The sequence below is a fragment of the Pseudomonas sp. Q11 genome, assembly GCF_024494355.1.
In the GTDB taxonomy this organism is placed as follows: domain Bacteria; phylum Pseudomonadota; class Gammaproteobacteria; order Pseudomonadales; family Pseudomonadaceae; genus Aquipseudomonas; species Aquipseudomonas hefeiensis.
Map to the genome: position 1 here is coordinate 172051 of NZ_JAKNQY010000006.1, position 82079 is coordinate 254129.

At 58.4% G+C, this 82079-nt stretch carries 81 protein-coding genes (1 of these 81 running past the window's edge); 40 read left to right on the forward strand and 41 right to left on the reverse strand.

What is annotated here, in order from left to right; translation table 11 throughout:
• Positions 1 to 54: the 5' portion of a TRAP transporter substrate-binding protein gene (locus tag MA884_RS09225; protein ID WP_256230169.1), read on the reverse strand. It extends 1002 nt beyond the left edge of the window; only the first 54 of its 1056 coding nucleotides appear in the window; it begins with the start codon at positions 52 to 54; the stop codon falls past the left edge of the window.
• A 73-nt stretch (positions 55 to 127) separates the two neighbouring features.
• Positions 128 to 799 (reverse strand): RraA family protein, encoded by a 672-nt coding sequence (locus tag MA884_RS09230; RefSeq protein WP_256230170.1) that lies wholly within the window; start codon positions 797 to 799, stop codon positions 128 to 130.
• Between the two features lie 112 nt (positions 800 to 911).
• Between MA884_RS09230 and MA884_RS09235 the strand changes: the two genes are divergently transcribed.
• Positions 912 to 1811 (forward strand): LysR family transcriptional regulator, encoded by a 900-nt coding sequence (locus tag MA884_RS09235; RefSeq protein WP_256230171.1) that lies wholly within the window; start codon positions 912 to 914, stop codon positions 1809 to 1811.
• An 80-nt stretch (positions 1812 to 1891) separates the two neighbouring features.
• Here the strand turns inward: MA884_RS09235 and MA884_RS09240 are convergent, their stop codons facing one another.
• The 5 genes from MA884_RS09240 to MA884_RS09260 all read right to left on the reverse strand — a co-directional run bounded on the left by MA884_RS09240 (position 1892) and on the right by MA884_RS09260 (position 6436).
• On the reverse strand, positions 1892 to 2707 hold the full coding sequence (locus tag MA884_RS09240) for an HpcH/HpaI aldolase/citrate lyase family protein (protein ID WP_256230172.1): 816 nt from the start codon (positions 2705 to 2707) through the stop codon (positions 1892 to 1894).
• A 39-nt stretch (positions 2708 to 2746) separates the two neighbouring features.
• Positions 2747 to 3550 carry a carbon-nitrogen hydrolase family protein gene (locus tag MA884_RS09245; RefSeq protein WP_256230173.1) on the reverse strand — a complete coding sequence of 268 codons (804 nt, stop codon included), beginning with the start codon at positions 3548 to 3550 and terminating at the stop codon, positions 2747 to 2749.
• Between the two features lie 73 nt (positions 3551 to 3623).
• On the reverse strand, positions 3624 to 4619 hold the full coding sequence (locus tag MA884_RS09250; RefSeq protein WP_256230175.1) for a TRAP transporter substrate-binding protein: 996 nt from the start codon (positions 4617 to 4619) through the stop codon (positions 3624 to 3626).
• A gap of 27 nt (positions 4620 to 4646) precedes the next feature.
• Complete coding sequence (locus tag MA884_RS09255; RefSeq protein ID WP_256230176.1) at positions 4647 to 5930, reverse strand: TRAP transporter large permease subunit; 1284 nt, start codon at positions 5928 to 5930, stop codon at positions 4647 to 4649.
• On the reverse strand, positions 5930 to 6436 hold the full coding sequence (locus tag MA884_RS09260; protein ID WP_256230178.1) for a TRAP transporter small permease: 507 nt from the start codon (positions 6434 to 6436) through the stop codon (positions 5930 to 5932). The genes MA884_RS09255 and MA884_RS09260 overlap by 1 nt, the downstream gene beginning before the upstream one ends.
• A gap of 372 nt (positions 6437 to 6808) precedes the next feature.
• Between MA884_RS09260 and kdgD the strand changes: the two genes are divergently transcribed.
• Entirely contained in the window at positions 6809 to 7720 is a 912-nt protein-coding gene (kdgD, locus tag MA884_RS09265; protein ID WP_256230179.1) for a 5-dehydro-4-deoxyglucarate dehydratase, read from the forward strand.
• Between the two features lie 170 nt (positions 7721 to 7890).
• Here kdgD and MA884_RS09270 read toward each other — a convergent pair whose 3' ends face one another.
• The 11 genes from MA884_RS09270 to MA884_RS09320 form a co-directional block, all read right to left on the reverse strand.
• Positions 7891 to 9135: a TIGR02270 family protein gene (locus tag MA884_RS09270; protein ID WP_256230180.1), complete on the reverse strand. Its 1245-nt coding sequence runs from the start codon at positions 9133 to 9135 to the stop codon at positions 7891 to 7893.
• Between the two features lie 15 nt (positions 9136 to 9150).
• Positions 9151 to 10017: a hypothetical protein gene (locus tag MA884_RS09275; RefSeq protein ID WP_256230181.1), complete on the reverse strand. Its 867-nt coding sequence runs from the start codon at positions 10015 to 10017 to the stop codon at positions 9151 to 9153.
• Positions 10017 to 10934 carry a DUF4150 domain-containing protein gene (locus MA884_RS09280; RefSeq protein ID WP_256230183.1) on the reverse strand — a complete coding sequence of 306 codons (918 nt, stop codon included), beginning with the start codon at positions 10932 to 10934 and terminating at the stop codon, positions 10017 to 10019. Before MA884_RS09280 ends, MA884_RS09275 begins: the two co-directional genes overlap by 1 nt.
• Positions 10931 to 11995, reverse strand: a complete 1065-nt coding sequence (locus tag MA884_RS09285) for a 3-oxoacyl-ACP synthase (RefSeq protein ID WP_256230184.1) — start codon at positions 11993 to 11995, stop codon at positions 10931 to 10933. Before MA884_RS09285 ends, MA884_RS09280 begins: the two co-directional genes overlap by 4 nt.
• On the reverse strand, positions 11992 to 13134 hold the full coding sequence (locus tag MA884_RS09290) for a DUF2169 domain-containing protein (protein WP_256230185.1): 1143 nt from the start codon (positions 13132 to 13134) through the stop codon (positions 11992 to 11994). Before MA884_RS09290 ends, MA884_RS09285 begins: the two co-directional genes overlap by 4 nt.
• Before the next feature lie 12 nt (positions 13135 to 13146).
• Positions 13147 to 13605, reverse strand: coding sequence for a DUF6484 domain-containing protein (locus tag MA884_RS09295; protein ID WP_256230186.1), 459 nt, complete (start codon positions 13603 to 13605; stop codon positions 13147 to 13149).
• A gap of 15 nt (positions 13606 to 13620) precedes the next feature.
• Complete coding sequence (locus MA884_RS09300; protein ID WP_256230187.1) at positions 13621 to 15846, reverse strand: type VI secretion system Vgr family protein; 2226 nt, start codon at positions 15844 to 15846, stop codon at positions 13621 to 13623.
• Between the two features lie 285 nt (positions 15847 to 16131).
• Positions 16132 to 19227 (reverse strand): efflux RND transporter permease subunit, encoded by a 3096-nt coding sequence (locus MA884_RS09305; protein ID WP_256230188.1) that lies wholly within the window; start codon positions 19225 to 19227, stop codon positions 16132 to 16134.
• Positions 19227 to 20408, reverse strand: a complete 1182-nt coding sequence (locus MA884_RS09310) for an efflux RND transporter periplasmic adaptor subunit (RefSeq protein WP_256230189.1) — start codon at positions 20406 to 20408, stop codon at positions 19227 to 19229. The genes MA884_RS09305 and MA884_RS09310 overlap by 1 nt, the downstream gene beginning before the upstream one ends.
• A 43-nt stretch (positions 20409 to 20451) precedes the next feature.
• On the reverse strand, positions 20452 to 21606 hold the full coding sequence (locus MA884_RS09315) for an alpha/beta hydrolase (RefSeq protein ID WP_371134756.1): 1155 nt from the start codon (positions 21604 to 21606) through the stop codon (positions 20452 to 20454).
• 139 nt (positions 21607 to 21745) lie between these two features.
• Positions 21746 to 22504: a molybdopterin cofactor-binding domain-containing protein gene (locus MA884_RS09320; RefSeq protein WP_256230192.1), complete on the reverse strand. Its 759-nt coding sequence runs from the start codon at positions 22502 to 22504 to the stop codon at positions 21746 to 21748.
• 320 nt (positions 22505 to 22824) lie between these two features.
• Here MA884_RS09320 and MA884_RS09325 point away from each other — a divergent pair, with 320 nt between their 5' ends.
• Complete coding sequence (locus tag MA884_RS09325; RefSeq protein ID WP_256230193.1) at positions 22825 to 23403, forward strand: hypothetical protein; 579 nt, start codon at positions 22825 to 22827, stop codon at positions 23401 to 23403.
• Between the two features lie 602 nt (positions 23404 to 24005).
• Here MA884_RS09325 and MA884_RS09330 read toward each other — a convergent pair.
• From MA884_RS09330 to MA884_RS09340, 3 genes are read right to left on the reverse strand one after another with little or no spacing between them, the layout of a single operon-like run.
• Positions 24006 to 24416 carry an SRPBCC family protein gene (locus tag MA884_RS09330; RefSeq protein WP_256230194.1) on the reverse strand — a complete coding sequence of 137 codons (411 nt, stop codon included), beginning with the start codon at positions 24414 to 24416 and terminating at the stop codon, positions 24006 to 24008.
• A gap of 27 nt (positions 24417 to 24443) precedes the next feature.
• The gene (locus tag MA884_RS09335) at positions 24444 to 25241 is read right to left on the reverse strand and encodes an SDR family NAD(P)-dependent oxidoreductase (RefSeq protein ID WP_256230195.1); all 798 of its coding nucleotides are present in this window, start codon (positions 25239 to 25241) and stop codon (positions 24444 to 24446) included.
• 2 nt (positions 25242 to 25243) lie between these two features.
• Positions 25244 to 26260: an aldo/keto reductase gene (locus MA884_RS09340; RefSeq protein ID WP_256230196.1), complete on the reverse strand. Its 1017-nt coding sequence runs from the start codon at positions 26258 to 26260 to the stop codon at positions 25244 to 25246.
• 118 nt (positions 26261 to 26378) lie between these two features.
• Here MA884_RS09340 and MA884_RS09345 point away from each other — a divergent pair, with 118 nt between their 5' ends.
• The gene (locus tag MA884_RS09345; protein WP_256230197.1) at positions 26379 to 27278 is read left to right on the forward strand and encodes a LysR substrate-binding domain-containing protein; all 900 of its coding nucleotides are present in this window, start codon (positions 26379 to 26381) and stop codon (positions 27276 to 27278) included.
• A gap of 134 nt (positions 27279 to 27412) precedes the next feature.
• Positions 27413 to 28333, forward strand: coding sequence for a LysR substrate-binding domain-containing protein (locus tag MA884_RS09350; RefSeq protein ID WP_256230198.1), 921 nt, complete (start codon positions 27413 to 27415; stop codon positions 28331 to 28333).
• Here the strand turns inward: MA884_RS09350 and MA884_RS09355 are convergent.
• The 5 genes from MA884_RS09355 to MA884_RS09375 form a co-directional block, all read right to left on the reverse strand.
• Positions 28254 to 28850: a DinB family protein gene (locus MA884_RS09355; protein ID WP_256230199.1), complete on the reverse strand. Its 597-nt coding sequence runs from the start codon at positions 28848 to 28850 to the stop codon at positions 28254 to 28256. The genes MA884_RS09350 and MA884_RS09355 overlap by 80 nt on opposite strands.
• Positions 28851 to 28893: 43 nt before the next feature.
• Positions 28894 to 29016, reverse strand: a complete 123-nt coding sequence (locus MA884_RS09360; RefSeq protein WP_256230200.1) for a hypothetical protein — start codon at positions 29014 to 29016, stop codon at positions 28894 to 28896.
• A 98-nt stretch (positions 29017 to 29114) separates the two neighbouring features.
• Positions 29115 to 29903 (reverse strand): SDR family oxidoreductase, encoded by a 789-nt coding sequence (locus MA884_RS09365; protein WP_256230201.1) that lies wholly within the window; start codon positions 29901 to 29903, stop codon positions 29115 to 29117.
• Positions 29904 to 29956: 53 nt separating this feature from the next.
• Positions 29957 to 30895, reverse strand: a complete 939-nt coding sequence (locus MA884_RS09370) for a cyclase family protein (protein ID WP_256230202.1) — start codon at positions 30893 to 30895, stop codon at positions 29957 to 29959.
• A gap of 366 nt (positions 30896 to 31261) precedes the next feature.
• Positions 31262 to 32605, reverse strand: coding sequence for an MFS transporter (locus MA884_RS09375; protein ID WP_256230203.1), 1344 nt, complete (start codon positions 32603 to 32605; stop codon positions 31262 to 31264).
• Between the two features lie 307 nt (positions 32606 to 32912).
• Between MA884_RS09375 and MA884_RS09380 the strand changes: the two genes are divergently transcribed.
• From MA884_RS09380 to MA884_RS09455, 16 genes are all read left to right on the forward strand, one after another.
• Entirely contained in the window at positions 32913 to 34346 is a 1434-nt protein-coding gene (locus MA884_RS09380; protein WP_256230204.1) for an aldehyde dehydrogenase, read from the forward strand.
• A 278-nt stretch (positions 34347 to 34624) separates the two neighbouring features.
• Positions 34625 to 35530 carry a transcriptional regulator GcvA gene (gene gcvA / locus MA884_RS09385; RefSeq protein WP_256230205.1) on the forward strand — a complete coding sequence of 302 codons (906 nt, stop codon included), beginning with the start codon at positions 34625 to 34627 and terminating at the stop codon, positions 35528 to 35530.
• Between the two features lie 94 nt (positions 35531 to 35624).
• Positions 35625 to 36563 carry an NAD(P)-dependent oxidoreductase gene (locus MA884_RS09390; RefSeq protein ID WP_256230206.1) on the forward strand — a complete coding sequence of 313 codons (939 nt, stop codon included), beginning with the start codon at positions 35625 to 35627 and terminating at the stop codon, positions 36561 to 36563.
• A gap of 246 nt (positions 36564 to 36809) precedes the next feature.
• Entirely contained in the window at positions 36810 to 37169 is a 360-nt protein-coding gene (locus MA884_RS09395) for an OB-fold domain-containing protein (RefSeq protein WP_256230207.1), read from the forward strand.
• Positions 37166 to 38311: a thiolase family protein gene (locus MA884_RS09400; protein ID WP_256230208.1), complete on the forward strand. Its 1146-nt coding sequence runs from the start codon at positions 37166 to 37168 to the stop codon at positions 38309 to 38311. The genes MA884_RS09395 and MA884_RS09400 overlap by 4 nt, the downstream gene beginning before the upstream one ends.
• A 1-nt stretch (position 38312) precedes the next feature.
• Positions 38313 to 39077 (forward strand): SDR family NAD(P)-dependent oxidoreductase, encoded by a 765-nt coding sequence (locus MA884_RS09405; protein ID WP_256230209.1) that lies wholly within the window; start codon positions 38313 to 38315, stop codon positions 39075 to 39077.
• A gap of 10 nt (positions 39078 to 39087) precedes the next feature.
• Positions 39088 to 39894, forward strand: a complete 807-nt coding sequence (locus MA884_RS09410) for an enoyl-CoA hydratase/isomerase family protein (RefSeq protein WP_256230211.1) — start codon at positions 39088 to 39090, stop codon at positions 39892 to 39894.
• Positions 39895 to 39912: 18 nt separating this feature from the next.
• Positions 39913 to 40323: a PaaI family thioesterase gene (locus MA884_RS09415; RefSeq protein WP_256230212.1), complete on the forward strand. Its 411-nt coding sequence runs from the start codon at positions 39913 to 39915 to the stop codon at positions 40321 to 40323.
• Positions 40313 to 41518: a CaiB/BaiF CoA-transferase family protein gene (locus MA884_RS09420; RefSeq protein ID WP_256230213.1), complete on the forward strand. Its 1206-nt coding sequence runs from the start codon at positions 40313 to 40315 to the stop codon at positions 41516 to 41518. Before MA884_RS09415 ends, MA884_RS09420 begins: the two co-directional genes overlap by 11 nt.
• A 367-nt stretch (positions 41519 to 41885) precedes the next feature.
• Positions 41886 to 42368, forward strand: coding sequence for an MSMEG_0572/Sll0783 family nitrogen starvation response protein (locus tag MA884_RS09425; RefSeq protein WP_017338925.1), 483 nt, complete (start codon positions 41886 to 41888; stop codon positions 42366 to 42368).
• Between the two features lie 84 nt (positions 42369 to 42452).
• Positions 42453 to 43397, forward strand: coding sequence for a Nit6803 family nitrilase (locus MA884_RS09430; RefSeq protein ID WP_256230215.1), 945 nt, complete (start codon positions 42453 to 42455; stop codon positions 43395 to 43397).
• The gene (locus MA884_RS09435; RefSeq protein WP_256230216.1) at positions 43390 to 44481 is read left to right on the forward strand and encodes an MSMEG_0568 family radical SAM protein; all 1092 of its coding nucleotides are present in this window, start codon (positions 43390 to 43392) and stop codon (positions 44479 to 44481) included. Before MA884_RS09430 ends, MA884_RS09435 begins: the two co-directional genes overlap by 8 nt.
• 13 nt (positions 44482 to 44494) lie before the next feature.
• Positions 44495 to 45058: an MSMEG_0567/Sll0786 family nitrogen starvation N-acetyltransferase gene (locus tag MA884_RS09440; RefSeq protein ID WP_256230217.1), complete on the forward strand. Its 564-nt coding sequence runs from the start codon at positions 44495 to 44497 to the stop codon at positions 45056 to 45058.
• Positions 45048 to 46043, forward strand: coding sequence for a sll0787 family AIR synthase-like protein (locus MA884_RS09445; RefSeq protein WP_256230219.1), 996 nt, complete (start codon positions 45048 to 45050; stop codon positions 46041 to 46043). Before MA884_RS09440 ends, MA884_RS09445 begins: the two co-directional genes overlap by 11 nt.
• Before the next feature lies 1 nt (position 46044).
• A complete protein-coding gene (locus MA884_RS09450; protein WP_256230220.1) occupies positions 46045 to 46371 on the forward strand; it encodes an MSMEG_0570 family nitrogen starvation response protein in 327 nt (108 codons plus the stop codon).
• Between the two features lie 26 nt (positions 46372 to 46397).
• Positions 46398 to 47621: an MSMEG_0569 family flavin-dependent oxidoreductase gene (locus MA884_RS09455; protein WP_256230222.1), complete on the forward strand. Its 1224-nt coding sequence runs from the start codon at positions 46398 to 46400 to the stop codon at positions 47619 to 47621.
• A 199-nt stretch (positions 47622 to 47820) separates the two neighbouring features.
• Here MA884_RS09455 and MA884_RS09460 read toward each other — a convergent pair whose 3' ends face one another.
• Entirely contained in the window at positions 47821 to 48324 is a 504-nt protein-coding gene (locus tag MA884_RS09460) for a DUF934 domain-containing protein (RefSeq protein WP_256230223.1), read from the reverse strand.
• Positions 48321 to 49994: a nitrite/sulfite reductase gene (locus MA884_RS09465; protein ID WP_256230224.1), complete on the reverse strand. Its 1674-nt coding sequence runs from the start codon at positions 49992 to 49994 to the stop codon at positions 48321 to 48323. Before MA884_RS09465 ends, MA884_RS09460 begins: the two co-directional genes overlap by 4 nt.
• A gap of 333 nt (positions 49995 to 50327) precedes the next feature.
• On the opposite strand from MA884_RS09465, the gene MA884_RS09470 reads away from it, so the two are divergent.
• Complete coding sequence (locus MA884_RS09470) at positions 50328 to 52232, forward strand: sigma 54-interacting transcriptional regulator (protein ID WP_256230225.1); 1905 nt, start codon at positions 50328 to 50330, stop codon at positions 52230 to 52232.
• A 54-nt stretch (positions 52233 to 52286) separates the two neighbouring features.
• Here the strand turns inward: MA884_RS09470 and MA884_RS09475 are convergent, their stop codons facing one another.
• Positions 52287 to 53222, reverse strand: coding sequence for a DMT family transporter (locus MA884_RS09475; RefSeq protein WP_256230226.1), 936 nt, complete (start codon positions 53220 to 53222; stop codon positions 52287 to 52289).
• Between the two features lie 146 nt (positions 53223 to 53368).
• On the opposite strand from MA884_RS09475, the gene MA884_RS09480 reads away from it, so the two are divergent.
• Positions 53369 to 54214, forward strand: coding sequence for a LysR family transcriptional regulator (locus MA884_RS09480; protein WP_256230227.1), 846 nt, complete (start codon positions 53369 to 53371; stop codon positions 54212 to 54214).
• Positions 54215 to 54241: 27 nt separating this feature from the next.
• Here MA884_RS09480 and MA884_RS09485 read toward each other — a convergent pair whose 3' ends face one another.
• The 3 genes from MA884_RS09485 to MA884_RS09495 are packed head-to-tail and all read right to left on the reverse strand — an operon-like array spanning position 54242 to position 55796.
• Entirely contained in the window at positions 54242 to 54997 is a 756-nt protein-coding gene (locus MA884_RS09485; RefSeq protein ID WP_256230228.1) for an SDR family oxidoreductase, read from the reverse strand.
• Positions 54998 to 55048: 51 nt separating this feature from the next.
• Positions 55049 to 55339 carry a muconolactone Delta-isomerase gene (catC, locus tag MA884_RS09490; protein WP_256230229.1) on the reverse strand — a complete coding sequence of 97 codons (291 nt, stop codon included), beginning with the start codon at positions 55337 to 55339 and terminating at the stop codon, positions 55049 to 55051.
• A gap of 34 nt (positions 55340 to 55373) precedes the next feature.
• On the reverse strand, positions 55374 to 55796 hold the full coding sequence (locus MA884_RS09495) for a helix-turn-helix domain-containing protein (protein ID WP_256230230.1): 423 nt from the start codon (positions 55794 to 55796) through the stop codon (positions 55374 to 55376).
• A gap of 93 nt (positions 55797 to 55889) precedes the next feature.
• On the opposite strand from MA884_RS09495, the gene MA884_RS09500 reads away from it, so the two are divergent.
• The gene (locus MA884_RS09500) at positions 55890 to 57017 is read left to right on the forward strand and encodes an alkene reductase (protein WP_256230231.1); all 1128 of its coding nucleotides are present in this window, start codon (positions 55890 to 55892) and stop codon (positions 57015 to 57017) included.
• An 86-nt stretch (positions 57018 to 57103) separates the two neighbouring features.
• Here the strand turns inward: MA884_RS09500 and MA884_RS09505 are convergent, their stop codons facing one another.
• Genes MA884_RS09505 through MA884_RS09525 form a run of 5 tightly spaced genes read right to left on the reverse strand, consistent with a single transcriptional unit; the run spans position 57104 to position 62528 of the window.
• The gene (locus MA884_RS09505) at positions 57104 to 57928 is read right to left on the reverse strand and encodes a CoA ester lyase (protein WP_256230232.1); all 825 of its coding nucleotides are present in this window, start codon (positions 57926 to 57928) and stop codon (positions 57104 to 57106) included.
• Positions 57925 to 59130, reverse strand: coding sequence for a CaiB/BaiF CoA-transferase family protein (locus tag MA884_RS09510; protein ID WP_256230233.1), 1206 nt, complete (start codon positions 59128 to 59130; stop codon positions 57925 to 57927). The genes MA884_RS09505 and MA884_RS09510 overlap by 4 nt, the downstream gene beginning before the upstream one ends.
• A 6-nt stretch (positions 59131 to 59136) precedes the next feature.
• Positions 59137 to 60489, reverse strand: coding sequence for an MmgE/PrpD family protein (locus MA884_RS09515; protein WP_256230234.1), 1353 nt, complete (start codon positions 60487 to 60489; stop codon positions 59137 to 59139).
• A gap of 10 nt (positions 60490 to 60499) precedes the next feature.
• A complete protein-coding gene (locus MA884_RS09520; RefSeq protein WP_256230236.1) occupies positions 60500 to 61660 on the reverse strand; it encodes an acyl-CoA dehydrogenase family protein in 1161 nt (386 codons plus the stop codon).
• Between the two features lie 40 nt (positions 61661 to 61700).
• Positions 61701 to 62528, reverse strand: coding sequence for a MaoC family dehydratase N-terminal domain-containing protein (locus MA884_RS09525; protein WP_256230237.1), 828 nt, complete (start codon positions 62526 to 62528; stop codon positions 61701 to 61703).
• Between the two features lie 131 nt (positions 62529 to 62659).
• Between MA884_RS09525 and MA884_RS09530 the strand changes: the two genes are divergently transcribed.
• Positions 62660 to 63547 carry a LysR family transcriptional regulator gene (locus MA884_RS09530; RefSeq protein ID WP_256230238.1) on the forward strand — a complete coding sequence of 296 codons (888 nt, stop codon included), beginning with the start codon at positions 62660 to 62662 and terminating at the stop codon, positions 63545 to 63547.
• Positions 63548 to 63576: 29 nt separating this feature from the next.
• Here the strand turns inward: MA884_RS09530 and MA884_RS09535 are convergent, their stop codons facing one another.
• Positions 63577 to 64455, reverse strand: a complete 879-nt coding sequence (locus MA884_RS09535) for a LysR substrate-binding domain-containing protein (RefSeq protein ID WP_256230239.1) — start codon at positions 64453 to 64455, stop codon at positions 63577 to 63579.
• Between the two features lie 197 nt (positions 64456 to 64652).
• Here MA884_RS09535 and MA884_RS09540 point away from each other — a divergent pair, with 197 nt between their 5' ends.
• A complete protein-coding gene (locus MA884_RS09540; RefSeq protein ID WP_256230240.1) occupies positions 64653 to 65066 on the forward strand; it encodes an ester cyclase in 414 nt (137 codons plus the stop codon).
• Between the two features lie 92 nt (positions 65067 to 65158).
• Positions 65159 to 65419 (forward strand): DUF2790 domain-containing protein, encoded by a 261-nt coding sequence (locus MA884_RS09545; protein ID WP_256230241.1) that lies wholly within the window; start codon positions 65159 to 65161, stop codon positions 65417 to 65419.
• Positions 65420 to 65429: 10 nt separating this feature from the next.
• Here MA884_RS09545 and MA884_RS09550 read toward each other — a convergent pair whose 3' ends face one another.
• The 3 genes from MA884_RS09550 to MA884_RS09560 form a co-directional block, all read right to left on the reverse strand.
• Positions 65430 to 66767, reverse strand: coding sequence for an MFS transporter (locus MA884_RS09550; protein ID WP_256230242.1), 1338 nt, complete (start codon positions 66765 to 66767; stop codon positions 65430 to 65432).
• Positions 66768 to 67049: 282 nt separating this feature from the next.
• A complete protein-coding gene (locus MA884_RS09555; protein ID WP_256230243.1) occupies positions 67050 to 67580 on the reverse strand; it encodes a 2,4'-dihydroxyacetophenone dioxygenase family protein in 531 nt (176 codons plus the stop codon).
• A 182-nt stretch (positions 67581 to 67762) separates the two neighbouring features.
• Positions 67763 to 68650: a LysR family transcriptional regulator gene (locus tag MA884_RS09560; protein WP_256230277.1), complete on the reverse strand. Its 888-nt coding sequence runs from the start codon at positions 68648 to 68650 to the stop codon at positions 67763 to 67765.
• Between the two features lie 307 nt (positions 68651 to 68957).
• Between MA884_RS09560 and MA884_RS09565 the strand changes: the two genes are divergently transcribed.
• The 13 genes from MA884_RS09565 (at position 68958) to MA884_RS09625 (ending at position 81974) form a co-directional block, all read left to right on the forward strand.
• A complete protein-coding gene (locus tag MA884_RS09565; protein WP_256230245.1) occupies positions 68958 to 69524 on the forward strand; it encodes a hypothetical protein in 567 nt (188 codons plus the stop codon).
• Positions 69525 to 69561: 37 nt separating this feature from the next.
• Positions 69562 to 70458 (forward strand): N-acyl homoserine lactonase family protein, encoded by an 897-nt coding sequence (locus MA884_RS09570; protein WP_256230246.1) that lies wholly within the window; start codon positions 69562 to 69564, stop codon positions 70456 to 70458.
• 272 nt (positions 70459 to 70730) lie between these two features.
• Positions 70731 to 71987 carry an aconitase family protein gene (locus MA884_RS09575; RefSeq protein WP_256230247.1) on the forward strand — a complete coding sequence of 419 codons (1257 nt, stop codon included), beginning with the start codon at positions 70731 to 70733 and terminating at the stop codon, positions 71985 to 71987.
• A gap of 9 nt (positions 71988 to 71996) precedes the next feature.
• Positions 71997 to 72506, forward strand: coding sequence for a 3-isopropylmalate dehydratase (locus MA884_RS09580; RefSeq protein WP_256230248.1), 510 nt, complete (start codon positions 71997 to 71999; stop codon positions 72504 to 72506).
• 27 nt (positions 72507 to 72533) lie between these two features.
• Positions 72534 to 73400, forward strand: coding sequence for an oxaloacetate decarboxylase (locus MA884_RS09585; protein WP_256230249.1), 867 nt, complete (start codon positions 72534 to 72536; stop codon positions 73398 to 73400).
• Between the two features lie 487 nt (positions 73401 to 73887).
• On the forward strand, positions 73888 to 74739 hold the full coding sequence (locus MA884_RS09590) for a putative selenate ABC transporter substrate-binding protein (RefSeq protein ID WP_256230250.1): 852 nt from the start codon (positions 73888 to 73890) through the stop codon (positions 74737 to 74739).
• A complete protein-coding gene (locus tag MA884_RS09595; RefSeq protein WP_256230252.1) occupies positions 74736 to 75533 on the forward strand; it encodes a phosphonate ABC transporter ATP-binding protein in 798 nt (265 codons plus the stop codon). Before MA884_RS09590 ends, MA884_RS09595 begins: the two co-directional genes overlap by 4 nt.
• A complete protein-coding gene (locus MA884_RS09600) occupies positions 75527 to 76354 on the forward strand; it encodes an ABC transporter permease (protein ID WP_256230253.1) in 828 nt (275 codons plus the stop codon). The genes MA884_RS09595 and MA884_RS09600 overlap by 7 nt, the downstream gene beginning before the upstream one ends.
• Complete coding sequence (gene phnE / locus MA884_RS09605) at positions 76351 to 77118, forward strand: phosphonate ABC transporter, permease protein PhnE (RefSeq protein ID WP_256230255.1); 768 nt, start codon at positions 76351 to 76353, stop codon at positions 77116 to 77118. Before MA884_RS09600 ends, phnE begins: the two co-directional genes overlap by 4 nt.
• 198 nt (positions 77119 to 77316) lie before the next feature.
• Positions 77317 to 78696 carry a UDP-glucose/GDP-mannose dehydrogenase family protein gene (locus MA884_RS09610; protein WP_256230256.1) on the forward strand — a complete coding sequence of 460 codons (1380 nt, stop codon included), beginning with the start codon at positions 77317 to 77319 and terminating at the stop codon, positions 78694 to 78696.
• Between the two features lie 174 nt (positions 78697 to 78870).
• Positions 78871 to 79578, forward strand: a complete 708-nt coding sequence (locus MA884_RS09615; protein ID WP_256230258.1) for an HPP family protein — start codon at positions 78871 to 78873, stop codon at positions 79576 to 79578.
• A 134-nt stretch (positions 79579 to 79712) separates the two neighbouring features.
• On the forward strand, positions 79713 to 80819 hold the full coding sequence (locus MA884_RS09620; RefSeq protein WP_256230259.1) for an enoyl-CoA hydratase/isomerase family protein: 1107 nt from the start codon (positions 79713 to 79715) through the stop codon (positions 80817 to 80819).
• 3 nt (positions 80820 to 80822) lie between these two features.
• A complete protein-coding gene (locus tag MA884_RS09625; protein ID WP_256230260.1) occupies positions 80823 to 81974 on the forward strand; it encodes an acyl-CoA dehydrogenase family protein in 1152 nt (383 codons plus the stop codon).
• Positions 81975 to 82079 lie beyond the last annotated feature (105 nt).

Sequence of the window (82079 nt, forward strand, 5' to 3'; positions counted from 1 at the left end):
GATCAGGCCGCAGAGCATGGCGAAGATCAGAAGGGGAGTCTGGTACGGTTTCATGGTAGTCCTGTTGTTTTTTTGAGGGAGCTACATGGCAGAAACGAAATGGCAACGTGCGTCTGGGTTTTCTTGTTCAGGATCGGCCCAGGGTGGCGGCGTCGATGATGGATCTGGAACCTGTGACATCCGGGAATTTCTCGCCGTTTGCCAGTCTTGCCAAGGTGATTTTTTCGTTCTCCTGAAACGCGATTGCGCGCCGCGCCAGTGGGAGGACCTGGCCCGGGGTAATGACGACGATACCGTTCTCGTCGGCGACCACCGCATCACCGGGATGGACCACGACACCGCCACATTGGACCGGGGTACAAAACTCGCCTTCTTCGCCCTTGACCCGAGTGGTAATGGCACTGGCGCCCCAAGACCATATGGGAACCCCATGTTGGCGCAACTCGCTCAGGTCGGTGACGAATCCATCAATGACGATGCCGGCGATGCCGGCCTGCTTGGCCGCATACGCCATGGCGCCACCCATGGCTGCCGTGACCCGTTCACCGCAACGATCCACGATCAGAAAATCACCTGGCCTGGCGCAGCCCATCGCGTAATGCAAAATGCCCCCATCGGCCCCAGGCATTCTCACTGTAACGGCGGTTCCAACCGCTCTAATGTCTTGGAAATGGGCTTTAATATGGGCACTTAGAATACCTTTAGTGACAAAGTGGCCGATGGTTGCCGGCTCGGCCGCAAGAAGAATCGAAAGTTCTTCTGTGGCGATCTGTTGCGGTAGTTCTTTAATGATATACATGCTGGGATTTACTTGTTTTTGATGAATGTCTGATACAGTCAGTGCAGCCTAACAAGCAAGAATCCAATGCGATAATAAAAATCAACGTGTCAACACCAGGACGATTTTTATCATGAGAATTACCCTGATGCAGATCGAGGCCTTCTATTGGACTGCTCGATTAGGTGGTGTCCATGCTGCCTCACGACATCTTCATCTAACACAGCCGGCCATTTCCTCTCGAATTCGCGAGATGGAGTCGTTGCTGAGCGTGAAACTTTTCGACCGCAGCAAGCAACGCATGATCATCACCGCCGATGGCCTGATCGCCCTGCAACATGCCGAGTTGGCGCTTAACAACAGCGTCAAGCTCGAGCAGTTCGCGGCCAAGCAAAAGCACAATCGCAGATTGCGCGTCGGCGCTGACGAGTGTTCGGCAATGGTCGGGCTGACCGCGGTCATCGCCGAGATCAAGGCGCATTTTCCAGAGATCACCCTTGAAATCACGATTGATGTGGGGGCGGTGCTTAACCGAAAGCTCAATGATCACGAGCTTGACCTGGCGCTCCTGACCAATCCGATGACGCGAGACGATGTCACCGACATCTTTCTAGGCTGGATGACCTTCCAGTGGGTGGCCGCCGCACAGTTGGACATTGAAGGGGGGGCATTTCTACCGGAACATGCCGGCGCCTATCCCATCGTGACGCATTCCGCGCCCTCGACCTTGTACTCGGTCGTTGAGCGATGGCTGAAAGAAGGGGGGAATGTGTCCGAGGCTTTTCACTCCAGTAATTCCCTGGCATTTATCGCGAAGATGATCTCTGCTGGACACGCTATTGGTATTCTTCCTGTTCCGTTAATTCGAGACATGTTGGCAGTGGATATGTTGAAAGTATTGCCCAGTCATCCACCCATCGCACCGGCCAGGTTTTGTTTGTCTTATTTAACGGAAAGGCCCGATGTGCAACTCGATGAGTTGGTCGCATTGACGCGGGCGACGCTGTTGCGTCAGAACTTTCTGGTCAACTAGTCGTTTCCGCTTGTTGTTCGGCCGAATCAAATGTATTGATTCGGCCTTGCACTATGAGCTGTTCTTTATAAGTTGTGTCCTCAGGCACAAGCGTGTTGAGCCCCTAGGAACGTTTTTTGGATCGCGGCGATGTGTTGTCCCGCCTGATTCAGCCATGAAAGATCACTGCCCATCAGCAACATGTCACAGCCCATGTCCAACAGGCGCCTGGCTGTTTCCGTGTCTGCTGGAAAGCAGGGCACCATGACTTGGATCGAGCGCTTGTGGCATTTCTCGATCAGTAACGCCAGGCGCGCCTGGACTTCGGAGTTGCCGAGGCGATAGTCAACCGGCAATTGACGGGACAACGAGTAATCCGCCGGGCCGAAATGCACCGCATCGATGCCTTCGACACCGAGGATTTCATCGATGTTGTCAAAGAACTCGTAGCTCTCGGCCATGGGCACGATCACGCTACGGGAGTTCTCCTCTTGCGTGTAACGGGCCCAGTCAAATCCGGGGCCGGCGTAATTCGCCGAGCGAACCGAGCTGTCACCGCCGCGACGGCCCAACGGTGGGAATTTGCTGCAGCGGATGATTTCGCGCATCTGGCCAGCGTCGTGGACCTGGGGGACGATGATCCCGGCAGCGCCCATTTCCAGGGCTTTACGGATGTCCCATTCGAGGGTGCCACGAACGCGAACCAGGCTGTGGATCGCGGCGTGGTGGGCCGCCAGAATCAGTTTTTCCAGGTCTTTATCGACGCCCAGAGCGGTGTGCTCGGCATCGATGAAGACAAAATCCAGCCCCCAATTGCCAGCCACTTCGATGGGCATGCAGGCCGTACTGTAGATGTTCATCCCGAACGTCGGGCCGTCCGCCATTCGATCTTTCAGCGAGGTGATCTTCTTGTGCATTGCAATTACCTGAGAATGCGTTTTTCGGTGGCGGTTGTGTCAGAGGCGATAGGTCTCTGGCAGACGGTCGCGGAAGGGGTGTATCTCGAACACGCCAGGGTCGCGGATCAATGACTTGTTGCGCGCCTTGTCCAGGTCGATGTCGACGCTGAAGATGCCGTCCTCTTGTCCGGCGCGAATCAAGGTCTGGCCGGACGGTTCGATGATGTGGCTCATGCCGATGAACTGCATGCCACCGTCCATGTCGTTACGGTTCGCGGCGACGAAATAGACGATGTTCTCGGCAGCGCGCACGTTGCTGAAAATGTCCGGCAGCAGGCGCGCCTGCTCGGGCCAGGCCGCGGGCAGGACAACGATATCGGCCCCCTCCAGTGCCAGGGTGCGTACGACTTCCGGGAAGCGGATTTCGTAGCAGATCGCCAGGCCGATACGGCCGATTTCCGTATCGAATACCGGCGGTGTCCATTCGGCTGGGCGATCAGTGAAACGGTCACCGATCATGAAGGGCAGATGGCGCTTGCGATGCAGGCCGATGATCCCTTTGGGCCCCACCAGCGCAGCGGTATTGAAGATCGACTCGGCGTATTGCTCATAGAAACCGACGACAATGTGGATGCCGGTTTCAGCGGCGACCGCAAGCAGGGGATTGAGGGCATCGAGGCTGATGGCGCCTTTTTCCAGGTCTTCGCGGCTGTCGAAGGAGCCCCCAGTCAGCAGGCATTCGGCAAAAGCGATCAGGCGCGAGCCTTCTTTTGCGGCTTGCCGTGACAGCTCAGCGACGTTGTCGATGGTTTGAGCCGGATTGCCGACAACAGGGTGGATCTGTGCGACCGAAATTTTCATGGTTTGATTTCCTCGTGATGGATTGGAAGGCGTGCGCTGAGTGGGGTGCTCAGCGCAGCGGTGGGCGGCGCCGTTATTGCGGGTGGTAATCCACGGCCGTGTAGACTTTCTTCACCAGTTCGGGATTGATCTGCGCGGCGTATTTGTCGATCACCGGGCGTATTTTTTGCTGGATGCGCGCGATCTCTTCGGGGGCCAGTTCGTTGACTTGCATACCGGCACTTCGCAGTTCAGCAATCGTCCTGCTGTCGGCCTGGCGGGAAATCTCCCGTTGTTCAAGGCGCACTTCCATGGCGACCTCTGTCAGCAGCGCCTTCTCATCGGCATTCAAGCTGTCCCAGAAGGGTTTGCCGATCAGGACGATCTGCGGGTTGTAGTTGTGATGGGTCAGGCTGAGGTATTTCTGCACTTCATTGAACCTTGAGGCGAGGATCAGGGCTGCCGGGTTTTCCTGACCGTCCACGGTGTGGGTTTCGAGCGCGGTGTGCACTTCGGTGAAGGGCAACGGTGTTGGATTCGCTCCGAGTGCCGTCCACACATCAAGGAACAACGGCGATTGTTGCGCGCGAATTTTCAGGCCGGCGATGTCTTCCATCTTCTGCACCGGCCGCACGTTATTGGTCAGGTTGCGCACGCCCAGCTCCCAGAACGCCAGGCCCACCAGGTTCTTCGCGGGCAACTGGTCGATCAGCATCTTGCCGACTTCGCCATCGAGCATGGCGTCGACCTTGGCGGTATCGGTGTAGATAAAGGGGAAATCGAGAATGCCGAAGTCAGTCACATGATTGAGCATCAGGCCGGCGTTCCAGGTCATCATTTCCACCACGCCGCCCTGTAGTGAGGAGAGCACTTGTACGTCGCCGCCCAGTACGCCATTGGGAAAGGTCCGTACTTTGATCTTGCCGCCGCTGCGTTCATTGACCTTCTTGGCAAACAGCTCCATGCCAATGGCCGGCGGCGTTCCCTTCGGGCTGGTGGCGGCAAACTTGATCGTGTGAGCGTTGTACTCGGCGGCGAAACTCAAACTGCTGGCCAGCAGGGCAGCCAGGACGGTTAGATGCTTGATCATGGTTTTTCCTTTTTCTTGTCGGTTGTTTTAGTGGGCGAACCATTGCGCTGGAACAGTGACCAGGTCAGGGAAGATCACCAGGAGAAAGAGGACGATGGTTTCGGCGATCAGGAACGGGATGGTGCCCTTGAGCAGCGCTTCGTAGCGCATGTTGCCGATGCCACAGACGACGTTGAGCACCGTGCCCACGGGCGGGGTAATCAGGCCGATAGAGCAATTGATCATGAACAGCACGCCGAAGTAGATCGGGTCGATGTTCGCGGCGGTCACGACAGGCACGAGGATCGGCGCCAGCAGCAAAATCGTCGGCGTCAGGTCCATGACCATGGAGATCAGCAGAATCAGCAGCATGAGCACCACGATTAGCAGCTTCGGGTTGTCCATGAGCGGTTGAATGAGGTCGATGATCTGCCCCGGAATGTCCGCGATGGTAATCATCCAGGCCGGGATCGAGGCGGCGGCGACCAGGAACATGACGGCCGCAGTCGTTTTTCCTGCGCGCAACAGCAATTCGCTGAGTGACTTCAGGCTGAGCTCACGGTAGATCAGCGACGACACCAGCAGCGCATAGACGCTCGCCACCGCACCCGCCTCGGTAGGCGTCACGATGCCGAAGCGCAGGCCGACCACGATGATCACGGGCAACAGCAGCGCCCAGGTACTGTCAGCCAAGGCCTTGAGGCGTTCCTTGCCAGAGGCCTTGGGGCTCAGCTGGACGTCGTTGTCGCGACGGGACACCAGCCACCAGGTGATGACCAGCGCAGTGGCGATCATCAGCCCCGGGGCGATCCCCGCCAGGAACAATTTGGTGATCGACAAGCCGGAGGCGACCCCCAGGACCACGAAACCGATGCTCGGTGGAATAATCGAGCCAAGCACCGAGACCGAGGCGATCAGGCCGCCGGATCGGTTGCGGTTATAACCTGCGATGACCATCATCGGCAGCAACAGTGCGGTCAGTGACGCCGCATCGGCCAGCGCCGAGCCCGACAAGCTCGAGAGCAATACCCCGGCGAAGATGGTGACGTAGCCAAGGCCGCCGCGCAGATGGCCAACCAGGGAAATGGCCAGGTTGATGATGCGCTTGGACAGGCCACCGCTGTTCATGACCTCGCCGGCGATGATAAACAGCGGAATGGCCAGCAACGGAAAGCTGCCCGCCGAGTTGATGATGTTCTGCGCGATGATCTGGCCGTCGAACAACCCGAGCAGCCACATCAGGGCTACGCCGCAGAGGATCAGTGCATAGGCGATTGGCGCGCCTATGAGCAAGGCGGCCATCAACACGCCGACAAAAACGCCCAGGGCCATTATTTGAGCACCCCTTGTGCGGCGGAGGACAAGGGCACACCAGCCGGTGTAGCCAGGTGCTTCACCAATTGAGCGCAGAGCAGCAGGGTACTCAAGACGCAAAAGACCAATCCGGCGCCATAGAACAAGCTCATGGATATGCCGGTGGAAGGGGCGCCCACGTCCAGGTTGATCAATGTCTGCTGCCAACTTCCCTGGAGAAACAGCGAAGTTGCGAACAGCATCAGCAGGTAGGTCAACGTCAACAGGTGTTTGGCAATCTTGGGCGAGACACGGCTGGTCAGGATATCGACGCCGATATGACCCTTTTCATGAAGCATGAGTTGGGAGCCGGCGAAGACCAGCCAGACGAATGCCAACCTGGAAATTTCTTCAGCGAAGAACAAGCCGGAATTAAAGCCGTAGCGCAATACGACATTGGTGAAAATCAGCGCCGTGATACAAACCAGGCACGCAATGATCAACACCTTCAGCGTTAGAAAATAAAGTCTCAGGACGGCGTTCATGGTGCTGGCACCAGGTTGAGACCATGGAGGCTGCGCAACGGCGGTGTTGCAAGGAGAACCGCGCCGCTGAGCCGATTGGAGCGCGCTGCAAGAAGATGCAAAGGGAGCATAAGTAAGGTCACCTTTTTATTATTTGTTATATGTCGTCGTACGACATGGGTAAGTCTTTCCTTCCGCCGTAGTTGTGTCAATGCCAAAGCCAGTACTGGCTAAGTCAATGTTCTTATTAACTAGATAAGGAATATTAATCAGTTGAGGAAAGATCGTCGAAAGTTGCGGCCATCTGTTTTAAAGGTTGTTTTATTTATTGTTGTATGATGACGTATGACATCAACTGCTTTTCCAATGACAATCAAAACAGGTGATAAAACAATGACTCCGTCTGAGCTTAAAACCGTCCTTTCCTCGGGGCTGCTTTCGTTCCCGTTGACTGATTTCGACAGTCGCGGTGAATTCAACGCCGCTGGGTATGCGCGGCGCTTGGAATGGTTGGCGCCGTATGGCACGAGCGCACTGTTTGCAGCAGGGGGAACCGGGGAATTCTTTTCCCTGGCGGCCGATGAATACAGCGCAGTCATCAAGACCGCAGTCGATACCTGCGCCAGCAGCGTGCCAATCCTGGCGGGGGTGGGCGGGTCCACGCGCCAGGCGATTCAATATGCGCAAGAGGCTGAGCGGTTGGGCGCCAAAGGGTTGCTGTTGCTCCCTCATTACTTGACCGAGGCGAGCCAGGAGGGTGTGGCTGCCCATGTCGAGGCCGTGTGCAAATCGGTCAAGATCGGCGTCGTTGTCTACAACCGCAACGTGTGCCGCCTGACCGCTGCGCTTCTGGAACGGTTAGCCGAGCGCTGCCCGAATCTGATCGGCTACAAGGATGGCCTGGGCGATGTTGAATTGATGGTGTCGATCCGTCGTCGCCTGGGTGATCGACTCTCGTACCTGGGCGGTCTGCCGACGGCCGAGGTCTATGCCGCGGCCTATAAAGCGCTGGGGGTTCCGGTGTACTCGTCGGCGGTATTTAACTTCGTCCCTAAACTGGCGATGGATTTCTATCACGCGATTGCCAGGGAAGATCACGTGGCCGTTGGCAAAATGATCGACGACTTCTTCCTGCCCTATCTGGACATCCGTAATCGCAACGCCGGTTACGCGGTCAGTATCGTCAAGGCCGGTGCAAGAATTGTCGGGCATGACGCAGGCCCGGTACGTACGCCGCTCACCGAGCTGTCTGCAGAAGAATACAGGCTGCTCGCTGCATTGATCGAAAAGCAGGGCGCGCAGTAACCCCACCATGATTCAAACCACTGAAGACACAGTGGTCGGCGAGACAGTGACGCGACGCCCTGCAAGAGCAAAGCTCTCGCGGGGTGTTTTGTTTTCTGGAGGGCAGCGGACTGTCCGATATTGCGCTCGTGTTGCTGCGAGGCGACTGCTGATCGAAATACAAGCGTTGCTCATCGTCCGAACAACAAGCGCTTTTGCCGCCAAGCCGGTGCGCTGGTGGGAAAAAGCACTTCGGTTGCTCGATAGCGGGCGATGCCGCAGGCGGCGGCGATGCGCTGGCGTTGCTGTCCCTGGGCAAGGGCGTGCCGAAAACTGCCTTCGCTGTGCATGTGTCCCAGCACATAACCGACGCCCGCCTGGAAATCGCCGCCATGGGTCTGCCACCAAGCGGTGATTAGCTGCGGGTCGGGCCAGGGTAGATTTTCGTCGGGGTCCATCGCCACGTTGGTGTCTTCAGGGTTGTCGTTCGGGCCAGCGTCGAAATCGGGCAGGTCCTGCAATTCCAGGTCAAGTAGCGCCAGGTCAGCGCCGGTGATCAGGCTGAAGGCTTCACCGGCGACCCGGGCATAGGGCAAGTCGCTCATCTGCTGGATCAACCACGGTATGCAGACTGGATCGCCCAGCAGCCCAAGGGCCTGGATGCCGATGCGCCGATCCCTGGGATCCTGTACCCACTGGCGTATCCAGGCGATGCTGGACTCACGTTCCTGCCAGGCCAGCAATACGCAGAGCGCGCGGTACTGGAACTCGCCCGGCTGTTCGGCGAATTGTCGCAATGGCTCCAGGGCTTGCTCGTCGCCCATCTGCGCGGTGGCCCAGTTGGCCCAGAAACGCGTAGCTGCATCCTCATGCAGACGATGAACATGAATCGCCGGCAGCAGGTCACGCCGGCGCAGTTCGCCGGCGGTACGGGCGGCACGCGCCAACACGCTGGGGTCGACGTGGGACAGTTCAGTCAGCAGGGTAGGGCCGGGATCATGGCGATGCATCCCGCAGGCCGCCAGGCCGAGGCGATGAAACAACGGCTCAGGGGAGGCGAGCATACGTTCGATCCAGGGCGACACACGCTCCCAATCAAGCCACCCCAACGCCATCAGAAAACCGCGCTCCGTTTCTGAGGCGTTTCGCAAATGGTCGCTGAGTCGCGACAGCATCTTCGCATCGGCTGCCTCGAAGGCCAGCAACACACTGGCGAACGTCTCGCCGACGGCGTGCGGGCCGAGCTGGGCCAGCAGGATCTCCAGGCCAGTTAAACCGGCAATGCGCAGGCCATCGAGATGAGCGTCGATGCGCTCGTCCAGTTTACTAAGGTCATCAAGGTCGTAATGGGGGGCGCGCACGGCGTGATCATGCAGGAGGATGAGGAAGCAAGCTTCTTCGGCATGTTGCTCGATCATTGAGGAGATGGGGACCATGACGTCTCTGTCTTGTTACGGCACCAGGTTTCCAAAGAAGTAACGCTTACCGACTTCGAAGTGCAGGGGAGAGGCTATGTATCGGTCCAGGATAGCGGCCGCATTCAGCGGTTGAAACTCGCCATTTTTTCCGTAGAAACTGGAACAGTCGACGCCGGAATACACCTCGAATTTGCGCCTCCAGATGAGAAAATTGCTCCAGTCGATCCATTCATCAGTGCCTGAAGGAACCAGGGACTTTCTCATGACCCAGACTTGTTTGTTCATGTCGACGGGCATCCCCCCGGAGATTGAGCAGCGATCGCTGCCATAAGCGTTCTGCAGTTCGCTAAGTCGTGAATCGACAGCCGCTTTGTATTCGATTTCGTTCAAGCCACTGTCAAAGAACTCGGGCTCGCTTTCGATGGGGTCAAGAAGATTGGTCAAGTTGGCTTCCACGGCAGCTCGGTCGGCCCGACGCGTAAACGTACGCCATGCCTCAACCATGAAAGGTATCAGCCACAGCACACCAGACCACTGGGCTGCCAGGCACGCCTCGATGCGAAGGTAGGTGGGGCCTTCAAGTATGAGCTCGGCAAGGAAATCCAGGTCAGTGTCGAGCCCTGCATCAGCGGTCAGACCGAGGCAGGCCGATACCAGCGTTGGATCGCAATCGGGGTCCACTATCCATTTGCGCAGTTGGGATACGTGGCTGTAATCGCCATGCTTGGCCTGCTCCAGAATCGCAGCCAGGGCAATCCACGGGTCATCGCTCATCCAGCCGTCAGGTGACAATACTTCTGCCGGAGCGGGGCCACTGTAGTGATATCCACATCCCTTCCAATAGAAGCTGTCTTGAAGGAAAGCGGGTCTTTGGGTGTGCTTGTAAATAGAGGCTTTCATCATTCGGGCCTTGGAAAACTATTGATGCGTGTCTCTTGAAGTGCACTCAGCTCTCCTTCGAGCTTCTCACACTTCTTGCCAGTCGGGGCGAGATTCCCTTGCCCGGCCGGACAACCTCCGGCCGCCTTGGGGACTCTATGGGCCACTGGCTCTCCCTGACCCACTTCTGTTTTCCAACGCATATAGCCTGGCCGGTTAATCGCCCAATCATTTTCAATGTTGGCTTTCTCTCGTTTGCTCGTTACGTAGTACTTATTGCATCCGCTCGGTTGCTTTCCGGCAGGTGGCAACAAGTGCCTGCACTTGGGGTTTGCCCGGACTTTGGCGAGGACGGCTGCGTTCTTGGGATTTTGTGCAGTGCCGTAGAACTCGTCCTCCGTCATGTACGCCCCGTTCGCTTGAGCCTTGGAGTGCGCCGCGCCGCCACAACATTCACATTTGTGTTTGCCTGGCACCTTGGCGTCTTGTTGCACCGGACTGTATTTGGCGGTGTTGACCATGGGAACGGCCGCATTCGCTGCGGGGCTGGCATGATTCGATGTGGTGAGATCGGTATGTCGGTCTACGTTCTGGCCTTCGAAAAGAACATCCATTGACCATGAAACAAAATAGGTCTTGCCGGTGATGACGTGAGTGATAACGCCGGCACCCTGGCTTCTTGTGGCGGCTTCGTCGCCCAGCGGTGAGCTTTTATAGAAGGAGCGATTTTTTAACATGATCTCCTTGTTTTCAATCTTGACGGTCTTGCTGCCTTTCTTCATGTCCTTGGAAAACGAGGTGTCGGGGTAGGGCACCGGGATGGGTCCTCCCGGAGGCGGTGGTGGCGTCAGGCAGACATCCGGGAATGCTGCGATGACCTTGCCGCCACCCGCTTTGCATGCAATCTCATCGCCGTTTGCATAAACGTCGCAGCTCATAGAGCCCCCTCGGATCGACTGAGGTCGCGCACAACGGCGGCGGCGCGTGCGCCGGCCAGGGCACTGCTCAGACAGATCGCGGTGATTCCCGGTGCATAGCCTTTGCGAAACGCCTGGTCGGCGAGTATCAACTGGACGATTCCGGCAATGGCCCCGGTGTCACCCATGGCCTCTGCCCAATGCCACAGTGGCTGATCCTCTTTTCGAACTGTCCGAAAAAGTCGGGCCTCCATCAACGCAAGTTCCTTGAACCCGTATTGCTCTCCGGTGACATCGGACAGGCGCAGATCAATTTCATGCAAACCCAGCTTGGCCTGTGCGAGCGCCGTGCGAGCGGCGTCGGTCAGCCCGCTTGCTCGCAGGGGTTTGTTCGACAACAGAGGTGCCTCCTCTTGCCCAAATCCCAGGCCTGAGATTTCCAGGCAGGTGCCAGGTTGCCGATAGGCCTGAATCAAGATGGCCGCGGCCCCTTCGCCAGGAAACAAGCCGTCATTGTGAGTGGCCGTTTTCAGCCGGCGGTGGTTGTCCAGCCATTGAAGCGTCAAGGCACTGAGCAGCGAGTCAACACCCGCCACCACGCAGGCGGGGACACTTGTTTCCCGCATCAATCGACTGGCTTCATGAAGGGCATGCATGCCGGCAACATGACCGGAGGGGATGACCTTGGAATGACTTGGATGGAACTGTATGCCCAACTTGGAAGATGCGTCCTGTATGACGGCCTGGGCAATTTCCCTGATATTGATTCCGGGACGCTCCGGTTCAGCCAGGCACAGGAGAAACGGCACTTCTTTCCAATCCAGCTTCGGCGCGCTGTGTATCAGCTCGACCAGTGCATGCATCATGAGCCCGGACATGCGCGACGCTGCCGGGAGAGCCAGGTCAACGGCGGGCACCGTCGCGCCGATGATGGGTTCGCACGCGTTGTCAAAAAATGGGAGCTCCTGGAGCGCTGAAAGTCCGGCTCGCTTGGCAGCACAGGCGCTAGCAACGCATAGACCCACTGGGCACGCCATTCCCATGCTCGTGATGAAGAGGGAGTGCCCCTGCATGGACGTCATATCTCCTCTTCGGCGGGAGGATAAGCTTCCTTTGTCCACGCGATGAGTCGATCCAATGACTTGAAGTGTTGCTTTGCGCGCATGCGTTCTTCGTTGGCCTTGGCCTGTTCGAACTGAGCGGCGGTTTGCCCGACGATGACCTTGGCCACCTCCTTGATGTTGCGCCCGAGCGGTGAGGAGGCTCGCCATGTCAGCGTCAAGCGATTCGCGTCAGGTTCAAGAATGAGGGTGTCGACCACGGCGGCGGCTTCGCGTGTGCTGTCGTCGTGAAAAACGACAAGCATCGCTAGTTTCAGGTTTTTCGGAAGCCTGAATGCCGAGCGGCCTTTATCGCTCAGATTAAGCAGCGCAACTTCTTCGCCACCTTGCGGGTAGTCAATTTGCTGATCCTCTGGTGCGCACTGAAAATAACGCAGGTCAAAATCTTCCGGTAGAAATGGAAACTGATGATCAAGCCACGCCTGATCATAAGTGCCGGCCCATCGGATACGCTGGTGCCAGGCTCGACCGATCGGGCCGAATGCCATTGGCTTGTAATCCCCATCGGGCGTGGTGACGGGCCTGTCCAGTTCTTCGGTATTGGGCAGTGGTAGACCATTTATCCGGGCAGTACTTGCACTTGGGTAAAATCCGACCCCAACCGGGTTCCAGGGATACCACTGATGTTTAGTGGCGTCGGCATGTGTTCGATCCACCCCTCCAAAAGCCTGTGCATAGGTCACAGGTATTCTTGTGAAGGGAGCAGGCCTGGTTATCGAGTGTGAGAGGGCGCCCTCTACATAGACCCGTTGCCCCACAACCTTGAATGCTTTTACAAGCGTCCCGACTTTCAAGGCTACGTTCAGTTCTGTTGCCGGCTCTCCATTGGGTGCGTGGCAGTGTCCAATGAGTAGGACATCGCAGCGTGGCTTGTGCAGTGCAAAATCGTTTTCGTATAACGCAGCCGATTCTCCAGGCTCACCTGGGAACACATCGGCCATGATCAGCGGAACCTGTTGTTCGAGCAGGCGAGGCGCATTTCCAGGGTGATCTGGAATGCCGTAGGTTCCTTTCGCCACCACGACCAGCCATTCACGGCCCGTTTTATCGGTTGAGGTCGTATAGCCGCCGACGAGGCGGGTCTTGTTTACCAATTCCATGGCGTCACTGCCTCAGTTGATCTGTACCGAGCCACCCTTGATGCGGTTCACTCCGGACGATCGGCTCGAGAGGTAGGCCCCTCGGATCAACACCTTGCCTTCGCGTGTGAGGGTAATGCTGGCCTTGCCGCAGCGCAGGACGATTTCCCGTTCTGCGGTGAATTCCAAGCGCTCGCCGTCCAGGTCGGCGACGGCGGGCGTCGTGGTTTGCGGCAGGCGCTGGATACGACCGATCACCAGCGGCCGGGCGGGATCGCCCGCCTCGAACATCAGCGCGACCTGGGCACCGATGTCCTCGCGACTGAGCGGTGTGGTGGTCCGCGCGGCGAGCCCCGTGTCATCGGGGCAGCCGGGAAAAGCCACCACTGGGGCGTCGGCGTTGGGCACATCCAGTAGCACACCAATCACGACACCCTCCACGCGCACGGGCATGGTAGTGGAGGCGGCGGGGAGGCGGTATTCGACGGTCATCGCACACGCTCCATGCTAGTTCTGCAGAATCTTCTGGCCTTTGACGACAACGTTCCGGCTGGCCTTGATCTTGATGGCACCGGAGCCGTCGATGGTGATGTCCTTACCGCTGATCATGATCGTGCCGTCCTTCTTCATGGTGATGCTGGCGTCGCCCGTCGTCAGGCTGATGGAGTCGCCGGCGTTGAGGACAAAGTTCTTGCCAACGTCCAGGCTGTCGTTCTGCTTGATGTTGGTGGTACGGTTCTGGGCGACGTCACGGGATTCGTTCTGGCCGATCCGGGTGCTCTGGTTGCCATTGATCTCGATACCTTCGTTGCCCTTGACCGTTTCGTTACGGTTGCCGGTGATGCCGATGGTCTCGTTGCCGCCCACGTCCTCGGTGCGGTTGCTGACGATGGTGATGCTTTCGTTGGCACCGACCTTTTCCGTGCGGTCCGCGCCGATGGTGATGGTCTCGTTGTTGCGCACGTTTTCGGTACGGTTGGCGCCGATGGTGATTTTCTCGTCGCTGCCCACATCTTCGGTGCGGTTCACGCCGATGGAGATGGTTTCGTTGTTGCCGACGGTTTCCTTGCGGTCCACGCCGATTTTGATGGTTTCGTTGTTGTCCACCGTCTCGGTGCGGTCGTGTTTGACGTGCACGGTTTCGTCGTTGTCGATGGTCTTGCTGCGGTCATGGCCGACCCAGTGGGTCTCGTCGTTCTCGACCTCGATGTCCTGATTCTTCTCGGCATGGATGAACAGTTGCTCCGCGCCTTTCTTGTCCTCCATGCGGATTTCATTGAAGTTGGCCGGTGAACCGCCCTTGCTTGAACGGCTTTTCACCCCGCTCTGGGTGGCATTGGCCGGCAACCCGTAGGGCACGGTCTGTTCGGCGTTGTAGACGCGACCGGTGATGATCGGCCGGTCGGGGTCGCCTTCAAGGAAGCTGACGATCACTTCCTGACCGATCCGCGGGATCTGCACGGCTCCCCAGTTTTTGCCAGCCCAGGCCTGGGACACGCGAATCCAGCAGGAGCTGTTTTCGTTGGATTGGTCATGGCGATCCCAATGGAAATGCACCTTGACCCGGCCATACTGGTCGGTCCAGATCTCCTCGCCACTGGGGCCAACCACCACGGCGGTCTGCGGCCCGCGGACAATGGGCATGGGGGTCAGAGGGAGAGGGCGGAAGGCCTGGCTGGCATCCATGCAGTCCAGCTCGCTGACGAACTGTTCGGCGATGTCCGACTGGCCGCTTTCATAGACTTCCTGACGGATCTGATAGCGCGCGACCACCACCAGGTATTCGCGATTCTGGTCCGCACGGTCGTAACCCGTCAGCGAGAACAAATGGCCGCAGCCCAGCCCGCGGGCGCGGCCACGCAACTGCACGCGCTCGAACTGGCTGTGAATGGCTTCGATGCGGGTACGCGCGTAGTGATCGCCGTCGTTGCTCTGCAGGTACTCACCGGGGTAGTCATAGAGCGGGTGGTCACTGTTGCTGTGGTTGCGTACCACACTGGAACGCACCTCAAGGCTGGCGCGCGGGCGCAGGAAGTCATAGTCGTTCAGCGCCAGCGAACCAGGCTGGACTTCCCGCGCCAGTTGCCAGTCGTAGAAATGATCGCGTTCGCGCATTTGCCGATCGGGCGGATAGAAGGGTACCGAGTCGTAGTCCGCCGGCGCGGAGTGAGCGCCATAGGCGTCGGCCAGCACCAGTACATGACGCTCCTTTTCATGGCGAAAGAAGTAATAGATACCTTCCTGTTCCATCAGCCGGCTGACGAAATCGAAACTGCTTTCGCGGTACTGAACGCAATATTCCCATTCGCGGTAGCTGGCGCTGAGGCTGTCTTCGAAATCAGAGAAACCGAGGTCGCGAAACACCTGCTTGATGATGTCCGGCACCGTCTTGTTCTGGAAAATCCGACAGTCCGAGGTCCGCGTGAGCAGCCAGAACCATGGCCGCAGACTGACCCGATAACCGGCGAACTGGCCGTGGCCGGTCAGTTGCCGACAGCTGCAAACGATGCCATGGAAATAGCGCTTTGCCCCGTTGTACAGCTCAAGGGTCAAGCCCATCGGCTTGCCCAGCAACTGATCGAACTTGATCGCCCGGTCTTCGGAGGTAAGGTCCAATTCGTAGTGAAACAACCGCCCCAGCTCTTCGCTGCCATCCAGGCTCTGCAGCAACAGGACATCGCCGCCGAGGGGACTGTCGACCTGTACCAAACGGTTGTTTTGGGTGATTGCCATCTACGGCTTCCTTGGCTCGTGTTCGGGCATCAGTTGGCTGTAAGGAGTGCGGCGGCGTACTCAAGGTCGTCACCACAGGGGGCAGCAGAGGGCGTTGTGTCGAACAATCGGTTTACATTCACCACAGAGGTGATCTCCATATCGGCGCTGCGATCTGCACTGAGTCAGAGCGGACGTATGATTAGATCCGTCTCTCTGACAATAGCACATGGGTCGGGAGGCAATCGCCGGAGGGCGGACGGTTAGCCTCGAAGCCTTCCTTGGCAAGACGTGGCGGTCTGCAAATCATGCAGAGTGCCCCGGGTTGGCGACAGGCTGAGCTTTTTTCCGATGGCGCAGGTTATCGAGTGCCACGAACACCACCGGCGTCGTCAGCAATGTCAGCACCTGGCTGAGCATCAAGCCACCGACAATTGCGACCCCGAGCGGTTCGCGCAACTCGGCCCCCGTGCCAAAGGCCATCATCAAGGGCACGGCACCGAGCAGGGCGGCCAGAGTGGTCATGAGAATCGGCCGAAAACGCGCCAGGCACGCCTGATGGATGGCGTCGCGAGCGGACAGGTTGCGTTCGCGCTGTGCGTGGATGGCGAAGTCGATCAGCAGAATACCGTTTTTCTTGACGATGCCGATCAGCAGGATCAGGCCGATCAGTGCCATGATCGAAAAGTCCAATTGCCAGGCCCACAACAACAGAATCGCGCCAATGCAGGCTGACGGCAGGGTTGAAAGGATGGTCAGTGGGTGCACCAGGCTCTCATAAAGCACACCCAGGATGATGTAGACGGCCACCAATGCGGCCAGGATCAAAAACGGTTGGCTGGCCAGGGACGACTGGAATGCCTGGGCAGAGCCCTGGAAGGTCCCGTTCACTGACGTCGGCATGCCGATCTCGCGTTCGATGTCCTGAAGTGCCGTCACCGCCTGCCCGAGTGCAACTCCGGGGGCGAGGTTGAAAGACAGATTTGCGGCCGGCAGCATGCCGTTGTGGTTGATCACCACAGGGCCGCTCGCCGGCGGCTCGATCCGCGCAAACGTGAGGAGTGGCACCATCTGCCCGGTCAGCGGCGAACGCAGGTGGAAGTAACTGAGGCTTTCGGCATTGCCGCGCTGTGCCGTGCTCAGTTCGAGTATCACTTGGTATTGGTTGACCTCGGTCTGGTACTCGCTTATCTGCCGTTGCCCGAAGGCATCGTACAGCGCGTTGTCCAGGTCTTGGGCGGTGAAGCCATAGCGTGCGGCCTCGTCGCGATCCAGGGTGATTCGGGTGATGTTGGCATCCAGTTGCAGGTCATGGGAAGCATCACGGAACAGCGGGTTGGCCCGCAGCCGATCGGTCAGCGCGGTGGCCCAGGTCGCCAGCTCGGCACTGCTCTGCGCACGCAACACGTATTGATATTGCGCGCGGGGCTGGCCGGCACTGAGGTTGATGTCCTGCACGGCGCGCAGAAACACCTGGATGCCAGGCACCTGCGCCAGTTGCGGGCGCAACCGGTCGATGACCTGACTGACCGTCTCGTCGCGCTCCCCCGGGTCGTTCAACACCAGCCAGACCCGACCATTGCCGATCGAGTCGGTGATGGTGCCACCGATGGCGTGGTTATAACTGATGACCGCCGGAACCTTGCTGAAAATCGCTTCCAGTTGTTTGTGTTTCTCGACCATCTCCTCATAGGGGATGTCGGCGGAGGCCTGGGTAAATCCCTGGACGAAGGCCGTGTCCTGCAACGGAAAGAAGCCTTTGGGAATCATGATGAAACTGGCCACGCTGAGGACCACGGTTGCAAAAAACACGCCCAGCATGATTCGCTGATGACCAAGCGTCCAGGTCAATGTGCGATCGTAGAGTTTTAGCAAACCGGCGAAGAAGTCTTTGTCCGATTCGACACGATGGCCGGGCGCCTTCATGAAAAGGGACGCGAGCGTCGGGGCCAGGGTCAGGCAGACCACGACCGAAATCATAATGGCGGCCACGGAAGTCAGGGCAAACTCGCGGAACAAACGACCGATCACGCCACCCATGAAGAGCAGGGGGATGAAGGCGGCAATCAGCGACACACTGATGGACACCACCGTAAAGCCGATTTCACTGATGCCCTTGAGCGCCGCTGTGCGTTTGTCCTCACCCAGCTCCAGGTGTCGGTGGATGTTTTCGATCACTACGATCGCATCATCGACGATGAAACCGACCGCGATGACAATCGCCACCAGCGTCAGGTTGTTCAGGCTGAAACCGGCCAGGTACATCACCGCGCATGTCGACACCAACGATACCCCCAGCACAGTGGTGACGATCAGCGTGGCTGACAGTTGTCGCAGGAACAACGCCATGACGCCGATTACCAGAATGATCGCGATGCCCAGCGTCAACTCCACCTCATGCAAGGAGGAGCGGATGGTGCGGGTCCGATCGTTCAACACCTCGACCGTCATGTCTGCTGGCAAGGACGCCTTGAGATGGGGGAGGGCTGCCTGAATACGATCGACGGTGGCGACGATGTTGGCCCCCGGCTGTCGCCGGATCACGAGGACGACGCCCGATTGGCCATTGGGCCAGCTTTGCGTGTAGTCATCCTCGGAGCCCAACGTGACCCGTGCCAGATCCCGTACCCGCACCGCCGAGCCGTTGCGGTAGGTGACAATGACATTGTCATATTCGTGGGGTTCGAAGAGCTGATCGTTGACTTCCAGATGGGAGACTCGGTGTTTACCGAACAAAGCCCCCTTGGGCAGATTGACGCTGGCGCTCTGCACTGCGGTGCGGATGTCTGCCAAGGTCACACCGGCGGCCGCGAGAACCTCTGGACGGGCCTGGATACGGATCGCCGGGCGGCGTTCGCCCACTACGTTGATCAGGCCAACCCCCGTCAGTTGACTGAGTTGGCGAGAGAGCACGGTATCGGCCAGATCACTGACTTGCATCAGCGACAAGTTAGCGGAGTAAGCGCTGAGAATCAGGATCGGACTGTCGGCAGGATTGACCTTGCGCCATACCGGCAGGCTAGGCATGTCGCTGGGCAAACGCGCCGACGCATTATTGATTGCCGCCTGGACTTCCTGCGCGGCCGCGTCGATATTTTTGTCCAGCGCGAACTGCAGCGTCAGCGTCAGCGTGCTCAACGAACTGGCCGAGGTCATCTCGGTAATGCCGGGTATCGAGCTCAGTTCGACTTCCAGCGGCGTCGCTACCGAGGAGGCCATGGTCTGGGCACTGGCTCCCGGCAGTGTCGCGGTGATCTGGATCGTCGGAAAATCGGCTTCCGGCAGCGGTGCGATGGACAAACGGGGGTAGGCGATCACCCCGAGCAATACCAGAGCAAAACTCAACAAAATAGTGCCGATGGGGTGATCCATACACCAGGCGTAGACATTGCGGCCGGCCATCAGAAAGCACTTTCGCTGGCGACCGAGGAGGGTGCTGTATCGCGACCATCAAGCATGTGCACCTGCGTGCCCGGACGCAGCCGTGAATAGCCGTCGTCAACGATCCGGTCGCCGGCTTCAACGCCTTCGACCACCGCAATGTCAGCGTCGGCGTAGGTGACCGTCACTGGCTGAGGAGAAGCCTTGCCGTCTCTGACGCGCCAGACGAACGTATTTTGCGCGCCCTGTCGCAGAGCACGCTGCGGCACCACCATGGCCTCGCGCAGTATCGCGGCCTGCACAGTGATCACCACCGATTGATCCGGCCATAGGCGTCCCTGGGCGTTAGCAAAGTCGCCTTTGATCCGCACCGTCCCAGTGGCGTCGGAAACCCGGTTATCGATCAGGCTCAGGCTTCCCTCGCTCAAAAGTTCGCCGCCGTCGCCCGAGTACGCGCGAAGGATCACCGGCGCTTGCCCTGCGCCGGCAACCAGCGTACGCAACTGCGGCAGGAGCGCCTGGGGAAGCGCGGCCTCGATGCTGATCGGGTCCAGCTGCACCACTGAAAACAAGGCTTGCGTATCACTGGCCCGGACATAGCTGCCTTCATGAACGTTACGGATGCCGATCCGACCATCAGTAGGGGACAAGATCCGGGTATGGGACAACTGCACCTGATTGGCGGTGACGGTCGCTTGCTGGCTCTGCACCGTTGCGCGCAATTGAGCAACCATTGCTTCTTGCTGGTCGAGGGTTTGCGCCGATATAGCCTGGGTCGTGGCCAGCACACGGTAACGCTTGAGATCAAGGCTCGCCGAAGCCAACTGAGCTTGAGCCACTGACGTTTGTGCCTTGGCGTGCTCCAGAGCGGCAATGATGGCGCGATCATCGATACGTGCCAGGAGATCTCCGCGCTTGACGACCTGACCTTCTTTGACCGGCAATTCCAGCAGAAAGCCGTCAAGCTGGGAGCGGATTTCGACGCTGTGCAGAGAGCGTACGTTACCTATCGCGTGGATGAGTACAGGCACGTCGCGGTGGCGCATTTCGATCGTACTGACCGGAACCGTAGGCGGGGCGGTTGTCACAGCAGCCACCGACTCTCGCGACCACAACCACCAAGTTGCGCCACCCATGATCAACAAGCTGCCAAGTGTCAGCGACACACTGAAAACGGTACGGGGGATCTTCGATTGCAACATGACGACAACTTCCCTGCGCAGTTTAAAGTTCACGACATCGCGATCAATCCATGGCCAGTTCGGACCGAGGATTTAAGCGGTTGCTGTCATTTGCAGCGCCACCGCCAATGCCGGGGGCGCCGGGATGCTCTTGAGCCCCGGCCTCCAGCACCTGCGCCATAACCTCAGATTGCCAGGCGAAGTACGGGTTGTAGGTCAACCGTGCGTGGACTTTGCCGGGCTCACGATACCCCCAGTCCGAATACCAGACCGGGCCACCGGCCTGGCATTGCTGGTACGCCATGTCGCTCTGGCCGTTCCAGCACAGGCGCTGGTTACCTTGGCGACCATATTGCGGATTGTCAGGGGAGAACAGCACGCCCATATGGGAAAACTGACTGATGTGCTCGGCCGGCATCTGGTCGCTGCGCACCAGCAGGCGTGGACTTTGCAGTTCGTTGGCGAGATTGCCGTACCAGATCATCCGCGACGCCGGGTTGGGGAAGCGCCGATGGAAGGCGTCCCGGACAAACGCCACATCCACCACCGAGTCGTGGGCGGCGCTGACCACCAGTACAGGGCGGTCGAACTCCTGCGCTGCCAGCTTGCTGCGCACGGCGGTACTGCTCAGGTAAAACTGGGCGAAGCCATTGGTCGGCACATTCTGGTAGCGCAGTGACGTCTGCTGCGGGGCCGTGCTGGACGGCTGCCGTAGCCACGGCTTGACCTTTGCCAGCCACGGCAACACCCAATCAAACGCAACATTGGACTTGAACGCCGGGGAAAACAGCAGCAGCCCGGCGATCGACTGATCGTCCATGGCGTAAGCCACAACCAGGTTGGCACCGGTGGAGAAGCCACCCAGATAGACCTGGCCGACATCCTTGCGCAGCAGCGTCACCTGTTGTTCCACGGTTCGACGCCAATCATTGATGTCAACGTCGAGCATATCGGCCGGCCGCGTGCCGTGTCCGGGCAGCAGCACGGTGCGTACCCGATATCCTTGGCTGGCCAGTTGTGTCGCGATATCTACGAATGAGCCGGGCGAATCGCCAAGGCCGTGAACCAGAAGAACGCCTCTACCATTGGGTTGCACGGGCACCCACTCACGGGGAGCGTTCCAGGCCAGTTCCAAGGTGTGGTCGGGATTCTGAAACTGCCGATTGCGCTCAATCTGTGCCAGGGTTTGCAAGCGGTAGTCGCCGAAGCTGACCGGCATCGGCGGGGCGGCCTCGACCGGCGCGCGCGCGCAACCGGTAAGGCCGATCATCAAGAGCGCGTAGAGTGCTTTCATCGGTTTTCCTGTGCGTCCATGTTGATATTCCATCAAAAACGAAAGATGTACCCCGCAGGCGGTGTCATCGATATACCGCTCTTTCGAGCAATTGGCTTCTGAACGGGAAGTGGCCGGGACGGGCGCCCGTGGCGTTGCAAATCGCATTGCACAAAGCCCGGACGACAGGCACGTAAATAAGCTGGCTGGGCTGGCGGGCCTCAAGGGTCTGGGTGGGATTGATCAGGTACACCGCGATTTGCCTCGGCAGCAACGAGAGGAGTGGCCAGTTGGTGCAACTGTCATCTACCGGGCTCGGATTGTCCGTGGGGGAGCCATTGTCACAGGACGTCACGAACGCCACCCCCATCAGGCAGGCGCCTTTAAGCTGCGAGCGCAGGCGACCAGGGTTCTCTACAAGCCCCAAGTCCGCGACAACCACCACGTCATGAACGCTCACGCGACCCTCGTCACTCACCTCGACGTCGAGCACGACTGCCACGCAGGTCTGCGAGTCGTAGTGTGCGGCGATGCCCTGCGCTCGGCCACGTTCTGGGGGTTTGCCCCAATGCCCCTTCGTGGCCGCTTCGGCGATGACGTTGCGCATTCGATGGGCATCGAAACTTGATGGCTGCCCAGGGTCGTCGTTCACCGTTGATGCCGAATCAATCAGGGAAAGCAGGTAGTCCCTCTGATCCAGCTTGCAGTCTCGCAGCTGCGCGGCCACCAATCGCTGTTCGGCGAACACACAGAGCAGCAGGTCTTTTCTATCCAGATTGCTGTCAAGCGTCGATTGCCAGGTGAATTGATTAAGAGCGCTGTCGTGGGTATCAGGATGGCTCATTTGCGTTTCTCCTCGCGGCTGACATCGCAGGACCAATCATGGAGTTACTTTAGGTGGGCGGAACTGACGTCAGGGTGACTGGTGGCTGACAGGAACATGTCAAACGCGGATCCCGCCAAATGTGAAGGAAAGTCGCTAGACCCTGGTCAGACAGATCGTCTCAGATAGGCGAACTGGAGCGAGAAGGGCGTATGGAAGTCGTTATCCAGGCGCTGGCTGGGAGCAAATAGCCCAGGCCCTTGACCTCCTTGATAGCGCATACTTAAAGCTGGATGAATAGTGGCAGGATGCCAACGAGCCTGACCAAACGGGGAGTTAATGTGAGTGAGGTTGCTGCAATAAGGAATTTAGTCATGCAGTCGGCGAGAACATTGGAGGCGGCAGTTAAGCATCACTGGCCAGTGGTCAATCCTGAGCGCAATGGACTTCAGGAGTCGAATCTGACGATCCATTTCGCGGCTCGCGCGTTGCAGGAAGGTTTGCATGTTTACCCCGAGGCCTCGAATCACAACACAGTCGAGGGGCATAGTCGCGTTGATTTGCTAGTAAAGGGCAGTCTTGCAGGTACTGAGCTCACTATTTTGGTTGAGTCCAAAAAACTGTTTTCAGCGGGCAAGGCTGCGGAGATGCATGCGGACTACTGGAAAATGTGCGAGTTCGTATATGCGAGAACTCAAGACGCGAACCTGGAACAGAAAATACACGCCCTGAGATTCGGGCTTCTACTGGCCGTTACCGCCAGCGTTCAAAACAAAGATTGGTGGATTGAACCCTATCCTTATGATGGAAAGTCTTGGGACGCGTTGGCCGGAGTACTGGCCAAGGCGTGCGATAAGGGGAGTTACGAAATAGCAGGGTTGTATCCGCAACACATTCTTTACGCCGTATTCCAACTGTGAAGTTTGCGTAGGAAGGGTGTTTGCCAGGCAGAGGTGAGAATTTGCGCCAATCAGCCTGAACCGGCTATGTGGGCAAGGAAAGCGTTTTAATCTCTACTGACGGCCGATGGGGGCTATGAGTAAACGCTTCTACACATCATGTTTAACATAATATACATTATGCGTATCTAAGGATTGGTTCAATTGACGCCCTTTGCAGGCTTTTTCGCTGTGCTGTGCTTCAAGGTGAGCATTCGTGAGAAAGCCCTGTTGGCCGTTCTCGTAGAACCCGCCGCATGATTTCGGTAGCGACGTTCTGTAGAACACAACCTGCGCGGCCTTTCTCAAGCAGATCTCCGTACTGAACGGAAGTGACATAGCGGCGACGAGAAGCGTTTAACACGAAGAAAACCCCCAGTGATCTGCCGATCGCTGGGGGTTTTCGTTTGGCTTGAGACCGGTCGGCTTCGCCGGGTACCGGCGCACCAAGTGCTATGCGAATGAACGTCTAAATATGAAGCGTCAGAAAAATCAGGTTCTTATCGAGCCCAACACCCCAACACTGCTTTGATAAAACTATTTAAATATGCGCATCAGTTTTCAGACTTCATCGTGTGAAACGATTAGGTTGGATAGTTGGCACGCAGGGCTTCGAGGCCGCCTTGGTAGATACCGGTAAACAGTGCCACCACTTCCTCGTCACTCACACCGACAGGTGCAAACCGCCCAGACCAGGTCACTCGCGCACCCTGCCCCTGCGCTTCAACACTGATAATCGCCAGATAGTCAGTCGCCGGAAACGGTGCCTGCAAAATCGAATAACTGTAAGTCTTCCCAGCGTTATCAAACGCCTCCAACCGCTCAACCACTACTGCCCCATCCGCCGTTTGCAAGCTACGCACCCGGCCGCCGTCACTCAGCTCACTTTGAGAAATAAACGGCAGCCAGTCCGGCAGCGAGTTAAAACCGCCAATCAATTGCCAAACCTGGTCGGCGGTCGCCGGGATGTCGATGAATGCTGATGCTGTAGCCATGAAATATTCTCTCTCTATCAATAAGGTTCAGATCGCCAAGCTATCGACAACACCACCGTCGACCCGCAGAGCCGCACCAGTGGTGGCCGAAGACAGCGGCGAGGCGATGTACGCCACCAGGTTAGCGACTTCTTCGACATCCGCCGCGCGCTGGATGATCGAACTCGGCCGGGCCTTGCGCACGAAGGCGTCTGCTTCTTCCCGAACACTGCGGCCGGATTCGGAGGTGGTGTCTTTGAGCATCTGTTCCAAACCATCGGTCAATGTAGGACCGGGCAGGATCGCATTTACCGTCACCCCGGTGCCCGCCAGCCGCTTGGCCAGACCATGGGACACCGCCAGGTTGGCGCTTTTGGTCACGCCGTAATTGATCATGTCGGCCGGTGTTGCGACACCGGATTCCGAGGACAGGAAAATCACCCGGCCCCAGCCCTGCTTGACCATGTCCTGCACGTAATGCCGTGACAGGCGCACGCCAGAGATCACGTTGACCTCATAAAATCGCGTCCACTCGCTGTCCGGCGCGTCGAAGAAATCCACGTCGTTGAAGATCCCGAGATTGTTCACCAGGATATCCGCTCGTGGTTCGGCGGCGAACAACAACTCGGCCCCTTCGGCCGTGCCGAGGTCTGCGGTCAGGCCACGCAACTGCGCGTCCGGTACGCTCTGGCGAATGCTCGCCAGCGCCTGTTCGACCTTGGCCGTCTCGCGGCCGATCACCACCACCGTGGCGCCGGATTCGGCCAGCGCCTTGCTGATGCCCAGGCCAATACCGGCGGTGCTGCCGCTGACAATGGCGAGTTTTCCAGTCAGATCGATTTTCATGCTCATGCGCCAATAATCGGCAATGGTGCGCGCTCGGAAACCAGCTTCGCGTCACGCAGTGCTTGCCAGAACGCCGTCGGAATCACCTCTGACAACGCCGCCACATCTTCAGCAATGCGGTCAGGACGGCTGGAACCGGGAATCACCGCCGCTACGGCCGGGTTAGCCAAAGAGAACTGCAACGCCGCCGCTTTGATGCTGACGCCGTGGGCCGCGGCAATCCGCTTGATCTGCTCGACCTTATTGATGATCGCCGGGCTCGCCTTCTGATATTCGAAGTGCGCACCACCGGCCAAAATGCCCGAGCTGTAAGGGCCCCCGATCACGATCTCGACATTCTGTGCCAGTGCGGCGTCCATCAAGCGCTGCAAGGCACGGTCATGGTCCAACAGTGTGTAGCGACCGGCCAACAGGAAACCATCCGGCTGGGCTTCGGTGAGGTCCAGCGTCAGCTCGCAAGGTTCAACCTTGTTCACACCCAGGCCCCAGCCTTTAATCACGCCTTCTTCGCGCAAACGAGTCAGTACTTTGAAAGCGCCGGTGCGGGCCTGGTTGAAGTATTCCAGCCATTGATCGCCATAGAAGTCCTGCGCAATGTCATGCACCCAGACGATGTCCAGGCGATCGGTTTGCAGGCGCTTAAGGCTGTCTTCAATCGAACGCATCGTCGCGTCGGCGCTGTAGTCGTTGACGATCTTGTTCGGGCGGCCGTGTTCGAACACGCCGCTCTTCTCGCCCAAGTCACGGGCAGCGGCGTCTTCGACTTCATCGAGAATCACTCGGCCGACTTTGCTGCTCAGCACATAGTCGTCGCGGTTGTACTGGGCCAGCGCAGCGCCGAGGCGGATTTCCGACAGGCCCGAACCGTAGAACGGTGCGGTGTCGAAGTAACGCACACCGGCATCCCAGGCAGCGTGGACGGTGGCCATCGCCTCTTCTTCCGGGATCGCGCGGAACATGTTGCCCAATGGAGCGGTGCCGAAACCGAGGGTGCCAGGTAGTTTGTCTTTCAAGCTCATGGGTTTTTCCTCTTGAGTGTCAGGGGTCATCAGAGGTGACCGTTGAGCAGATCCTAGATTGCGATAATGGGACCGTCCAAGACATAATGTGCAGCACTTGAGTCCCTATAGGTCTTATATGATCGACTTCCGCCAATTGCGCTACTTCGTCGCCGTCGCCGAAGAAGAACACGTCGGTCGCGCCGCCGAACGCCTGCACATTTCCCAATCGCCGCTTAGCCGGCAGATTGCACAGCTCGAAGAACGCCTGGGCCTGACGCTGTTTGAACGCAGCCAGCAACGCATTCGCCTGACCCGCGACGGCCAGACTTTCCTGGCTGAAACCCGTGCCTTGCTGACCCACGCCAATCGCCTGGAATCCCTGGGCAAGCGCCTCGGTCGTGGCGAAGAAGGCGGCTTGTGCATCGGCTACATCGAAAATGCGATGCACGCCGGCGTCTTGCCGAATGCTTTGCGGGTGCTGCGGGTCGACCGGCCGAACGTGCATGTCGCGCTGTACAACCTGAATTCCGCCGAACAACTCGAAGGCCTGCGTCAGCGTAGTCTGGATATCGCACTGGTCAGCGAACCGCCCGTCGCCGACGACCCGGACCTGCTGGGTTTTCAGGTGCTGGACGATCCGATGCTGTTGGCCTTGCCCGAACATCATCCTTTGGCGAACCACACAACCCTGACCCCGGCAGACCTGACCGATCAGGAATGGATCGGCGTGCAACCCCGCCAGGACGCCGCCAGCCGCGACGACTTCGTCAGCGCCTGCATCCGTGCCGGCTTCACCCCGGACATTCGCATGGAAGCCACCGAACCGTTCACTGCGTTGGGATTGGTGGCATCGGGGCTGGGCATCGCGATGATTCAAATAGGCTTGAGCCGCAACGTACCGCCCGGCGTGGTGCTGCGGGAAGTGCCCTGGATCTCCTTCACCACGCCGCTGTGGGCAGCGTGGCACCGGATCAATCTGCGGCCGCTGGTGGAAACCTTCAGGAAGGTGCTGACAGAACCAGGCCCTGCCAAATGATCGTGTCCCACTCCACGTGGGAACGATCAATCCCTGTGGTGGAAAGACCTCAATGTGTGGCGTTCACGAAAAACCTGTGGCGAGGGGGTTTGGTGCTTTACTGAAAAGATCCCGAATCCCTTCGAGAAGTCCTCATGAACCGCAACGACCTGCGCCGCGTCGACATGAACCTGCTGGTGATTTTCGAAACCCTAATGTTCGAAAAGAACCTGACCCGGGCCGGGGAGAAGCTGTTTCTTGGCCAGCCTGCCGTCAGTGCCTCACTGGCCAAGTTGCGCGACCTGTTCGACGACCCGCTGCTGGTGCGTAACGGTCGGGGGCTGGAGCCGACCCAGCGGGCCCTGGCGATTCTCAAGGAATTGCAACCGGCGATGGACACCATCTCCGGGGCAGTCAGCCGGGCCAAGGATTTCGACCCGTCCACCAGCCGCGATGTATTTCGTATCGGCCTGTCCGACGACGCCGAGTTCGGCCTGTTTCCGCCACTGCTCAAGCAAATACGTGAAGAGGCGCAGAACGTTGTGGTGGTGGTGCGCCGGGTGAATTTCCTGCTGATGTCGTCGATGCTCTCCTCCGGGGAGATTTCTGTCGGGATCAGCTACACCACTGAACTGCCGGCCAACGCCAAGCGCAAGAAGTTGCGTGAGCTGAGCGTCAAGATCCTGCGTGGCGACAATCATCCCGGCACACTGACCCTGGATGAATATTGCGAACGTCCGCACGCGCTGGTGTCGTTTTCCGGGGATTTAACCGGGGCCATCGACAACGACCTCGCGCGCATCGGCCGCTCACGCCGGGTGGTGCTGGCGGTGCCGCAGTTTGCCGGCCTGCGCGCCTTGCTGGCCGGCACCGATATGCTGGCCACCGTGCCGGATTACGCGGCGTGCGCGCTGATCGAAGGCAGCAGCCGGCTGCGCGCCGACGACCCGCCGTTTGTCATCAACCTGTCCGAACTATCCATGGTCTGGAACGGGGTCAACGATAACGATCCGGCAGAACGTTGGTTGCGCTCGCGAATTGCCCAGCACATGTCGGCGCCCCTGCCGGGGTACTAATCGATCTGAAAGACTCGGGGTCGGTCTCGCGCAGATATACCGGCAAGTCAGTGACTGGCGGCATGACCGGGATCTCGAAATACATCTGGATCACCCAGCCGCGGTGATAGCTGGCGTGATTGACCACATGCATCAGTATCGCGCCGGCGCTCATGATGCCGCTTTCCCCCGAGACAAATCTGAACTCGACGGGTTTATCCAGCGAGGCATCGGCCTGCCGTTTGCTCCAGTCGCAGTACCAATCATCGATGTCCTTTTGCGCCAGGCGCAGCTCGGCGAGGTCAGGATGCAGCAGATCGTGTGACGTCTTGAAGCCGTGCCCTCGGCCTTCGAGGTGGGCCTGCCAGATGCAGTCCACTACGTAGATGTGGTTCAGGGTGCCAATCATGTTCTTGAACACCGACACGCGCTCTTTATTGACCTCGCCCGGTGGCAGTGCGGCCAGGCTGTCAAAGAGACGTTGATTGGCCCAGCGCTTGTAATCGGTAAGCATGCGGGCAGTGCGTACGTTAATCATCGGAGATATCCCATTGTGATGGGCGCACTGTCAAGCATAGCCCTCACGGCGGGCAGCATTGCAAACGCTGATTGCCGGTCACTACAAGGACCACGTCCGGCCCGAAGCGGGCCAGGGCTCTGGCGACCGCCAGCCCGACCACTACGCATCCGATATCGACGCTCACCTGCCCTTCCCTCCTTTGACGCCCGCACTCGTTCCCGATAATCGATCAGGCTGGAGATTTCTGATTGGGGAATCACAAAACGTCATCCCCTGAAAAAATCAGAACGTACCGGGGTAACTGCCGCCGTCCAGCAACAGGTTTTGCCCGGTGAGGAAACCGGCGTGGGCGCTACAGATGAACGCGCAGTAGGCGCCGAACTCATCGGGCTGCCCGAAACGCTGGGCCGGCACGTGCTTGCGCCGCTGCTCGCTGATGCTCTCGACCGTGGTGCTGTTGGCTTGGGCCGCGGCACTCAGGGTTTTGTGCAGGCGCTCAGTCTCGAACGGACCTGGCAGCAGATTGTTGATCGTCACATTGTGCTCCGCCAGACGCGACTGGCGCGCGAGCCCGGCGATGAAACCAGTCAGCCCGCTACGGGCGCCGTTGGACAGACCTAGCACATCGATCGGCGCCTTCACCGCGCCAGACGTGATGTTGACGATGCGCCCGAAGCCGCGCTCGGCCATGCCATTGACGCAGCCCTTGATCAGTTCGATAGGCGTGAGCATGTTGGCATCCAGCGCCTTCAACCAGTCCTCACGCTGCCAGTCGCGGAAGTCACCCGGCGGCGGACCGCCAGCGTTATTGACCAGGATGTCCACCTGCGGACACGCCGCCAACACCTGCTCGCGCACCGCAGGCGTACTGATATCCCCGGCCACCGTGCGCACTTCGATGCGCGGTGCCAGTTTGCGCAACTCGTCGGCGGCGGCCTGCAAGGTTTCGTCGCCACGGGCGTTGATCACCAGATTGACGCCCTCCTTCGCCAAGGCGCGCGCGCAGGCCAGCCCCAGCCCCTTGCTGGAGGCACAGACGATGGCCCAGCGGCCCGATATTCCCAATTCCATGACGATTCTCCTGTCGGTTTGAAACCCTTACGTTACCACTGCAACAGGACACGTCAGCGGATAGCAACTGGGTTGATATTGACCTGGGTCGAACCCTTGTACAGCGGCTGTCCCAGCACAAACATGAATTCCCACGCTTTATCCTTCACCAGCGCTCGGCTATCGATCAATTCAAGGTTGTAGATACCGTTCTTGGCGAGCATGAACTGGTTGACCGGGAACTCCTGGCCATCTTTGGCCGGGTAGATTTCCGAAGCCCAGGTGTCGCCGCCGAACGCGACAATCTGCTTGTCCGCCAGCCACTTGGCCGCTGCCATGCCGATGCCCGGCTCCACGGCGAGGAATTTCTCGTTGTCCTTGCCCGGCAGTTCCAACCAGCCGGTGTTGAACAGCACCACGTCGCCCTTCTGAATGGCGATCCCTTGCAGGTCCAAAGCCTTCTGAATGTCGGCGACGCTGAACTCGGTTTTCTCCGGCACGATGGCGCTGCCGTACACGGCGGTCATGTCCAGCACTACGCCGCGGGTGACGATGGGCGGGACCTTTTCGATGCCGAGCTTTTTCACCCCTTCGACGGTCACGAAATCGGCGGCACGGTTGCCGTTGTAATAGACGTTGTCGATGCCGATGTGACCAATGCCATTGAGCTGCGTGCCGACGCCGGTCCAGCCCACCACCAGTTCATCGTTGAAGGTGAATTTGTTCGGCCCCATCGTCGTGCCGCCCGCTTCGCCCGGCTGGATGTTGGTCAGGTGAAAACTGCGATGACGGAAAGCCGGCAAGGTCTTGTCGATGGGCACGGCCAACGGGTAGGTTTTGCCGGTCTTGATCAGTTTCGAGGCATTGATCACCGACTCGGCGTTCAGCAGGTTCAGCGCGCCGATTTCATCGTTGGCGCCGTATTTTGATGGATACCATTTTTCGGCATCCGCAGCGTAGGCGGCATTGAGGGTGAACAACAGGGCAAACGGCAGTACCAATCGGTTCAACATAAGAGGGTCCTTGAGGTTGCAGTGGCCCCCAAGATACGCAGCCCGTCTCTGCGCAAACAGACAGGTACCAGCAATACAATTGTTCTGGATTGTCACGAGTGGGATTCGGGTACCGAGCGGGTAAAAAAATGGGCGCCCAGGATTTGCCCCTCGCTGTAAGGCACTTTGACCAAGGCATCGGTGTTTTCCGATAAACAACTCACAACAAAGCGATACATTGATAAATCTGGTTAAATATGCGGACTTCTCAAGTTCTGGATGTGGCCATTCGGAAGTTTCGACAAGATTTTATATTTTCTGACTTGTTAATCACGGTAGTTAACAAGTCAGAAAATAGGGACCGGGAAGAATCTCCAACCAAAATAATCAGCGCAGTGGCAGCCCCCTGGTTTCTGGCATGCGCAGATAGACGACGGCACTGATGGCGCTGATCACCGCCAGGTAGATCCAGAACAAGTGCCCATAGCCCCAGCCGGCCATCGCGGCCATGAGATACGGTGCGGTTCCGCCAAACAACGTCACAGACAATGCGTACGGCAAGGCGATACCGGTCACGCGAACTTCGGCCGGGAATTGTTCCGCCATGGTCACTGCAGAGGCTGCGCCGAAGCCTGTCATGATGACCATGGAGATGGTTTGCAGGATGGTCACTTCCGTCAGGCTGATGCCAGCATGCAACAGGCCGAAACTTGGCCACGCCCACAGCATCGACGCGACGGCGAATGCAATCAGCACCGGTCGGCGACCGACACGGTCGGCAAGTTTTCCGGCAAAAGGCAACAACACCAGTGACACCCCTACCGAGATCACGCCCGCCAGCAATGTGTCACGGATCGACATACCGGTGATTAGGTGGACCTGCGAGGGATAGCTCACCATCCATACATAGTTCAGTAAGTTGCCGGCCATGGCGATGCCGATCACCCGTATCGCATCTTTCCTGTGGCTGAAAAACAGTTCACGCAACGGCCGCTTCTTGACGTTGCTCGCAGCTCGAGCCTTGAAGATTTCAGTCTCGCGCACCGAAAGGCGGATCCACAGCGCTATCAGTCCCATCAAAGCGGCAATGATGAAAGCAACGCGCCAACCCCAGTCGTTCAACGCAGTGTCACTGCCCAGTGACGCAAGACCAAAGCCCAGCAGGAACGAGACCATGGTCCCGGCATTGATTGCGAACCATTGCCAGGAGCCGGCGAATGCGCGGCGGTGTGCAGGTGCCGACTCGATCAAGAACGCCGAAGCGGAGCCGAATTCACCGCCAGCGGAAAACCCCTGAACCAGGCGCGCTAAGACCAGAATGATCGGTGCGGCAATTCCGATACTGTCATAGCTGGGGCAAATGCCGATGACCAACGAGGCCAGCGACATCAGCAGGATAGAAAGCGTCAGGCCTTTCTTACGTCCGTAGCGGTCGGCTACCTGGCCGAGAATCGCACCACCAATAGGCCGCATGATGAAGCCGACGGCAAAGATCGCCAACACCGACAGCAAGCTGGTAAGACTATCCCCTGCCGGGAAGAACTGCCGGGCAAGGATGGAAGAGAACGTGGCATAAATCACCCAGTCGGTATATTCGACGATGGTGCCAAGCGTTGCGGCGACGATGGCCTTTTTTTCGCCGTTGGTCAGTTGTCGGCCTTGAACATTCGCGCTGGCACCTGATGCAGACTCCGGTGCCACTGCAGTCATTAAACTATTCTCGCTATTCATTTCTACGGCTCCCGTGGGCGCTATTATTATTGACCTTTAGTCGCGGCCTCGTTTTGTTACGGGTTAATACTGCTATTGACCCGTCCCCCCGGTGAATCGAGATTTTCGCCCTGTACAGTTGACTAAATCTCAATGTATAGGCATCTATCGAATATCTCAGGCTGTTTGAAGTCGTTTGATATTTGCTCAATCGCCAACGCCATAAAACTCAGTTGAGCCCTAGAGCGCCTCTGGATGTAATAGGTATTCGTAATGGAGTTTTGAACAATAAAGGCGAGCCTCACTGCAGTTTTAGAGGAGACACACAATGTTTGTAAAAGTTAACAGCTTCGTCGATGGCCGCTCCTTGGAGCCGGCTGACGGGCAGTATGTCGACAAGATCGATCCACGCACCGGTGCCAAGATCAGCGAAATCGCCAACAGCGGGCCGAAGGATGTGGCACAGGCCATCGAGTCGGCAGCCTCGGCGCTGCAAGGCTGGCGTGACATGCGCCCCGCCGAGCGCGGACGCATCCTCAACGAGCTCGGGCGCCTCATCCGTCAAAGCGAAAGCACCCTGGGCGCGCTGGAAAAAGCCGACACCGGCAAACCCGGCAGCGAAATGCTGGCACTGATGGACCTGACCGCCCAGTACTTCGAGTTTTATGGTGGCATCGTCAACGTCATGGACGGGGACGTCATCAACCAGGGCCCTGACTATCACATTTATACACGTCGAGATCCCTTTGGCGTGATTGGGGTCATCCTGCCCTGGAACGCTCCGCTCCATCAGGCAGCGCGCGCTATCGCGCCCGCCCTCGCTACCGGTAACACCGTGGTAGCCAAACCCTCCGAACACACCTCTGCCTCACTGGTGGAACTGGCGCGCATTGCCGTGCAAGCCGGAGTGCCCGCCGGCGTCTTCAACGTCATCGTGGGTAAAGGCAGCGTGATCGGTCCCGCCATGGCGCACAACCCGCACATCCGCAAGATCTCCTTTACTGGCGGCCTGCGCGCGGGCCAGGAGTTGGGACACATCGCCGCCGATCGCATCCTGCCGCTGACCCTCGAACTGGGCGGCAAATCTGCCAACATCGTATTCGACGACGCCAACCTCGATGCGGCCGCCAAAGGCTCGACCAAGGCATTTACTTGGAACAGCGGCCAATGGTGTGCGGCAGGCACGCGGTTACTGGTTCAGGAGAACATCCATGACCTCTTCGTCGACAAGCTGATCGCCGAGGTAAGCGCCTTGCGCGTCGGCCCGGAGGATGACTCGACGTCCGGTCCGATTACCACTCGCGCGCAGTTCGAGAAGATTCAAAGCTATTTCGCCATCGCTGAACGCGAGGGGCTGAAGCCGGTAATCGGCGGCAAGGTGGCCACGCGAGCGGGTTATGAAAACGGTTGGTATATCGAACCGACGGTCTACACCGGTGTAACCAACAATATGACCCTGGCACGCGAGGAGATCTTCGGGCCCATCGTCTGCGTCATTCCCTTCAAGGATGAGTCCGATGCGCTGCGGATCGCCAACGACAGCGAATTCGGTCTCGGAGCCGGCATCTGGAGCCGTGACATCGGCCGGGTGCATCGGGTTGCGGCGCAGCTGGAGGCCGGCCGAATTGTCGTCAACGAGTACAGCGGCGGTTTCGTCCAGACGCCTTGCGGTGGTTTCAAGCAAAGTGGCTACGGTCGCGAGCAAGGTATCGACGCCCTCTCCCACTATACCCAGCTCAAGTCTGTAATCATCCGACTATAAGTCTTGGCTACACGAGATACAAAAAGGGCGCAGCCAGTGGCTGCGCCCTTTTCGTTTACGTGGCTGAGTCTCTTATTGTTGTCAGGCGCTGCAACACGCCCCATTGGCGGCGATCGTAGAAATCGCGCAACCCCGCACGACAATCGATTAAAACGTGCGGCCACCTTGAGTTTTTATCAAGCGTTTACTTTATTGTTGGGAGACGCCGGGCAATTAAATAGACTCCGCGTCCTCGTTACTTCCACTACAGTGATTTCCAACAACAAGAGATGACTTCCATGGACCGTTTGCCGCCACTGAATGCCATTCGCGCATTCGAGTCCGTAGCGCGTCATTTGAGCATCACCCATGCCGCCGATGAGCTGAATGTCACCCCGGGCGCGGTCAGCCGGCAGATACGCGCGCTCGAGGAGTTTCTCGGGCTCGATCTGTTGGTCCGGGGGCATCGGCAAATCACCTTGACCCACTCTGGTGAACAATATTTTCGTGCGGTGGCGAGGGTGATCGAAGACTTGCGCGGCGCCACGAAGAAACTCATGTCGCCGCCTCTGCGTCGGCAAATCAAGGTACGCGCCTACACCACGTTTGCCATGCAATGGCTGATACCCAGGCTTGCCAGTTTTCACGCTGAACATCCGAAGATCGAGGTGTTGTTGACCGCATCGCTCGATCCGGTCGACTTTTACAAGGAAGACATTGATGCCGCGATCCGTCTCGGTGCCGGGGAATGGCCCAATTGCAACTGTTACGTGTTGAGCGATAACCGTCTTGCGCCGGTCTGCAGCCCTTCCCTTTTGCAGCACGGCCCGGGTCTGAACACACCCGCCGACATTGCGCAGTACACCATGCTGCATTCGATCGCCAGACCCGAGGACTGGCGCTACTGGCTCGAGGCAAGTGGCGTGAGCCGCGACGTCGATGCGCTTGCCGGCATGTCATATCAGAGTTCTTCGATGGTCTATGCCGCCGCTGCCGGTGGCCAGGGCATTGCCATGGCGCAGTTGTTCCTGGTCGAGAAGGAGCTGCGAGACGGCACCCTGATCAGGCCTTTCGAGCAAATCGTCGACATGGGCGTGTACACCTATTATCTGCTCACGCCCAGGCACCGCGAAGAGAGCGATGACACCCGGGTTTTTCGCGAGTGGATCCTTGAACAGGCACGTTTGACCCGTGAAATCGCTTGAGTTTTTTTCAACCCAGCCGAGCCAATAACTCCTTTGTCGCACGGTAATAGCCGCGCCTAGGATGATGTCTTCCCGATAATAAGGACGACACGCCATGAGCTCACTTCCTACGCATTCAGCCGCTTCATTGAACGAAACCATCGGTTTCATCGGGTTGGGGGCCATGGGCCAGAAAATGGCCCACCACTTGCTCGATCACGGGTATGGCCTGAGCCTCTACGACCCCAATCCGCAAGTATTGGGGCCCTTGCTCGCACGCGGAGCGCACAACCATGGCAGCCCCCGCGATGTCGCCAATCACGCCCGGATCGTCCTGATTTGCGTTCCGACCCCGGATATCGTCGAGCATGTGGTGCTGGGCGACGCCGGGATCATCCACGGTGAACAGGTGGAAATCCTGGTGGACCACTCGACCACCGGCCCAAGTATGGCCAGGCGTGTGGCGCTGGCGCTACGCGAACGCGGCATCCAGGCCTTGGACGCGCCCTTGGCTGGAGGCGTAGCAGGTGCACTCAACGGCACCCTTTCGGTGATGGTTGGGGGGGACAAGAGCGCTTATCAACAGTGCGAACCGGTGTTCGCTTGTTTCGGCAAAAAAATCGAGCATATCGGCACAACGCCTGGCCTGGGCCAGACCTTGAAACTGGTCAACAACATGATTGTTGGAGCAACCTTGGTAGCCACCAGCGAAGCGCTGTTATTCGGGATCAAGTCCGGACTCGACCCCAGACAAATGCTGGAGATGCTCAACGCAAGCACCGCGCGCAGCTTTAGCAGCGAACAGATACTGGCCGGTACCGTGATGCAGCGAGAATTCGATTTCGGCTTTCGCCTGGACCTGATGCGCAAGGATGTACGGCTGTTTCTCGCCGAAGCGGAAAACATCGGCACACCGGCCTTCACCTGCGCCGTGGTCAAGCAATTCTTCGATCAGGCCATGAACGAAGGTGACGCCGCCCGCGACATGACCCACGTAGTCAAAGTGATCGAGAAAATGGCCGGCGCAACCATCGACGGGCAGACCTCTTCATAGCCTCACCCTCCCCCTTTTCTGGATGCGGGCAAGCTGACTTCGCCCGCTGCTTTCAAGGCATAAAATAAACCAGACGAGCCGGTAAGGCCCGCCTTCGTGTGCATAGCTCGATGCGCCCCTCTGCCACTACTGGTTTGATTTTTTCTCAATTCAACCGCGTTTTTATATCGTTTGTCGCCCATTGAGGCGTATCCGAACATACCTCCAGACGTTCGCTATCGAGCGTCAAGAAAAACAGGAGGTCACATGAACAGTCCGTCACCTATCTGGACATCCACCACGCCGCCCGGTCTTGCTGCATCGCGGCATCTGGCCAATGACGAAATCTTCTTTCCTGCGGTACTTGCCGATTCGCCCCTGGCCGATCAGTTCCAGGACACCACCCTGAGCGTGGAAGGCCGCGTGTACAGCTTCACCATCATGCACCCCAGCCCCAAGAGCGGACTCAACCCCTTCGTTCTGGCCTACGTCGACCTGCCCGGCCCGGTCCGCCTGTTCGGCCGCCTCAATGGCAGCAGCGGCCGTCCGTTCATTGGCGAAAAATGCCGTGTGATTGCCGACGAGACTTTCGGTTACGTATTCGAATCTCTGGAGGTACGTCCATGATCCAGATGCATGTGATGGGCGCCGCGATGACGCCCTTCGGCCGCCACGTTGGAGTGATGGCACCGGAGCTTGCCCAGCGAGCGATTCTTGACGCGGTGGCAGACTCTGGAATCACCCTGGCCGACATCCAGGCGGTTTATTGCGCCAATGTGTTAGGCGGGATGATTCTCGGCCAGGTGATCCTGCGTGACCTGGGCCTCAAGGGCATACCGGTCTACAACATCGAAAACGCCTGCGCCAGCGGCGCCACTGCAGTCCACCTGGCTCGGCATGCACTCATGGCCGGGCAATACGAGCGGGTACTGGTGTTTGGCATCGAACAATTGACCGCGCTGGGCGGAGGCACCATCCCCATGCAGCGCAACGATCGCATGACCGACCTGTACGCCACCGCCGGTATGGTTCTGCCGGCGGTGTACGCCATGCGTGCAACCCGCTTTATTCATGAGCGCGACGCCAAGCCGGCCGACCTCGCGGCGGTCGCAGTGAAAAACCGCCACCATGGTTCGCTCAATGAATATGCGCAGCAGCGTACCGAAGTCACCCTGGAACAGGTGCTGAGTTCACGGATGATCGCCGACCCGTTGACCCTGTTGCAGTGCTGCCCGTCGCAAGTCGATGGCGCCGCCGCAATGGTGCTCGGAACGCAGCCGGGGCCACAGGCCAAAGCAGTCAAGGTGATGGGGTCGATCATTGTCTCGGGCATGCGCGAAACCGGTGATGACGACATTCTCGATGCCGAAATCACCGCACGCGCGGCGCGCCTGGCCTATGAGCAAGCCGGGGTTGCGCCCGCCGACATCGGCGTGGTCGAGCTGCATGACGCCTTCACTATCGCCGAACTGCTCTATTACGAAGCCCTCGGCCTGGCGGCGCCGGGCGAAGCGGTGTCGCTGTTGCACTCGGGTGCCACCGAGCTTGGTGGCCGCGTACCGGTCAACCCAAGCGGCGGTCTGCTTGCCAAGGGCCATCCGCTGGGCGCCACCGGCGTCGCGCAAATGGTCGAGCTGACCTGGCAATTGCAAGGGCGCGCCGGCAGTCGTCAAGCCGGCACACCGAAGCTGGGCCTGGCGCAATGCACCGGAGGCGGTATCGCTGGCGTCGATCACGCCGCCTCTGCCGTCCACATTCTGGGAGTTTGAGATGAACACAAGAAATTTCAATACGACACAGGTCGCCGCGATCACCGGCGCCGCTCGCGGCATCGGCTTGGCAATCGCCGAACGACTGGCGCGCCAAGGAGTGTTTGTCTATCTGTTGGACCGCGACGAAGCAGCCCTCGCCGCAAGCATTGATGCCTTGACCGGGCATGGGTTGAAGGTCGCCGGCATTGCGTTGGATCTGACCGAAGGTGAGGCCGTCAACGCAGCGTTTGCGCGGATCCACGAAGCCCATGGGTCGCTCGACTTTCTGGTCAATAACGCCGGCGTGGTCAGAGACAAGCGTTTCCTGAGCATGACCGAGCAGGACTGGGACTTGGTCGTCGATACCAACCTGCGCGCTCAGTTCCTGTGCTGCAAGGCCGCCCTGCCGTTGATGCTGGAAAAACGCTTCGGCCGTATCGTCAACATGTCCTCCAGGGCCTGGCTCGGCGGTTTCGGCCAGGCCAACTACTCGGCGGCCAAGGGCGGCGTGGTGAGCTTGACCCGCAGCCTGGCCATCGAGTTCGCCGCCAAGGGCATAACCGTCAATGCCATCGCGCCCGGCATTGTCGATACCCCGCTGTTCCAGGGCTTCGCCACGGACGTGCAGGCAAAACTCAAGGAAACCGTACCGGTAAAACGCATCGGTACCCCCGAGGACATCGCCAACGCCGTGGAATTTTTCCTCGATCCGGCCAGCGCCTATGTGACCGGACAAACCTTGTATGTCTGTGGCGGACGCAGTTTGTCGTCGGCCAGTGTTTGAGGGGAGCGCCATGTCAGTCTCAATGCAAATACAGGGTGCGGTTGCGCTGATTACACTTGATCGCCCGCAGGCCTTGAATGCCCTGGACCTGGAGTCGCTCCAGGCCCTTCGCGAGCACCTGATGCATGTGCGCGACAACCCTGCGCTGCGCGTCGCCGTCATCACCGGCGCTGGCGAGCGGGCGTTCTGCGTCGGAGCAGACCTTAAAAGTACCCGTTCTTCGTCCGCCTCATATGCCCAGGCGCTGTTCCTGGCCAATGAACCTGCGGCGGATGCCGGACTGTACATCCGCTTGATGGACCTCACCGACCTTGACCTCCACAAGCCGCTGATTGCCGCGGTCAATGGTCACTGCCTGGGTGGTGGTCTGGAGCTGGCGTTGCAATGCGACTTGCGCATCGCCAGCAGCAGCGCCTCCTTCGGGCTGCCCGAGGCTGCCGTGGGCTCTATCCCGGCAGTCAGTGGTTTGCATCGGCTGATCCGGGCGATACCGACGGCCCCTGCCATGCAGATGGCCCTGACCGGGCAACGCATCGATGCATATCAAGCACTGAGTATTGGCCTGATCTCCGAACGCCTGGACAGCCACGAGGCATTGCTGGCGCGCGTCATGGACCTCGCCGAGCGCATTGCACAGCAGGCGCCCCTGGCCATACAGGCACTGCAAACCTTATCACGCAGCACAGCGCACCTCAGCGACCGCGATGCCCAGCGTTTGACCGAGCTGTATTGGGGGGTGCTGCGCGAGACCGAAGATCGTATCGAGGGCCGTCAAGCCTTTGCCGAGAAACGTGTGCCGCACTACAAGGGCCGCTAGGTGGCCCGAGGAGCGATCATGCAATTGAATAATCCCTTTCTTCAAGGCCTGGGCGTCACGTTGGTCCGCTGGACGCCGGGAGAGACCGAATTCAAGCTGCTCATCGCCGAGCGACACCTCAACCGTCAGGGCGCCTTGCACGGTGGGATGATCGCCACGCTGATGGACGCGGCGTGCGGCTATGCAGGCTTGCACACTGACGAAGGCGAAGCAGAGGTCCATGGACTCACCGCGATGTTGAACATTGCCTACCTGCAACCGGCATTCGAGGGGAGCGTTACCGCATTAGGCCGGGTTCGCCGCGCCGGCAGAAGCCTTTACTTCGCCGAAGCCGAGCTGCTGTCCGACACCGGAGTTCTTCTGGCCACCGCCCAAGGCACCTTCAAGAAACCCCGGGCGTCGATCCGAGGAGGTCATCATGTTACGTAACGCACTGGACGGCCTTACCGTCCTCGATTTTACCCAGATCGCCGCTGGCCCCACGGCAACGATGCTGCTGGCCGACATGGGCGCGCGGGTGATCAAGGTAGAACCCCGCGAAGGTGAGTTGGGCCGCACCCTCGGGCCCGCCTGGGTGGGCGAAGACAGCGCGCTTTACCACGCTTTCAACCGCGGCAAGCAATGCATCAGCCTGGACCTCAAGCACCCCGACAGCATCGAGGTCATCAAACGCTTGGTGTTGCAGGCCGACATCCTGATCGAAAGCATGCGCCCGGGCGTGATGACTCGGCTGGGCCTGGGTTATGAAACCCTGGCAGCACTCAAGCCTGACCTGATCTATTGCTCGATCTCGGCCTACGGCCAGGAAGGCCCCTATTCGGACCGGGCGGGTGTCGACGGAATTCTACAGGCTGACTCCGGCCTGATGAGTCTGATTGGCACACCGGGCGCGCCCCCCTGCAAAGTACAGGCACCGGTGGTGGACGTGGTTACCGGCTACATGGCCTGTATGGCCGTATTGGCCAAACTGCACGCCCGTCAGAGCGATGGGCTGGGCGGCCATCTGGATGTCAGCCTGATGAACTCGGCGCTGGCACTGCAGCAGTCGTCCATCACCAGCTACCTGAGCGATGGCAGGTTGCCGACGCGCATCGGCAGTGGCGCGCCCTACTCAGCCCCCAACGAAGCGTTCCAGACCGAGGACGGCTGGCTGATGGTAGCGGCCTACAACGGCAACCGCTGGCCCACACTGTGCAAAGTACTGGGCCACGAAGAATGGATCGCCGACCCACGCTTCGTCAGCTCCGCGCAACGGGTCATCCATCGCGCCGAGATGGGTGCAGCGCTGACCGCGGTGTTCATGAGCAAACCCACAGCCGATTGGCTGCATGTGTTGCATGAAGCGGACATTCTCTGCTCGAAGGTCGCCAACTACAGCGATCTGATGAAGCATCCGCAGATTACCAGCAATGGCATGCTGGTTGAGCTCAACGATCCTGTACAGGGTGTCGTGCGGGTCCCGGGGTTCCCCATCAACAGCGTGCAGGCTGCGCAAACACCCTATGCGCCGGCCCCGCAGAACGGTGAACATTCTCGTTCGGTGCTGCGCGACTTTGCGTTTTCCGAAGCACAGATCGCCGCGCTACAGGCATCGAAAGCGTTGCACTGTAGTGACACCCTCTGAAGGCCAATGACTAAAGCCCGGGCCCTTTCATCGCGACGCGGTGAAGGGGCCCGGTTTTTTTCTTTTCTGCAAAACACCCAAGTATTCAAGCTCACGGAAAATGTCGCGGGACCCTGGCTCGCGCACAACTACGATATTTCGTAACAAGCCACTACGAAACTCCGTATATATACGTAAAATCGTGATCCGTAGATGGGCTGAGAGGTACTACAAAGACGCTAAAAAAAATAATTTATCTTTGTACTTCAATAACTTGAAGATCAACAAAAAGAACAGGATTCAAGTGGCACGCTTCTCGCTCCAGTCCCTGTAACCGATAGGCCGATCCCGGCCATCGATAACAGCAAGTACTACTGGAGACGACGACATGCCCAATGTGGACATTGCCCACTACCAAGACGGCGACTTTTTGGTCAACTACGAAGAAAAGGTCTTCGAGGACGTCAAGGCCGCACCCGGTGACAAGGCCCTGTTGACCTTCCACACGATCGCCTTCGAAGGTTCCATTGGCCTGGTCAACATGCTGCAAGCCAAGCGCCTGCTGCGCAAAGGTTTTGAAACCAAGATCCTGCTTTACGGGCCAGGCGTGCAACTTGGCGTGCAACGCGGCTTCCCCACCCTGGGCGCCGAAGCCTTCCCCGGCCACTTGGCCGTCAATAACCAGATCAAGGCATTCATGGCTGAAGGCGGTGAAGTCTATGCCTGCCGTTTTGCCTTGCAGGCCCTGTATGGCCAAACCGAAAAAGCCCTGATCGAAGGCATTCGCCCAATCAACCCTCTGGATGTCATGGACCTGCGTCTGCTGATGCGTCGTGAGGGCGCGATGATCATTGATACCTGGACTGCCTGAGTCGCGACCCGCCCGCTCGACGCAGGAAGCGGGCGGGTCCGCAAAGACCTTCAGCCTCCCTCTACCGCCCCAAGGAATTACCCCATGCCCGTTATTCGCGCCGCCGCCGTGCAGTTCAGCCCCGTGCTCTACTCGCGCCAGGCAACCGTCGACAAACTCTGCCGCCAATTGCTGGAACTGGGCCGCGAAGGCGTGCAGTTTGCTGTCTTTCCAGAAACCGTGGTGCCGTACTACCCCTATTTCTCTTTTGTGCAGCCGCCCTTTGCCATGGCCAGGCAACACCTCAAGCTGCTCGAAGAGTCGGTCACCGTGCCCTCGGACGTCACCCGCCAGATCGGCGAAGCCTGCCGCGAAGCCCACCTCGTCGCCTGTATCGGCGTCAACGAACGCGATGGCGGCACACTCTACAACGCTCAACTGCTGTTCGACGCCGATGGCACGCTTATCCAGCACCGGCGCAAGATCACCCCCACTTATCACGAGCGCATGGTCTGGGGTCAGGGCGATGGTTCCGGTTTGCGCGCTACCGACAGCGCCGTCGGTCGCATCGGCGCACTGGCTTGTTGGGAACATTACAACCCACTGGCGCGCTACGCACTGATGGCCGACGCAGAACAGATTCACGCAGCGATGTTCCCCGGCTCCCTGGTCGGTCAGATCTTTGCTGATCAGATCGAAGTGACCATCCGCCACCACGCCCTGGAAAGCGGTTGTTTCGTGGTCAACGCCACTGCCTGGCTCGATGCCGGGCAACAGGCACAAATCATGGCCGACACCGGTTGTGCCATCGAACCCATCTCCGGTGGTTGCTTCACGGCCATCGTCTCGCCAGAAGGCAAGTTGCTCGCGCAGTTGACCGAAGGCGAAGGGGTGATCATCGCCGACCTGGATTTCGCCTTGATCGACAAGCGTAAACGCATGATGGATTCAGTCGGCCATTACAGCCGCCCGGAATTGCTCAGCCTGCAGATCGACCGCCGAGCCATGGCACATGTGCATGAACGTCGCGAGGCTTGCGAGCATGACTAACCAAGTGTTTGCAAGCGATCTGCTGGCCCAACTGCAATGCCATGGCGTTCGCTGGCAAGGCGCTGAAGGGCTCAGCCGCAAGGGCGGTGCGGGCCCCTCGGACCACAAGGCGTTGAGTCTGGGCGCACATACCGCCATGGTGCCGATGCTCAACCGCGCCTCCCTGGACTCGCCCTACTCTGCCATACCTGACGCTAGCGGTGCCCAGGCGCTGATCTTTCGCGAAGGTTTGCAGGTTGGCCAGGTACAACTGCCAGGCGTGCCAAATTTCTACGGCCTGAACACCGAAGACGGTACGCCGTACTGGAAGATCGCGACGCTGCACAGCAAGGACGTGTTGGCGACAACTGTGCTGCAACACTGCATCCGTATGAACGAAGCAGCCACCTCGTGCCAGTTCTGCGCCATCGACCAGTCCCTGGCATCGGGCAAGACCATAGCCCGCAAGCGCCCGGCACAATTGGCGGCGGTCGCAAAAGCGGCGGTCGAGCTGGACGGCGTCAAGCACATGGTGATGACCACCGGCACACCGCAGACGCCCGACCGTGGCGCGGCAATCCTTTGCGAGTCAGCGGCGGCTGTGACGGCCGCCGTGGACCTGCCGATACAGGCCCAATGTGAGCCGCCGGACGACGATGTCTGGTTCCAGCGCCTCAGGGAAAGCGGGGTGGTCTCGCTTGGCATGCACCTGGAGGCCGTCACCGACGAAGTGCGCCGGCGAATCATGCCAGGCAAGGCCGAAGTACCTTTGCAACGCTACTTCAGCGCCTTCGAGGCCGCAGTCAAGGTTTTCGGCCATGGCCAGGTAAGCACCTACATCCTCGCGGGTCTGGGCGATAGCGAGGAGGCCATCGCCAACATGTGCGAAAGGCTCGCACGCTTGGGCGTATACCCCTTCGTGGTGCCCTTCGTGCCGATCGACGGCACCCCTCTGGCCCACCACCCAAAACCCGACAGTGCCCTTATGCAACGGCTCTATCCGCGTATCGGTGCAAGTTTGCGCCGGCACGGGCTGCATTCGGACAACATCAACGCCGGCTGCGCCAAATGCGGCGCCTGCTCGGCCCTGAAACATTACGAGTGACAGGAGCCTGACCATGGCCGAACACGCATTTGCCTTGAGCGAAGACACTTTCCGGGATTTCCTCGCCGACGACTTGCTCGTCAAGCCAGCCAGCGAAACCTGGGAGCGCGGCGGCTACTACGAACTGCGCCGCGCGGTGTTCTGCGAGGAGCAACGCTTGCTGGAGAAAGACAAGGACGAACGCGACTTTCAGGCTATTCCCATTGTCGCCATAGCCCATCACTGCGGCATGCCGGAAAAGGTGATCGGCGCCGTGCGGATCTACCGGACCGAGCCCGGCGTCTGGTTCGGCGGCCGCCTGTGCGTGGAGCAGGCCTACCGCCGCCACGGCATGATCGGCAAAGCCCTGGTCAATGAAGCCGTATCACGGGCAATCGACCTGGGCTGCCAGACGTTCCTGGCCACCGTGCAGATTGCCAACCAGCAATATTTCCATGGCTTGCACTGGCAGACCCTTGAGGCCATCGAGCTGCTTGGCCAACCCCATGTGCTGATGCAGGCAAACCTTGATGACTACCCCTTCATGCCGCGTCAGGTTGCCTTGACGTCTCGTCGGAGCCGTCGCCATGGTGACTGATCTGCGCCCCCTGTTGGCGGCACTGAAAAACACGCCAGCCATGCTTTCCAAACAAGCCATCCAGCAACCGGCGCGAACGATTCCGGCGCGGGTGTGCAGCGACGATGAACGCTACGCGTTACCCGGCGACGACACCGCAGCCATTCGCTGTGGCGATCAATACCAGCTGCTTGCCATCGAGGGCATGCTGCCGAGCTTTGTCGCCCAGGCGCCATGGTTCGCCGGCTGGTCGGCTGTCATGGCCAACGTCAGCGATATTACCGCCATGGGCGGCCGTGCCACGGCGGTGGTCAATGCTTATTGGCACCATGATTTCGACGCAGCCGAAAGCGTGCTCACCGGCATCCGCGACGCCTGCAGCGCCTATGGCCTGATCCTCGCGGGCGGTCATACCAGCCTCACCCCCGATAACCCGACGGCACTTGCCGTGGCGATCACCGGCTGGGCTCGGAGCCTGCTTTCGACCCTGCACGTCGCACCCGGCCAGACCCTGGCCATGGTCGCGGATTTGAACGGTCAATGGCACGGTCAGGCGCCCTACTGGAAAGCGTTCGAAGGCGTACCCGGTGAACGCTTGCGGGCAAAGCTCGAAGTCATCCCGCGTCTGGCCGAGGCAGGCTTGTTAGTGGCCGCCAAGGACATCAGCAACGCAGGCGTTCTCGGTTCTTTGCTGATGTTGCTGGAGCCCACCGGATGCGGGGCTCGAATCGATCTCGACGCCCTGCCCCGGCCGTGCGATGCGGCCCTGGAGTGTTGGCTGCAAGCCTTCCCCAGCTACGGCTTCCTGCTGACCCTCAAGCCAGGAGATCTGCCCACTGTGCAGGCGGCCTTCGCCTTCGAAGGTTTGCACTGCGAGCCAATCGGCACGATCAACGACAGCGGCTGCCTCGACGTACAGCTGGCCGACCAGCACGACGAATTCTGGAACCTGCGACAGCAGCCCTTTACCGGCTTTAGTTACCCAAACCTGATCAAGGAGCACTGACATGCCTGCCGTCAACATTCGTTTGCGCTGGCCCGATGGCCAGGAGAGCAACGCCTACTCGCCGTCCACCATCATCCACGAGCACCTGCAAGCCGGCAAAAGCTACCCCATGGAGGAATTTCTGCATCGTGCCGAGACCGGCCTCAACAGCGCCTCCGAACGGGTCAGGGTGGTTAAGGGTTTCTATTGCAGCGCAGCGATGGACACACTCGGCGGCCTGCGCCTGACCGCGAATAAATTCACCGCGCCCCAGGCGCAGGTCCAGGTACTGGAAATCAAAACCCAGGGCGCCGGTCAGGTGAACTACGCCGGGTTTGCCGACATTTGAATCACGACTTTTCAGAGGACCACAGCATGACCCACTACAAAGCGATCGTCATCGGCGGCGGCCAGGCTGGCCTTTCGGCCAGTTACTACCTGCAACAGCAAGACATCGACCATCTTGTGCTGGAAAAGCACACCCTGACCCACACGTGGCGTAACCAGCGTTGGGACGCCTTCTGCCTGGTGACGCCAAACTGGCAATGCGCCCTGCCCGGCTATCCCTATGCCGGTGACGATCCGCACGGGTTCATGAAAAAGGACCAGATCATCAGCTACCTGGACGGCTTCATCGCCAAGGTCAACGCCCCGGTGCGTGAAGGCGTGACCGTACTGCGCATGAGCACCCGCGTAGAGGGCGGCTACTTGCTCAACACCAGTGCAGGCGACTTCAGTGCCGACCAGGTCATCGTCGCCAGCGGCGGCTACCACACCCCGATCATTCCGCGCCTGGCCGAACGCCTGCCAGTCGAGATCCAGCAGATCCACTCCGAACAATACCGCAACCCCGATGCGCTGCCGGAGGGCGCAGTCTTGGTGGTCGGCTCCGGACAGTCCGGTGCGCAAATCGCCGAAGACCTGCACCTGGCAGGTCGCAAAGTCTTCCTTGCGGTGGGCGATGCGCCGCGCTGCGCGCGCTTTCACCGCGGCAAGGACGTGGTCGACTGGCTGGCCGAGATGGGCTACTACGACATCGGCGTTGATGTGCACCCTCTACGCGAGGGCGTGCGCGACAACACCAACCATTACGTCACCGGACGCGACGGCGGGCGCGACATTGACCTGCGGCGCTTCGCCAGCGAAGGCATGCAACTGTTCGGCCGCCTGGAAAGCCTGGACGGCACCACCCTGAAGTTCGCCCCTGACCTTGGCAGCAACCTCGACGCAGCGGATGCCGTGTACAACAGAATCAATGCGAGCATCGACAAGTACATTGCGGAAAAAGGTCTTGAGGCCCCCGCTGGCATTGTCTACGAGCCACTGTGGAAGCCCGGGCAGGAAATTACCGATCTCAACCTGGCAGGCTCCGGCATCACCAGCGTCATCTGGTGCATTGGCTTCCAGCCGGACTTCTCCTGGGTTGACGTACCCGTATTCAACGGCCGCAGCTATCCCGGCCATCAACGCGGTGTGACCGCCCAGAAGGGTTTGTACTTCCTCGGTTTGCCTTGGCTACACACCTGGGGTTCGGGGCGGTTTTGCGGGGTAGCGCGCGATGCGCAGTTTGTGGTCGAGCATCTCGCCGCTTGCCGCTGACTTTCGACTGGCATTTATCCGTCGGCTCTGCGCGGGCCGACGTCAGGAGTTCAGCATGCATAACGTCAGCCTCGAACAGACTTAACTCGCCAGCATGCCCAATCTGGCTTACACCGGTTTGTCCGAAAAATCGCCCAACAGTTGATGAGCCTTGTCGAGCGAAAACCAGTTCAAACCAGCGAACCGAATGCAGCAAGCTTCAGCGCCGCCGAAACAGTGGCCGGGGTTCAATCACCGAGCGCCCATACAACACGCTCATACCCGCCAACCCTTTAAGAGCATCTTCAGGGGATTTGTCTTCACGCACGGCAAAGCTGGTGAAACCGCATTGACGCATGTGGCTGAGCTGATCGCGCAGCACGTCACCGATGGCGCGCAACTCGCCCTCCCAGCCCAGCCTCGTACGCAGCAGATAGGCCTGGCTGTAGCCGCGTCCGTCGCGGAAGCTGGGAAAATCCAGGGCAATAAGTGGCAATACACCCAGCCACATTTCAAGGCTTTCCACGTCGTCATCAGGGCCGAGCCACACGCCATCCACGCTCATGGCCTGCAGTGCACTCTTCTCCTGTCGCTGACGCCAGCGAGCCAGTGGCAGGATCAGTGGGCTGGCCGGGAGTTCGCCCTCGGTGTCGCGGATCAAGGTCCAGTGATCATCCAGAGCGTGACGAGCACCGCCTTCGCACAACATCAGTAAGTTGTTCATGCCAGGGCCTCCGCGTGCTTGGGGTAGACCCGCTCCTTGAACGGCTCGATACCGATGCGGGAGAAGGTATCCATGAAGTTTTCATCGACTTCTCGATAGTCGACGAAGGTGTCGACGATGCGCCCGATAACATCCGGGATTTGCTCGGCGCTGAACGAGGGGCCAATCACCTTGCCCAATGCCGCGGCTTTGCCCTGGGCGCCACCCAGGGTGATCTGGTACCACTCCATGCCGTTTTTATCGACTCCAAGGATGCCTATGTTGCCAATGTGGTGATGACCGCAGGCATTCATGCAGCCGGAAATGTTCAAGCTGAAATCGCCCAGGTCATGCAGGAAGTCGAGGTCGTTGAAACGCGCCTGGATCGCAGCGGTAATGGGGAGCGAACGAGCATTGGCCAGGGCGCAAAAATCACCACCGGGGCAGGCAATGATGTCCGTCAACAAGCCGGCATTGGCCACCCCCAGCCCCTGTTCGCACGCCAGCGTCCATAGCGCGAGCAAATCGCTCTTGCGCACGTCCGGTAAAATCAGGTTCTGTTCATGAGCGATACGTATCTCACCGAACCCGAAAAGCTCCGACCAGCCGGCCACCGCCTCCATCTGCACCGCCGTCAAGTCGCCAGGCGGTGTATCCGCCCCGGGTTTTGTCGACAGCACGACACTCACATAGCCGGGGACTTTATGCGCCTGGGTATTACGCGATACCCAGCGTGCAAAGTCAGGAAAAGCCATCAGATCACCGCCAAAGCTCAGGTCGGTATCACTCAGCGATTGATACGCTGGGACGACAAAGGCACGGGCGACGCGCTGGTATTCGACTTCAGTCAGTTGCGCGGGGCCATCCTTGATCTGCTGCCACTCCTGTTCGACTTCAGCAGCAAAGGCTTCGATGCCCAGTGACTTGACCAGGATCTTGATTCGCGCCTTGTACTTGTTGTCACGTCGTCCATGGCGGTTGTAGACCCGCAGCACCGCTTCGACATAAGACAACAAATGCTCCCAGGGCAGGTCTTCCCGGATCTGCTGAGACAAGATCGGAGTGCGCCCCAATCCACCGCCGACCATCACCCGCAAACGCATATGGCCTGCTTCGTCGGCATACAGGTACAGGCCGATGTCGTGCATCATGATCGCCGCGCGATCCTGTTTAGCGGAGCAGATGGCAATTTTGAACTTGCGCGGCAGATACAGAAACTCCGGGTTGATGGTTGACCACTGGCGCAGGATTTCGGCCAAAGGTCGCGGATCCATCAGTTCATCGGCCGCGACGCCGGCAAAGGCTTCGGTGGTGATATTGCGCACGCAATTTCCTGAGGTCTGGATCGCATGCATATCCACTTGCGCCAGGTGCTGCAGAATCTCAGGCACCTGATGCAGCTCGATCCAGTTGTACTGCAGATTTTGCCGGGTGGTGAAATGCCCGTAACCGCGATCATAGTCGTGAGCGATGCGTGCCAGGGCGCGCAACTGCCGTGCCGACAAAGTGCCATAGGGAATTGCGACCCGAAGCATGTAGGCATGTTTCTGCATATACAGACCGTTCTGCAGACGCAAAGGCAGAAACTCTTCTTCGCTCAGCTCTCCCGCTTGATAGCGTTCGACCTGATCGCGAAACTGCTCGACACGCTCCAGCACCAGTGCGCGGTCATAGTCGTCGTATTGATACATGCTCGGGTCCTCATCAGTGTTTGCCCTCTCGCACGGGGGCTACTTCGATGGGGCCAATATGCGCTTGCGCTGATATTCATTACAGATTCAGGCCTTGTATAAAAAACCGGATCAGATTCAACTCAACCTATCCGGAACCCGCGGCCTATCTGATATCCTTTTTTAAACGGTTGCTCTGCCTGTTTTACCCCAAACAACCACCATCGGACTCTTCACCACTGGCGCTGATCACCTCAATCTGAGATGGTTTTTAATGGCTCATCTGATGCTATCAATGAACCACGAACTCCCGTAGATATACGAAAATTCGTGATGCCACGAGATGTCGTACCCATGAACGAAACCGACTCCATCAATGGCTGGGCCGATCTGGCCTACTCTTCACGCCATATGGTTTTCGAGCATTGCGCCGAAGCCATTGCCCTGCTCAACCCCTTTTCCGACCGCTTGGTGGACCTGAACATCGCAACCTGCAAGTTGCTCGGTTACCCGCGCCAGGAATTGCTTGAACTACCCGTGAGCAAGCTGTTCGGTCATCAGTTGGCGGACTTGATCGTGTTTACCCAAGCCGTCATGGATAAAGGTCGCGGCTGGACTGAAGAACTGAGTTGTAACTGCAAGACCGGTGAGCGCATCGAATTGACGATTTCTGCTACGACCTTGCAGATCAAGGGCCAGCAGCAGCTTATCCTGGTACTGCGCGAACTGAGCCATGAGCAATACCAGCGCGACCAGGCCCACACTGAGCGCACCATGCGCGGCGGGCTGATCGAGTGGCGCAATATCCTCAACCTGTTCCAGGAAACGGAGCGTGATAACCAGTTGCTGCTCAGTTCGGTGGGAGATGGTATTTACAGCATCAACACTGAGGGCCTGGCTACGTTTGTCAATCCGGCCGGGGCTCGCATGCTGGGTTGGGAGCCCAGGGACATGATCGGCAAGAACATCCACCGCATTCACCACCACACCCATGCCGACGGCAGCCATTACCCTGTCGAGAGCTGTCCGATCTATAAGGCAGTGCGTGATGGTGTGGTTCATGAGGGACGCCAGGAGATCTTCTGGCGGCGCGATGGCAGTTCGTTCCCCGTTGAGTTCACCAGTACGCCAGTGATCTCCGATGGCCGAATCGTCGGGGCCGTGGTGGTGTTTCGGGATATCACCGAACGGCGCAATACCGAAAACCAACTTCAAAGTGCTCTTGATGAACTTCAGGTACTGAAAAAACGACTGGAAGAGCAAAACGCCTATTTGCAGGAAGAAATTCATATCGAACACAACTTCCGTGAGATCGTCGGCCAGAGCGCCCCTATTCTAAAAATCATCAAGCAGATCGACGTAGTCGCCCCTACAGATGCCAGCGTGCTGATCAACGGCGAGTCGGGCACGGGCAAGGAATTGATCGCCCGTGCGATTCATCAGGCCAGCCGCCGCAACGCAAGCCCGCTGATCCGGGTCAACTGCGCGGCAATTCCCACCGAGCTGTTCGAAAGCGAATTCTTCGGGCATATCCGCGGCGCCTTTACCGGCGCTGTTCGCGATCGTGTCGGGCGCTTCGAACTGGCCGATGGTGGCACTCTTTTTCTCGACGAGATCGGCGAAATCCCCCTGGAACTGCAAAGCAAGCTGCTGCGGGTTTTGCAGGAGGGCCAGTTCGAACGGGTCGGCGAGGAGCGCACGCGCAAGGTCGATGTCAGGATCATCGCCGCCACCAATCGGGACCTGCGTCTGGAGGTCGCGGCCAAGCGCTTTCGCGAAGACTTGTATTTTCGCCTCAACGTTTTCCCGATTCAGTCTCCCGCACTACGCGATCGCCCCATGGACATCGCTCCTCTCGCTGCACACTTCCTTAAACAGACCGCAAAGCGGCTGAACATGCCTGGGCGTCGTCTGCGCAACCTTGATATCGAGCGTCTGCAGCACTACTCCTGGCCGGGCAATATTCGCGAGCTGCAAAATGTCATCGAACGTGCGTTGATCACTTCAATCGGCGTAGACCTGAGCCTTGATCTACCCGAGGAACAGAAACACAGCCCTCAGCTGACACAACCATCCAGCGTTTCGCCCACGATCATGACCGATGCCCAGTTGCGCGAGCTGGAGCGCAACAATATGCAGGCTGCGCTCAAGGCCGCTGACGGCAAATTGTTCGGCAAAGGAGGGGCTGCTGAACTGCTAGGTCTTAAACCCACAACATTGGCTTCCAGGTTCAAACGGCTGGATATAAAGCCTGGATAGCATTACGTCAGCCGCCTGCGTGCCTGCAATGGATTGCAGACATCCTTGCGGAGCTCAGCGCGGGCTGGCAGCAGCGGCTATCGGGTCAGGTTGTGTCGGCCTGAACACCAGACCCGAGGCAAACACCACCCCGAGAATGACGCCACCGGCGCCGAGCAGTTGCCAGAGATTGGGCACTACACCCAGCACCGAAGAAACCAGCATGGTGAACACCGGGGCCAGATTGAAAAAGATCGATGTGCGTGCGGCACCGATGGCGTGGATACCTTTGAACCACAGCAAGTACGCAATCAACGAGCCGCAGACCGCAAGGTAGATGACTGCACCATGAATGGACAACGAAGCGGTACTGATGCTGGTGACCGGAGCCTCATAGATGAATCCCAACACAATCAGGCCAATGACACCGAACAACATGGAGAAGGTTGTGGTTTCCAGTGGGGTTGCATCTCTGACAAAGCGCCGTGTGCCGACCATGTTCGCGGCCCATGCAATGCTGCCGGCCAGAATGATCGCATCACCGGCGGCCACTTTCAGCCCCAGAAGCACCTGGATATCCCCGCGCGTAATCACCAGGCCTACGCCCAGCAAGCCCAACACTAGACCTATGGCACGCCCGCGATCAATGTGTTCGCCTTCCAGCAGAACGGCAAAGATCATGGTCCACAGCGGCGTGGTCGCCAGGATCAATGCGCCGTTGATGGGGGTGGTGCTTTGCAGGCCAAAAAATGTCGCGAGGTTGAATGCAGTAAATCCAAGCAGGCCCAGGCCGATAAAGGCCAGTAGATTGTTCTTCAGCGTGCTCAGACGCAACTTGCCGGCCAGACCGAAAATCAGTACGAGTAACAGGGTAGAAATCGAAAAACGCTCAATGGAGGCGCTGATGGGTGCCATGCTCTTAATGATATAGGCACCTGCGTTGAAGTTGGTGCCCCAGAAAAATGTGGCTCCCACGATGCCGGCATACGCGAGAGGCGTTGATTTAGACATGGCTTTTTCCTCGTCAAGTCGTGCGATAAAAACCCGGCAGCACGCCGGGCTCTTTGCACCTGCTTGTCAGGTGTTGAAAGATTCTTGCAGGTCTGCCGACGGTGCAAAATTCCCCATTTATTCACCTTCCATATGAGAAAACGCCCATGTTTGACTGGGAGGATCTTCGCTATTTCATTGTCTTCGCCCACGAGCAGTCTTTATCTGCGGCGGCACGCAAGCTCAAGGTCGACCATGCCACCGTGGCGCGACGCATCAGCGCGCTGGAGGGCTCGCTCAACCTCAAGTTGGTGGACCGGCGCCCTCGCTCGTATGTCATCACCGAGGATGGGGAACGTATCGCCCAGCTAGGGCGACGCATGGAAAGCGAATCCTTCGCGGTGCAGCGCACAGCGTTGGCCGGGCAGGAAAGCTACACAGGCGAAGTCATCGTCAGTGCCCCGCCAGCGCTGGCCTGTGCCTTGATCGCGCCCCGCATCAATGGGCTGCGCACGAAACATCCGCAGCTAGCCTTACAATTGATCGGCAGCCTGGGCAGCGCTTCCTTATCGCGACGCGAGGCTGATATAGCCGTGCGCCTGAGCCGCCCCACTGAGCCGGACTTGGTGGCCCGCAAGGTCGCGACGTTGCCGTTCCACCTGTATGGCTCGACGGACTATTTAGCCAACACGGCTGTGCAAGACCTGACGTTCATCGCTTACGACGAGACCATGGAACAAACGCCACAGCAGGACTGGCTCAAGGAACAAGCGGGTGATCGACCTATCCTGCTGCGCAGCAATGACCTGAATATCCAGGCCACCTGCGCTCAAGCAGGCGCCGGTGTTGCCGCACTGCCCTACTTCCTTGGCCGCCACTACGGCCTGCAAGCGATGGAGACCGCTGGAGCGGATCTTAAGCGGGATGTGTGGCTAGTGGTCCACAGCGACATCCGGTATACCCCGGCCGTCCAAGCGGTGATGAGTTTCCTCGTGTCCTGCTTTGAAAACTGAATCAGTACACAGCAGCCGAACTCTCGCTTATATGCCTTGGCCTCCGGACACTTCAATCCGCTGGGCGGTGACCCAGCGATTATCCTCGGACAACAAACTCGCGATCATCGGTCCAATATCGTCCGGTAGCCCGGTGCGGCCGAGCGCGGTCATATCCGCGAACAATTTGTTGAGCTCCGAATTGTCACGGACGGCGCCGCCGCCAAAGTCAGTTTCGATTGCGCCCGGCGCCACAGTGTTGACCGCGATACCACGGCTACCCAGTTCCTTGGCCATGTACACGGAAAGTACCTCGACCGCACCCTTGACTGCCGCATACGCGGCATAGCCGGGAAAGGAAACCCGCGTCAGCCCGGAGGATAGATTAATGATACGGCCGCCATCGGCTATCATTGGCAGCAGCGTCTGAGTCAAAAAGAAAACGCCTTTGAAATGGACATTGACCAGCCCGTCAAACTGCTCTTCAGTGGTCTGTTCGATCAGAGCGTAATCACCGTGACCGGCGTTATTCACCAAATGATCGAATGTTTCGCGCTGCCAGATCTCGCGTAATGCCTTCTGAAGCTGTCCAGCGAATGGCGCGAAACCAGCAATTTTTCCTGTATCGAGTTGCAAGGCTATCGCCTTGCGCCCCAAGGCGTTGATTTCTGCGACGACAGCCTCAGCGTCTTCACCACGGCTCTGATAAGTAACAATGACGTCACTACCGTGCCGAGCGATGCTGAGTGCAGCGCTTCGGCCGAGACCGCGGCTTGCACCGGTAACGATGGCAATCTTGGTCATGATGGTTCCTCATCGTGCATTGATCAGCTTGCAAAATGGAACAGCGTCGGCCTAGCGATCATCCTCATGAATGGAAGCTGGATGCTGGCACATCGCATCTACCTCAATTGCCATGTAGGGATGTAGCGGCAATTGCATCAACAGGTCGTGCAATTCCTGAACGCTGTCAACGTCAAAGACGCTGTAGTTGGCGTAGTGCCCGGCGATGCGCCATAGGTGACGCCACTTCCCTTGCTGCTGCAAGCGCTGCGCCAGGGCTATTTCGTCGGCCTTGAGCTGGGCGGCGAGTTCTGGATTCACGTCGAATGGTAAACTCACGGTCATTTTCACATGGAACAGCATGATGCTCTCCTCAGGTTTGATGAACGGTAGGTGTCTAGCTGCTTTCCCCCTTTACAACGATGTTTGAATCGCACTGGCGCCGGCCATCAAGCGAACGCACGACCGCGTCGCACGATATTAGTCGATGGCTGTCTCCCAATTCTTGCGCATGTTGCTGGCCCCAATCCTGGAGCGACAAAATCAGCGGTTGAAGACTCAATCCCAATGGCGTCAACGAGTAATCGACGCGTTGCGGCTCTTCAAGAGAGGTTTTTCGCCAAACAATGCCGTGTTCTTCGAGCGCCTTGAGCTGCTGGATCAGGACTTTCTGCGAGATACCGGTAATTTGAGACTCTATCTCGCACGTTCGCTTGGGACCCTCCAGCAATACGTGGATGATCACCGCTTTCCAGCGTCCTGAAATGACGCCAAGGGTTCGCTCGATGGGTAGACGGGGAAGCAATTTGGTCAGGGTCATAGGACGCTTTAATCTTGCATACCAAAGGGTGTGTAGATAGGAGAATAAGCTCTAACTAATCTGGCTCTCCAGTCCACGTTGGAGTTAATTCAGATGTCCTCCTTGTTCAAGGCCTATGCACTAGGTACCCGCAAACTGAAAAACCGCATCGTCATGGCCCCGATGACCAGATCGCGCACCTCCACCGGGGACGTCCCCAATGCGCTGATGGCGGCCTATTATGCGCAACGAGTGAGTGCTGGCCTGATCATTACGGAAGCTACCGACGTCTCGGCGTATAGCAAGGGCTATGCGTGCACCCCTGGCATTTATACAGCGGAGCAGACTCAAGGTTGGCGCTTGGTAACCGACCAAGTCCATCTCCACGGCGGAACGATTTTTCTGCAAGTCTGGCATGTCGGCAGAATGGCCCACCACACAATGCTACCTAACGGAGAGGCACCCCGTGGTGCGACCGATGAAAGGGCAGCACAATCCGACGTATTTATCTACGACAGTACCGGCAAGGCGGTTTTCGTTCCCGCGGATACTCCGCGCAAGATTGAGACCGATGAGGTCGCAGGCCTGCTTGATGAGTTCACCCTCGCCTTCAGGAACGCAAAGGCTGCGGAGTTTGATGGTGTGGAAATTCACGGGGCCAATGGTTATCTCTTCGATCAGTTCATGAACTCGACCCTTAACACGCGTACTGATCAGTTCGGGGGCCAGACACCACAAACACGCACGCGCCTGCTGCTGGATGTGGTCGATCTAGCGATTCGGGAACTGGGGGCCGGCAAGGTCGGCGTTCGCGTCTCCCCCTTCGGAAAGTTCAATAGCATGCCTTCTGATCCATTCGTTGAAGAAACATTGCTGTACCTGTGCAGCGAGTTGAATCGGCGTGAGATAGCCTATCTGCATGTCGTTTACCAACCGTTACCTGCGGGCAACACGGTGGACAGTGAGTTTAACGAAATCAATCTCAGTGACGACCTGGTGCGCGAAGTGCGTGAAGCCTTTCAGGGAACATTGATCTGGTGTGGAGGATTTAACAAACAGTCGGCTCAGGCGGCATTGGATGAAGGTTGGGCAGACCTGATAGCTTTCGGCAGACCTTTCATTGCCAATCCTGATTTGGTGGATCGTATGACCAACAATTGGCCGTTGGCTGAGGCTCATCATTGTGCCTTCTACACACGCGACGGTGAGAGGGGCTATACCGACTTCCCATATTTCGAGTAAGCCGAAGAGCGCCCGTCAAATCACATTTGTGTGAGAAACGGGCGCAAACGCGATCAGCGCGTCTTTGGCATTTGAGGCAAAACCGCTTACGACCTTTCATGCGCCAGCACCTGACGGGCACGCCGCAGTACCGGCGCATCAATCATCTGGCCATCCAGTCGAAACGCTCCGCCTTCATGTTCAGCCGCGGCCAAGACTTTGCGTGCCCACGCCAACTCCTCACTAACCGGCGCAAAAACTTTCTGCACTGCTGCCACCTGTGCTGGATGAATACACAGCAAACCATCAAAGCCCATACCGCGGGCGCGTCGTGCGGCGTGTGACAACGCATCGAGATCACTGATGTCGGGAAAAACTGTATCGATCGGTGCCGCCAAGCCTGCTGCCGCGCTGTGCAACACCAATTGATAGCGAGCATGGTCGATGATCGTTGCGCCTCCTTCGGCACCTTGGGTACCCAGATCCAGGGCCAGATCCAAGCCACCGAAACTCAAGCGTTCCACCCCTGAGGCGCCTACGATTTGCTCTAGGGCAAGAAGTCCCTTGGCCGTTTCGATCAGTGGCCATACGGGTTTTGCGCAAACTGATAATGCCTCGACCTGATCCACGCCTTCTGTTTTGGGCAGAATCACGCCGATGACCCCCGGGTGCCGGGCACAAAAATCAATGTCGGCGGCATGCTCTGCATGATCAGGAGCATTAATGCGTACCATCACGCGCGCCTGGCGATGACTGCGTAAAAATTCCGCCAGGTGGTGCCGGGCCTGTTGTTTGAGCGGTTCTTCTACAGCGTCCTCAAAATCAACGATAACCCGCCCTGCTCCGCTGGCCAGCGCCTTGGCGAAACGCTCCGGGCGACTCCCCGGAACGAACAGTGCAGTGACGATCGCAGGCCCATTCCGATTACTCATATAATCGCTTCCTGTTTCATCTTCGCGATGGCGTCGCGGGTGTATCCGAGCTCAATCAGAATGGTTTCACTGTGCTCGCCCAATGCAGGGACTGCGCCCATACGCGGTTCGAACGCACTATTGATTGCCGGTGGCAACAAAGCCGGCAACACGCCTGCCGGACTGCCGATATCAACCCAGCGTTTGCGCGCCTTGAGTTGCGGGTGGTTCCACAACCCACGCATGTCATTGACGTTGGCGTTGGCAATTTGCGCACGATCCAGCCGCTCGACGATTTGCGTTACGTTCAGATCAGCGAAGGTGTCGATAATGATTTGTCGCAGCGCCTTGCGGTTAGCCGAGCGTTTGACGTTGGCGCAAAACCGCTCGTCCTGTTTGAGATTCGGCATCAGCAGAACCTGATCACAAAACGCCGACCATTCACGCTCGTTCTGCAAGCCCAGCATGACCGCCCCGTCATCACCGGCAGGAAACGGACCATAGGGGTAAATCGTTGCGTGGGAAGCGCCTGCGCGAGGCGGCGGCGCCGCACCGTCGTAAGCGTAATACAGGGGAAAACTCATCCACTCGGCCAGGCTTTCAAGCATGCTGACATCAACGCGGCTACCCTGCCCTGTTCGGCCACGCAACAGGAGTGCCGACAGTACGCCGCTGTACGCGTACATACCCGCCGCAATGTCAGCAATTGAGCACCCGGCCTTTGCCATGTCCTCCTCACCCGCACCGCCAGTAACCGAAAGAAAACCGCTCTCGCTCTGGATCAACAGGTCATAAGCCTTCTTCTCCGAGTAGGGTCCGCCCTCCCCGTAGCCGGAAATATCACAGACGATCAACTGCGGGTACTTCTCGTGCAGCGCTTCAAAAGACAATCCCATCCGCGCCGCGGCACCTGGCGCAAGGTTCTGAACCAAGACATCGGCTTTAGCAAGGAGCGCTTCGAGAACGTTGTCGGCGCCTTGCGCTTTGACGTCCAGCGCCAGACTCTCCTTGGAGCGGTTGCACCATACGAAGTGCGATGCCAGACCGTTGGTACGAGTGTCATATCCGCGTGCAAAATCGCCGACATTAGGCCGCTCGACCTTGATCACGCGCGCGCCCATATCCGCCAGCTGACGCGTGCAAAAGGGTGCGGCGATCGCGTGTTCAAGGCTGACGACCGTGATGCCGTCCAGCGGGCGCGGCCTATCATTGTGTTTACTCATAAACGGTTACTCCGCCAAAGTGGACAGGTCTTGGGTTTCACGCAACGCCCAGACACGGCCAATCAGAAGATTGGCGTGATCGACCGTTCGGGCTGCGGAAAATGCGAGCAACTGGCGGAACTTTTCCTCCAGTTCAGGCCGGGACAAGGTGTTGCCCGGATCACCCTTAGGCTCATCGCAACGGCCAAAGAGCACGCGTCCATCGGTCGTGGTGACCTGCACACGGCCCAGCCAGCGCTGGGGGTAAGCGCGGTCGACTTGCAGATCGAGCTCCATGCTGACGTTTTTGGCGAACGCTACGACATCTGGATCGGTCAGCGCCATTTGGTCGAACTCGATGAGACCGGCCTTGGCGTGTACCGCAATCAAACCCAGCACAGTACCCATGGAGAACTTGGCCTGATGCACGGTTTTCGGTACGACGACACGGCCCAGCACGTCGATGGCTGCTTGATGGACATGCGTGACCACCTTGGCGATGTGCTTGTGGGTCAGGCCCTGCTCACGCATCAGGGTCAGCAATGCATCCGCGGCGGGATGGGTGTGGCGACACGAGGCGTGGAATTTGAAAGAGGTTTCAAGCAACGCCCAACGACTGCCCAGGCCCAGTGATAATTTGCTCGGATCGGCATCGCTGGACATGCCTGCAGCCATGCCTTGGTCACCCTCCAGAATATTGCGTGCCCCGGATAGACCTTCTTCAGTCAAGTACGCGGCGAGCAAACCGTCAGCGGCGGCTTTGGCCGTGTGCAGTTGCTTGGAGTCTGCGGCGTCGCGCAAGAACTCCCATAACCCGGCGGCCTGGGTGCCAGCAGTGCCCAAGAGGTTGATGAACTGTTCCTTGTTGAATCCAAGTAGCTTGCCTACCGCCACCGCTGACGCCAGCGTACCGACGGTCGCGGTGGTGTGGAAAACCCGGTAGTGCGAACGACCCAGAAACTCACCGATACGAATGCCGGCCTCATAGCCGGCAACCGCCGCCAACAACAGGTCACGACCGGATTTGCCGCGCTCCTGCGCGGCGGCCAACACCGCCGGAAAGACCACGGTCGCCGGATGCAGCACCGAACTGTTATGCAAGTCATCCTGCTCGACCAGGTGCGATGAAGCACCGTTGACCAAGGCAGCAAAATACGCCGAAGTGCCGCGACCATTGACCAGTATTTTGGCGTTACCGTCCGCAGGCCCCATCTTTTGCGCATAACGCTCGAACAACGGGATCGGGTGCGCGCCCAGGCTGGCAAACGCTGAACCGAGCCAGTCCAGGAACAAGTCTTCAGTGCGATCGAGAACACTGACCGGGATGCTGGCGTACTCCAGTTCTGCGAGGAACTGCGCCAGCTGTTGTGTATGACTCATGACAGGCTCCTTAGAAGCTGCGCGGCAGTTCCAGCAGATGCTCGGCAACGTAAGACAGGATCAGATTGGTAGAGATTGGCGCTACCTGGTACAGCCGGGTCTCGCGGAATTTGCGTTCCACGTCGTACTCGCAGGCGAAACCGAAACCACCGTGGGTTTGCAGACAAGCATTGGCGGCCTCCCAGGAAGCCTTCGCCGCCAGGTACTTGGCCATGTTGGCGCTGGCACCGGCATTGATGCCGCTGTCGTATTCCTCGCAGGCACGCCAGCGCATCAGGTCTGCGGCCTCGATTTCGATATGGGCTTCGGCAATCGGAAACTGCACACCCTGGTTCTGGCCGATAGGACGACCAAACACCACCCGGTCACGGGCATATGAGGCCGACTTTTCAATAAACCACCGACCGTCGCCGATGCATTCGGCAGCGATCAATGTGCGCTCGGCATTCAAGCCATCGAGGATGTAGCGGAAGCCCTTGCCCTCTTCGCCGATGAGGCTGTCGGCAGGAATTTCCAGGTTGTCGAAGAACAGCTCGTTGGTCTCGTGATTGACCATGTTGGCGATCGGCTGCACGGTCAGGCCATTGCCGATGGCTTCGCGCAGGTCGACGAGGAAGATCGACATGCCCTCGGACTTTTTCTTCACCTCAGCCAGCGGCGTGGTGCGCGCCAGCAGGATCATCAGGTCGGAATGCTGGATGCGTGAAATCCAGACTTTCTGCCCGTTGATGACGTATTTGTCGCCTTTGCGCACGGCCGTGGTTTTGATCTTGGTGGTGTCGGTTCCCGTGGTCGGCTCAGTAACCCCCATTGATTGCAGGCGCAACTTGCCACTGGCGAGCTTTGGCAGGTAATAACTCTTTTGAGCCTCGCTACCGTGACGCAGCAGGGTAAACATGTTGTACATCTGCCCGTGAATAGTCCCGGAATTACCGCCGCAATGATTGACCTCTTCCAAAATAACCGACGCTTCGGCCAGCCCAAGGCCGGAACCACCATATTCTTCGGGGATCATCGCCGACAACCAGCCGGCTTGGGTCATGGCACGGACGAAGGCTTCGGGAAAACCTTTTCGCTCATCGATTTCGCGCCAGTACGCCGCGTCAAATTCGCCGCACAGCGCTCGCACGCCTTCACGAATTGCATTGAGTTCTTCATTGTTGCGTTGCATGTCTATCGCTCTCAGGGTGCGTGGAAGTAAGTCAGCTCACTCAGTCGAAAACCAGGTCAGCGATCTGGGCCAGACCACCCTCATTACTCGCCCACAGCTCCGCGCGACCAGGCCCGAGAACGGTTCCACCGACGTCGAACGGCTGTGGCGCAATCAATGGGCGCACACCGCGGAAATTGAACGCGCGTGGTTGGGCGTAGGGATGGGCACGAAGGAATGCCTGAAGATTCAGCGTTGCGATCAAGGGGCCGTGGACGACTTTTTCGGGGTAGCCCTCGACATCCACGACATAAGGCACGTCGTAATGAATCCGGTGGCCGTTGAACGTGATTGCGGAATAACGGAACAACAGCACGGCGTCGGGGGAGACGGTTTCGTGCCATTGCGCCAGCGGAGCCGGGTGACCGGGCGCGAGGTTCGGCGCAGTCATTTCACGATAGACAATGTCCTGTTCTTCGCGAATGCACAGCTGCCCGTCCTGGGAAAACTCGTGGTTTACCGTCACGAAGAGCAACTGCCCGCTGCGACCGTTTTTTTCCTCGATGCGGGTAATGGTGGACAAGCGTGAAGCTTGGGTTCCAGCGCGTAGCGGCTGGATGAATTCGATCCGGCTGCCGGCCCACATACGATTGCGCCGGGCCGCTGGCGGTAGGAAGCCACCCCGGGCCGGATGGCCATCCTCGCCCAAACCGGACGGCGCGACAGGCTCCTGAAAAAAGCACCAGTGCCACAGTGCTGGAAGTGCCGCCCCCGGCTTTAACGGTGGCACGCCGAAGGTCGCGGCCACCCGTTTAAGCAGACTGGTGCCCAAGTCGTCGGTTGCTTCTTCGGTGTTGCCGAGCCACGCTTTAAGGTCGTGATTACTCATCAAATTTGCATCCTCGGTATGTTGCGTTACGACCGATGATGCGAGTGGCGTAGTGTTCTGTGAATCTACTTTTCTTTAATCCATCGTTAATCCAGTATTAACACCAAAGACATTCAAACGAGACTTGCGGCATGCACTTTGATTTGACTGATCTGCGCCTGTTCATCCACATAGCCGAAGCCACCAGCTTGAGCCAGGGTGCCCGCCGGGCATTTATGTCACCTGCTGCGGCGAGCGTGCGTATCAAGGCGCTGGAGGCGCAGTTGAACAACCATTTGCTGTATCGCGACAGCAAGGGCGTCGAATTGACCGACGCGGGTTGCAGGCTGTTGCAACACGCACGGTTGATCATGCGTCAGGTGGGATATTTGAAAACCGAGTTCACCGAGTTCGGCACCGATTCCTCCGGGCATATCCGTATTTTTGCCAATACCACGGCCGTCACGGAGTTTTTGCCCGAATTACTTGCCGGGTTCCTCGCGCAACGGCCCGGCGTGACCGTGGACCTGCGGGAACGGTTGTCCCGCGACATCATTCGAGGCGTGCTCGATGGTTCGACGGACATCGGTATTATTGCCGGCCCGGTGGCGGCGAAAAATCTGCAAGTGCTGCAATTCAGTACTGACCGACTGGTGCTCATAGTACCCGAGGGCCACGAACTGACCCGGCGTAAACACATCAAGCTGCGAGATACCGTTGCCTTTCACCACGTCGGTATGCAAGAAGGCAGTACCCTCCAGGCATTTGTACGCGATAAAGCCGAATTGATGGGTGAAACTCTGCTCTGGCGAATTCAGTTGTCCAGTTTCGAAGCAGTCTGCCGCATGGTTGAAGCAGGCGTAGGCATAGGTGTGATTCCGGAGTCAGCCGCCCTGCGCAATAGCAAAACAATGAAACTGGCCATTCTGGAGCTAGACGAACCCTGGGTGGTTCGCGACCGCAGCATTCTCATTCGGGATTTCGATGCATTGCCAGGATGCGTCAAAGCACTGATCAGTCTCTTGCGAGAGCATCAATGAAACCAGCTTAGGCCTCGAAGCCTTAGACCTCAGGTCAAACGGGTTCCCGACATCAAACCTTCGGTCAGCAACGACACCAGAGGCTGGACCAAATGCTGCGTACGCAATCCTTCGCCGATTACCGCCACTTCCGTCGTAGGCAACGTCGGCAGCTTTTCCGAGGGCTCGACAATCCGCATGCCCTCCTGCAGGAATGAAGTGCCCAGCGCGGTAATGCCGAGTCCAGCCGCGACAGCGGCCTGAACGCCAATCAAGTTGCTGGCAAGACAGGCTGAAGACCATTCACGTCGTACCGACGCCATCGCTTCGATCATGATTGCGCGGTAGGCACACGGTGGGCGCATCATCACCAGGCGAACCGGGCGCGCGGCTTCGATTTCATAGTCTTTGGCCGCGATCCACACCAGCGGCTCGCGCCAAATGATTCGGCCACGCTGAGCGTTGTTGCTGATCTTGCGTTTGGCAATCACTACATCCAGTTGGCCGGCTTCGTAGTCGCTCAACAGGTCGTTACTCAGGCCTGTTGTGAGTTCAAGCTGGACATCCGGGTAAAGCTTGCTGAATCGCGACAACAGCTTGGGCAACTGTGTGGGCACGAGATTTTCGGAGATCCCCAGACGTAACAGGTTAACCGCCGCCGGCTCCTTGATTTCCCGAACGAAATTGTCGAAGTGCACCATCATCTTGCGCGCGCCGACCAGCAGGCGCTCGCCGTCCGGCGTCAGGGTCAAGGCACGACTGGTACGTTCGAACACCCGCAGGCCCAGCACTTCTTCCAGGCGGATGATCTTCTGGCTGACCGCCGATTGCGAGCGGGAAATCACGTCGGCCGCTGCGGTAAAACTGCCGGTTTCCGCCACGGCAATGAACGCCCGCAACAAATCGATTTCAACGTCTCCAGCTTGCATGATGAATTCGCCTTTCTACTAGATGCCATTAACTTTATGCGTTTGTGTTCTTGATAGCAAACTTCGAATATCACCGTCATGGCGCTTTATCTTCGCACTGGCACGGGCCCATAGCTCACAGGCACTGACCCACTGAGATCTATTTAGCGTCACCACTGACGGGGCCTTGATGCCCCAAAAAACCGAGGACTCTCTAAATGGTGGACCATAAAGCTGTAGAAATTGTTGAACGCTTCTGGCGTGAAGTCTGGCAGGCGAAAGACCCGCAAGCTGCCGCGCGCTTTGTTGCAGAGGACTTTGTCATTACCTCTGGCGGCGTCGATACTGTCGGGCGCGAAGCCTTTATAGAGTGGATCGGCGTTTTCCTGTCGAAAATCGAAGACTTCAACTTTGGCAGTATCGAAACTTTCCAAAACAAGGATGGCACTCGTGTGGCTTCGCGCTGGAAGCTCACCGGGAAAAACCTGGGTTTCATCGGCGGACGCCCATGCCGCACGCCCTTTGAAATGCTTGGCACTGCCGTCTGGGAAGTTCGACCGGATGGCGTGTTGGCGCACAACTGGGTTGAACGCAACGCCCTGGAAGTTCATCGCGACTTGATGGCTCTCTAAGTTCTCCCGCAGCAGCTCGGTTCCAAACCAACTCCCTCGACCCTCGTCCACGCAACGCAGTTGAGGGAGTCATTAATCAATGAGGCTATCGAATGAAGACCTTTCTTCCATGGGTGACACTCGCCTGTGCCTGCTCTGTCATGGCACAACCGGAAAACAATGAAAGCGCGACAAAAGTTGAGAAGTACCACTACGGGATGGAACTGGATATTGCCAGTGTCATTTCCACCACGGAGCCGGCAGACAAATGCAACGCATCGCCGGTAACGATGATTTATCGCGACACCGAAGGTCATATCAAAGGTCTGGAATATATCGTGCTGGCACCGGATTGTGCCGCTACAAACGGCTGAAATCATTGACTTATGGTGTCGGGACTTGCGCACCAAGAAGCGGCTCGATACGTGGCGTACGCACCATGCACATCATGATCAATATCCCCACCACCAGTAACCCGGTCACGGCAAACAGCCCATAGGCAAAACTGCCGGTAGCCGTTTTGATAGCGCCCATCAAGTAAGGTCCGACAAAACCGCCCACCATGCCAACGGTGTTCACGTAAGCAATGCCACCGGGCGCAGCGCCCGCCGGCAAGTAACTCATGGGCATGGCGAGGATGATCGGCATCGCCGAAAAAACGCCGAGTGCAGCCAGGGTCAGGCCGACAATACTCAAGCCAAAATTACCCTGCACGAAAGGCAACATCCCGAAACCGATGGCGGCCATTAATGAGCAAAATGAAATATGCGCACGACGCTCCAGCCGTCGATCGGAATGCCGGGAGATCAAGATCATGCCAACCGTGGTGATGCTGTAAGGCACCATCGCCCACAGGCCGATTTCCGTCCCCGTGGTCAAGCCGGCGTCACGCAGCATCATGGGCATCCAGAAGTTCACCGCGTTATGCCCACAAACGATGGTGAACCAGGTGATGGCGATGAGATGGATGGTCGGCCCGCGTAGCGCGCCGATGAAGCCGTCATCGCGTGCAGGCTGAAAACTGGCCAGATGACGGATCACTTGGACTTTTTCATCGGCTCGCAACCACCTGCAGGTAGCCGGACCATCAGACAGCAGCCACAGCGCCAGGAAACCCAGCACAATCGAAGGAATGCCCTCAATAACAAACAGCCATTGCCAGCCTTGCAGCCCCGCCATTCCTTGGAATACGTCGAGAATCATCCCTGACAATGGTGCTCCTGCAACCCCGGCGATGGCCGAACCGCAGAGAAAAATGGCGGCCATCTGCGCCCGTCGAGCCGGTGGAAACCAAAAGGTCAGGTACAACAATACACCCGGCGCAAAACCGGCCTCGAATGCACCCAGCAGCAACCGCATCAGATAAAACGAAGTTGGGCTTTGGACCAGCATGGTGCAGCTAGAGACAAAACCCCAGCCGATCATGATGCGGGCAATGGTGATGCGCGCACCGAGGCGTTTCATCAGCAGGTTGCTCGGGATCTCGCAGCAGATGTAGCCAAAGAAGAAAATTCCGGCACCCATACCGTATACAGCGTCCGTAAAGTTCAGGTCCGCTTTCATATGCAGCGCGGCAAAGCCGACGTTAACCCTGTCCAGGTAGGCGAACACGTAGCAAACGAACAGAAATGGCATCAGCCGCCAGGCAATCTTGCGATAAACGGGATCGTTATCATCGATCGGCGACACAACGCCATGAGCGTTGGTGGGTGTTGAATGCATGGGTTTAATCTCCTGCTGATATTGTTATTGGATGCGGAAGAGTTACGTTGATGAATCAATGTCCGTCTTTTTAGAGTCAGCGCGATTGGGCAAGTCCATCCAGCCCCATGGAAGTTCAAATACGTACAAGCCGCGAACAAAATGAACAAAACGTCAATTCATTTTGAATTCGCGGTCACGACGCTGTAATCACCGGATAAAGCGATGCCGTCATCGAGACTTTCAATTCGATGGCAATTAACGCTTTGGAAACTTTTCTTACCCGTTATTTTTCAAGGCGGATCAGCGAACGAACTGCTCGGCGTAATCAGCACCCAACCCGACGGCTTCGTAATGACGACGGGCACTTTCCAGTTTGGTGTACACGTCCTCGTAGTCCAGGGCCTTGCCGTAAGGGTCGACATAGACATAGTTACCGGTCACGTGAAACAGCGTGATCATTTCGGTCACATCTTCCGGTACAACCAATGTATGGGTCTCTCCTGGTGGTTCGAAGGCATAGCTGCCCTCGGTAGCGACCCATTCGTGTTCAAGATAATGCCAGTGGCCGCGCAAGGTAATCGCATGGACCGGCCCGCCATGTCGGTGACGGGATAGAACGCCGGCACGACGCACGCGGGTCAGGTTGACGAAGTAGCCGCCCGACAAACTCAGGATCAACGGACGAAACCATACCCCTTCAGCTTGCGGCACCCACTCTCGTTCGTCACAGTCAAGATTCAGTGCGCCTGGCAGCAAAAAATCCGCTGGCATTCCTGCCGGTTGATCAAACTGATACGGCACTTTGGATTGGTCGCCACGTATGGCGGTCATCACGGGTCTAGCCAAACTTTTTTCTTGTACAGTCATTTTCAGATCACCTCACGGTCAAACATTTAGCCGTTACGATATTGCTATCGCAAGCTTCATCAAGTTGACATTCAACGTGCAACTTTTCCCATGGAGCACACCCGACCGGGCAGGCTCAAAAAGTCAGAAAAACTTCTCGCCGTGCGTTAGGTTATCGTCCAGCACTGGCCTTCCACTCGATCACTGAGAAAGTCAATGAACACCTTTATTCGCGGACTTAAATATTTTCGGTTCGCGTATATAAGACTCACCGATTCTTTTTCGCCGGTATAAAACTCCGACAACAGCGGCACCAAGCGGCCGTGGCGAATATCCTCACCAATATGAAACCCGGCCAGTTTGACGATGCCCGCCCCCTGCAACGCCAAATCTCGCAGCAGGTCACCCTGACCGAACGAAGAGCGACTGCGAAACGGCACTTTGAATAAGCGCCCGTTTTCCTGAAACGACCAGGTGCTCCATTGGCTTTCAAAGTCAAAGCCAAAACATTGGTGCGCCAGCAAATCCTGTGGATGAAGCAACGGTGCGTTATTGGCCAGATAGTGCGGTGAGGCACAGATGATCCATTCGTTGTCGTTCAAGCGGCGGGCAACCCTCGATGAGCTGGGCAGAAACCCGCTGTGAATCGCGACATCGACACCTTGCTCGAACAGATCGAGGTATTGCGCCCCCAATTGAATATCCAGATCGAGTAACGGATAGCTTTCTAGAAACTGCGGCAGCCATGGCAGGATCTGGTGCTTGGCAAAAGTGGTCATCGTATGCACGCGCAACATGCCGCTGACCCGGGTCGGCAAACGTTCGGCCAATGCGTCAGCCTCGCTCATGGCATCAACGACCGCCAACGCACTTTTCAGATAGATCGCCCCTTCTTCCGTCAGCAGTAATGCTCTGGAGCTGCGAACAAACAAACGCACTTGCAAGCGTTCTTCCAGCCTTGAAATCAGCTTGCTCACCGCCGACGGCGTCAGATGGCTTGCCCGGGCCGCCGCAGAAAAACTGCCGTGCTCAGCTGCGCGTATGAAGGCGAGCATTTGCGAATAGTTGTCCACCTCTCACCTCCGTTTTTATGAGCTGTCAGCCGGCCATGACCGGGCGTTGGGGACCCTGGTGCTTAAACTATTACATCTCTGAAACGCTGAATATCCTCAAAACTTCACACCGGCTGTGAATTTTGGTCACAGCGGAGTCGCCTCGCTTGTTACGAAATAACATCGGGCTGACCTACCAGGATTAATTGGCTTGGCAACTGGCTGCAATCTGATTTATTCGTTTGCCAAGGGTTTCGCTCACTCAAATACTTAAAGGCAGCAACGCCAATGACAGTAAGCGAGACTCAGCATGTCCCATACGCCACGTTCTCTGGCTACGCCTTATACCTTGTCGTTCAGTCAAGATTGCATGGATGGCCGACTGGCTCCCTTTAGCGCAGAAGTCGAGTCCAGGACCGAGTTGGCGGTGCGCACGGTCACTCATGCCAAAGATGAGCTCAATCACTATGTAGCGCTGGTCGAACGCCCCTACGCAAAGCTCAATCGGGTGATTGCGCAAATGGCCGGGTTGTTGATTCTTGGGCAAGCCGATAATGGCTTCAGTTCTTACGCCCAACTGGCGCGCACGCCGGAACAGGATCTGATCGAAGTTCTGGATCTGCTGGGCAACCTCAAGATCCCCGCGATGGCATCAGCGCATTTCAACCACTTATCGCTCACCGCCAGCCGTTTGTTGCATATCGCCCGGGAACTGCAGCGCAACATCAGTGCTGGCGCAGTACTCAGGGAGCGCACACCGGCCTTACTGAAGGGACTCAATAACACTAACGCCATGCTGCGCTGCGCTTCCAGTGCGCAGTTGGGGCTGATGCCTGTCGATCTGAAAAATACCTGTTTTTGCTGTTCTCAGCATTGATATCGATTTCAATCAAACACCCATAAAAGAGGCTGTCATGTCCCCCTATTCGATTTGGATTCTTGAGTTCGCCAACATTCCGAACTTTCCGGTCAGCGGCATCAAATACGGCGTACATAATGAAGGGACCCGAAAACTGCCCTATTGCTATGTGCTGATCAAAGGTAATGGCCGCACGATCATGGTGGACGTCGGTTACAACCATCGCGATTACGGCCAGGCATTAGCCAAGCAATTCGGGGTGAGCGACTGGCACTCGCCGCGGGACGTTCTGGCCGAGTGCAATGTCACCCCTGAAGAAGTCGATACGGTGTTTGTGACCCACGCTCACTTTGATCATTTCGGCAACACCGATGCCTTTCCCAATGCACGGTTTTATCTTCAGGAGCGGGAACTGTCGAAATGGATCTGGGCCATGGCGCTTCCGGACCGTCTGAGCTGGACTCGCACCGGACTCGATCCGTCGGACATTTTGCGAGCGGTCGATCTCGCGCGCCAGGGCCGCCTGATCTGCGTGGAAGGTGAAATAGAGGACGTAGCACCGGGTATCGATCTGCGCGTCGCGTTCGACAGCCATACATTTGGCTGCATGTGGGTGCACGTGCGCAATGACCTGGCCTCCAGCTCACACAACAGTTGGGTGCTGGCCGGAGACTTGGTGTACGTCTACGACAATATGCTGGCCAACCCGCAAATCGCCAAAGGCGATATCACCGGAACGTTGGAGTATCGCCCCGTCGGGCTGGCACAGAACAGCAATACCAATCTGGTGCTTGCCACCGAGGAGATGCTCAAGGCTGTGGACTACGAGGTCAAACGGGTGATCCCGGTGCACGAGGACCGTTTGAGCGAAGTGTTCCCTACCCGTGTCACCGATAAAAATCTGCGGATCATGCAAGTCTGCCTGGCTGAAGGGGAAACTTCCCGCATCTGATCAGTACTGCATCGAGTATTACAAAACCCCGAGCCTTGAGCCACGGGCACAACCGCAGCGGCTTGAAATATTTTTCTAAGTTCAGACATTAGGCAGCCGCATCGAAGAGCGCGTTTGGCCGGTTCACGCCAACTTCGCCATTCACACTGTTTATTGATCAATCAGCGTAGTCACTGGCTGCAATAAGAATTACGCGTTTGCCCAACGGGCGTAAAATTCAAATACTTAACTCACGTGCAAATACCTATTCGTGCTCACGCAGGAGTATTCCGATGGGCTACACCATGACTGAAAAGATACTGGCCCGTACCGCGGGACTGGAAACAGTCAACGCTGGCGATGAAGTTCAAGTTAAACCGGATTTCGTACTGGCTTATGACTTTCCTGGTTATACCGATCGTTACTTTAAGGAAATGGAAAGCGAGTTTCAGATTATCCAGGTAAAAGAGCCGGAGCGCTTTGGCATTTTTATCGATCATATGATTCCGGCCATTACTCCAGAGGAAGAAAATTTCCATAAAGAAACTCGGGATTGGACCACGCGTAACGGTGTGGAAGTATTCGAACGTCGCGGCATCGGTCATCAGGTTGCCGCTGAAGTCGGTTATGCGGTGCCTGGCGCGCTGGCTGTGCATTTTGATCCACACATTTCGCAGTTGGGCACTTTCGGCACATTGGCCCTGGGCATTCACCGCAATATGCTGCAAGCCTATGTTCAGGACACGGTTTCCTTGCGAGTGCCGGAGACGGTGCGGATCAATTTCATCGGTGATTTGCAAGACGGTGTCATGGCCCGCGATGTGCTTAATCATCTCGTCAAAACCCTGGGTCCGAGCGCCTGCCAATTCTGCGTGATGGAGTTGGGCGGTCACGGGCTCGCCAACCTGTCCGTCGAAGGCTTGCAGACCATTACCGGCCTGGCGATGTTCACTGGCGCTATTTCCGCCATTGTCGCACCGGATGCAGCGCGCCTCGACTATGCCCTGCCGCTGGCGCGAAAAGTTCTCGAGCCGGTATACAGCGATCCGGATGCACGGTATCAGGCCATCCACACCATCGACCTGAGCACTATCGAGCCCGTCATTGTAATTCCCCCCAGTTCCGCTGGTACGCGCGATCTTGCCGAATACATCGGCATGGAAGTGCAAGTCGGCTATCTCGGTTCCTGTGCCTCGGGCCGTCTGGAAGATCTGCGCATCGCGGCGCGCATTCTTCGTGGCCGCACATTGGCACCAGGCTTCTCGTTGTACGTCGTACCGACCAGTCAACACATCATGGCCGAAGCGGCGCGGGAAGGATTGCTGACCACGTTGATAGAGGCCGGCGCTTTCGTCTCTTCGCCCAGCTGCGATTACTGCTATGGACGCATCGGCACCATGAATGCGGGACAACGTGCAGTGTCCACCGGAACCTTGAACGTGCGTGGTCGGATGGGCAGTACCGACTCTGAAATCTACCTGTGCAGCGCCGCCGCCGTGGCGGCGGCCGCAATCGAAGGCAAGGTCGCAGACCCTCGCCATTATCTTTGAGGATTCGTCATGAGCCTGCTCAATTTACGCGGCCGTGTGGCTTACGTATTCGAAGAAGAAAATTTCGATATCGATCAAATCGTTGGCGTCAAAAACATCCGCACAGGTGACGCCGAAGCATTGGCGAAGTTGGCCATGAGTGCCTACGACGAAAACTTTGCGCGGGACATGCGGCCCGGCGATGTGTTGGTTGGTGCCGCCAATTTCGGCTATGGGCACCCGCACTACCCGCCGATGATCGCCATGCGCAAGTTGGGTATCAGTGCGGTGATCGCAGAGTCCTTCTCGCCAGGTTACTGGTGGGGAGAAATGGCCGAAGGTTTTCCGCAAATCGAATGCCCGGGCATCACCCGATGGGTGAAGCGCTGGGATGAAATTGAAGTGGATTGGCTAGGACGACGAGTGATCAACCACAGTCAAGGTCGCGAATTGGCATTTAGGCCATTTAGCCAGTCCGACCTGAGTGTTCTGGAGGCTGGAGGACTGATTCCTTACATCAAACAACAACGGAAATGCTGAAAGCCATTCTTCTTCAGGAGAAACGAAATGCATGCAAAAAATTCTTACGCGCTCACCGAAGCATTTAACGGCCCCAAGGCATTAGTGATTCCAGGAGCCTATGACGCGTTCAGTGCCATGTTGGTAGAAGCCGCGGGGTATCCAGTCGTTTATGTCGGAAGTTACGCAACAGCAGCGGCAGGATTCGGCCTACCGGATGTGGGCGTTTTGACGCTGGATGAACTTGCCCGGCATGCCAAGTCGGTCAGCGGCGCTGTCAACGTGCCGGTAATTGCCGACGCCGAGGGCGGTTTTTTTGATCCGGCCAACATCTGGCGCACCGTGCAGGCCTTCGAAGATGCAGGCGTCGCGGCCATTCATATCGAGGATCATGCCGGAGGCAAACATACTAATTTGGAGCAGAAGCTGATCCCGCTTGATTTAATGCTGCAACGTCTACAGGCCGCCCTGGATGCGCGGCGCAACCCGGATTTCATGATCATTGCTCGAACCGATGCCATCTGGGCGACACACAATGTTGATGAATGCGTTACGCGTTTGAAAGCGTTCGCGCAAATCGGCATCACGCATTTCTTTGCGAACGGTGCAGACCCGGCCACGCTGCGAGAAATTAAAAAGCAGGTGCCGGGCAAATACATCGTAATCAACCTGCCAAGCGTACGAAACCGAAACGAATGGGATGGCGCTGCCGATGTCGTAATTGATTACGCGTTCTGCCTGTTAGCGGTGAGCAAGGCACTGCAAGTCGCACTCCATCAATATAAAAACACCCCCGACGCCAATCACTCGGACGCGTTGATCGAAGACGTTGAAGTGTTTGAGCATCGTCTGGGTTACACCGCTTTTACCGAGCGAGCACTGCACTATACCGATTACGAGAAAACACCAACTTAATCGATATCAGAGCTGTCCAGTCCATACGGCTGGTCGGTGCAGACTGACTAGCTATTTTGCGTAACTGCTCATGAATCCGATGGCAATACTTGTATTGTTACTTCAGTTGATGACACCGCCTCATGCTGCCCGGCCGCCGGAAATCGTGGTCAGCAGAAGGAACACCATTCCGTGGGCGGGACTTGGCTACCGGCGCCCGTGCGTTTCGACTGACATATAGCCACGGCGAGGCTACATCATCCAGCCTATGGAAAAAATCGTAAACGCTCGGGACAATTCAGCCCAAGGGTGCGGTAGCAACCAAGAACTGCTTGCATCGCGCGTTTGAGCTTGTAGGATCCGCGCATTGTGACTGGATGGCTGAGATTCACCTGGGCCAAAAACGACCGTTATCACACTCATTCGTCTACCCTCACCAAGCGCCATGCGGTTGTTCGCGAGTGTCTGGCGCTTCAATATTCTTGCGTTCACGTACCGGAGATTTTCCATGTTCAAGCGTTCCCTGGCATTGGCCGTCGGCTTGACCCTGTCTTTCAGCGCCTTGCTGGCCCAGGCCGCCGACACCCTGAAAGTCAGCGCGATTCCCGATGAAGCCCCTACCGAACTGCTGCGCAAGTTCAAGCCCTTGGGCGCTTATCTGGAACAACAGACGGGCATGAAAGTCGAGTTCATTCCCGTGAGCGACTACCCGGCTGTGGTCGAGGCGCTGGCCACCGACCGCATCGACCTGGCCTGGCTGGGTGGTTTCACGTTCGTGCAGGCACGCTTGAAAACCGGTAATGCTATCCCGCTGGTGCAGCGCGAGCAGGACGCCCAATTCACCAGTAAATTCATCACCGCCGACCCTGCGGTCAAATCCCTCGCCGACCTCAAGGGCAAGACCTTTGCATTCGGTTCGGTGTCTTCCACCTCTGGCAGCCTGATGCCGCGCTATTTCATGCTCCAGGACGGCATCAAGCCGGAAAGCTACTTCAGCCGCGTAGGTTACTCGGGCGCCCATGACGCCACCGTCGCCTGGGTCCAGGCCGGCAAAGTGGACGCCGGGGTACTGAACGCCAGCGTCTGGGAAAAACTGGTCGCCGCCGGCAAGGTCGACACCGCCAAGGTCAAAGTGTTTGCCACCACCCCGGCCTACTTCGACTACAACTGGACGGTGCGCGGAACGCTCGACCCGGCGCTGGCAGCCAAGATCAAGGCAGCCTTCCTGGCGCTCGATCCGGCGAATCCGAAGGACAAGGAAATCCTCGATCTGCAGGCTGCCAGCCGCTTCATCGAAACCAAGCCTGAGAACTACAAGGGCATCGAGGAAGCCGCACGCGCCGCCGAACTGCTCAAATGACATTACATCTGACTCAGGTCAGCCTTACCCACGCCAACGGCGTCCAGGCGCTGCGTGGCGTGGAGCTGCACATCGGCGCCGGCGAACAGGTCGCCATCATCGGTCCGTCCGGCGCGGGTAAATCGAGCCTGCTCAATCTGCTGGGCACGGCTCTGCGACCGGGTGACGGCGAAATGCAGGTACTCGGCGAACGAGCCTGGCAGTTGTCTGCCCGCGCGCGTCAACGCCTGCGCGCACGCATCGGCCTGATCCACCAAGCTCCGCCCCTGCCACCGCGCCAGCGCGTGGTCACTGCGGTGCTGGCCGGCAAACTGGGTCAGTGGGGCCTGGGCAAGAGTCTGCTGAACCTGCTGCACCCGCTGGATATTCCCGGCGCACGGGCGGCATTGGCCAGGCTGGATCTGAGCGACAAGCTCTTCGCGCAATGCCAGCAACTCTCCGGCGGCCAGCTACAGCGCGTTGGGATTGCCCGGGTGCTGTATCAGGCGCCCGAGGTATTGCTGGCCGATGAACCTGTTTCGGCCATGGATCCAGTGCTGGCCGAGCACACCCTTTCAGTGCTCTGCCGCCACGCCCGGGAGCACAACGTCACCCTGGTCGCCAGCCTGCATGCGGTGGACCTGGCCCTGGCGCACTTTTCACGGGTCATCGGCCTGCGTGACGGGCAGATCCTGTTCGATCTGCCGACCGATGCCGTCGACCGTGAACGGCTCGACCAACTCTACGCCAATGAGCAGTTGCAACCCTCGCCTCCACCGCCCTCCCCCTTGAGTGTGCAGATCCCCCGATGCTGACACGCGATACCCGAGACCCCGCCAGCGGCCCTCGCCTGCTGCTTTGCCTGTTGGCCCTTGTCCTGCTGTGGCCAGGCATCCACTTCAGCGAGCTGGACCTCGGCGTGCTGGTGGCAAGCGACAGTCAAAGCGAGATGGGCCGGTTCGTCTCGGCCTTCTGGCCACCGGCCCATGGCGAAGCGTTCATGGAGCTGCTATTGCAAGCCACCTTGCAGACCCTGGCCATCGCCACGGCCGGCATGGCCCTGGCATTGCTGTTCGCCGTGCCCGCCAGCCTGCTGGCCAGCCGTGCCCTGTCGCTGTCTGCGGCCTCCCGTGGCGGCCATCCGGGCTATTGGGGGCAACTGCTGCGGTGGCCGGTACGCGGCGTGCTGATTTTCCTGCGCAGCGTGCCGGAAATCGTCTGGGCCCTGCTCTTCGTCCGCGCCGTCGGTCTTGGTCCGACTGCCGGGGTGCTGGCCATCGCCATTACCTACAGCGGCATGTTGGGCAAGGTCTACGCGGAAATCTACGAGTCAGTCGACCAGCGTCCGGCACATGCACTGTTGCAGGCCGGCAGCGGCCGACTGGCAGCCTTCTGCTACGGGATCCTGCCCAATGTCGCGGCGGAGCTGCTGTCCTACACGGTGTACCGCTGGGAGTGTGCGATCCGCGCCTCGGTGGTGATGGGCTTTGTCGGTGCCGGGGGCCTGGGCCAACAAATGGACCTGTCGTTGCGCATGTTCGCCGGTGGTGAAGTGGCCAGCATGCTGTTGACGTTCCTCGTCCTGGTCCTGCTGGCCGATCAACTCAGTCGCCTGCTGCGCTGGAGGCTGGCATGAACCGCCTGTTCAACGTGGTGTTGCTCCTGTGCATCGGCGCCGCCGTCGTCGTCTCGTTCGCCTATCTGGGCATCGATCTCGGCGAGCTTGGTGACAGCGGCAACCTGAGCCGGATGGGCATTTATGCCCAGCGTTTTCTCAGCCCGGACCTGAGCCCCGGCCATCTGCAAGCAATCGGCCACGGCGCCCTGGAAACCATCGCCATGTCCGCCCTTGGCACGCTGCTCGCGGCGGTGTTTGGCCTGGTATTGGCCTTGCCCGCCGCCGGGCGTTTCGGTTGGCCGATGCAAAGCGCCTCACGCCTGGTACTCAACGCCTTGCGCGCGGTTCCAGAGCTGGTGTGGGCGGCGCTGATGGTCCTGGCTGCCGGCCTGGGCCCCAATGCCGGCACCCTGGCATTGGCGCTGCACACCACCGGCGTGCTCGGCCGACTGTTCGCCGAGGCATTGGAAAACACCCCGCCAGAACCGGCCGAAGCCATTCGCCTGCAAGGCGGCAACGCGGTATGGGCGTTCTGTTACGGCACCCTGCCCAACCTGATGCCGCAGCTGTTGGCCTACATCCTCTACCGCTGGGAGAACAACATCCGCATGGCCAGCGTGCTCGGCTTCGTCGGCGCCGGCGGATTGGGGCAAATGCTCTATGTCAGCCTCAGCCTGTTCCAGGAGGCACAGGCCAGCACGGTGATTCTGGCGATGCTGTTGCTGGTCCTCGCGGTCGATACGCTGAGCAGTTGGAGTCGTCAGCGCTGGGTCAAGGCCTGAGCGCTGCCACGTAGCAGCGAGTTTGACACCACACGCTCAGACCAGAGCGGCTGTCCTCACTTGCCCGCGGGTTGATCGCAACCGCTGCGGGTTGTCAGCGAACTGAAATATCCCCGACTTATTCTGCAAATGCGCGCATTGCGGCGATGTGCGGGTTGTACGTGCCTGCCCGTTCGGAAATGATCCAGGGAGTCCGCTATGAAAATCAGTGTATTCGGTAGTGGTTACGTGGGATTGGTGCAAGCGGCAGTGTTGGCCGAGGTAGGCCATGACGTGGTGTGCATGGACATAGACGAACAGAAAGTCGAAAGCCTGCGCCAGGGCCAGGTGAGTATCTTCGAACCCGGTCTGGCCGCGCTGGTGCGTGAGGGGCTGGAGGCCGGACGCCTGCATTTCACCCACGATGAACAGTTTGCCGTGCAGCACGGCCAAGTGCTGTTCATCGCGGTGGGCACGCCTTCCAGGGAAGATGGCTCGGCCGATTTGTGCCAGGTCCTGGCCGTCGGTGAGGCGGTCGCGCACTACCGCGAACAACCGGTCCTTGTCGTGGAGAAATCCACCGTACCGGTTGGCACCGGCGATGCCCTACGAGCGCACATCGACAAATGCTTGCTCAAGGCCGGCCGTTTGTTGCAGTTCGATATCGTGTCCAACCCCGAGTTTCTCAAGGAAGGCTCGGCGGTGGCCGATTGTCGCCGCCCGGATCGCATCGTGATCGGCTGCGAACGCGATGAAGTGCGCGACACCATGCGCGACCTGTACGCCCCCTTCAATCGCAACCACGACCGGATCCTGTTCATGGACCTGCGTAGCGCCGAACTGACCAAGTACGCGGCCAACGGCATGCTGGCGACGAAGATCAGCTTCATCAACCAGATCGCGGAGCTGGCGGAACACCTGGGCGCTGACATCGAGTCCGTGCGCCTGGGCATCGGTGCCGACTCGCGCATCGGTTATCACTTCATTTACCCAGGCTGCGGCTACGGTGGCTCGTGTTTTCCCAAGGACATGCGCGCGCTGATCCACACGGCGGAGCAAGCCCACTGTTCCAGCGATCTGCTGCAAGCGGTGGAAACCATCAACCAGCGGCAGAAGCACAAGTTGTTCGAACGCATCCAGGCGTTCTACAAAGGCGACTTGCGCGGTAAAACCTTCGCGGTGTGGGGCTTGGCCTTCAAGCCCAACACCGACGACATGCGCGACGCGCCCAGTCGTACACTTCTGGAGGCGTTGTGGGCTGCCGGCGCCAGTGTCCGCGCCTTTGACCCGGAGGCCATGCAGCAGACCCAGCAGCTCTATCCCGACGAATCGAAGCTGATGCTGATGGGTACGCCGGAATCGGTTTTGCCGGGAGCCGATGCGCTGGTGATCTGCACTGAATGGCAACCGTTCAAGGCGCCGGACTTTGACCTGATCCAGCAGCGGCTCAAGGCTGCGGTGATTTTCGATGGCCGCAACCTGTATGACCCGGACCGCATGGCAGACAAAGGCTTTACCTATTTCCCGATAGGGCGCGGACAATCGTGCAACCTGCCTATTGCTCAGCAAACCTGGTTTCAAGCCTCCAGAAGCGCATGACGCTTTTTACATCAAAATAAATGCACTCAAGCAGCATTAATATGAATTTGTAAGCAAGGGTGGCGAACGGCACACTGTGCATCGTTCCTCCCCCAACTGTTGGAACACTTAAAGGGCTTTCAGGGATTCTCCCGTAAGCCCCTTTTTTTGTTCGTTTTTTGGATTTTCGCTTAAATGCTTTCTCGCTGGTTCCCCGCTGCTATCAATACCCGTCCCACCGAATGGAGCCGGGCCGCCATCGGTATGGCCCTGGGTACAATGTTCAGTGTCTGGCTGTGTGGCCAGGTTTTTGGCCTTGAGGTGGCGCAACACCTGATTGGCCCGCTCGGCGCCTCGGCCGTGCTGTTGTTTGCCGTCTCTTCGGGCGCCCTTGCCCAGCCCTGGTCGATTTTCGGCGGTTACTTGTGCGCCTCCGTCGTGGCATTGCTGGTAGCCCATGTCCTGGGCCGCACGCTGGGGAGTGCCTGTCTGGCGGCCGGCATGGCGCTGGTGTTGATGTGCTGGTTGCGTTGCCTGCACCCTCCGGCGGGTGCCCTGGCGGCGACGATGGTATTGGCCGATCCGTCGATCATCGCCCTGGACTGGCAGGCCGTCGGTGCCGCCATGCTGGCCGGTTCCACTCTGCTCTTGAGTGCCTTGGCCTACAACAACCTGACGCGGGTACGTTACCCAAAGCGAGCCAGCGAACCGACCCCCGTCATTCCCGCTGACCATTCACCCGTCGACCGTCAGGCCATTACGGCCGAGGACTTGAAACTCGCTCTTGAGCAAATGGAAGCATTCTTTGACGTAACTCCCGAAGATCTCGAGCAATTGATCCACGCCAGTGAGCGAAATGCCAGGCGTCGCAGCATCACGGAGGTGCTGTCAGGTCGCGGTTGAGCCTGAGGCTGCTATAAATATGCAGACAGGACCTGCACGTATCCCGGTTGTGCAAGGCAAATTTGCACTGGTACGATCCTGACCGGGTAGGTGCGACACAATTCATAAAGAACAATAAAAGCAGGGAGTTAGCGATGACAGCTCAGGTTTCATCACAAGCCTCGGGGCCCATCGAAGCTGAGGCTCATGAAGTGCTGGTCGAAGTGCGCAACCATATCGGCCACTTGACCCTGAACCGCCCCGCCGGCCTCAATGCCCTGACGCTGGGCATGGTGCGCAGCTTGCAGCAACAGCTCGATACCTGGGAACTCGACCCACAAATCCGCGCCGTGGTACTGCGCGGTGCCGGCGACAAGGCGTTTTGCGCTGGCGGCGATATCCGCTCGCTGTACGATAGCCACAAGCAGGGCGACAGCCTGCACCAGGACTTTTTCGTCGAGGAATACGCACTCGACCTGACGATTCATCACTACCGCAAACCGATCCTCGCCTTGATGGACGGTTTCGTCCTGGGCGGCGGCATGGGGCTGGTGCAAGGCGCCGACCTGCGGGTGGTGACCGAACGTAGCCGCCTGGGTATGCCGGAGGTCGCCATCGGTTATTTCCCGGACGTCGGTGGCAGCTATTTCCTGCCGCGTATTCCGGGCGAACTGGGCATCTACCTGGGGGTCAGTGGCGTACAGATCCGTGCTGCCGATGCGCTGTATTGCGGACTGGCCGACTGGTACCTGGAAAGCGACAAGCTTGATCGGCTCGATGAGCGTCTCGATCGCCTGGAGTGGCACGACACACCGCTCAAGGACCTGCAGGGCCTGCTGGCGAAACTCGGTGTTCAGCAATTGCCCGCCCCGCCTCTGGCCGACTTGCGTCCTGCCATCGATCACTTCTTTGCCCTTGCGGACGTGCCAAGCATGGTGGAGCAGTTGCGCCTGGTCACCGTCGCCAACAGCCATGAGTGGGCGCTAAAAACCGCTGACCTGCTGGAGACGCGCTCGCCCCTGGCCATGGCCGTGACCCTGGAAATGCTGCGTCGCGGCCGGCATTTGAACCTGGAAGACTGTTTTGCCCTGGAGCTGCACCTGGACCGTCAATGGTTCGACCGCGGCGACCTGATCGAAGGCGTGCGCGCCTTGCTCATCGACAAAGACAAGAACCCGCGCTGGAACCCGCCGACCCTGGAGGCTCTGGATAAGCGCCACGTGGCGAGTTTCTTCGACGGCTTCGACGACCACGGGAACTGAACCATGCACGACCTTGAGCTGACCGAAGAGCAAGTGATGATCCGCGACATGGCCCGGGATTTTGCCCGAGGCGAGATTGCCCCCCATGCCCAGGCCTGGGAAAAAGCCGGCTGGATCGACGATGCCCTGGTGGCGAAGATGGGGGAACTGGGTCTGCTGGGCATGGTGGTACCCGAGGAATGGGGCGGCACCTATGTCGATTACGTGGCCTATGCCCTCGCGGTAGAAGAAATCTCCGCGGGCGATGGCGCCACCGGGGCGCTGATGAGCATTCACAACTCGGTGGGTTGCGGGCCGGTCCTCAATTTTGGCAGCGACGAACAGAAACAGACCTGGCTGGCCGACCTGGCCAGCGGCCAGGCCATTGGCTGCTTCTGCCTCACCGAACCCCAAGCCGGTTCCGAAGCCCACAACCTGCGCACCCGTGCCGAGCTGCGGGACGGCCAATGGGTCATCAATGGCGCCAAGCAATTCGTCAGCAACGGCAAGCGAGCGAAACTGGCGATTGTCTTTGCGGTGACGGATCCTGAGCTGGGCAAAAAAGGTATTTCCGCGTTTCTGGTGCCGACCGACACGCCGGGCTTCATCGTGGACCGCACGGAACACAAAATGGGCATCCGCGCTTCGGACACCTGTGCCGTCACACTGAACAACTGCAGCATTGCCGAGGCCAACTTGCTGGGCGCCCGGGGTAAAGGCCTGGCAATTGCCCTCTCAAACCTGGAGGGTGGTCGCATCGGCATCGCGGCGCAGGCCCTGGGCATCGCCCGTGCGGCGTTTGAAGCAGCCTTGGCTTACGCGCGGGACCGGGTGCAGTTCGACAAACCGATCATCGAACACCAGAGCATCGCCAACCTGCTGGCCGACATGCACACCCGCCTGAACGCCGCCCGCTTGCTCATCCTCCATGCCGCCCGCCTGCGCAGCGCCGGTAAACCGTGCCTGTCGGAAGCGTCCCAGGCCAAGCTGTTCGCCTCGGAAATGGCCGAAAAAGTCTGCTCCTCGGCCATGCAGATTCATGGCGGGTACGGCTATCTCGAGGACTATCCGGTGGAGCGCTACTACCGCGATGCGCGGATCACCCAGATCTATGAAGGGTCAAGCGAGATACAGCGAATGGTCATCGCCCGGGAACTGAAGCACTATTTGGTGTGATGGCTGAAAAAAGCATCGCGAGCAGGCTCGCTCCCACAGGGACCGGTGGTGTACACGGAGATTGCGTACACCGCCGATTCATTGTGGGAGTGGGCTTGCTCACGA

What these genes read in the sequence shown, in the direction of transcription:
- MA884_RS09430 (WP_256230215.1), top strand. Translation starts at nt 42,453, where the DNA reads ATGCCCGTTATTCGCGCCGCCGCCGTGCAGTTCAGCCCCGTGCTCTAC.
- MA884_RS09615 (WP_256230258.1), top strand. Translation starts at nt 78,871, where the DNA reads ATGCTTTCTCGCTGGTTCCCCGCTGCTATCAATACCCGTCCCACCGAA.
- MA884_RS09330 (WP_256230194.1), bottom strand. Translation starts at nt 24,416, where the DNA reads ATGGCTACAGCATCAGCATTCATCGACATCCCGGCGACCGCCGACCAG.
- MA884_RS09235 (WP_256230171.1), top strand. Translation starts at nt 912, where the DNA reads ATGAGAATTACCCTGATGCAGATCGAGGCCTTCTATTGGACTGCTCGA.
- MA884_RS09395 (WP_256230207.1), top strand. Translation starts at nt 36,810, where the DNA reads ATGAACAGTCCGTCACCTATCTGGACATCCACCACGCCGCCCGGTCTT.
- MA884_RS09355 (WP_256230199.1), bottom strand. Translation starts at nt 28,850, where the DNA reads ATGATTAACGTACGCACTGCCCGCATGCTTACCGATTACAAGCGCTGG.
- MA884_RS09545 (WP_256230241.1), top strand. Translation starts at nt 65,159, where the DNA reads ATGAAGACCTTTCTTCCATGGGTGACACTCGCCTGTGCCTGCTCTGTC.
- MA884_RS09625 (WP_256230260.1), top strand. Translation starts at nt 80,823, where the DNA reads ATGCACGACCTTGAGCTGACCGAAGAGCAAGTGATGATCCGCGACATG.
- MA884_RS09295 (WP_256230186.1), bottom strand. Translation starts at nt 13,605, where the DNA reads ATGACCGTCGAATACCGCCTCCCCGCCGCCTCCACTACCATGCCCGTG.
- MA884_RS09245 (WP_256230173.1), bottom strand. Translation starts at nt 3,550, where the DNA reads ATGAAAATTTCGGTCGCACAGATCCACCCTGTTGTCGGCAATCCGGCT.
- MA884_RS09435 (WP_256230216.1), top strand. Translation starts at nt 43,390, where the DNA reads ATGACTAACCAAGTGTTTGCAAGCGATCTGCTGGCCCAACTGCAATGC.
- MA884_RS09405 (WP_256230209.1), top strand. Translation starts at nt 38,313, where the DNA reads ATGAACACAAGAAATTTCAATACGACACAGGTCGCCGCGATCACCGGC.
- MA884_RS09530 (WP_256230238.1), top strand. Translation starts at nt 62,660, where the DNA reads ATGCACTTTGATTTGACTGATCTGCGCCTGTTCATCCACATAGCCGAA.
- MA884_RS09540 (WP_256230240.1), top strand. Translation starts at nt 64,653, where the DNA reads ATGGTGGACCATAAAGCTGTAGAAATTGTTGAACGCTTCTGGCGTGAA.
- MA884_RS09375 (WP_256230203.1), bottom strand. Translation starts at nt 32,605, where the DNA reads ATGAATAGCGAGAATAGTTTAATGACTGCAGTGGCACCGGAGTCTGCA.
- MA884_RS09230 (WP_256230170.1), bottom strand. Translation starts at nt 799, where the DNA reads ATGTATATCATTAAAGAACTACCGCAACAGATCGCCACAGAAGAACTT.
- MA884_RS09445 (WP_256230219.1), top strand. Translation starts at nt 45,048, where the DNA reads ATGGTGACTGATCTGCGCCCCCTGTTGGCGGCACTGAAAAACACGCCA.
- MA884_RS09480 (WP_256230227.1), top strand. Translation starts at nt 53,369, where the DNA reads ATGTTTGACTGGGAGGATCTTCGCTATTTCATTGTCTTCGCCCACGAG.
- MA884_RS09460 (WP_256230223.1), bottom strand. Translation starts at nt 48,324, where the DNA reads ATGAACAACTTACTGATGTTGTGCGAAGGCGGTGCTCGTCACGCTCTG.
- MA884_RS09475 (WP_256230226.1), bottom strand. Translation starts at nt 53,222, where the DNA reads ATGTCTAAATCAACGCCTCTCGCGTATGCCGGCATCGTGGGAGCCACA.
- MA884_RS09610 (WP_256230256.1), top strand. Translation starts at nt 77,317, where the DNA reads ATGAAAATCAGTGTATTCGGTAGTGGTTACGTGGGATTGGTGCAAGCG.
- MA884_RS09320 (WP_256230192.1), bottom strand. Translation starts at nt 22,504, where the DNA reads ATGAGCCATCCTGATACCCACGACAGCGCTCTTAATCAATTCACCTGG.
- MA884_RS09315 (WP_371134756.1), bottom strand. Translation starts at nt 21,606, where the DNA reads ATGCCGGTCAGCTTCGGCGACTACCGCTTGCAAACCCTGGCACAGATT.
- MA884_RS09550 (WP_256230242.1), bottom strand. Translation starts at nt 66,767, where the DNA reads ATGCATTCAACACCCACCAACGCTCATGGCGTTGTGTCGCCGATCGAT.
- MA884_RS09335 (WP_256230195.1), bottom strand. Translation starts at nt 25,241, where the DNA reads ATGAAAATCGATCTGACTGGAAAACTCGCCATTGTCAGCGGCAGCACC.
- MA884_RS09510 (WP_256230233.1), bottom strand. Translation starts at nt 59,130, where the DNA reads ATGAGTAAACACAATGATAGGCCGCGCCCGCTGGACGGCATCACGGTC.
- MA884_RS09565 (WP_256230245.1), top strand. Translation starts at nt 68,958, where the DNA reads ATGTCCCATACGCCACGTTCTCTGGCTACGCCTTATACCTTGTCGTTC.
- MA884_RS09285 (WP_256230184.1), bottom strand. Translation starts at nt 11,995, where the DNA reads ATGACGTCCATGCAGGGGCACTCCCTCTTCATCACGAGCATGGGAATG.
- MA884_RS09455 (WP_256230222.1), top strand. Translation starts at nt 46,398, where the DNA reads ATGACCCACTACAAAGCGATCGTCATCGGCGGCGGCCAGGCTGGCCTT.
- MA884_RS09465 (WP_256230224.1), bottom strand. Translation starts at nt 49,994, where the DNA reads ATGTATCAATACGACGACTATGACCGCGCACTGGTGCTGGAGCGTGTC.
- MA884_RS09485 (WP_256230228.1), bottom strand. Translation starts at nt 54,997, where the DNA reads ATGACCAAGATTGCCATCGTTACCGGTGCAAGCCGCGGTCTCGGCCGA.
- MA884_RS09280 (WP_256230183.1), bottom strand. Translation starts at nt 10,934, where the DNA reads ATGAGCTGCGACGTTTATGCAAACGGCGATGAGATTGCATGCAAAGCG.
- gcvA (WP_256230205.1), top strand. Translation starts at nt 34,625, where the DNA reads ATGGACCGTTTGCCGCCACTGAATGCCATTCGCGCATTCGAGTCCGTA.
- MA884_RS09585 (WP_256230249.1), top strand. Translation starts at nt 72,534, where the DNA reads ATGCATGCAAAAAATTCTTACGCGCTCACCGAAGCATTTAACGGCCCC.
- MA884_RS09560 (WP_256230277.1), bottom strand. Translation starts at nt 68,650, where the DNA reads ATGCTCGCCTTCATACGCGCAGCTGAGCACGGCAGTTTTTCTGCGGCG.
- MA884_RS09425 (WP_017338925.1), top strand. Translation starts at nt 41,886, where the DNA reads ATGCCCAATGTGGACATTGCCCACTACCAAGACGGCGACTTTTTGGTC.
- MA884_RS09505 (WP_256230232.1), bottom strand. Translation starts at nt 57,928, where the DNA reads ATGAGTAATCGGAATGGGCCTGCGATCGTCACTGCACTGTTCGTTCCG.
- MA884_RS09410 (WP_256230211.1), top strand. Translation starts at nt 39,088, where the DNA reads ATGTCAGTCTCAATGCAAATACAGGGTGCGGTTGCGCTGATTACACTT.
- MA884_RS09580 (WP_256230248.1), top strand. Translation starts at nt 71,997, where the DNA reads ATGAGCCTGCTCAATTTACGCGGCCGTGTGGCTTACGTATTCGAAGAA.
- catC (WP_256230229.1), bottom strand. Translation starts at nt 55,339, where the DNA reads ATGCTGTTCCATGTGAAAATGACCGTGAGTTTACCATTCGACGTGAAT.
- MA884_RS09300 (WP_256230187.1), bottom strand. Translation starts at nt 15,846, where the DNA reads ATGGCAATCACCCAAAACAACCGTTTGGTACAGGTCGACAGTCCCCTC.
- MA884_RS09500 (WP_256230231.1), top strand. Translation starts at nt 55,890, where the DNA reads ATGTCCTCCTTGTTCAAGGCCTATGCACTAGGTACCCGCAAACTGAAA.
- MA884_RS09595 (WP_256230252.1), top strand. Translation starts at nt 74,736, where the DNA reads ATGACATTACATCTGACTCAGGTCAGCCTTACCCACGCCAACGGCGTC.
- MA884_RS09420 (WP_256230213.1), top strand. Translation starts at nt 40,313, where the DNA reads ATGTTACGTAACGCACTGGACGGCCTTACCGTCCTCGATTTTACCCAG.
- MA884_RS09255 (WP_256230176.1), bottom strand. Translation starts at nt 5,930, where the DNA reads ATGGCCCTGGGCGTTTTTGTCGGCGTGTTGATGGCCGCCTTGCTCATA.
- MA884_RS09250 (WP_256230175.1), bottom strand. Translation starts at nt 4,619, where the DNA reads ATGATCAAGCATCTAACCGTCCTGGCTGCCCTGCTGGCCAGCAGTTTG.
- MA884_RS09520 (WP_256230236.1), bottom strand. Translation starts at nt 61,660, where the DNA reads ATGCAACGCAACAATGAAGAACTCAATGCAATTCGTGAAGGCGTGCGA.
- MA884_RS09350 (WP_256230198.1), top strand. Translation starts at nt 27,413, where the DNA reads ATGAACCGCAACGACCTGCGCCGCGTCGACATGAACCTGCTGGTGATT.
- MA884_RS09440 (WP_256230217.1), top strand. Translation starts at nt 44,495, where the DNA reads ATGGCCGAACACGCATTTGCCTTGAGCGAAGACACTTTCCGGGATTTC.
- MA884_RS09470 (WP_256230225.1), top strand. Translation starts at nt 50,328, where the DNA reads ATGAACGAAACCGACTCCATCAATGGCTGGGCCGATCTGGCCTACTCT.
- MA884_RS09290 (WP_256230185.1), bottom strand. Translation starts at nt 13,134, where the DNA reads ATGGAATTGGTAAACAAGACCCGCCTCGTCGGCGGCTATACGACCTCA.
- MA884_RS09370 (WP_256230202.1), bottom strand. Translation starts at nt 30,895, where the DNA reads ATGTTGAACCGATTGGTACTGCCGTTTGCCCTGTTGTTCACCCTCAAT.
- MA884_RS09600 (WP_256230253.1), top strand. Translation starts at nt 75,527, where the DNA reads ATGCTGACACGCGATACCCGAGACCCCGCCAGCGGCCCTCGCCTGCTG.
- kdgD (WP_256230179.1), top strand. Translation starts at nt 6,809, where the DNA reads ATGACTCCGTCTGAGCTTAAAACCGTCCTTTCCTCGGGGCTGCTTTCG.
- MA884_RS09340 (WP_256230196.1), bottom strand. Translation starts at nt 26,260, where the DNA reads ATGAGCTTGAAAGACAAACTACCTGGCACCCTCGGTTTCGGCACCGCT.
- MA884_RS09365 (WP_256230201.1), bottom strand. Translation starts at nt 29,903, where the DNA reads ATGGAATTGGGAATATCGGGCCGCTGGGCCATCGTCTGTGCCTCCAGC.
- MA884_RS09305 (WP_256230188.1), bottom strand. Translation starts at nt 19,227, where the DNA reads ATGGCCGGCCGCAATGTCTACGCCTGGTGTATGGATCACCCCATCGGC.
- MA884_RS09310 (WP_256230189.1), bottom strand. Translation starts at nt 20,408, where the DNA reads ATGTTGCAATCGAAGATCCCCCGTACCGTTTTCAGTGTGTCGCTGACA.
- MA884_RS09555 (WP_256230243.1), bottom strand. Translation starts at nt 67,580, where the DNA reads ATGACCGCCATACGTGGCGACCAATCCAAAGTGCCGTATCAGTTTGAT.
- MA884_RS09535 (WP_256230239.1), bottom strand. Translation starts at nt 64,455, where the DNA reads ATGCAAGCTGGAGACGTTGAAATCGATTTGTTGCGGGCGTTCATTGCC.
- MA884_RS09390 (WP_256230206.1), top strand. Translation starts at nt 35,625, where the DNA reads ATGAGCTCACTTCCTACGCATTCAGCCGCTTCATTGAACGAAACCATC.
- MA884_RS09515 (WP_256230234.1), bottom strand. Translation starts at nt 60,489, where the DNA reads ATGAGTCATACACAACAGCTGGCGCAGTTCCTCGCAGAACTGGAGTAC.
- MA884_RS09575 (WP_256230247.1), top strand. Translation starts at nt 70,731, where the DNA reads ATGGGCTACACCATGACTGAAAAGATACTGGCCCGTACCGCGGGACTG.
- MA884_RS09400 (WP_256230208.1), top strand. Translation starts at nt 37,166, where the DNA reads ATGATCCAGATGCATGTGATGGGCGCCGCGATGACGCCCTTCGGCCGC.
- MA884_RS09620 (WP_256230259.1), top strand. Translation starts at nt 79,713, where the DNA reads ATGACAGCTCAGGTTTCATCACAAGCCTCGGGGCCCATCGAAGCTGAG.
- MA884_RS09270 (WP_256230180.1), bottom strand. Translation starts at nt 9,135, where the DNA reads ATGGTCCCCATCTCCTCAATGATCGAGCAACATGCCGAAGAAGCTTGC.
- MA884_RS09275 (WP_256230181.1), bottom strand. Translation starts at nt 10,017, where the DNA reads ATGAAAGCCTCTATTTACAAGCACACCCAAAGACCCGCTTTCCTTCAA.
- MA884_RS09240 (WP_256230172.1), bottom strand. Translation starts at nt 2,707, where the DNA reads ATGCACAAGAAGATCACCTCGCTGAAAGATCGAATGGCGGACGGCCCG.
- MA884_RS09415 (WP_256230212.1), top strand. Translation starts at nt 39,913, where the DNA reads ATGCAATTGAATAATCCCTTTCTTCAAGGCCTGGGCGTCACGTTGGTC.
- MA884_RS09570 (WP_256230246.1), top strand. Translation starts at nt 69,562, where the DNA reads ATGTCCCCCTATTCGATTTGGATTCTTGAGTTCGCCAACATTCCGAAC.
- MA884_RS09495 (WP_256230230.1), bottom strand. Translation starts at nt 55,796, where the DNA reads ATGACCCTGACCAAATTGCTTCCCCGTCTACCCATCGAGCGAACCCTT.
- MA884_RS09590 (WP_256230250.1), top strand. Translation starts at nt 73,888, where the DNA reads ATGTTCAAGCGTTCCCTGGCATTGGCCGTCGGCTTGACCCTGTCTTTC.
- phnE (WP_256230255.1), top strand. Translation starts at nt 76,351, where the DNA reads ATGAACCGCCTGTTCAACGTGGTGTTGCTCCTGTGCATCGGCGCCGCC.
- MA884_RS09380 (WP_256230204.1), top strand. Translation starts at nt 32,913, where the DNA reads ATGTTTGTAAAAGTTAACAGCTTCGTCGATGGCCGCTCCTTGGAGCCG.
- MA884_RS09525 (WP_256230237.1), bottom strand. Translation starts at nt 62,528, where the DNA reads ATGAGTAATCACGACCTTAAAGCGTGGCTCGGCAACACCGAAGAAGCA.
- MA884_RS09345 (WP_256230197.1), top strand. Translation starts at nt 26,379, where the DNA reads ATGATCGACTTCCGCCAATTGCGCTACTTCGTCGCCGTCGCCGAAGAA.
- MA884_RS09260 (WP_256230178.1), bottom strand. Translation starts at nt 6,436, where the DNA reads ATGAACGCCGTCCTGAGACTTTATTTTCTAACGCTGAAGGTGTTGATC.
- MA884_RS09450 (WP_256230220.1), top strand. Translation starts at nt 46,045, where the DNA reads ATGCCTGCCGTCAACATTCGTTTGCGCTGGCCCGATGGCCAGGAGAGC.